Origin of the sequence: Ruthenibacterium sp. (genome assembly GCF_017421385.1) — a bacterium.
GTDB classification, from domain to species: Bacteria; Bacillota; Clostridia; order Oscillospirales; family Ruminococcaceae; genus Ruthenibacterium; species Ruthenibacterium lactatiformans.
On the sequence record NZ_JAFOIN010000117.1, the window covers coordinates 57,672 to 150,957 of the forward strand.

At 59.0% G+C, this 93,286-nt stretch carries 83 protein-coding genes and 4 tRNA genes (1 of these 87 running past the window's edge); 50 read left to right on the forward strand and 37 right to left on the reverse strand.

The annotated features are described in order from the left end of the window. From IIY41_RS13515 to IIY41_RS13525, 3 genes are all read left to right on the forward strand, one after another. Positions 1-595 carry the 3' end of an extracellular solute-binding protein gene (locus IIY41_RS13515; protein ID WP_009326135.1) on the forward strand. The gene continues 779 nt to the left of window position 1, outside the view, so only the last 595 of its 1,374 coding nucleotides appear in the window; its start codon lies off the left edge, out of view; its stop codon occupies positions 593-595. Between the two features lie 142 nt (positions 596-737). Beyond that, positions 738-1,697, forward strand: a complete 960-nt coding sequence (locus IIY41_RS13520; RefSeq protein ID WP_287401182.1) for a carbohydrate ABC transporter permease — start codon at positions 738-740, stop codon at positions 1,695-1,697. Positions 1,698-1,710: 13 nt separating this feature from the next. Then, positions 1,711-2,562, forward strand: coding sequence for a carbohydrate ABC transporter permease (locus IIY41_RS13525; protein WP_050005557.1), 852 nt, complete (start codon positions 1,711-1,713; stop codon positions 2,560-2,562). A gap of 267 nt (positions 2,563-2,829) precedes the next feature. Here IIY41_RS13525 and IIY41_RS13530 read toward each other — a convergent pair whose 3' ends face one another. Next, positions 2,830-3,246 (reverse strand): hypothetical protein, encoded by a 417-nt coding sequence (locus IIY41_RS13530; protein WP_287401184.1) that lies wholly within the window; start codon positions 3,244-3,246, stop codon positions 2,830-2,832. Between the two features lie 19 nt (positions 3,247-3,265). Between IIY41_RS13530 and IIY41_RS13535 the strand changes: the two genes are divergently transcribed. From IIY41_RS13535 to IIY41_RS13550, 4 genes are all read left to right on the forward strand, one after another. Next, a complete protein-coding gene (locus IIY41_RS13535) occupies positions 3,266-6,733 on the forward strand; it encodes a DUF4855 domain-containing protein (protein ID WP_287401186.1) in 3,468 nt (1,155 codons plus the stop codon). 235 nt (positions 6,734-6,968) lie between these two features. Then, positions 6,969-7,889, forward strand: a complete 921-nt coding sequence (locus IIY41_RS13540) for an AraC family transcriptional regulator (RefSeq protein WP_117472856.1) — start codon at positions 6,969-6,971, stop codon at positions 7,887-7,889. 73 nt (positions 7,890-7,962) lie between these two features. Continuing rightward, positions 7,963-9,384, forward strand: a complete 1,422-nt coding sequence (locus IIY41_RS13545) for a serine hydrolase domain-containing protein (protein WP_123157839.1) — start codon at positions 7,963-7,965, stop codon at positions 9,382-9,384. A 15-nt stretch (positions 9,385-9,399) separates the two neighbouring features. Continuing rightward, positions 9,400-9,870 (forward strand): low molecular weight protein-tyrosine-phosphatase, encoded by a 471-nt coding sequence (locus tag IIY41_RS13550; RefSeq protein WP_287401189.1) that lies wholly within the window; start codon positions 9,400-9,402, stop codon positions 9,868-9,870. A gap of 91 nt (positions 9,871-9,961) precedes the next feature. Here IIY41_RS13550 and IIY41_RS13555 read toward each other — a convergent pair whose 3' ends face one another. The 7 genes from IIY41_RS13555 to IIY41_RS13585 form a co-directional block, all read right to left on the reverse strand. Beyond that, positions 9,962-10,717 (reverse strand): tyrosine-protein phosphatase, encoded by a 756-nt coding sequence (locus tag IIY41_RS13555; protein ID WP_009326122.1) that lies wholly within the window; start codon positions 10,715-10,717, stop codon positions 9,962-9,964. A gap of 87 nt (positions 10,718-10,804) precedes the next feature. Continuing rightward, on the reverse strand, positions 10,805-11,653 hold the full coding sequence (locus IIY41_RS13560; protein WP_009326121.1) for an ABC transporter permease: 849 nt from the start codon (positions 11,651-11,653) through the stop codon (positions 10,805-10,807). Positions 11,654-11,663: 10 nt separating this feature from the next. After that, positions 11,664-12,854 carry an extracellular solute-binding protein gene (locus tag IIY41_RS13565; RefSeq protein ID WP_055081555.1) on the reverse strand — a complete coding sequence of 397 codons (1,191 nt, stop codon included), beginning with the start codon at positions 12,852-12,854 and terminating at the stop codon, positions 11,664-11,666. Positions 12,855-12,968: 114 nt separating this feature from the next. Continuing rightward, positions 12,969-13,961 carry an ABC transporter ATP-binding protein gene (locus tag IIY41_RS13570; RefSeq protein WP_009326119.1) on the reverse strand — a complete coding sequence of 331 codons (993 nt, stop codon included), beginning with the start codon at positions 13,959-13,961 and terminating at the stop codon, positions 12,969-12,971. Between the two features lie 24 nt (positions 13,962-13,985). Continuing rightward, positions 13,986-14,807 carry an ABC transporter permease gene (locus IIY41_RS13575; RefSeq protein WP_009326118.1) on the reverse strand — a complete coding sequence of 274 codons (822 nt, stop codon included), beginning with the start codon at positions 14,805-14,807 and terminating at the stop codon, positions 13,986-13,988. After that, entirely contained in the window at positions 14,804-15,787 is a 984-nt protein-coding gene (locus IIY41_RS13580; RefSeq protein ID WP_119980837.1) for a CehA/McbA family metallohydrolase, read from the reverse strand. The genes IIY41_RS13575 and IIY41_RS13580 overlap by 4 nt, the downstream gene beginning before the upstream one ends. Then, positions 15,784-16,257, reverse strand: coding sequence for a DUF6669 family protein (locus tag IIY41_RS13585; RefSeq protein ID WP_009326116.1), 474 nt, complete (start codon positions 16,255-16,257; stop codon positions 15,784-15,786). Before IIY41_RS13585 ends, IIY41_RS13580 begins: the two co-directional genes overlap by 4 nt. A gap of 299 nt (positions 16,258-16,556) precedes the next feature. On the opposite strand from IIY41_RS13585, the gene IIY41_RS13590 reads away from it, so the two are divergent. Continuing rightward, a complete protein-coding gene (locus IIY41_RS13590) occupies positions 16,557-17,207 on the forward strand; it encodes a TetR/AcrR family transcriptional regulator (RefSeq protein ID WP_050005547.1) in 651 nt (216 codons plus the stop codon). A gap of 192 nt (positions 17,208-17,399) precedes the next feature. Then, positions 17,400-17,909 carry a ferritin gene (locus IIY41_RS13595; RefSeq protein ID WP_009326114.1) on the forward strand — a complete coding sequence of 170 codons (510 nt, stop codon included), beginning with the start codon at positions 17,400-17,402 and terminating at the stop codon, positions 17,907-17,909. 676 nt (positions 17,910-18,585) lie between these two features. Here IIY41_RS13595 and IIY41_RS13600 read toward each other — a convergent pair. After that, a complete protein-coding gene (locus tag IIY41_RS13600; RefSeq protein WP_050005603.1) occupies positions 18,586-19,008 on the reverse strand; it encodes a MerR family transcriptional regulator in 423 nt (140 codons plus the stop codon). Between the two features lie 174 nt (positions 19,009-19,182). On the opposite strand from IIY41_RS13600, the gene IIY41_RS13605 reads away from it, so the two are divergent. The 4 genes from IIY41_RS13605 (at position 19,183) to IIY41_RS13620 (ending at position 22,613) form a co-directional block, all read left to right on the forward strand. Then, positions 19,183-19,800 carry a flavodoxin family protein gene (locus tag IIY41_RS13605; RefSeq protein WP_009326112.1) on the forward strand — a complete coding sequence of 206 codons (618 nt, stop codon included), beginning with the start codon at positions 19,183-19,185 and terminating at the stop codon, positions 19,798-19,800. A 73-nt stretch (positions 19,801-19,873) separates the two neighbouring features. Further along, positions 19,874-20,524 (forward strand): carboxymuconolactone decarboxylase family protein, encoded by a 651-nt coding sequence (locus tag IIY41_RS13610; RefSeq protein ID WP_318251949.1) that lies wholly within the window; start codon positions 19,874-19,876, stop codon positions 20,522-20,524. 59 nt (positions 20,525-20,583) lie between these two features. Next, positions 20,584-21,453: an aldo/keto reductase gene (locus tag IIY41_RS13615; protein ID WP_009326110.1), complete on the forward strand. Its 870-nt coding sequence runs from the start codon at positions 20,584-20,586 to the stop codon at positions 21,451-21,453. A 14-nt stretch (positions 21,454-21,467) separates the two neighbouring features. Next, on the forward strand, positions 21,468-22,613 hold the full coding sequence (locus IIY41_RS13620; RefSeq protein WP_287401194.1) for an iron-containing alcohol dehydrogenase: 1,146 nt from the start codon (positions 21,468-21,470) through the stop codon (positions 22,611-22,613). Positions 22,614-23,669: 1,056 nt separating this feature from the next. On the opposite strand, the gene IIY41_RS13625 is transcribed toward IIY41_RS13620, so the two are convergent. Further along, positions 23,670-23,746, reverse strand: a tRNA-Val gene (locus tag IIY41_RS13625). A 134-nt stretch (positions 23,747-23,880) separates the two neighbouring features. Between IIY41_RS13625 and IIY41_RS13630 the strand changes: the two genes are divergently transcribed. The 4 genes from IIY41_RS13630 to IIY41_RS13645 are packed head-to-tail and all read left to right on the forward strand — an operon-like array spanning position 23,881 to position 26,029. Beyond that, positions 23,881-24,246, forward strand: a complete 366-nt coding sequence (locus IIY41_RS13630; RefSeq protein WP_009325350.1) for a GntR family transcriptional regulator — start codon at positions 23,881-23,883, stop codon at positions 24,244-24,246. 2 nt (positions 24,247-24,248) lie between these two features. Continuing rightward, positions 24,249-24,947 (forward strand): ABC transporter ATP-binding protein, encoded by a 699-nt coding sequence (locus IIY41_RS13635; protein ID WP_154522668.1) that lies wholly within the window; start codon positions 24,249-24,251, stop codon positions 24,945-24,947. Next, complete coding sequence (locus IIY41_RS13640; RefSeq protein WP_287401197.1) at positions 24,941-25,789, forward strand: hypothetical protein; 849 nt, start codon at positions 24,941-24,943, stop codon at positions 25,787-25,789. The genes IIY41_RS13635 and IIY41_RS13640 overlap by 7 nt, the downstream gene beginning before the upstream one ends. 27 nt (positions 25,790-25,816) lie before the next feature. Beyond that, on the forward strand, positions 25,817-26,029 hold the full coding sequence (locus tag IIY41_RS13645) for a zinc ribbon domain-containing protein (protein WP_009325347.1): 213 nt from the start codon (positions 25,817-25,819) through the stop codon (positions 26,027-26,029). 83 nt (positions 26,030-26,112) lie between these two features. Here IIY41_RS13645 and IIY41_RS13650 read toward each other — a convergent pair whose 3' ends face one another. From IIY41_RS13650 to IIY41_RS13685, 8 genes are all read right to left on the reverse strand, one after another. Then, positions 26,113-27,213, reverse strand: coding sequence for a hypothetical protein (locus IIY41_RS13650; protein ID WP_287401199.1), 1,101 nt, complete (start codon positions 27,211-27,213; stop codon positions 26,113-26,115). 48 nt (positions 27,214-27,261) lie between these two features. Next, positions 27,262-28,692 carry an MBOAT family O-acyltransferase gene (locus IIY41_RS13655; RefSeq protein ID WP_287401201.1) on the reverse strand — a complete coding sequence of 477 codons (1,431 nt, stop codon included), beginning with the start codon at positions 28,690-28,692 and terminating at the stop codon, positions 27,262-27,264. Between the two features lie 124 nt (positions 28,693-28,816). Further along, positions 28,817-29,530 (reverse strand): class I SAM-dependent methyltransferase, encoded by a 714-nt coding sequence (locus IIY41_RS13660; protein ID WP_055081519.1) that lies wholly within the window; start codon positions 29,528-29,530, stop codon positions 28,817-28,819. Between the two features lie 34 nt (positions 29,531-29,564). Continuing rightward, positions 29,565-31,043, reverse strand: a complete 1,479-nt coding sequence (abc-f, locus tag IIY41_RS13665) for a ribosomal protection-like ABC-F family protein (RefSeq protein ID WP_009325342.1) — start codon at positions 31,041-31,043, stop codon at positions 29,565-29,567. Positions 31,044-31,575: 532 nt separating this feature from the next. Continuing rightward, entirely contained in the window at positions 31,576-31,878 is a 303-nt protein-coding gene (locus IIY41_RS13670) for a DUF3781 domain-containing protein (protein ID WP_082670684.1), read from the reverse strand. 5 nt (positions 31,879-31,883) lie between these two features. Further along, complete coding sequence (locus tag IIY41_RS13675) at positions 31,884-32,165, reverse strand: zinc ribbon domain-containing protein (RefSeq protein WP_009325341.1); 282 nt, start codon at positions 32,163-32,165, stop codon at positions 31,884-31,886. Positions 32,166-32,277: 112 nt separating this feature from the next. Then, positions 32,278-33,186 (reverse strand): helix-turn-helix transcriptional regulator, encoded by a 909-nt coding sequence (locus IIY41_RS13680; protein WP_009325340.1) that lies wholly within the window; start codon positions 33,184-33,186, stop codon positions 32,278-32,280. 2 nt (positions 33,187-33,188) lie between these two features. Then, positions 33,189-33,671 (reverse strand): CYTH domain-containing protein, encoded by a 483-nt coding sequence (locus IIY41_RS13685; protein ID WP_009325339.1) that lies wholly within the window; start codon positions 33,669-33,671, stop codon positions 33,189-33,191. Positions 33,672-33,806: 135 nt separating this feature from the next. Here IIY41_RS13685 and IIY41_RS13690 point away from each other — a divergent pair, with 135 nt between their 5' ends. Genes IIY41_RS13690 through IIY41_RS13700 form a run of 3 tightly spaced genes read left to right on the forward strand, consistent with a single transcriptional unit; the run spans position 33,807 to position 36,076 of the window. Next, positions 33,807-35,039 carry a class I SAM-dependent rRNA methyltransferase gene (locus IIY41_RS13690; RefSeq protein ID WP_009325338.1) on the forward strand — a complete coding sequence of 411 codons (1,233 nt, stop codon included), beginning with the start codon at positions 33,807-33,809 and terminating at the stop codon, positions 35,037-35,039. A gap of 35 nt (positions 35,040-35,074) precedes the next feature. After that, positions 35,075-35,602, forward strand: a complete 528-nt coding sequence (locus IIY41_RS13695; protein ID WP_009325337.1) for a GNAT family N-acetyltransferase — start codon at positions 35,075-35,077, stop codon at positions 35,600-35,602. Between the two features lie 24 nt (positions 35,603-35,626). Continuing rightward, on the forward strand, positions 35,627-36,076 hold the full coding sequence (locus IIY41_RS13700; protein WP_009325336.1) for a GNAT family N-acetyltransferase: 450 nt from the start codon (positions 35,627-35,629) through the stop codon (positions 36,074-36,076). Positions 36,077-36,152: 76 nt separating this feature from the next. Here IIY41_RS13700 and IIY41_RS13705 read toward each other — a convergent pair whose 3' ends face one another. After that, positions 36,153-36,341, reverse strand: coding sequence for a hypothetical protein (locus IIY41_RS13705; protein ID WP_009325335.1), 189 nt, complete (start codon positions 36,339-36,341; stop codon positions 36,153-36,155). 372 nt (positions 36,342-36,713) lie between these two features. On the opposite strand from IIY41_RS13705, the gene IIY41_RS13710 reads away from it, so the two are divergent. The 7 genes from IIY41_RS13710 to IIY41_RS13740 all read left to right on the forward strand — a co-directional run bounded on the left by IIY41_RS13710 (position 36,714) and on the right by IIY41_RS13740 (position 46,730). After that, positions 36,714-39,101 (forward strand): glycoside hydrolase family 94 protein, encoded by a 2,388-nt coding sequence (locus tag IIY41_RS13710; protein ID WP_009325334.1) that lies wholly within the window; start codon positions 36,714-36,716, stop codon positions 39,099-39,101. 50 nt (positions 39,102-39,151) lie between these two features. Continuing rightward, positions 39,152-40,564 carry a phosphoglucomutase/phosphomannomutase family protein gene (locus IIY41_RS13715; RefSeq protein WP_117472872.1) on the forward strand — a complete coding sequence of 471 codons (1,413 nt, stop codon included), beginning with the start codon at positions 39,152-39,154 and terminating at the stop codon, positions 40,562-40,564. Between the two features lie 110 nt (positions 40,565-40,674). Then, on the forward strand, positions 40,675-42,426 hold the full coding sequence (locus tag IIY41_RS13720) for a sensor histidine kinase (RefSeq protein ID WP_270848056.1): 1,752 nt from the start codon (positions 40,675-40,677) through the stop codon (positions 42,424-42,426). Between the two features lie 128 nt (positions 42,427-42,554). Beyond that, positions 42,555-43,640: an ABC transporter substrate-binding protein gene (locus tag IIY41_RS13725; RefSeq protein ID WP_287401209.1), complete on the forward strand. Its 1,086-nt coding sequence runs from the start codon at positions 42,555-42,557 to the stop codon at positions 43,638-43,640. Positions 43,641-43,854: 214 nt separating this feature from the next. Further along, positions 43,855-44,745 (forward strand): carbohydrate ABC transporter permease, encoded by an 891-nt coding sequence (locus tag IIY41_RS13730; RefSeq protein WP_155201148.1) that lies wholly within the window; start codon positions 43,855-43,857, stop codon positions 44,743-44,745. Between the two features lie 13 nt (positions 44,746-44,758). Further along, on the forward strand, positions 44,759-45,616 hold the full coding sequence (locus IIY41_RS13735; RefSeq protein ID WP_050005672.1) for a carbohydrate ABC transporter permease: 858 nt from the start codon (positions 44,759-44,761) through the stop codon (positions 45,614-45,616). A gap of 385 nt (positions 45,617-46,001) precedes the next feature. Continuing rightward, positions 46,002-46,730 (forward strand): response regulator transcription factor, encoded by a 729-nt coding sequence (locus tag IIY41_RS13740; RefSeq protein ID WP_082052235.1) that lies wholly within the window; start codon positions 46,002-46,004, stop codon positions 46,728-46,730. Positions 46,731-46,790: 60 nt separating this feature from the next. Here IIY41_RS13740 and IIY41_RS13745 read toward each other — a convergent pair whose 3' ends face one another. Further along, on the reverse strand, positions 46,791-47,183 hold the full coding sequence (locus tag IIY41_RS13745; RefSeq protein ID WP_009325327.1) for a putative ABC transporter permease: 393 nt from the start codon (positions 47,181-47,183) through the stop codon (positions 46,791-46,793). 129 nt (positions 47,184-47,312) lie between these two features. On the opposite strand from IIY41_RS13745, the gene IIY41_RS13750 reads away from it, so the two are divergent. The 4 genes from IIY41_RS13750 to rfbB all read left to right on the forward strand — a co-directional run bounded on the left by IIY41_RS13750 (position 47,313) and on the right by rfbB (position 51,085). After that, positions 47,313-48,089 carry a glycosyltransferase family 2 protein gene (locus IIY41_RS13750; RefSeq protein WP_055081508.1) on the forward strand — a complete coding sequence of 259 codons (777 nt, stop codon included), beginning with the start codon at positions 47,313-47,315 and terminating at the stop codon, positions 48,087-48,089. 98 nt (positions 48,090-48,187) lie between these two features. Continuing rightward, positions 48,188-49,072 carry a glucose-1-phosphate thymidylyltransferase RfbA gene (gene rfbA / locus IIY41_RS13755; protein WP_009325325.1) on the forward strand — a complete coding sequence of 295 codons (885 nt, stop codon included), beginning with the start codon at positions 48,188-48,190 and terminating at the stop codon, positions 49,070-49,072. 50 nt (positions 49,073-49,122) lie between these two features. Then, positions 49,123-50,025, forward strand: coding sequence for a dTDP-4-dehydrorhamnose reductase (gene rfbD, locus IIY41_RS13760; protein ID WP_009325324.1), 903 nt, complete (start codon positions 49,123-49,125; stop codon positions 50,023-50,025). Positions 50,026-50,029: 4 nt separating this feature from the next. Then, positions 50,030-51,085, forward strand: coding sequence for a dTDP-glucose 4,6-dehydratase (gene rfbB, locus IIY41_RS13765; RefSeq protein ID WP_050005675.1), 1,056 nt, complete (start codon positions 50,030-50,032; stop codon positions 51,083-51,085). A 74-nt stretch (positions 51,086-51,159) separates the two neighbouring features. Here the strand turns inward: rfbB and proS are convergent, their stop codons facing one another. From proS to IIY41_RS13795, 6 genes are all read right to left on the reverse strand, one after another. Continuing rightward, on the reverse strand, positions 51,160-52,596 hold the full coding sequence (proS, locus tag IIY41_RS13770) for a proline--tRNA ligase (RefSeq protein ID WP_009325322.1): 1,437 nt from the start codon (positions 52,594-52,596) through the stop codon (positions 51,160-51,162). Between the two features lie 90 nt (positions 52,597-52,686). Further along, positions 52,687-52,914, reverse strand: coding sequence for an acyl carrier protein (gene acpP, locus IIY41_RS13775; protein WP_009325321.1), 228 nt, complete (start codon positions 52,912-52,914; stop codon positions 52,687-52,689). A 215-nt stretch (positions 52,915-53,129) separates the two neighbouring features. Beyond that, positions 53,130-53,855, reverse strand: coding sequence for a DUF554 domain-containing protein (locus tag IIY41_RS13780; RefSeq protein ID WP_050005677.1), 726 nt, complete (start codon positions 53,853-53,855; stop codon positions 53,130-53,132). 129 nt (positions 53,856-53,984) lie between these two features. After that, positions 53,985-56,036, reverse strand: a complete 2,052-nt coding sequence (gene recG, locus IIY41_RS13785; RefSeq protein WP_058722903.1) for an ATP-dependent DNA helicase RecG — start codon at positions 56,034-56,036, stop codon at positions 53,985-53,987. Between the two features lie 202 nt (positions 56,037-56,238). Continuing rightward, complete coding sequence (locus tag IIY41_RS13790) at positions 56,239-57,930, reverse strand: DAK2 domain-containing protein (RefSeq protein ID WP_055081505.1); 1,692 nt, start codon at positions 57,928-57,930, stop codon at positions 56,239-56,241. Positions 57,931-57,990: 60 nt separating this feature from the next. Next, on the reverse strand, positions 57,991-58,338 hold the full coding sequence (locus IIY41_RS13795; protein WP_287401215.1) for an Asp23/Gls24 family envelope stress response protein: 348 nt from the start codon (positions 58,336-58,338) through the stop codon (positions 57,991-57,993). A 248-nt stretch (positions 58,339-58,586) separates the two neighbouring features. On the opposite strand from IIY41_RS13795, the gene IIY41_RS13800 reads away from it, so the two are divergent. Together IIY41_RS13800 and IIY41_RS13805 are read left to right on the forward strand one after the other, a co-directional pair. Then, a complete protein-coding gene (locus IIY41_RS13800) occupies positions 58,587-60,041 on the forward strand; it encodes an extracellular solute-binding protein (RefSeq protein ID WP_117460663.1) in 1,455 nt (484 codons plus the stop codon). A 34-nt stretch (positions 60,042-60,075) separates the two neighbouring features. Then, positions 60,076-63,093 carry an EAL domain-containing protein gene (locus IIY41_RS13805; protein WP_287401217.1) on the forward strand — a complete coding sequence of 1,006 codons (3,018 nt, stop codon included), beginning with the start codon at positions 60,076-60,078 and terminating at the stop codon, positions 63,091-63,093. Between the two features lie 96 nt (positions 63,094-63,189). Here IIY41_RS13805 and IIY41_RS13810 read toward each other — a convergent pair whose 3' ends face one another. Next, on the reverse strand, positions 63,190-63,444 hold the full coding sequence (locus IIY41_RS13810) for an HPr family phosphocarrier protein (protein ID WP_242853488.1): 255 nt from the start codon (positions 63,442-63,444) through the stop codon (positions 63,190-63,192). A gap of 137 nt (positions 63,445-63,581) precedes the next feature. After that, positions 63,582-64,865: a cation:proton antiporter gene (locus IIY41_RS13815; RefSeq protein ID WP_205456889.1), complete on the reverse strand. Its 1,284-nt coding sequence runs from the start codon at positions 64,863-64,865 to the stop codon at positions 63,582-63,584. A gap of 109 nt (positions 64,866-64,974) precedes the next feature. Between IIY41_RS13815 and IIY41_RS13820 the strand changes: the two genes are divergently transcribed. After that, positions 64,975-65,862 carry a LysR substrate-binding domain-containing protein gene (locus tag IIY41_RS13820; protein ID WP_009325312.1) on the forward strand — a complete coding sequence of 296 codons (888 nt, stop codon included), beginning with the start codon at positions 64,975-64,977 and terminating at the stop codon, positions 65,860-65,862. Positions 65,863-66,079: 217 nt separating this feature from the next. On the opposite strand, the gene IIY41_RS13825 is transcribed toward IIY41_RS13820, so the two are convergent. From IIY41_RS13825 to IIY41_RS13855, 7 genes are all read right to left on the reverse strand, one after another. Continuing rightward, entirely contained in the window at positions 66,080-66,724 is a 645-nt protein-coding gene (locus tag IIY41_RS13825; protein ID WP_050005683.1) for an ABC-2 transporter permease, read from the reverse strand. Continuing rightward, positions 66,721-67,572, reverse strand: coding sequence for an ABC transporter ATP-binding protein (locus IIY41_RS13830; protein WP_009325310.1), 852 nt, complete (start codon positions 67,570-67,572; stop codon positions 66,721-66,723). The genes IIY41_RS13825 and IIY41_RS13830 overlap by 4 nt, the downstream gene beginning before the upstream one ends. Continuing rightward, on the reverse strand, positions 67,569-67,823 hold the full coding sequence (locus IIY41_RS13835) for an AbrB/MazE/SpoVT family DNA-binding domain-containing protein (RefSeq protein ID WP_009325309.1): 255 nt from the start codon (positions 67,821-67,823) through the stop codon (positions 67,569-67,571). Before IIY41_RS13835 ends, IIY41_RS13830 begins: the two co-directional genes overlap by 4 nt. A gap of 189 nt (positions 67,824-68,012) precedes the next feature. After that, positions 68,013-68,399, reverse strand: a complete 387-nt coding sequence (locus IIY41_RS13840) for a PH domain-containing protein (protein ID WP_009325308.1) — start codon at positions 68,397-68,399, stop codon at positions 68,013-68,015. 306 nt (positions 68,400-68,705) lie between these two features. Then, positions 68,706-69,170 (reverse strand): HD domain-containing protein, encoded by a 465-nt coding sequence (locus IIY41_RS13845; protein ID WP_287401220.1) that lies wholly within the window; start codon positions 69,168-69,170, stop codon positions 68,706-68,708. A 76-nt stretch (positions 69,171-69,246) separates the two neighbouring features. Then, positions 69,247-69,332, reverse strand: a tRNA-Tyr gene (locus tag IIY41_RS13850). A 12-nt stretch (positions 69,333-69,344) separates the two neighbouring features. Further along, a tRNA-Thr gene (locus IIY41_RS13855) sits at positions 69,345-69,420 on the reverse strand. Between the two features lie 254 nt (positions 69,421-69,674). Here IIY41_RS13855 and IIY41_RS13860 point away from each other — a divergent pair. The 6 genes from IIY41_RS13860 to IIY41_RS13885 all read left to right on the forward strand — a co-directional run bounded on the left by IIY41_RS13860 (position 69,675) and on the right by IIY41_RS13885 (position 76,483). Beyond that, the gene (locus tag IIY41_RS13860; RefSeq protein WP_009325306.1) at positions 69,675-70,802 is read left to right on the forward strand and encodes a DUF362 domain-containing protein; all 1,128 of its coding nucleotides are present in this window, start codon (positions 69,675-69,677) and stop codon (positions 70,800-70,802) included. Positions 70,803-71,290: 488 nt separating this feature from the next. Then, complete coding sequence (locus tag IIY41_RS13865) at positions 71,291-72,415, forward strand: galactose ABC transporter substrate-binding protein (protein WP_009325305.1); 1,125 nt, start codon at positions 71,291-71,293, stop codon at positions 72,413-72,415. Between the two features lie 94 nt (positions 72,416-72,509). After that, on the forward strand, positions 72,510-74,012 hold the full coding sequence (locus IIY41_RS13870; protein ID WP_009325304.1) for a sugar ABC transporter ATP-binding protein: 1,503 nt from the start codon (positions 72,510-72,512) through the stop codon (positions 74,010-74,012). 12 nt (positions 74,013-74,024) lie between these two features. Then, a complete protein-coding gene (locus IIY41_RS13875; protein ID WP_287401224.1) occupies positions 74,025-75,116 on the forward strand; it encodes a galactose/methyl galactoside ABC transporter permease MglC in 1,092 nt (363 codons plus the stop codon). A 12-nt stretch (positions 75,117-75,128) separates the two neighbouring features. Continuing rightward, positions 75,129-75,527 (forward strand): InlB B-repeat-containing protein, encoded by a 399-nt coding sequence (locus IIY41_RS13880; protein ID WP_287401226.1) that lies wholly within the window; start codon positions 75,129-75,131, stop codon positions 75,525-75,527. Positions 75,528-75,667: 140 nt separating this feature from the next. Beyond that, positions 75,668-76,483 (forward strand): NisI/SpaI family lantibiotic immunity lipoprotein, encoded by an 816-nt coding sequence (locus IIY41_RS13885; protein ID WP_134107348.1) that lies wholly within the window; start codon positions 75,668-75,670, stop codon positions 76,481-76,483. A gap of 113 nt (positions 76,484-76,596) precedes the next feature. On the opposite strand, the gene IIY41_RS13890 is transcribed toward IIY41_RS13885, so the two are convergent. After that, positions 76,597-77,592, reverse strand: a complete 996-nt coding sequence (locus IIY41_RS13890; RefSeq protein ID WP_256291105.1) for a LacI family DNA-binding transcriptional regulator — start codon at positions 77,590-77,592, stop codon at positions 76,597-76,599. A gap of 215 nt (positions 77,593-77,807) precedes the next feature. On the opposite strand from IIY41_RS13890, the gene IIY41_RS13895 reads away from it, so the two are divergent. Then, on the forward strand, positions 77,808-80,150 hold the full coding sequence (locus IIY41_RS13895; RefSeq protein ID WP_205485575.1) for a glycogen/starch/alpha-glucan phosphorylase: 2,343 nt from the start codon (positions 77,808-77,810) through the stop codon (positions 80,148-80,150). Between the two features lie 51 nt (positions 80,151-80,201). On the opposite strand, the gene IIY41_RS13900 is transcribed toward IIY41_RS13895, so the two are convergent. Next, the gene (locus tag IIY41_RS13900; RefSeq protein ID WP_009325298.1) at positions 80,202-81,986 is read right to left on the reverse strand and encodes a sigma-54-dependent transcriptional regulator; all 1,785 of its coding nucleotides are present in this window, start codon (positions 81,984-81,986) and stop codon (positions 80,202-80,204) included. 200 nt (positions 81,987-82,186) lie between these two features. On the opposite strand from IIY41_RS13900, the gene IIY41_RS13905 reads away from it, so the two are divergent. From IIY41_RS13905 to IIY41_RS13945, 9 genes are all read left to right on the forward strand, one after another. Further along, positions 82,187-83,428 carry a four-carbon acid sugar kinase family protein gene (locus IIY41_RS13905; RefSeq protein ID WP_009325297.1) on the forward strand — a complete coding sequence of 414 codons (1,242 nt, stop codon included), beginning with the start codon at positions 82,187-82,189 and terminating at the stop codon, positions 83,426-83,428. Between the two features lie 43 nt (positions 83,429-83,471). Beyond that, entirely contained in the window at positions 83,472-85,157 is a 1,686-nt protein-coding gene (locus tag IIY41_RS13910) for a CE1 family esterase (protein WP_287401230.1), read from the forward strand. Further along, complete coding sequence (locus tag IIY41_RS13915; RefSeq protein ID WP_287401232.1) at positions 85,154-86,923, forward strand: PHB depolymerase family esterase; 1,770 nt, start codon at positions 85,154-85,156, stop codon at positions 86,921-86,923. Before IIY41_RS13910 ends, IIY41_RS13915 begins: the two co-directional genes overlap by 4 nt. 139 nt (positions 86,924-87,062) lie before the next feature. Continuing rightward, entirely contained in the window at positions 87,063-88,337 is a 1,275-nt protein-coding gene (locus IIY41_RS13920; RefSeq protein ID WP_009325294.1) for an SLC13 family permease, read from the forward strand. A gap of 59 nt (positions 88,338-88,396) precedes the next feature. Next, positions 88,397-89,557, forward strand: coding sequence for an iron-containing alcohol dehydrogenase (locus tag IIY41_RS13925; protein ID WP_287401234.1), 1,161 nt, complete (start codon positions 88,397-88,399; stop codon positions 89,555-89,557). A 21-nt stretch (positions 89,558-89,578) separates the two neighbouring features. Beyond that, complete coding sequence (gene dapA, locus IIY41_RS13930; RefSeq protein ID WP_009325292.1) at positions 89,579-90,478, forward strand: 4-hydroxy-tetrahydrodipicolinate synthase; 900 nt, start codon at positions 89,579-89,581, stop codon at positions 90,476-90,478. A 3-nt stretch (positions 90,479-90,481) separates the two neighbouring features. Further along, on the forward strand, positions 90,482-91,549 hold the full coding sequence (pdxA, locus tag IIY41_RS13935) for a 4-hydroxythreonine-4-phosphate dehydrogenase PdxA (RefSeq protein ID WP_058722894.1): 1,068 nt from the start codon (positions 90,482-90,484) through the stop codon (positions 91,547-91,549). Positions 91,550-91,562: 13 nt separating this feature from the next. Further along, positions 91,563-92,720, forward strand: a complete 1,158-nt coding sequence (locus tag IIY41_RS13940) for a sialidase family protein (RefSeq protein ID WP_055081433.1) — start codon at positions 91,563-91,565, stop codon at positions 92,718-92,720. A gap of 388 nt (positions 92,721-93,108) precedes the next feature. Continuing rightward, positions 93,109-93,195 (forward strand) — tRNA-Leu (locus tag IIY41_RS13945). The last annotated feature ends 91 nt before the right edge of the window (positions 93,196-93,286 follow it).

Below are 93,286 nucleotides of genomic sequence, written 5' to 3' on the forward strand. Positions count from 1 at the left end.
CAGCAAGTACGGCTATGACAACGTGAAGCGCTTCATCGATTCTCTGGGCGCCCGCGCCACAACCGAGGACCCGCTGTTCACTGGAAAGCTGGCCATCCGCTGGCAGGCGGACTCCGCGCTGGCTTCCATGGTGGATGCTGCGAAGGAGACCGGCACCAACATGGGCATCGCCCCGATGCCGGCTCCCGCCGAGGGCGGCGAAGGCCAGGGCATGCTGAGCTGCGGCGTGTGGGAAGTGAACGCCAAAACGGCGAACGCCGAAGCCACGCTGAAGGTGCTCAAGAGCCTGACCAGCGCCGAGAACATGGCCTTCATGGCTGAGGGCGACTATGGCAACGGCGCGTTCATGCCGCGCAAGAGCGCTCTGGACGCGGTCATCGCGATGGACGGCGTTTCCGAAGAGGCCAAACAGGTGGCGGAGATGCTGCGCGACGGCGAGTTCCGTGCGTTCCCCATGAGCTCCTATGTCAACGAGTATCTGACTGAGATCAGCACTTACATGACCGAGGCGCTCGCCGGCAATATGACCGTAGAAGACGCGGCCAAGGCCGTTGTGGAAGCGGTGCAGCCCATGGCGGACGAGGCCGCCGGCTGAACAGACAAAAGAAACAGTAAAGAATAGAGGAAAGCGCCGGCTGTGCGGTTACCCGGCCCGGTCGACGCTTTCCTTTTTTGTATCGCGCCTGTATTCCCAAAGCCCGTGCCGCGGGCCATCTCTACGAAAGCGAGGTTTTGGCATGAGAAATGCATCGGCCGCCAAAAAGGAAGCAAACGGGATCAAAAAACGAAAATCGAAACAAGAGCGGAGGTTCTTCCTCCTTGGCCTGCTGTTTGTCTCGCCGTGGCTCATCGGGTTTTTGTGCTTCCAGCTTTATCCGATCCTCTCCGCGCTGTATTATAGTTTTACGGATTTTAACATCTTCCAGCCGGCAGAGTTCACAGGGCTGGACAACTATGTCACGCTGTTCAACGACAAATATTTTCCGGTGTCGATCAAGAACACCGCCGTCATGTCCTTCATCGGCATGCCCATCGGCCTTGTGGTCGCTCTGGCGCTGGCCGTGCTGCTGTCGAAGGAGGTCAAGGGCATGCCCGCGTTCCGCACCATCTATTATTTGCCCACAGTGGTGCCCATTGTGGCCAGCGCCATGCTGTTTTTGTGGGTGCTCAACCCGGAATACGGCCTGCTGAACAACTTTTTGTCCTGGTTCGGCATCCGAGGCCCAAGCTGGCTGAGCGACCCGAAGTTCACCAAGATCTCGCTGATGATTATGGACGTGTGGCGCTGCGGGCAGAACACCGTCATTTTCCTTTCGGCGCTGAAGGCGGTGCCAAAGTCCTTCTACGAGGCGGCAGAGCTGGACGGCGCGGGCCCTGTCAAGCGTTTCTTTAAGATCACTCTGCCGTACATTTCGCCCACCATCCAGTTCCTGGTGGTGATGGGGCTTATTTCGTCGTTCCAGTATTTCACGCAGGCGTATGTGTTTGCCAGTGTTTCCCAGGTGGGGCAGAGCATCACCGGCGGGCCGCAGAACTCGCTTTTGTTCTATTCGATGTATCTGTATATGAACGGCTTCAGCTACATGAAGATGGGCTACGCCTCGGCTATGGCCATCGTGCTGTTCCTGATTGTGCTGGTGGTTTCGTTCGTGGCCATGTACCTGATGGAAAAACGCGTCACCTACGACGTAGAGTAAGGGGGGAACAGCTGTGAAAAAATGGATCATCTCTGCAAAAACCTCGCGCACCGTGGGCAAGGTCTGCTCTTATATTCTGCTGATCTTTTTTGCCTGCATCTTTTTCATGCCGTTCCTGTGGATGCTTTCCACCGCGGTAAAGCCTACGAACCAGATATTTCTGAATCCGCCCAAGTGGATTCCGGACCCCATTAAGTGGGAAAATTTTGCGACAATCTTTAAGCGTATGCCGCTGTTCGCTTATACGAAGAACACGCTGGTGGTCGCGATTCTGCCGGTCCTCGGCCAAATCTTCGCCGCGCCGATGATCGCCTATTCCCTGACGAAGATCCCCTGGAAGGGTGCGAAATATATTTTCCCGCTCATTCTCGCCACAATGATGATTCCCTGGCAGGTCACGCAGATCCCGCTGTTCATCACATGGTCGAAGCTAGGGCTGGTGAATACCTTCGTACCCCTGGTGCTGCCCGCATTTTTCGGTACGCCGTATTACATCTATCTTATGCGGCAGTTCGTAAAGGGCCTGCCCGACAGCGTCATTGAGGCCGCGCGCATCGACGGTGCGAACGAGTTCGTCATTCTGTACCGTGTGGTCTACCCGATGTGCAAGCCCGTGCTGACGACGATCATGGTGCTTGTATTCATCGGCGGCTGGAACGATTTGAACGGCCCGCTGCTTTATTTGCAGGACAGCGCAAAGTATACGCTGTCCATCGGCCTGCAGATGTTCCTGACCACTGCGCGTCAGGAATGGGACCTGCTGATGGCCGCAGGCGTGATGTTCACCCTGCCGCTCATCATCATCTTCTTCCTTGCACAAAAACAGTTTATAAGCGGCATTTCCACGACTTCCGGCTTAAAATAAAAGCCGGGGAGCTGAAATCCTGCGCCCGTGCGTTTTGGCGCATGGGCGTTTTTTGTGAAACAGAACAGACAGAGCACAGAGTACCCATTTTGCGGCACCCTTGTTTTGGTGCGCTCAAAAACAAACAGAAAACAAGAAAGAAGACTCAGAACAAGCCCATTGGTATCATTGAGAAGGAGTTATCCGAATGCGTAAAGAAAAAATCATGCGTTTTTTCCTGGCGGCGGTCCTTGCAATATCCATGCTGGCGATGCCGCTCACAACCGCCTATGCGGAAAGCGTGTCGTCTTCCTCTGACGCGGCGCCGTCTTCCGCTGTTTCATCCTCCACCGGGACAGAGTCCTTCCCGGATGCTTCGTCCTCCTCCGGGGCGGCGTCCTCTCCGGACGTTTCGTCCTCCTCCGAGGCGGCGTCCTCCCCAGACGTTTCGTCCTCCTCCGGGGCGGCGTCCTCCCCAGACGTTTCGTCCTCCTCCGGGACAGAGTCCTCTCCGGACGTTTCGTCCTCCTCCGGGGCGGCGTCCTCTCCGGACGTTTCGTCCTCCTCTGGGGCGGCGTCCTCTTCCGGCGCTTCGTCTTCCTCCGAGACGGTGTCTTCGGATGTCTCATCTTCTTCCGGTTCTGCGGATACAGCCAGCGCCGCAACGGCGGCAGATACTGTAAACCTGGCGCAGGGAAAGGGCAATGATGCCTTCACACTGGAAATGGAAGGCGCCGGTACGGACCTTGACCCTGCCACCAAGGATACAACGATCCGCGAAAAAGAGGAGAGCATCCTCAACCGCCTGACAGACGGCTATTACGGCAGCGGCGAGATATTGGACGGCAATTGGAATGGCAGCGGCATGCGCTCTCATTATTATGAGGCATACCGGCAGATCGACCGCGCCATCACGCTGGATCTGGGGCAGCTGAGCCATATTGAATCGCTTTCCTTCCACATGCAGGAGGGCCTGGGATGGGGGATTTCTGCGCCGTCGATGGTCACCTACTTCCTGTCGGAGGACGGCGTAACGTTCCACCGCGTGGGCCGTGTTTCCCGCTTCGACGCCGTGAAGGACGAGGACCCGGACCATTATTATTCCGTGGTGGAAAACGGCAAAGAGGTGAATTGCCAGAGCTACTATTTTACGCTGGGCGGCCTGAACTACAATGCGCGTTATGTAAAGGTCGCGTTTGAGCTGACAGGCACCTGGGCCTTTGCCGACGAGCTGGAGGTACGGGGCACAGCGGCGCCTTCGGATACCGCCGAAACGCTGCCGGATACTCCGGGCACGGATTATGAAGTTGTGAACAAATATGCCTGGACAGACCAGGCACGCGGCATCCAGCACGAGGCGCTGGCCTATGCCGGACACTGGTTCTCTTCCGCGGGCGGTGCGCTGCAGACCAGCCAGAAAACCGTGGAGGAGCTTCTTCCCATGGTGGGCTATGTGGACGAGGAGGGCAATATTACGGATAAGTTTTTTGAATCCGTTACCTTCCTGTCCCACGGCTATACACCAAATCTGGATACGCCGGATGACGATACGGATTACCATAACCTCATCTATGTGAGCAGTACGATGACCTCCAACCCCGATGCGGCACAGATGTGTGCCACCGCGGAGGACTGGCAGACCTATCTTGATTTTCTGTTCCACTACGGCGAGGGTACAGGCACGGCTTATAACCTGGACGCGCTGAACGAGGCTGTGGCCCTGGTGAAAGAGGCCACAGGCGACGCGGATTACAAAGTGGGCGTGAAGATTGCGTTTTATCCGCCCATTCTGTGCCAGGATGCCTTCGGCACGCTGCCCGGCGGCACCCATTCGCTGAATTTCGCGGTTTCGGATACCAATCCGGCGCAGCAGGCTCTGGCGGACCGCATGGAGGCCTCCAGGTGGTATCTGGACACCGTGATTCGGGAATTCAAGGCCAAGGGTTACGAGAACCTGCGTCTGGACGGCTTCTATTGGTACGATGAAGTGATGCACTACGACGTGGACCCGTTGGTTCTGGAAACGGTGCAGGGTGTAACAGATTACGTCCACAGCCTGGAGAACGGCGCGTATCAAATTTACTGGATCCCCTTCTACCAGTCCTCCGGGTTCCGCGCCTGGAAGACCTTCGGCTTTGACTACGCCATCATGCAGCCCAACTATGCGTTCGACGCCAATGCCTCCGAACAGCGCATTGCGGATACCGCTGCGCTGTGCAAAAAGTACGGCCTGGGCATCGAGATGGAATTCGGCGGCATCAACGACAAATACATCAGCCAGTTCCGCTCTTACCTCACGCAAGGGGCGGACGACAAGCTTGCCTATCAGAACAACAGCCTGATTGCCTGGTACACGGGCACATGGGGCATTGCAGAGACGAGCCAGAACGTCTCGGGCACGCGGTATATCTACGACGCGATGCATGATTTCTTCAGCGGCATCCCCACGGAGATGGAGAAGCCTGTCAAGAATCTTGCGGCGGCGGGCACGCTTACACTGGAAGCGGACAATGTAAAAAATACCGAAGAATTCAACAAGCTGCTGCAGGCGCTTCCGAAACTGGTGGACGGCAATGAAAAGGCCGGCGCCTGGAACGACAGCTATGTGAAGATCAATGCCAATCACGCGCAGGGGCCGTTTACGCTGACAGCGGATCTGGGCGGTATCGGGCAGGTGGAGCGTGTGGCGCTGGGCTCCGTTTCCAATCCGGGATGGGGCATCGGCGCGCCGGACAGTGTTTCATACAGTGTTTCACAGGACGGCCAGACATGGAAAGAGCTGGGTACTGTAACCTATGCGCAGGCGGAGATAAGCCCGGGAGCGGCCAACGGCTTCGAGACGGTCGAGTATGTGCTCAAGCTGGATGCCGCCGAAAAGGCCCGTTATATCCGCGCGGAGTTCGGCCACGGCCTGGACGCCTCCAAAGACCCGGCTGCGCCCTATACATGGCTGGGCGTGGACGAATTCACGGTAAACGGTACGGCGCCGCTGGCTTCGGGCGAGGGCATCGCATCTATGGGTACCATAACGTTGGAAAGCGGAAATGTCCTGAACAGTGAAAGCTTTGCAAACCTTCAGAACGTGGCTTCTGTGCTGCTGAACAACGGCGTCCTTCAAACAGGAAGCTGGGCGAACCAGAATACGCTGAACGGTGATTATATCGGCGTCCTGCAGACCGTGGCTACGGAGCCTTTTACGCTGCAGATCTCCTTTGACACTGTCGCTGAGGTGCAGGCTTTGGGGGTAGACTATCTTGCCTGGGTATCCGCGGGCATCGGCGCGCCGGATAAGGTGACGTATTCCGCGTCGCTGGACGGCAAGAGCTGGACGGAGCTCGGCACCGTGGCGCAGGCGGACGCTCGCCGCTATGAAGCCATCGCCACGGGTATGGACGCCTACCACTTTGTACTGGAGACTGGTGCTCCGGTGCGTGTGAAATACCTGAAGGCCGAGTTTGAGCGCGGCTTCAACACGGACAAAAATACCAAATTCGGCTGGGTGGCTTTTGATGAATTCACCGTGGAGGGCGCGCTCACTTCGGAACAGCCCGCTCCCGTGTTCAACGAGGTGGACAGTGCAACAGGGATCCGTGTTGCGGCAGGGCTGGACACAGTGCCGGCCGGCGCGCATCTCAAGGTGGAGCCGGTGGATGCGGGCGACGCGGCATATGCTTCTGTGGCGCGCGCTTTCCGCAATGAAAATGTTGACCTTGCGGCATTTGATATTTCTTTGCTGCTGGATGGCGGCACGGTGCAGCCGCGCGGCGTGCTGAATGTGGCGTTCCCGCTTCCCCAGGGCTTTGACGCAGCCAAAACGCAGCTGTATCACGTAAGCCCTGAGGGCGAAAAAGAACTGCTGACGGCAAAAACAGCAGACGGCCTGCTGAATGCGGAGCTGACACATCTGAGCCTGTATGTATTGGCACAGCCGAAGGCGGGCGCCGAAAGCGGCGGCTCCTCTTCTTCCGCTCCTTCGGGCGGGACGAGCAGTTCTTCTGCAGACACATCTTCCTCTTCCGGCACGCCTTCCGGCGGCGCGGGGGGCGCGTCTTCCGGTACGGCCGCACCTGCGCCGGGAATTCCCCAGACAGGGGATGCGTTCCCGCTGGTCTGGGTCACCGTAGCCGCAGCAGCTTGTGTGGTCCTGCTGGCTGTGCTGGCTTGGAAAAAGCACCGGGAGACACGCGCATAAAAAATGTGACATTTTGGTAAAAGCCGGATGCATTCCAGCGGCGGTGTGCTATAATGGTTTCAAGCCAGCAGCTTGTGCGGCTGTGTGCCGGGCATAAACCGATGCGCATGCGCGCAGCTTTGGAAACATTGAACCACGCAGAACGGCAACGGGGCCGCGCGTCCGCACATGGCGGGCGCGCGGCCGTTTTTCAGCAGCACGGCTGCGCCGGTATATCAGAAGGAGGGACAAAGCGATGGAAGTATGGAATGAGCCGGCCGTTTTATTTGAAAAGAGCACGATGTTCACCAAGAGCAGATTCTGTAAGATCTATAAGGTCACATCGGAGAATCCCTCCGGCTATCTGCCCCATTCCCACGATTATATGCAGATTTGGTATATCACCCGAGGCTGCTGTGAGCATTGGGTGGAGGGGCAAAAGCATCTGATGGCCCGCGGCGATATCTTCATCGTTCCTCCGAAGGTCGAGCATCAGGTGGTGCGGCTGGAAGATGCCGAGATCATCAGCTGCGAATTTTCTTTCGACCATTTTTTTCCGCCGAAGGAGAACAGCGCCTATCAGCAGGTGCATGAAGCGGCGCTGAATCTTTCTTTTGCCTGGCTGTTCCTCAAGGATGCCGATGACATCCATTCCCAGTTTTCGCTTCGGCCTGAAACGGGAGAGCGCGTGAACACGCTGATGAACGCGATGCTGGTGGAATACGAAAACGGAGATATCTATTATGAGGAATTCCTGCGCGTGCAGATCATGGAGCTGCTGCTTGTACTGGCACGGGAATATTCTCAGTCGCCCCAAAGCCATACCGCAGCGGCCGTTTACGACAAATACAAGCCTATGGTGGAAGATGCCATCCGGTATGTGGAAGCGCATTACAACGAGCCGCTCAAGCTGGAGGATGTGTGCCGTATCTCCATGGTGTCCAAAACATATTTCTGCTATCTGTTCAAGCTGCTCACCCAGCAGACCTTGGTGGAGTATATTATGAACCTGCGCATCCAAAAGGCCATTGAGCTTTTGAAGGACCCGGCCAATTCCATTACCTGGGTGGGATACGAGGTGGGCTTCAACGATTCGACGCACTTTTCGCGCACGTTCAAAAAGGTCGTAGGTATTTCGCCGCGCACCTATCGGGCAATCAAGAACTCTGAAAGCTGAACCGCGCCCGGACGGGCGCGGCGGCTTTGCAAAAAAACAGACCGCGCGGCGCGCGGCCGGGGAGAGATGGGATATGGAAAATTTTGTGCATGCGTCTGTTTCGCATGCGGCCCTTGCGGAGTTTGGGCGGAACGCCCGCGCCGTTGGAGTGCAGCTGCACGCGCTGGAGATTTTTGAAAAAAATGAGTGCATGGTCCGCTGGGCCGTCGCGCCTTACAGCTGCGGCGATAAACGGGAAATGTACTCGCTGAGCAAAAGCTTTACTTCCACGGCTGCAGGAGTTGCGTTTGGAATGGGAAAGCTGCATCCGGACGACCGGGTGCTGGACTGGTTCCCCGAATATGCATCCCTGTGTTCGGGCGATGCGCGTTGGAGCCGCCTGCGCGTGGGGCATGTACTCTCCATGAATACAGGGCATGCGGCCTGTGTGATGCCGCAGGCGGCATTTTCGCAGGATGGCGTGCGCGCTTTTTTTGAAGCGCCGCTGTCCCATGAGCCGGGGACGTTTTTCGCCTATAATACCGCCGCCTCCTATCTCGCGGCAGAGCTGGTGCGCCGTGCCGCGGGCCGCACGGTTCCCGAGCTTCTGGCACGCACGGTGTTCCCCGCGCTGGGTGTGGAGGAGTTTTCGTGGCTGACCTGTGCAGACGGACGGTGCCAGGGCGGCACCGGGCTGCAGGCATCCTGCGATGACGTCGCGAAGCTGGCCCTTCTGTATCTGAACGAGGGCGAGTGGGCGGGACGCCGGGTGCTGCCGCGGGACTGGGTACATATGGCTGCGCAGCCGCACTCCGTAAATGCGGGAAACGGCACGCCGGACTGGTGTGCGGGCTACGGCTATCAGTTCTGGATGAACCGGCGTGGAGGCTTCCGCGGCGACGGCGCCTTTGGGCAGTTGTGTGTGGTTCTGCCTGAAAACGGAATTGCGGCCGCCGTTACGGCCGAGTGCACAAATATGAGTGCCGAGCTGGACGCGCTGTGGCTCCTGCTGGAAAATCTGCATAAGCAGGACGGCGCGTGCGCAGACGGAGGGCTGCCGGAGGCGTACATACCCCAAGGCAGGCTGGACGGCAGAGAATGGGATACGGGCTGGCTGGATTTCCGGCCAAACCCGGCGGGTTTCACAGGCCTGCGTGTGCGCGTGGACGGGGAAGCCGCCTGTGTATGGCTGTGCGACGGCAGCAGTGTGCAGAAGGTGTGCGCGCCGTCCGGTACGTGGCGGGAGAATACGCTCTGGGCGAAAAATTTCCGTCCCGCCATCTTCCGCCAGATGCCGAGGGCGGAACGCGCGCCGCTGCGTTTCGCCGCGGCGGCGCATATGCGCGGGGATCTGCTGGTGCTGGAGTGCCGCAGCCTGAATACGCCCCATGCCTTTGAAATGCGTTTTGCCTCCAGCGGGGACGGCATGCGCATGGAGCTTTTCTCCCCGCTGGATGTCTTTGGGGAAGAAAAGCTGCTGGAAGCGGGCCGCCCGCAGCGCAAAGTAGAGCGGTAAAGGAATGTGGAGGCAATGACCAGAATACTGTTTGTCTGCCACGGCAACATCTGCCGTTCGCCCATGGCGGAATTTGTGTTTCGGGAGATGGCTGAAAAACGTGGCATGGGGGCTCTGTTCCACGCGGCTTCCGCCGCTACCAGTGGTGAAGAGCTGGGCAACCCTGTGCACCAGGGCACACGGGAAAAGCTGCGGGCTGTGGGCATTTCCTGCGCGGATAAGCGCGCGGTACGCCTGCGCCCGGCCGATTACAGGGCCTGGGATCTGCTGCTGGGCATGGATTCGTACAATTTGTCCAACATGCGGCGCATTTTTGGCGGCGACCCGGAACGAAGAATGTTTCGTCTGCTGGATTACTCCGCTCACCCCCGTGATATTGCCGACCCCTGGTATACCGGAGATTTTGACGCAACATACGCCGATGTGTGCGAGGGATGCGGGGCGCTGCTGGAGCATCTGCTGCGCGGCGGGCTGCGGCCGGAATAGCCCTGCGCGGAAAAACAGAAAACAAAAGGCCGGGCACTGCCCGAACGGAGTTCCGTTCAGGCGGCACCCGGCCTTTCGTGTATTTCGTGCGTCAGGCACAGGCTTCGCCCAGCAGCATGCCGCGCACAGCAGCAATATCCTGCGCCGCGGCGCCGGCCTGCAGCAGATACGATTCCGCGGTACCGTAGTGCTCCGCGAGATAGGCCAGCGCCGTTTCAAGCTCCTCCGGCGCAGAGGAGAATACCGCATCCGGCGGGATGATACCAAAGGTCTTTTTCAGCCAGGCCTTCTGCCGCTTGAAAATGTCCCGCATGTTGGCTTCACTTACGCTGTAATCGGCAACGACAATCTCGCAGGGCACGCCCGCAAGCAGCAAAAGAAGCATGGCCGTCACGCCCGTGCGGTCTTTTCCAGCGGTACAGTTGAACAGCACCGTCCCGTCACTGTGTTGTGCAAAAATGCGGATCATCCGTGCAAACGCGTCGCCGCGGCCGGACAGCAGCTTCACGTATACATCGCCCATGCGCTCAGGCATTCCGCCCGTAAAGCCCTGGCTCGCCGCCTCGTCCAGCATGGGGATGGAATAATAATCCACGCCGGGCACGTCTGCAAGACGGGAGGGAGCGGCGGCCGTCTCGCTTTCGCTGCGCAGGTCCACCACACAGCATACGCCGTAATCCAGCAGCATCTGCACGTCTTTGTCCGTCAGTCCGGAAAGCCCGTCGGAACGCAGGAAGGCGTGCCTGCGCGTCTTCCTGCCGCAGGCGGCGGGGTAGCCGCCCAATTCGCGGGTGTTGCGCGTACCGGCCAGTGCCAGAGGGGCGTTGACACAAATCGTCTGCTCCATGATCGAAAACTCCTTTTTGTTGATGAGGAACGGCAAGGGCGGTCCGGCGGTATGCCGGGCCGCCCTTTGCATGTTCCGTGGGGCAAATTATTTGCCTGTTTCCCACACTTCCTCTTTCATGTTCGAACGGATGTATACAATGGCTCCGCCCAGGCAGATGAGGAACATCAGCACCGAAAGTGCGGCCGCACGTTCATAATTCATGTAGGTGCCCGTTTGTTGGTACAGCAGGATGCCCAGCATTTTTGGATTGTTGGGGCCTGTCAGGTAGGGAATCGTGAACGCGCCCACCTGGCCCATAAGGATAAAGGTGGCGCTGACGATGACGTCCTTGTATGTCAGCGGAAGAATGATGCGGCACAGAACATCCCGCCAGGAGCATCCGGCGTCGCGCGCGCTTTCCACATAGGAATCGTTGACGCTGGACAGCGCGGCGCTCATCATCATGGCTGCAAAGGGAATGCAGAACCACAGGTTTGAAAGAATGATGCCTTTCAGGTCATACAGCAGGCCGGGCTTGTAATCGACGCCGAAGGCTGCGGCGATGCGGTTGATGCTGCCGGAGTCCTTGATGACATTCATCACCGCGTACACTGCGGCGATGCCCGGGATGAAGCGGGGCAGCAGATACAGCTTGCCCAGCGCGCGGCTGACGGGGCTTTTGGAAAAGCGGAGGTACAGTGCCAGCAGAAAGCTGAGCACTACGCTCAGTGCCATGACGGTGAGAGCCTCGGCGAGGGTGAACAGCAGGCTTTGCAGCGCCTCGGCGCTGGTAAAGAAATAGGCATAGTTGTCCAGCGTGAACTGCCCGTCCGCTGTTCGGAAGGAACGGGCCACTGTGTTTACGATGGGAAAGACTACCACCAGAACCATAATGGAAAACGCGGGCAGAACCATCAGGTACGGCAGCCATCTGTGTTTTTTCTGGTTTGCCATATGCGCGGCCTCACTGTGCCAGCGGCGCGATCTCTTCCGTCCAGCGTACCACGATATCTTTCTGTATCATGCCGATGGAAAAATAGCGCAGCTCGTCCATATTGGTCTCCTCCAGCCAGTCGGCGTGGTCCAGATTTTCCAATTTGGCAGTGTCCACGACAGGAGAGGCATACATGGTGTTCCAGCCGATGGCCTGGGCCTCATAGCTCAGGTAGTAGTCGATGACGGAGAGCGCGGCCTCCTGATCCTTGGCGATTTTCGGGATGCAGAAGCCGGCCAGCGCACCGGAAAAGGCGGGCTCGATGGGCTGAAGCTTGATGGACTCGGGCATCGTACCCATATTCTTCTGGCTGAGCACCATGTTCACGAACGCGGGCGTCATGTCGATCTGCTTTGTGGCCAGCAGGTCCAGCGAACCGGCATTCTTCATCGGGTACTGTACCTTGCCCGCCGTCTGGTACAGATAAGGGTGCAGCTCGGCCATCAGGGCGAAGGCGTTGTCCCACTCGGCGGTGTGTTCGGTCTCCCATTTGGTGTCCGGGGACATGCGTGCTTCGTCGGGCAGCTGGTTGTAGATGGCGGTCGTTACAAAGGTATAGCCGGAGCCGCCGGTGGACGGGTCGCAGTAGGCGAAACGGCCGGGATTGTCCTTGATCCATTGATACAGCTCGTCCGCCGTTGCAGGCGGATTTTCCACGGTTTCGGAATTGTAGGCCAGCATCACGGCTGTGCCGCGGTAGGGGATGAAGGTATCGCCTACGATATTGTCCTTGAATACGACATTTTCATAGTTGGGGATCTTCGAGGTGTCGATGGGGATGAAAAAATCTTCGCTCGTCTGGGCCAGAATGGCGGAGATCCCGCTGTCGTCTAGGGCAATGATGTCAAAATCGGTGTCGGTCTCGCCTGCCTGATAGGCAGCGGCAAGGCGGTCGGGCAGGCTCTGCTCGCTGGTGCCGGAGACGACGAACTGGATCTCCACCCGGGCCTTGGTATTATAGGCGGGGTCTGCGTTGTGTGCGTCGGCAACGGCCTGCAGCGCTTCGCGCACCTCCTGGCCGCCATAACCCCAGATGGTGACGGTGGGAACGTCCGCGCTTGCGGCGCCCGTGGCCGGGGAAGTGCTGCCGCAGGCGGAAAGGCTCAGCGCAAGAGCGCAGGCGGCGACGGCGCACAGCGCCTTCTGGATGAATCGATTCATGAATGTTTCTCCCTTCCATATCTCCTATGAGCTTACGATAAAATCCTTATTTATTGCCGGGGCGGCTTTCCGCTCCGGCGGAAAACAGCCGAAGCTGTTTTGCCCGGAAGTACTTCAGGCGCTGGCCTGTGCCGCGCCGAACTGCTTGAAGCGCGTGAAGGAATAGTCCGCTGTCTGGCCGGGTATATATCCCAGTGCCTGTTCCTTGGGAATGAAAACCTTCAGCCGTGCGCCGTCTGCGCGAACAAGGATGATCTGTGTGTAATGGCCCAGCGGCATCACGCTTTCAATACGCGCCATGCCCGCGCCGGAGGCCGAACGCAGAGCAATATCCTCCGGGCGCACGGCGAGCACCGCGCCGCCTTCGTCCAAAAAGTTCATCTCGCCGATGAACCCCGCCACAAAACGGCTGTGCGGGTTGTCGTAAATTTCGGTAGGGCTGTCCAGCTGTTCAATGGCACCCTGGTTCATGACGGCAATGCGGTCGGAGATGGCCATGGCCTCCTCTTGGTCGTGCGTGACGAAGATGACAGTCAGCCCGGCCTCGCGCTGGATGCGCTTGAGCTCCTCGCGCATCTGGCCGCGGATCTTGGCGTCCAGTGCCGAAAACGGCTCGTCCAGCAGAAGTACGGCGGGCCTGAGCACCAGTGCGCGTGCAATGGCCACACGCTGCTGCTGGCCGCCGGAAAGCTGAGTGGGGTATTTCTTTTCGCTGCCGCTCATTTTTACAAGTGCCAGCATCTCCGCGATCTGCGCGTCCATCTCCTTTTTGGGCGTTTTGCGAAGCTTCAGGCCGAATGCCATATTCTCGTAGATGGTCATATGCGGCCACAGGTTGTAGCTCTGGAATACCATACCGGTGGGACGCTTTTCGGGCGGCAGGCCCTGTACTTCGGCGCCGTCCAGCAAAATCTTGCCGGAATCGATCTTGTTAAAGCCGCCGATGGCGCGCAGGATGGTGGTTTTGCCGCAGCCGGATGGTCCGAGCAGCGTTAACAGCTCGTGTTCATACACCTGGAGGCTGATGTCGGCTACACCCTCGGTAGCGCTGAACTTTTTGGTGAGATTGCGGGTCTCCAGCTTGATAACGGGAAGGTTCATTTCCATATTTTCTCCTTTGCGAAGGGCGCGTCACATTTTCAGCCCGTTGGACAGGGCGTCGGCGCTCAGATATTTGCGGAAGACGACGAGCAGCAGGATGGACGGCACCAGCAGGATCATCGCGAATACCGCGCCCGCGGTATCCGGGAAGGACATAATGATGCCATACAGCTCACTGGGCATGGTGTGCACGTTGGGCAGGCCAATGAGCAGCGAACCCTGCGCCTCTTCCATGGAACCGAGGAACGTATACAGTGAAGCCACGATGATGCCGGGCTTGGCCATGGGCAGCGTAACCATAAGGAACGTGCGCAGCGGCGAAGCGCCCACGTCACGGGCGCTTTCCTCCTGCTGGATATGTACGGTGCGGAACGCGCCGGAAGGAATCCACACCATGAACATCATCGTGTTTACGATGTGCACCAGCACCACTCCTGCAAATGTGCCGATAAGGTTCAGCTTATAAAAGATGACGGCCATGGCTGTGTAGATGCCCATTTTGGGGAATGCGTTGGTAAGAAGAAAGCTCAGGCGCACGGCGCTGCGGCCCCTGAACGGGTAGCGTGCCAGCGCGTAGGCGGCGGGCAGGCATACGGCCAGCGAGAGCAGCGTTACAACAACAGCCAGCACCAGCGATGTGCCGATGGATTGTACAAGCTGTGCCTTGGAGAGCACATAATCCCACCATTTGAATCCGTAGCTCCGGGGGATGACATCGGGATACTCGTAATCTCCGGCGAACGAAAGCAGCAGCATATTCATCAGCGGTCCGTAAAAAAACAGCAGAAACAGCGCAAGCAGGACATATTCCCAGAATTTGTTTTTGCCCAGCGAAAAATAAAGGCGTCTCATCCGTTTCCCTCCTTGTCAAGATAAAGCGGCGCCCCCACGGCCAACAGGTGTACCGGCGCGCAGGCGCCGGCATACAGCTTCAGCACGGCGCTGCGCGCGCCCGGAGCCAGGGACAGAGAGAGCGGCGTGCGCAGGTCTGTTTCGGCACGCTGTACCGCTCCGGTGCTGTCCCTCAGCTCCAGCACCGGGGCAGCGGCCTGCGCCGGTGCCCAGTCCAGATAGCCGGAGGTGTTGTCGAATATTACTGTTACGCGTCCCTTTTCGCTGTGTGCTGTGAACAGAGGACCTTTTGTGACGATGGTCTGCCGGCGCAGCACCGCGCCCAGTACCGCATCCGCCGCGTTCAGCGTGCAGGCCTTGTCCACGATGGCGTAGGTGGTGAATACCTCCGCGTCCCGGGGCATGCTGTGAAGATCTTTTCCGGTGACGGCCGCGATGCGCTGTCCATCCAGCACCAGCCGTTCCCACAGCGCCAGCGCCCGGCTGTTGCCGATGAACGCCTCTGCCATGGGGTGCGCACCCATGTCGGATTCCGAAACAGAGGTGTTAAAGACCTCGATATAGTCCACTGCGTTCCAGTCGTGCATTTCCATGTCAAAACGGCAGCCGATGAACAGCGGGCTGCCGACGGAAAACGGGTGTGCGATGCCCACGGCACGCGCGCCCGCAGTGCGCAGCATTGCAAAAAAAGGCTCCGGCGCACGGGGGTCCAGTGTGGTGATGTCCGGCATCTGTACAAGTCCAAGCGCCAGAATGTGGCCGAAAAATGTGGTTATCTCCACGCCCGGCAAAAGTGCAAGCGCGTATCCCGCCCGCCGGATGGCGTCATAGGCCTTCGCATGGCCGGAAGTGGTGTTATGGTCTGTCAGGGCCAGCACGCCGAAGTTTTTTTCCGCGGCGTATGCAGCCAGTGATTCCACAGAAAGCGCACCGTCCGATTCTGTGGAATGGTTGTGCAGTTCTGCTCTTATGAATTTCATCCGGCCACCTCCTCCAGGCGCAGCGTGTAGTTTGTCTCGTCGTTGAGAACGTTGAGCACGTGCAGCACCACCCGCAGTACGCCTGTGGGACGACAGTTTACAAAGCCCTCGGATGAGCCCTGCGGTGCGAGCAGCATTTCCTTTGTCAATTGGTTGCGGTGAGCGCTGCCCACACACGCACCGTTCAAAAACAGCGAGACGTTGATTTCGCCCTTGGGCATCGTGCAAAGATGTTCCGCCAACGCCTCCGGCACGGGCGTACCTTCGGGCAGGTTCTGTGCGGCAGCGGCCATACAGCCCGCGCGCAGCGTGTCCGGTTCCTGCTGCGGTTCGCGCTTGTCAAAGGTGAACACCACGCGCAGGGCGCGCAGCTCCCCCGGCAGAAGCGTTGTGTAAGAGATGTGCCCCTGAAAGCCCCGTGGCAGTTGTCCGGACACCCGGTACAAAAGCCGTTCATTCGTTTGCGGCACTTATTTCCATCCTTTCCTTTTAGACGGGTTGTTCCGTCATTTTGTTGAATCTTGTTTCTTTTCACTGTGCATATTCTACAAGATAGACCCCGATGCTTTCTCCGCAGAACATGTAAGAGCCATGTAAAAAGAACGCAATTCCGTGGGAAAACCGGTCAAAAATGGACAGTTTTCAGAGGCTTTATCGGAACTTTACAAAGAACGGGCGTGTGGTTTACATACATGATTTTTCTGCCCGGGGTGTCTGCGGTATACTGGGAGAAGAACGGAAGAGAGGGAGGCGGCACACCGTGCCACAGATGAAATATGAAAAGCACAATGCGCGGCAGTATGAGCAGATATTGCGTGCGGCGCGGCAGTTGTTTGTGGAAAAAGGGATCGAGCGCGTAAGCTTCAGCGCAGTGGCGGACAGCTGCGGTATCGCGCGCGCGACGCTTTACAAATATTTCCCCGATAAGGAATCTTTGCTGTGGGCCATCCACCGCCAAGCGCTGCGTACATTTGGAAACGCACTGCTGGCGCGGGCGGAGGCGCGTCCGCTCACGGCCCTGGAACGCTTTTCCGTGTATTTTGAGGAGCTTGCCCGCCGGTTTGAACTGGACCCGGATTTCCTTTTATTTTTCGACCTGTTTGAAAAAACCTATCAGGCGGAAACGGCGCGGCGTGGCAGCGCTGTTTACGAGCGGATGTTCCGACCGGGAGATTTCGGCTCCGGCGACACTGCACGATTTTTATGCGAGAATTTTAACGATGGCTCCCTGCGGGCCGGGTTGGACGCGCAACTCACCGCCGTCAGCGCCACGTATACAGCGGTGTATGTACTCATCGGCTTGGGAAAAGACCGCGCGCCTCTGTCGCTGAAATACGGTATGGAGGCCCCGGCCATGGCGCGGTTTTTATTTGATGCATTTCTGCGGGGCATCAGCGCAGACGGAGCCCCGCCTCGCTGAAAGGCCTGAAACGGAAAAAGCGTGCCGCATCCGGTTTGGGATGCGGCACGCTTTCTGTGCTTTCAAAAGAATGGGAGCAAGGCTGGACGAAAAGGCGAAAAGAGATTGACACCGTCCGCTGCCGTGCTATACTGTGGTTAGCGAAAACTAATTATGGAGCGGCGGAGCCGCCGCTGAACGGAGGGTATTGTCATGGAAGCAACTGTTTCTGCACTGCTCAACCAGCAGATCAACAAGGAGTTTTATTCGGCCTATCTTTATCTGGACATCGCCAATTTTTATGCGTCTAAGGGTCTGGACGGCTTTGCAAACTGGTATCAGGTTCAGGCAAAGGAGGAGCAGGACCATGCGATGCTGTTTTACCAGTATCTGCACAACAACGGCCAGCCGGTGATACTGGAGGCCGTCGGCAAGCCGGACGGGGCATTTGCTTCGCTGGAGGCCCCTTTGGCCGCAGCGCTGGAGCATGAACGGTATGTTACCGCACTCATCAACGCCATTTACACAGCGGCACAAGCGGCGCAGGATTACCGCACCGTACAGTTTCTGGACTGGTTTGTAAAGGAGCAGGGCGAGGAAGAGAAAAACGCCGCTGACCTGATCACCAAGATGGAGCTGTTTGGGAGCGACGCGAAGGGGCTGTACATGCTCAACAGCGAGTTGGCCGCCCGCGTCTATACCGCACCGTCCCTTGTGCTGTAATACGACAGGGACAAAATGGCGGCCTGCGCCAGACGCAGGGGAAAAGCGGCGCCTCCGGACACAGGGTGTTCGGGAAAGACTGCGATTTGTTTTTCAAAAACCGGAAATACGCCGTTTCTCTTGCTGCTTCGGACGCCGAGGAACGGCTGAAGTTTATTGAGTTTATATAAGGCTTCACACAAATGAGGTGCAGACAGCCGACAGCTTGGTCCGCTTGACGGCAGCCGTTACGGCCTGTGCGGACAGTACGATAATTTTTTACAGTGCAACGGGCGGACAAAAATAAAATAACGCGCCGATCTATTTCGGCGCTTCGGTCTTTCGAAAAAAGCCGCTTTTCGACGCCCTTTTCGCTAAGTTGCCTACGAACAGGGCCTTTGGCCCCGTTCGCCCCGAACGACGGCTTTCGGCGGTCGCTTCGCTTTGCTCGCCTCGGTACTCGTCTTGCGGGGCGTCGCGGGGTTATTTTAAATGAAAAAGGGGCGTCTGCGCGCTTATCCGCAAGGGAGGCGTCGCACCGCTCCGACACGCACCTGCGGGTGCAGTCGCCACTCCTTTTTCAAGCTTTTCCCCGGACGTTTCTTTTGCTTCTTTGCCTTTTTCGACAGTCTGAAGCGTGCAATCCTTTTAACAAGGATTGCACGCTGTTTTTGTAGCCCACGGCTGTAACTGTCCTCTAATCCCGAAACAGTTCATTCGCCAAGGGCTTTTTTTCTGCTGTCCGGATGAGGTTGCTCACATATGGACGTTTGCCGGAAAGGACCTCGTCATAAAAATTCTGCTTCCAGCCGATATAGGAAATGCTGTCCTCCAATTCCTTAATAGAAGCCCGCAGCTCCTCCTGCTTTCTCGCAAGCATTTTTTTTCGGGAAACAATGGTAGCTTCCCCTTGCAGGCACAGTTCCAGATATTTTTTCATCTCCTGAATGCTCATCCCGCATTTTTTCAGGCAAGTAAGATCTTTGATCCATTTTACATCTTTCTCATCGAAAACCCGGCGGTTGTTGTGGTCGCGCTTGACGTTTGGGACCAACCCCTCGTTGCAGTAGAATTTCAAAGTCTGGTAGGTCATATCCAGTTCCCGGCAGACCTGCATCATTGTATACACAGACTTACACCTCCGGTTGTGTCTACAAAAAGTCATTAAAAATTTTAAAAGGCTATTGACCGATAGTAACTACCGTATAATATAATCGATCTTAACAAGCGGTTAAAACAAACGCATTGTAGCATTGAAATAACAAAATTGCAAGAGAAAAAGAGGGATATTCAAATGAAAGTGTTGCTTGTAAACGGCAGCTCCCGTAAGAAGGGATGTACCAATGCCGCGTTGTGTGAAGTGGAACGTGCCTTGCAGGAAGCGGGAATCGGAACCGAGCAGTTCTTTATCGGAAATGAAGCTCTGCCGGATTGCGTTGCCTGCCGCAAGTGCCGGGAAACCGGGCGTTGTGTGTTCCATGATAGTGTGAATGAGTTTGTAGAAAAGGCAAAATCAGCAGATGGTTTTGTATTTGGTTCTCCGGTTTATTTCGCCCATCCCAGCGGCAGGCTGTTGGCTTTTATGGACAGGGCTTTTTATTCCGGCGGAGCGGCATTTCAGTTTAAACCCGCGGCGGCAGTACTTTCTGCCCGGCGGGCGGGAACCACAGCTTCTTTCGACGTTATCAATAAGTATTTTACCATCTGCTCTATGCCGGTAGTTTCCGCCACCTATTGGAACCACGTATACGGCGCACAGCCGGAGGAGGTCGCAAAGGATAAGGAAGGGCTGATGACCATGTATAATATCGGGAAGAACATGGCGTGGCTGTTAAAGTGCATCGCCCTGGGAAGAGAGAATGGACTTCCGCACCCGGACAACGAAAAGGTTTTGACGAACTTTATAAGATAAGAAAAGGATGGCTTTTATGAACAAAAACGCGGAGAGCAGAGCGCGAAGATTATTTGCAGGGGTAAATTCTTCTTTGAGCCGGACCGATCCTGAGTTTGTGGAAATCATCTCAAATTTTTCTCAGGACGAAACCGCGAATGCAAATATCCTCACGGAAAAGGAACGGATGCTTTGTATCCTGGCCGCCCTGCTTGGCTGCCAGGGCATGGGCGAATTTCAGAACATGCTCCACGCAGCACTGAATATAGGGGTTGACCCCGTTGCGATCAAGGAGACCATCTATCAGGCAACGGCCTATCTTGGGATCGGCCGCACCTGTGATTTTCTCATTGCTGCGAACGGGATTATGGAGCAGCATGGCGTCAGGCTGCCACTTGCGCCGCAAGCATCCACAAATGAGGAAACCCGGTTTGAGCGAGGGCTTGCCAAACAGGTGGAGCTGTTTGGCCCCGATATGGCGAAGCGCCAAACGGATGGCCCGGCGCTTCGCAGAAACATTAACCGCTGGCTGGCGGACAACTGCTTTGGAGACTATTATACCCGCAACGGCCTGAACGGCCAGGAACGCGAGATGATCACTTTTTGTTTCCTTCTTGCACAGGGAGGCTGTGAAAACCAGCTTCGCGGGCATACGGCAGGAAATTTCGGCGTGGGCAACGGAAAAGAAAACTTTACAGTGTCGTGGAGCAGTGCATGCCATATATCGGGTATCCCCGCAGCCTGAATGCTATGAGCATCATTGACGAAATCGCCGCAAAAGAAAAATAAGGAGGAGCTGCTATTATGGAATATGCAACACTGCAAAACGGATTGAAAATGCCTATGGAGGGCTTTGGGGTTTTTCAAGTTCGTGATAAAGAGGAATGTAAGCGTTCTGTGCTGGATGCGATTCGGACAGGATACCGCCTGATTGACACTGCCGCTTCATACACCAACGAGGACGCCGTGGGAGAAGCTGTGCGGGAAGCCATTGCTGAAGGCATCTGTACCAGAGAGGAGCTGTTTATCACCTCTAAAATGTGGGTGCAGGATATGCAGAATTACGAAATGGCAAAAGCCGCCATTGACGCCTCTCTGGAAAAAACAGGGCTGGAATATCTGGATTTATACTTGCTGCATCAGGCGATGAAGGATTACTTCAGCGCATGGCGGGCTATGGAGGACGCGTACAGGGATGGAAAGCTGAAAGCTATCGGCGTGTCCAACTTCTATCCTCACGTCCTTACGAATTTCTGCGAAACTGTCGAGATCCAGCCCATGGTGAATCAAGTGGAGCTTCACCCTTATTTCACGCAAGAGAACGCATTGGCTACTATGAAAAAGTACAATATCGTTCCGGAAGCATGGGCGCCTCTTGGCGGCGGCCGATATGGCGCGTTCCATGAGGGGCTCCTTCTGGAGATTGCTTCGGCACACGGAAAGACAGTGGGGCAAGTGATGCTTCGATGGAACATCCAGCGCGGAGTAGTGGTGATCCCCAAATCCACCCATCCGGAACGAATCGAGGAGAATTTCAATATCTGGGATTTTACCCTCACCGATGATGAAATGCAGAGGATCAGTTCTTTGGATCAAGGTTATACAGGTACTGCCGTGAAACACTTTGACCCGGAATTCGTTCGTATGTGTACAAACAGAAAGATTCACGATTGAAGGAAGAGTATAGCATGAACAGTTTCACTTTTTCTTATCCGACGAAGGTGTATTTTGGTGAGGGGAGCGCGGCGCAGGCTTTCCGCACAGAGCTTCGAAAGAAAGGCAAGACAGTGCTGCTTGCCTACGGCGGCGGCTCCGTCAAAAAGAATGGCGTCTATGATGAAGTAAAAGCGCTGCTTAAGCAAGCAGATAAAACGATTATTGATTTTTCCGGTATCATGCCGAACCCCACCTATGCAAAGGTGCAGGAAGGTGCGGCCATTGCCCGTGAGCAGCATGTAGACTTCATTCTGGCTGTGGGCGGCGGCAGCGTGATCGACTGCTGCAAGGTGATTTCCGCACAAGCTCTGCTGGACGAAGACATCTGGGAGATGGAGTACGGCAAGGGACAGTTCCCTAACGCAGGAATCCCGGTAGGTGCGGTTGTCACCGCATCCGGCACAGGGGCAGAAATGAACGCGGGCGGCGTCATCACCCATGAAGAAAAGAAGTGGAAGGGCGGCATTTTCGGCATCGCTCCCGTATTCGCCGTCCTGGACCCGGCGTATACCATGTCCGTGCCGCCCATGCAGGTCCTCTCCGGTGCGTTTGACACTTTAAGCCATGCCATGGAAACATATTTCGGTAATTCCGACCAGGATAATGTTTCCGATGATGTGGCGCTGGCGGTCATGCGCAATACCGTTGTCAATATGCGCCGCTTGCTGAAAAACATCAACGACAGGCAGGTTCGGAGCAACTTGATGTGGGATTCTGCAATGGCGGAGAATGGAATTTTGAAATGCGGCCGCCTGACAGATTCCCAGACACACCAGATCGAACACCAGCTTGGCGCTTATACCGACTGCGACCACGGCCAGGGACTGGCAGTGATTCATCCCGTTTATTACCGCCATATCGTAAAGGATGCGCCGGAGAAATTTGCCAGACTTGCAAAGGACGTATTTGGCCAGGATACCGCAGAAGCCGGTGTGGCGGCACTGGAGAGCTTCATCAAAGAGTGCGGGCTGCCCACAAAACTGAGCCGGCTTAAATCCACGGTGGAGATCACCCCGGAGGTACTGCGGCAGGTGGCCGATACCTGCAACATTATCAAGGCTGGCCCCCGTGAACTCAGCAGGGACGAAATCTACGAGATTTTGATGGAGTGTCTATAAGGAGGCCGCATGGACCGGCCGTATATAATTTGTTGCATTTTGAGCGCGCTGGATGGAAAACCACCGGTGCATTTATGAGAACAGAGGCTGCCGGAAAGGCAGGCGAAGAATATGCCCGTATCCGTACAGAATATCGGGCCGACGCATGGCTTTACAGAACGGTGACCACAAAAGAGCTTACAGGAGAGCCAAAACCGGAGATTGGTCCGGCGTCAGAGATATCTCCCGGTGATTCTGTGGCGGAGGCGCAGGCGGCGCTCTACTATGTTTCTGTGGATACGAAGGGAGAAATCGGCTGGGCATCAGGCACATTCCGTAAGGCCGGATGCCCATGCAATTGAAGTTCTGACAGAGCAGCCCCGGCGCGCCGGCGATTTTCCGGCGCAAGAAGATAGAATGCTTGGATGGCGATGGAATTTGGCTGGTATGTTCGGTAAAAGACAAACAGCAAGGAGAAAGAAAAGAGGAAGAATATCCGTGCGCGGATGTTTTTGACATTGCTATTAAGCGGTTGTGCTGAGAAAAACAATAGCTTTGTATCATCGGGAATGCAGCCGGTTCCTTCTATGGCCGCGAACGAATGCGGAAGCCTGCCTGCTGCGGAAAGCGCGCGTTCGGGAGGACGAGGCTGCTGCCCATTCTTAATGAATCGCGGGAGACAGGGTGAAACTCAAATTTGCAGCGCAATTTATGTACCCCAGGAGACCGGAGAACAAATGTCGGCAGTATTTTCCGCTCATGGCTTTAAGACAATCATCAGACTGGAGCATAATATACCGAAGCGCTGGCTGCAAAGGGATATGTAATATAGGATAAAGTCCAACTCCTGGCACTTCCCAAAATCCCATAAAAAGGCAAAGTCTGTCGGCGTTGATATCTGTTGATAAAACAGAACTCCCCCGGTAACAACTACCGAGGGAGTTTTAATTTATGTTTGGCTTGCATTTTGATTTGCATATTTTGTAAATAACACCGTAAGGATATTGGCGCGCATAAACAAGGTAAAAAGAAAACCGCAAACACCGAACAAATGACAGTGTAATGCGGCTTTTTATATGGTGGAGACGGAGGGGCTCGAACCCGCGACCTCTCGGATGTGAACCGAACGCTCTAACCAGCTGAGCTACGCCTCCACAACGAAAATTATTATAGCATACCTTCTTTGAAAAGTCCAGCCCCAATTTTATATTTTCCTCTATTGACTTTTGAAAAATATATTGTATTATTGTATTAAGCGGTTAATACAGTGACACAAGGAGACGAGCGCATGAAGTGGAACATTACAGCCGACCGGCCCGTTTACCTGCAGCTCATCGAACAGCTGGAGCTTGCCATCGTGGCCGGTGAATACCGGGCGGGCGCACGGCTGCCCGGCGTGCGGGAGATGGCTGCCGGAGCGGCGGTAAACCCAAACACCATGCAGCGTGCGCTGCAGGAACTGGAAGCACGCGGCCTTTTGAATACACAGCGCACGGCAGGCCGCACCGTAACGGAGGATAAAACAATGATCGCACAATTGCGCGAACAACTGGCTGCCGAGCAGATCGGCGCATTTTTGCAGATGATGGAAAAGCTGGGATACACCCGGGCGCAGACGCTGGCACTTTTGCAGCAAAAGGCACAGGAGGAATAATGATGGAAGCGGTATTGACATGCAGCGCATTGACAAAGGCCTATGGCCCGAACAAAGCGCTGGACAATTTTACGGCGGTTTTTTCCGGCGGGCGCATCACGGGCCTGCTGGGGCCGAACGGCAGCGGCAAGACGACGCTGATGAAGCTGGCGGCGGGGCTGCTGGTGCCCACGGGCGGAAGCCTTCGCGTATGCGGACAGGCGCCGGGGCCGCAGACGAAAGCGCGCGTGGCGTATCTGCCGGAACGCACGTATCTGCCCGCCGGTTTGCGCGTGCGCGAGGCGCTGGAGCTGTTCTGCGATTTTTACGCTGATTTCAGCCGGGAAAAGGCGGTCTCGATGCTGGCGGATCTGAAGATCCAGCCGGGGGACAAGATCAGCGCCATGAGCAAGGGCACGCGGGAGAAGGTGCAGCTTGTGCTGGTGATGAGCCGCGCCGCCGGGTTGTATCTGCTGGATGAGCCCATCGGCGGCGTGGACCCCGCGGCCAGGGATTACATTCTGGATACGATCATCCGTAATTATAGCGAGGACGCGGCGCTGGTGCTTTCCACACATCTTATCGGCGACATTGAAAAGGTGCTGGACGACGTCGTGATGATCGACGGCGGAAGGCTTGTGGCGTCCGGCAGTGTGGATGAGCTCCGTGCGGCGCAGGGCAAAAGCGTCGACGCGTTTTTCAGGGAGGTATTCAAATGTTAGCGAAACTCATCAAACATGAATTCAAGGCGACGGCGTGTATTTTTCTGCCCATACTGGGCACGGTTCTGGTGCTGACGGGCGCGGCGGCGCTGACCGTAAAGCTGGGCGGCATACTGGTGCTGCCCGGCGGAACGGGCTGGGGAGGGCCGGTGCTCGGCCTCGCTTCCGGGCTGCTGTGCCTGCTCACCTTTATTGCAATGATGGCCATGATGACGGCCGCGGTGGTCGTCACCATCCAGCGGTTCTACAAAAACCTGCTGGGGGACGAGGGATATCTGATGTTCACGCTGCCTGTCACACCCGCGCAGCACATCACGGCCAAGCTGGCCGTGGGCACAGTGTGGACGCTCCTTTCACTGGCGCTGGCGGTGCTGGCTGCCGCTGCATTGATCTTCTCTATTCCCGGCGCGGCGGAAAACGGTATGACGCTTGCACGCTTCAGCGCGGCGTTCCGCGCGGAGATGGGGACGGGCCTATGGATGCCCGCCGCCGTGATGCTGGTGCTTTTTATTATCGGTACAGTGAACACATATTTACAGCTTTACATGTGCATGGCCATCGGCGGGCAGTGGCCCACCAGCCGCCTGGGGGCCAGCATCGCGGCGTATTTTATACTCAATTTCGGGCTGCAGATGCTGACGGTGGCCGGTATGCTCGTCAGCGGCGTGGTGCTTGCGGCGACCGGGGCCATGGATGCGCTGGTCCCTGTGGTAGAGCACGCCGCACCCGCCGCCGTGATGTGCGCCGTAATGGGGGCCGTGGGCGCAGTGCTGCTGGTCGGCTGTGTGATTTATTTCTGCATAACGCGCTGGTTGTTGACAAAGCGGCTCAATCTCGCGTAAACTGGTACCAAAAGGAGGGGATGCACCATGGAACGGCAGCAGTATGTATGCCCGAAGTGCGGAAATATGGAGTATGAGGCCGACCAGTTCCAGGCGACCGGCGGCAATTTTGCCAAGCTGTTCGACGTACAGAACAAGCGCTTCACCACCATCACCTGCACCCGGTGCGGCTATACCGAGCTGTACAAGGAAATGAGCGACGGAGCGATGGATGTTTTGGACTTCCTGATCGGCGGCTGAAAAAACGGGATCAAATACCAAAAACAGCGGAGGGCGCGCCCGGTGTGGGCGGCCCGCCGCTGTTTCTGCTTTTTAAGGCGGGTCTATGGCAGGGAAACCGTCAGAGGGTTTCCCTGCGCCGTAAACAGCGCCGTCAGCGCGGCGCTGTCGAACTGTGCGCCCAGCAGAAGCGAATCCTCCGCCAGCCGCGCGCACAGCGCCGCATATACACGGTCGGAGCCGTGGAAGCCGTCCACATACTGGCTGTCATTCGTCTCCGGCAGATAGGAGTAATCGAACACCTCAAAGCCGTGCCGGGCAAACATCGGCTCCAGCGACGCAAAGGCGGCGGAAATATAGCCGTACTGCCCGGTCTCCTGCATGCGCTGCCACACAGAGGGGGCGTAGGGGGGCAGGAACGCCGTTACCTCGATGCCGGCCCGGGCGCAGAAAGCGAGCAGAGCTTCCGTCTGTGCAAGGCTTTCTGCGTCCGGCGTTTCGCCGTACTCAAAGCGGTTCGTGTTTTTTGCGATGCGCTGGAACGTATCCTTAAACTCTGCGTCCGCGCTTTTTTCCGGGTGCAGCACGGCGGTGCCGTAGGTGTATGAGCCGTCTGCGTAAAAGCCCGCGCCGCGCCCCGCGGCCGACATGCCGTACACGCCGTCCTGCGTGCCCAGCACATGCAGCAGGGAATATTTTCCGTCCAGATAATCCGCCAGTGCCCGGCGCAGAGCGTAAAAAGCGTCCGGCTGCGTGTAGGGCCGCAGGGCCGCGCTGTCCTCCGGTTCGATGGAGGTCCAGGTCTCATTGTAGAAATACTGGTCCAGCACCAGAAGCAGATGCTTCGGCCGTGCGTCCGGCGGCATGTTTTCCAAAAACACCTGGGCCTGTGAAATATAGGCGATGCCGCCGCCTGCGTTGTAAAAGCTGTCTGAGGCGAAGAAAGCGCCGCGCAGCTGCATGGAGCGCGAGGTGCCCAGCACCAGCACGTCCGCGCCGCGGGCGTTGGCCACGGCCTGCTTCAAGGCGCGGGTATCATCCCGGTAGGCAAGGCCGAACAGCTCCAGCCCGCCGTTCAGCGCAGCGGCTTCAATGTCCGCCGTGGGCGTCAGTTCGCCCGAGCGCACAAGGGCAAGGGAAAACACGCCCAGCAGCAGGAGGACGGGCGCGAGAAACAGCGCGAGGATCTTTAAAAAGCGTTTCAATGGAAGCCTCCCGGATATTCGGGCCGCGTCCGTTCGGGGGCGCGGCACTTAAAACTGGAAGTAGATGGGCGTGGGGGATGCGCCGATGGGCGCAAGAAACAGGATGGCCAGAACCAGCACATAGCACAGCGCGGCCTGGAACCATTTTCTGCGCCCCGCAAGCCAGACGGAAAAGCCCGTGCGCCGCGCGGCGAAGTCCACCGCGCACAGCAGAGCGCAGGCAAAGCCGACGCGCACCAGCATACCGCTGTTAAACCCCAGCATGGCGAGAGCGTTTTTCAGCGCCGGGGGCGCAAGAGAAAAGCTGTCCGGCATGCGGGCGAACAGATGCAGCGCACCGGACAGGGTGGGCGCGCGGAAAAACACCCACCCGAACCACACCAGCACGAAAGTGACAAGCATTTTCAGGCCGCGGGCCGGGGCGCTCTGCTCTGGAATGTGCGAGGCGCGCCACAGCCGCGCGCGGGCGGGCGCGGTGAGCCGCCCCACCGCAAGGTATGCCCCGTGCAGCAGCCCCCATACGGCGAATTGAAGCCCGGTGCCGTGCCACAGGCCGCTGACGAGGAAGGTTATCAGCAAATTGACGCAGCAGCGCGCTGTGGAGCAGCGGCTGCCGCCCAGCGGGATGTAGACGTAGTCCCGCAGCCAGGAGGAGAGCGAAATATGCCAGCGGTTCCAGAACTCCTTCACGGACGTGGAAAAATAGGGCGCGCGGAAATTTTCCGGTACGTCAAAGCCCAAAAGCTGCATACAGCCGATGGCGATGTGGGAATACCCGGCGAAATCCGCATAGAGCTGCACCGCGTACAGTACGCTGGCCAGGAACACCGAAAGGCCCATCACAAGGTCGGGGGCGTCCAGCCCGGCGGAAACATAAGGCGCCAGGTTGTCGGCCACCACCAGCTTTTCAAAATACCCCCACAGCATGAGCTGCGCGCCGCGTACCGCGCGCCCGGCGTCAAATGCGCGGGGCGTGCCGATCTGGGCCATCAGGTCGCCCGGGCGCTGGATAGGTCCCATACTCACTTCGGGAAAGAATGAAACATACAGCGCGTACCGTCCGAAATGGCGGCAGGGAGGCAGAGCGCCCTTGTACACCTCGGCCAGATACGCCACAGCTTTGAACGTGAAAAAACTGATGCCGACGGGCGTGAGCAGGCTGAACGCGCGCACGCTTTCGGGTACATACGCGCCCAGCAGCGTATTGAAATATTTGAAGAACAGCAGCGGCGCCAGCGCCGCCGCCGCGGCCAGCGCCAGCGCGGGCCTGCGGCCCCGCCGCCGCTGCAGCCACAGGCCGCCCAGATAAGAGACGGCGATGCACAGCGCCAGCACGGCAAGCATGGGCGCGCCCAGCAACGCGTAAAAACCGGCCGACGCGGCCAGGCAAACGGCCCAGCGCGCTTTCTGCGGCACGGCCCAGTGTACGGCGAACACGGCGGCGAAAAAGCCGAGATAGGCAAGGGATGTGAACTGCACCGGGCGCGGCCTCCTTTGCAGCAAAAATAAGGATATATTATTGTATCATGGCTGTGCGCCGCGCGCAACCGGAACAGGGCTTACAGCTTTCTTACTCTTTTGTAAGGCTTTTCTGTTACCAGTCTTATTTGCGGCCGCGCAGGAACGTGGCTCCCGCGATGCTGTCCACGGCCTCGCAGCACGAAAAGCCCGCGGCCCGCAGCAGGGCAAGCTCGTGCTCCAGCGTCAGCGGCGTGTCGAAGTGGATGAACACATCCGCCGGGATGTTCGCGCGAGCCCGGCGGCGCGCGCTTTCCGCCCGCAGCAGAGTCTCCTCTTCCTCGCAGCAGGCGATGTAGTCCGCCTCCAGAAAAAAGCCGCCGGGCCGCAGGGCGGCATGAATTTTTTTGTACAGCTCCAGCTTTTGCTCCGGGGTAAAATGGTGCAGGCTCTCTACGGAAACGACCGCGCCGTATTGCTCCGCGCCCAGGTCCATCGCCAGATAATCCGCGCACCGCAGCTCAAGCCGCCGCCCGGCATGCTTCGCACGCAGCTTTTCCAGCATGGCCGCGCACAGGTCCACTCCCGTGACGGCAAGCTCCGGCCAGCGGGCAAAGATGCGGTCCAGCTCCAGCCCGGTGCCGCAGCCGAGGTCCAGCAGGGGGCCGCAGTCTCCGGGCGTCAGCTCGGCCACACGGCCATATGCTTTGTCCCACACGGACATGTGCGCTTCATAGGTGTCCACGCGGGCGGCGAAAAAGCCGTTCATATCCTCGGCGGGCTCATCCCGCGTCTGTGCAAGCCATTGCTTCAATTCCCGCATATGGGCGGAAACGTCCGCCCGGATGGTAAGCTCCATAAAAATTCCTTCTTTCCTGTGATGGGGCACCTGCTTACAGCGCCAGCGTCCCGGTGGCGGCCCGGCGCACAAAGGCCGCGTCATGCTCCACAAACAGCATTGTGGGCCGGTAGTCCAGTAAAAGCTGCTCGATCTGCATGCGGGACAGTACGTCGATATAATTCAGGGGTTCGTCCCACAGGTAAAGATGAGCGCTTTCGCAAAGGCTGCGGGCCAGCAGCACTTTCTTTTTCTGTCCGGCGCTGTAATCCGTCATATCCTTTTCAAACTGCACCCGTTCAAAGCCAAGCTTGCGCAGCAGCGTCAGGAACATCGTCTCGTCCACGCCCGCGTTCCGGGCGTAGTCTCGTGCGCCGCCGTGCAGAAATGATGCGTCCTGGGGCACATAAGACACAATAAGCCCCGCGCCGAGCGCCAGCGTACCGCAGGCGGCGACGTCCTGACCGCACAGCTTTTTCAGCAGCGTGCTTTTACCGCAGCCGTTGGGGCCGGTGACAGCCATACGCTCGCCGGGGCGAAGCGTGAACGTCAGGCCTGCGCACACCGTGCGCCCGCCGTAGGAAAGGCTCAGGCCTTCGGCGCGCACCAGCGGTCCGCTTTTGCCCCAGGCCAGCGGGTGCAGCTTCAGGCCGTCGGCCTCGTCCACATTGCGCAGCAGTGTTTTTTTCTCTGCGATGGCCGCCTGTTGGCGCGCTTCGGTGACTTTGGCCCGCTTCATCAGTTTGGCCGCCTTGTGGCCCAGAAAGCCCCGGTCCGGCCGCAGGCCGCTGTTGCGGGCGTGCTTTTCCTGCTCGGCCCTGCCGCTCCAGCGCTCGGTGCGGCGCGCGGCCTCACCCAGCCGGGCGATGTCCTTTTCCAGCCGTTCGTTTTCCGCGCGTTCGCGGTCGTCCTGCACGCGTTTGTTTTCCTCCCAGACGGTGAAATTTCCCTGCATCACGGTGATGTCACGGCGGTTCAGTACCAGCATATGGTCGGCGCAGCGGTCCAGCAGGTCTCTGTCGTGGGAAACCAGGATATATCCCCTTTTCTGCGCCAGATATTCACCCAGAAGGCGGCGTCCTCCGGCATCCAGATGGTTTGTCGGCTCGTCGATGAGCAGGAATGCGCCATCGTGCAAAAACAGGCTGGCCAGCAGGATCTTGGTTTGCTCTCCATTACTCATTGTATAAAATGGGCGATATAATACGTCTTGCTCCACACCCAGCAGTTTCAGTTCCCGCAAGATGCGCCAGGCCGGGCAATCCGGGAGCAGCCGTTCCAGCACGGCTTGCGTATCGTCCTCCGGATATTCCACAGGGAATGGGAAATACAGCACGGGTACGCCGGCACGCACGGCGCCGCGGGAATCCAGCGTGCCGTCCAGCAGCTTCAGAAATGTGGTTTTGCCGCGCCCGTTGCGGCCGGTAAAGCCGAGCCGCCAGTCGGTGTCCAGCACGAAAGAGACGTCCTCGAACACGTTGTCGCAGGCGCCGTCATAGGCGAAGGTAAGATGGGAAACGGTGATTTGGGACATATACTTCAACTCCAATCGAAAAAGGCCGCGGGAACGCGCCCGCGGCTTTTTCCACCATGTGTCCAGAATCGGGCCGAAGCGCCGGAAACCCTGAAAAAGGCAGGCACCGCACAAAGGCGGCCCTGCCCTTCCTTACACACGGAAGGAGCCGGAACGAAACGCATTTTCCCGCTTTGTGGAAGGCGCACCAAACCACAGCAGCGCGCGAAAACGCGGCGCCGCAGGTTTGTGCACGTACAAAAAGCAGGTCAAATGCGCATCCTTCCATCTCCCGTCTGTTCGATTTTTTTTATTGCTCCCAATAAAAAACGATCTTGATGGCCGCGCCCGGGGACGGGCCGCACAGCCGAAAAAATAGCCCGCAGCTATTTTTTTTATAGCTTTGCCGTGCAAAGCTATAAAAAGCAGCCATGTGGGCCGTCCCGGCCCATGGTCTTAAGATCTCAAGCGCCCGGGCACAAAGTGCCTGGATGCGCGTAAAAAACAGCAGCGTAGCTGCTGTTTTTTAAGATAGCAAAGCGGAAACGGTTTGTCAAGAGCCGTTTTGCGGCGGCGGGCGGCGGTGTGCGGTAATGACCGTCCCGCTGCCCGCGTTGACCACAAATTCGCAGTCCGCAGATGTGATATACCAGTTTTTGCCCCTGCGCTGATAAACCGCGCCTGGCTGTGCGATGCACCGTATGCACTGCCGCATGACGTCCTGGGGTGCAAACCCGAGATTTTTGCACAGACGCGCGGCGCCAAGAGGCGTCGTGTGGAGTTCGTGCGGCCTTGGCGGCGCGGTGTTTTCCCGTACAGTGCCCTCCCCCGCGCGGGCCGGAGCGACGCGCCGCATACGCGTCAGCCCTGCGCCTGCTTCCAGCGCTTGAGCGTGGGGTACCACGCGCGCATGGCGCGGCGGGCGTCCTCGGCGTCCAGCCCCGGATTCTGCTGCTGTTCGAAGCGGATGCAGAAATCGATCATCTCGTCCATCGTGCAGTCCGCCGTGAAACCGCCGTTCTGATAACAGTAGGTGCAGTATTCCTCCGACCTGGCGCCTCCGGCTTCGGTGCCATAGTCGGCCTCGTTTTGCAGCGGCATGCCGCAGCTCTGGCAAAAGCGCTTGACGTTCTGGTTTTCCATGTTGCATTCCCCTTTCGGTTGTTGTACGTTCAGTATAAACCGGGGAAGATGACATCCTGCGTCATATTCAAAAGAAAAATAAATTTTCCGCAGCCGGCCGCGCGCCAAAGGGTCACTCCGGCGCGCCGTACAGCGCCGCCACTTTCTGCCCGGCCTCGCGCAGGGCCTGCTGCACCTGCGGCGGGGACAGCACAGCCACATCGGCTCCGAAGCTCAGCAAAAAACCGTATATCCACGGGCTTTCGGGGTAAAAGGCGGACACGAAGAAGCGTCCGTCCGGCAGCTGTGTCACCCACTCCGGCGGAAACATATCGTAAACGCGGTACGCGGCGGCGGGCGTGAACATCAGCTCCAGATGCAAAAGCGGACCGGGGGCCTCCGCCGGGTCCATCGGCTGGGGCGTGTGCTGCGGGCCGGGCGTGAAAACGGCGTCCAGCAGCGTCACGTCCAGCATGCGGCACAGTTTGAACACACGCAGCGCCTGTCGTGCCAGGCAGTACGCCTGCAGGTACCAGGCGGCATCTTTATAAACCAGCTTCACGGGCTGGGCCGTGCGGCGGCTTTTTTCGCCGCGCGCGCTGTAATAATCGAAGGCGATCTCACGGCGCGAAAGGATGGCTGTTTTCAGTGTGGCGAACACGCGTTTTTCCGCCGGGCCGGAGCCCCAGGGAGAAAAATCCACCTCCAGCCAGCCGTCGCCGCTTTTCTGGAACAGCCCGGCCAGCTTTTCCAGCGCCGCGCCTCCCATACCTGCGGCAGCCATGGCCCGCAGGGCATATAGGATCTCGTCCTGCTCGCCGTCCGTCAGCAGCGAGCGGTCCAGTACATAGCCGGGCAGCAGCCCCACGCCTCCGCCTCCGCCCCGCGCCGCGTACACAGGGACGCCCGCGGCCGAAAGCGCGTCGATGTCCCGGTAAATCGTGCGCACGCTCACTTCAAAGCGTTCGGCCAACTCCCGCGCCGTCATGCGGGGACGGCTTTGCAGCAGATATACGATCTCGAACAGGCGGCCCGTGTGCATGGCTATCCCTCCCGGCCGGAGCCGCGGGTAGCGTGCCAGTAGGCGCTCATGGAAAAATCGCCGCTCTCGGTCTTTTCTTCGCCCAGGAAGGGCGGCGGAACAAAGGCGCGGGCGGCCTCCACGGTGGGGAACTCCACCTCCGCGTAGAAAAACGCCGTGGGCCGGCCCGCGTCCACCAGGCTCACCTCCAGCCGCTCGCCCCCGGGCAGCGCATACACCCTGTAATCCTTGGTCACAAGGTCCTGCCCGGTGAAGGCTGTGAGCCGCCGGAACAATTCCGCAGAAATATCCGTTTCAACCTCCTCCCGCGCCAGCGTGCCTTCGCCCTTGAAGCACAGCACACAGCGGCAGCCGTCGGCGTTCACGCTCTCCCGGATGCGCACCACGGGGGCTGTCGAGATATATCCTTGGCGCACCCGGGCCTCTTTCAGCAGCGGGAGACCGGCGGGGAACCCGTCGATGAGCCACTTGCGTTCGATCTCCATTTTAACACCCCACTATCTTTTTTTTCGTAAGACCATTATAATAGTGTGTATCCGACAAGTCAAAAATGCCGGGCGCTTTGTAAAAAGCCCGGCCGGGCGCAAACGTGCGCACCCAAAAGAAAAGGCGGAAAGACCATGAAGCAGCAAAGAGGATATCCCCGGGTGACCGTTACCCCCAAGGCCGAACGCGGGCTGGCGGGCGGACATCCGTGGGTGTACGATACGGAAGTGGCGGACGCGCAGCCCGCGGAAAACGGCGCGCTGGTGGACGTGATCAGCGCAAAGGGACGGTATCTGGGCACGGGCTTCATCAGCCTGCACAGCAAGATCCGTGTGCGCATCCTTTCACGCAATGCCAATGACGTCTTCGACGAGGCGTTTTACCTGCGCCGATTGTCCCACGCGTGGGAGTACCGCAAAACAGTGCTGAGCGGGGAGGTTTCGAGCTGCCGTGTCATCTTCGGCGAGGCCGACCTGTTCCCCGGCCTGACGGTGGACCGTTTTGGCCGGTATCTGGTGGCACAGACGCTCTCTGTGGGCATCGAGCGCATCAAGCCTGTGCTCTTTCCGCTGCTGGTAAAGCTGCTGCGGGACGACGGCCAGCAGATCGACGGCCTGTACGAGCGCAACGACGTTGCCATCCGCGCCCGGGAGGGGCTGGAGGAAAACAAGGGCTGGTTTGACCTTTCGGCGCTGGGCCTGCCCCGGCCGGACACCTGTCTGACGGAAATTGTGGAAAACGGAGTCCGCTATACTGTGGACGTGGAAAATGGCCAGAAAACGGGTTTTTTTCTGGACCAGAGGTTCAACCGGCAGGCTGTGGCGCGGCTTGCGCAGGGCAGGACGGTGCTGGACTGCTTCACGCACACCGGCTCCTTTGCACTGAACGCAGCCAAGGGCGGCGCGGCCCATGTGACGGCGGTGGACGTCTCCGAGGCCGCCGTGGAGATGGCGCGCCGCAATGCGGATATCAACGGAGTGTCGGACAGAATGGACTGCGTGGCGGCCAATGTGTTCGACCTGCTGCCCCGTCTGGCGGAGGAGGGCGGCAAAAAGTATGATTTCATCATTCTGGATCCGCCCGCGTTTACGAAATCCCGCAAGACAGTGCCGGGCGCACTGCGGGGATATAAGGAGATCAATTACCGCGCCATGAAGCTGCTGCCCCGGGGCGGGTATCTTGCCACCTGCAGCTGCAGCCATTTTGCCACGGACGGGATGTTCCGCGCCATGCTGGCAGACGCGGCCCGTGACGCGGGCGTGCAGCTGCGCCAGATCGAGGCGCGCCAGCAATCGCCGGACCATCCCATCCTGTGGGGTGTGGACGAGACGAATTATCTGAAGTTTTACCTGTTCCAGGTGTTTTGAGCGGCGCGCGGCGGCCGCATAGAAGGAGAATGGATATGGAATACCGCGAGATCGCACCCGGCGAGCTGGACCGGGCGCTGTTCCGGCATTTTGAACGGCGCCAGGAAGTGACGAAGTGCCGCCGCAGGGAAAACGGCGTATGGGTCGTGCGGGACGCGCCGTTCATCGACGACTGGAGCGAAGCGGATTATGCGTTTCTTGTGCAATGCCTGCAAAATACGCTGGCCACGGGCGGCGTTGTGCTGGGGGCCTTTGCGGACGGCGCGCTCAAGGGCTTTGCCTCGGTGGAAAGCGCCCCGCTGGGCAAAGCGGGGGATTACCGGGACCTGACGTGCCTGCACGTTTCGGCTGAGCTGCGGGGCAGAGGCATCGGGCGGGAGCTTTTTACCCGGGCGGCGCAGTGGGCCCGTGCGCACGGCGGAAAAAAGCTGTATCTGTCGGCCCATTCGGCGGTGGAGACACAGGCGTTTTACGCGGCGATGGGCTGCGTGGAGGCCCGGGAGTACAATGAGGCCCATGTGGCGTCGGAGCCGTTTGACTGCCAGATGGAGTACGCGCTGTGAGGCGCCGTGATGCGGAGGATAAGCATGCAGATCAGAAAATACAGGCCGTCGGATTGCCGGGAATTGGCGGAGCTGTTCTACGACACGGTCCATACGGTCAATGCCGGGGATTATACAAAGGAGCAGCTGGACGCGTGGACGACGGGCCATGTGGATCTGGAGGCCTGGGACCGCTCGTTCCGGGAACACCATACCCTTGTCGCTTTGGAGGACGGTGCGGTCATCGGGTTTGGGGATATCGACGGCTCGGGATATCTGGACCGTTTGTACGTCCACCGGCGCCATCAGGGCAAGGGCGTGGCAACCGCCCTTTGCGACAGGCTGGAGCAGGTGTGCGCGGGCGTTATCAGCACCCACGCATCGATTACGGCGAAGCCTTTTTTTGAAAAAAGAGGGTATCGGGTCATCCGGGAGCAGCAGGTGGAACGGCAGGGCGTGGCGCTCACCAACTTCGTGATGGAAAAACGGCGGTGAGCCAGGGCGAAAAAGGGAAAAGAATCAAAAATGCCGGCAGCGGAAATTTCCGCCGCCGGCATTTCTGTGTAAAAGGCTATTGCTCCGCCTGCACCGCCATCACCTGCGCGGCGGGCCGCCCGTTTACGGAGGCCAATGGAGCGCCGCACAGCACGGCTGTCAGCGAGCCGCCCCTGGGCCAGAACAGCGAGAGACAAAGCAGCGCGGCCAGCACAACTGCCGCAAGCCGCCTGGCGGCGGGAGACATCATCCGGTTCGTTTCCATCGTATTCCTCCTGAGTGTATCGAATTTCGGGCTTTCTGTGACTGATTTATACTCAGTATACCACCGCCTGGTCACAACATGGTCACAAATTGAAAAAATCTGCACGCATTTGACAGACTTTTTGCGAGGCGAAGTCAATATAAAAATGATGATAAAAATCAAATGACTTTTTGGGTGCGTAAAACCGATGACCGGTGCGGCCCGCATGGAGCAGAGACACCGCCGCCCGGAGAAAGGGATGGCCGGCGCCACGTGGCAAGAAACGCAAATATATGCCAAGCCCCGCCCTGTTCACCGCGCGCCGCGCGCCGTACAATAAAAGCAACGACACCGGGCGCGCCCTCCGCGCGGCCCGTACAGGGAGGATGCAGTATGCAGTACGGCCACTTCGACAACGACCGCCGGGAATATGTCATCGACAGGGTGGACCTGCCCGCGAGCTGGACCAATTATCTTGGCACGGAGGAGATGTGTGCCGTGGTGAACCACACGGCGGGCGGATACCTGTTCCATAAAAGCGCCGAATATCACCGCATCACGCGTTTTCGCGCCAACGCCGTGCCCATGGACCGGCCCGGCCATTACATTTATCTTCGGGACGACGACACCGGGGAGTACTGGTCTGTTTCGTGGCAGCCCGTGGGCAAGCCGCTGGACTGGGCGAAATATACCTGCCGCCACGGCTTGTCCTACACAAAATACGAATGTGAGTACGGCGGCATCCGCGCCGTGCAGACGCTGTTCATTCCCCGGGGCGAGGCTGTGGAGATCTGGGACCTTTCGTTGGAGAATATCTCCGGCCGGGCGCGGAGCATCAGCGTGTTCAGCTACGCCGAGCTGTCGTTCCACCATATCGATATGGACAACCGCAACTTTCAGATGAGCCTGTATGCCGCGGGCGGCAGCTATGCGGACGGCATCATCGAACAGGACCTTTTCTATGAGGAGAACGGCTTCCAGTATTTTGCGGCCACTTTCCCGCCGGACAGCTACGATACGGTGCGGGAGGCGTTCATCGGCCCGTACCGCACCGAGACAGACCCCATCGGCGTGGAGCGGGGCACGCTTTCCGGCAGCACGGAGCTGGGCGGCAACCAGTGCGCGTCGCTGCACAGGCGTTTTATCCTCGCGCCCGGCGAGGTCCTGCGCGAAGCGTTTTTCCTGGGGGAGGGGCCGCGGGCCGAAGGCGTGCGCATCCGCAAAAAATATGCGCCGCCCACCGCCCGGGACGCGGCACTGGCGGCCCTGCGCGACTACTGGGACGAAAAATGTGCGGCGCTGCAAATCGACACGCCCAATGAGGGCATGAACACGCTCATCAATATCTGGACGCTGTATCAGAGCGAGATAAACGTGCAGTTTTCCCGCTTTGCCAGCTTCATCGAGGTGGGCGGCCGCACCGGGCTGGGCTACCGCGACACCGCCCAGGACGCGATGACCGTGCTGCACTCGAACCCCGCCCGCTGCAAAGAGCGCATCGTGCAGCTTTTAAAAGGGCTTGTCAGCGAGGGATACGGCCTGCATCTGTTCGAGCCGGAATGGTTCGAGGAGACGCCCCGGCAGAGTTTCAAGAGCCCGACCGTTGTGCCCACGCCGGATAAAAGCAGTATGATCCACGGCCTGGCGGACGCATGCAGCGACGATGCGCTGTGGCTTGTTTCCACCGTGGCGGACTATGTGCGGGAGACTGGGGACGCCGCGTTCCTCGACATGCCGGTGCCCTATGCGGATAAAGGGACGGACACGGTTTACGGCCACCTGAAGACGATCCTGGATTTTTCCCAGCGCATGGTGGGTGCGCATGGGATCTGCCAGGGCCTGCGGGCGGACTGGAACGATTGCCTGAACCTGGGCGGGGGCGAAAGCGCGATGGTGAGCTTTCTGCACGTTTGGGCACTGGGAAACTTTGCCGCACTGGCCCGCTGGTTGGGCCGAAAGGCAGACGCGGAGCATTACGAGGCCGTGCGGCGCAGCGTGGCGGACGTGTGTGAAAAAGAGCTGTGGGACGGCAGATGGTATCTGCGCGGCTTCACAAAAAACGGCCGCCCCATCGGAACGGACGCGGATACGGAGGGCAAGGTGCATCTGGAGAGCAACACCTGGGCCGTTCTCTCCGGCGCGGCAGGGCCGGAGCGGGGCGCGCGGGCCATGGACAGCGTGGAGGAATACCTCTACACGCCCTGGGGCCTGATGCTCAACGCGCCGGCTTACTCGAAGCCCGACGACGACATTGGTTTTGTCACCCGGGTGTATAAGGGCCTGAAAGAAAACGGATCCATTTTCAGCCATCCCAACCCATGGGCGTGGGCGGCGGAATGCGTGCTGGGACGGGGCGACAGGGCCATGCAGTTTTACGACGCGCTGTGTCCCTATTGGCAGAACGACAAAATAGAGACGCGCAAAGCGGAGCCTTATTCCTACTGTCAGTTCATCACCGGGCGCGACCACAAGAAATTCGGCGAGGCGCACCATCCGTTCATGACAGGCTCCGGCGGGTGGAGCTATGTGGCCGCGACGCGCTATATGCTGGGCATCCGGCCGGAGTTCGACGGCCTTGTCATCGACCCGTGCATCCCCGGCGGTTGGGACGGCTTTACGGCCGTGCGGCGGTTCCGGGGCGCGGTGTATGAGATCGAGGTGCGGAACCCCGCCCATGTGTGCAAGGGCGTAAAGGCGCTGTACCTGGACGGTGTGCGTGTGGAACGGCTGCCGCTGCTGGCGCCCGGCACGACGGGCCGCGTGACAGCGGTGCTGGGCTGACGCGCGCCGCAGGTTCCCCGGCGGGGATATGCAGGAAGGAGAGCGAAACGATGATCCATTTTGGAACGGGCGGCTGGCGCGCCGTCATCGGCGACGGCTTCACGAAAGCCAACGTCCAGCTGCTGACGCTGGCGCTGGCGCGTAAAATGCTGGATGAGGGCAGGGCCGACAAGGGCTTCGTCATCGGCTATGACAGGCGCTTTTTGAGCGAGGAGGCCGCCGGATGGGCCGCTGAGGTGATGGCGGGACAGGGCATCCTGTGCCGCATCATCCACCGGGAAAGCCCCACGCCTCTTATTATGTATACGGTGGCTGCCTATGGCCTGCCCTACGGCATGGCCATCACGGCCAGCCACAACCCGGCCGTCTACAACGGCATCAAGGTGTTTATGGAGGGCGGGCGCGACGCGGACGAAACGCTTACCGCCGCCTTTGAGGGCTATATCCGCGAGCTGGAAGGCGAGCCTGTGGAGACGGTGCCCTACGAAGAAGGGCTTGCTGCGGGCAGTATCCAGCTCATCGACCCGATGAACGACTACATCGACAGCATCCTCAAAATGGTGGATGCAGAGGCCATCCGGTCCCGCGGCCTGCACGTGGTGCTGGACCCCATGTACGGCGTGTCCAAGACGGCGCTGCAGACCATCTTGCTCACCACCCGGTGCGACGTAGAGGTCATCCATGAGCGGAGGGACACGCTGTTCGGCGGCCGGCTGCCCGCGCCCAACCTCAAGACGCTGGCGGGCCTGACGAACTATGTGGAAGAACACGGCTGCGACATCGGCATCGCCACCGACGGCGACGCGGACCGCCTGGGTGTCATTGACGATAAGGCGGAGTTCCTGCATCCCAATAAGATTCTGGTGCTGCTGTATTACTATCTGATGCGGTACCGCGGCTGGCGCGGCGCAGCGGTGCGGAACCTGGCCACCACCCATCTGCTGGACCGCATTGCCGAGGACTTCGGCGAGACCTGCTACGAGGTGCCCGTGGGCTTTAAATATGTGTCTGCCAAGATGGTGGAGACCGGCGCCATCATCGGCGGCGAAAGCTCCGGCGGGCTGACGGTGCGCGGGCACATCCAGGGCAAGGACGGCATTTATGCCGCCGCGCTGCTGGTTGAGGCCATTGCCAAAACAGGCCGCAGGCTCAGCGCGCTGTGGGACGAAATTACGCAGAAATACGGTGCCGCCGAGATGGCGGAACACGATTTTCATTTCAGCAGCGCCGAAAGGACGCGCATCTTCAAGCTGCTGATGGAGGACAAACAGCTGCCGGAATTCCCTTGCGAGATCGCCAAGGTCAGCTACATGGACGGCTGCAAGGTGTACTTCAAAAACGGCGGCTGGGTCATCGCGCGCTTTTCCGGCACCGAGCCGCTGCTGCGCGTGTTCTGTGAGATGGATACCATGGAAAATGCGGAAAAAATTGCCAAAATTTTGACGGAGTTTTTGTCGCTGTAACGAAAAGCGGCCGAAAAGCGGGGAAAGGGGGACATTGTCCCCCTTTTTTGCTATAATAGCGGGCAGGACGCGCGGATGTTTGCAAAGCGCGCCGGGAAAGAGGCGGAGGCATGGAACGGCAGAAAATGAAACACAGGCGGCAGCTCGGCCTGCGGCAGGGGATGCTGGGCATTATCCTGCTGTGCTGGGTGCTGCCCGTTGTGCTCATCGTCACGCTGGGCGGTGTATATATTCTGGACAGCATGACGCGGCAGTACCGCAGCGATATGATGCGCAGCGCACAAAGCGCCGCGGCCATCACCGGGCGCAACCTGGATTCCATGATCGCCGCCAGCCGTAAGGCCAGTTATATCGCCACCATGGGCAATGCCTGGGCATCCTACACGAAAACGGGCGATTACGTCACGTTTTACAACGAGATGCAGACCTTTCTCACCCAGCAGTACCGCTACGACGACAAATTCCGCAATACCATCGTCACGCTGGTGGACGATCCAGCAGCGCCCATCTATACCTCCAACACCTCGTATACCTCCATACGCAAATATCAGCAGCATGTGCGGGACGAAGTACTGGTCCGCAGCGAAGCGCTGGGCACCGGCATCGGTTTCTTTGCGGCGGACGGCAGCCTGTATATGATGCGCAACCTGCTGGACGCCAACTACCGCACCTACGGCGTGCTGGTGATGGAGCTGAACACCGACACGCTGTTCGACAGTATGCGCAGTGTCATCTGGATGACGGACGCTACGGTCTGGCTGGGCGACGCGGAGTATACCGTTGCGGGCAGCGTGCGGGATGCGGGAGAGCTGCGCGGGAACATCCGTGCGGGTGGCCAGGGCGGCGCGCCCGCGCAGGGCAGCTACGCCGTCTGGGGCAGTGAAAGCGTAGTGCCCGGCTGTGCGCTGGAATACATCGTCTACTCCGACACCGCGGCCATGCGCGCCCAGCTGCGCAGCACGGCTTTGCTGCTGGCCGCGCTGCTGGCCGCGCTGCTGCCGCTGATGGGAGCGGTCATCGCGTTTCTGTACCGCAAGGTAAACCGGCCCATCGTCACGCTGAGCGGGGCTTCGGCGCACATCGAGCAGGGTGAATTCGGCATTCAGGTGGACGCCGGGCGGCTGGGCAGCAAGGAGTTCGCCTATCTGGGCAACAGCTTCAACGCCATGAGCGACAAGCTGAAAAATCAGTTCGAGCGCATCTATAAGGAGGAGCTGGCCCTGCGGGACGCGAAGATCATGGCTCTGCAGAGCCAGATCAACCCCCATTTTCTGAATAACACGCTGGAGATCATCAACTGGGAAGCGCGCTTGGCCGACGACGTGAAGGTATGTCAGATGCTGGAGGCGCTGTCCACGATGCTGAACGCGGCCATGGACCGTAAGCACCGGCCGCTCATCCACCTCTCCGAGGAAATGATGTATGTGGACGCGTACCTGTTCATCATCCGGGAGCGGTTGGGCAAGCGGCTGACCGTGGAAAAGGAGATCTCCCCCGAAACGCTGGACTGCTATGTGCCGCGCCTGGTGCTGCAGCCTTTGCTGGAAAACGCCGTGGAACACGGCATCAATCCCGTGCAGAAAGGCACCATCATCATCCGCGCTTACCGCGAGCAGGACAGGCTGCTGCTGGAGATCGAGAACGACGGCGTAACCACCTACGACGACCTGATGAAGATCCAGACGCTTCTCTCGGACGAGCCGCTGCCGGAGGGAACGGGCAGCGCTTCGCTGGGCATCCGCAACGTACACGAGCGGGTAAAGATCATCTACGGGCAGGAGAGCGGCCTTTCCGTCACAATCACTGAAAAAGGGAATACGCTGTCGAGAATGAATATCAAATTTGAACAAGACGGGCAATAATATGCAATAAAAAACAAGTTCGTTCATTCAGTTTTTGTGCAAACTGGTATAACATTATAGGCACAGGGAGGCATTCGGACGGTGCTGTGAACGCCGCGCATGCCCCCAGAAAATGGGAGGTTTGAAACATGAAGTGGAAGGCCCAGGTCAAAGCCGACTTCCAGACCGGAAGCGAACCGGACGTGCTCTTCTTCTTCACGGGTACTGACGCCAGCGAGTTTATCAAGAACGGCAAGGTCGTGTCCATCGAGGAGATCCGCAAGGAATACCCGGACTATGCATCCAACATGCTGGATGCGGCCATGCCCCTTTCCTTTGTGGACGCCAAGGCCTACGCCGTTCCGTCCAGCGGATATTGGGAAGGCATGTTCGTGAACAAAACCGTTCTGGCCGACTGCGGCCTGGAGGTCCCCGGCCCCGATACGACCTGGGACGAGTTCATGGAGATGTGTGAGACCATTAAAAGCAAGGGCTATACGCCCATCGCCTGCTCCCTGCAGGAGGTGCCGCACTACTGGTTCGAGTTCTGCATCCTGAACCAGGGCGACGTGGCCAAGCACGCCGAGGTCCCTGCTTCCGGCGCCGACGAAGCGGGCCAGCGCTGGGTCGCGGGCCTGAACACCCTCAAAGAGATGTACGAAAAGGGCTATTTCCCCGCAAATACCCTGACGGCGGGCGACGCCGACACATTCCAGATGATGGCCGACAACAAAGCCGCGTTCGCCATTGACGGCTCGTGGAAGGTGGGCTGGTTCACCGGCAGCGAGGACGCCGCAGGCAACGTGGAGAACATCGACGATTACACCGTTACTTATGTGCCGGGCAGCGGCAGCCGCAAGGCCACGGACATCGTGGGCGGCATTTCCATGGGCTACTACATCACCGAGAAAGCCTGGAGCGACCCCGAAAAGCGCGATGCGGCCGTCCAGTTCGTGGAATACATGACCACCGACGATATGGTCAACAAGTTCGCGGGCGGCGCCCCTACGGCGCTGAAATCCGGCCTGCCCGAAGCGGCGGATACCGACAGCCTGCACGCGGCGGCCGTCACCATGTTCAACGGCAAGACAGGCATGGCCAGCGCCGTGCAGGATGCGCTGAACCAGACTGCCCGCGGCGTTCTGTTCGCCTCTGTCAAGGATGTTGTGACAGGCACCCTGGCGCCGGAGGAGGCCATTGAGACGGCCCTCGCCACCCCGCTGGCAGATTCCTGACGCAAGCGATATAAGCAGCCAATACGGCCGGAGAGCTTGGAAACGGCTCTCCGGCCTTTTTTGAAAAAACGGGCCTTCGGCCGCGGCGCATGCCGTGCCGCACGCCCCCGGGGCCGTCCGCCGCACCGAACGGCGGCGCGTCCGTCCGAAAAACGACGGCGCTTCGCGCGCCCGCATCCCGCAGACAAACGCAGAAAAGAAGGGGAGCCTTGCCATGAATGCGATGATCTACAAAAAGAAAGGCCCGCTCGTGCTGTTCCTCGTGCCGACCTTCCTCTTTTTGACCATGTACTTATACTATCCGTTTTTGATGAATATCTACAACAGCCTCAACAAGATCGGCGGCCTGGGCGAGAGCAGCCGCGGCCTGAACGAGCCGGTATGGGAGAACTACGTCAAGATGTTCACAGACCCGCTCATGCGCACCGCGCTGAAGAACACCATGATTCTGATGATTCTGACCGTGGTGTTTCAGGTGGGCATCGCGCTGGTGCTGGCGCTGATGGTGGACAACATCAAGGTGGGGGCGAAATTCTTCCGCACCGTGTATTTTTTTTCCATCGTCATCAGCGCCACAGCGCTGGGCCTTCTGTTCAACCTGATCTTTCTGTACGACGGCGGCATGCTCAACCAGCTTCTGCAGAACCTGGGCCTCGCCGCGGAGAATATCGACTGGAAGGACCCCGCCCACTTTTTCGTCACGATGATGGTACCTGTTATCTGGCAGTATGTGGGGTTTTATTTTGTTATTCTCGTCACAGGGCTGAACAATATCTCTACCGATATTTATGAGGCGGCCGAGATTGACGGGGCCAGCGGCCTGGGGCGCATCCGGTATATCACCCTGCCGCTGCTGCACAACACGCTGTGTACCTGCCTGGTGCTGGCCATTACCGGCTCGCTGAAGGTGTTCGACCTGCCGTGGACCATGTTTGTAGGCGGCCTGCCGCTGGACAAATCCTGGCTGACCGGCACATATATGTACTACCAGACTATGGTGCTGCAGGACGTGGACTACGGCTCGGCCATCGCCATTCTCATCGTGGTGCTGGGTGTTGTGATCAGCCAGATCGCGAACCGCATCTTCAAAGAAAAAGATTATTAAGGGGGGCTTTTTTATGACACGCAGACGCTTTCCCGTGGGAAAAACGCTCCTCTATGGGTTTATGTCCCTGTGGGCGCTCACGACGATCTATCCTTTTATCTGGGTCATCCTCAATTCCTTCAAGCCGCGCGGGCTGATCCGCAGCGATACATTCTCGCTGCCCATCGGCGACAAATTCACACTGGAGAACTACGTCACCGCCTTCAAGCGCGTTGACATCGGCACGGCCTATGTCAACAGCATTGTCATCAGCGGCGCCGTCACTGTGGTGGTGATGGTGCTGGCTGGGCTTGCCGCCTACGCTATGGTGCGGTACAGCTTCCGGCTGCGGGGCTTTCTGCATTCCATGATCATCGCCAGCATGATGTTCCCGGTGTTCTCCACGATCATCCCGGTGTTCCGCATGGAGTCGTCCTGGGGCATCGTGAATACAGGCAGCATTTGGCTGACGCGGCTCTCGGTCGTCCTGCCGCAGATTGCGGGCAACCTGTCGTTTGCCATCATTGTGCTGATGGGCTTCATCCGCAGCCTCCCGGTGGATCTGGAGGAAGCCGCTTATCTGGAAGGCTACAACGTCTACCAGATATTCTTCCGAATCATCATGCCGCTGGCCAAGCCCAGCTTTGCCACGGTGGGCATCTTCACGTTTCTGTGGAGCTACAACGACCTTTTTTTACAGATGTTTTTCCTGCGCAGCAAAAAATTCTTCACCATCACGCGCCTGCTGAACGAGATATCCAGCCAGGCGGGCACGAACTACGGCCTGATGGTGGCCGCGGTGGTGATGGTCGTGATTCCGGTGCTGGTGGTCTATATCTTCCTGCAGAACTATATCATTAAGGGGATGACTGCCGGCGCGGTGAAGGGCTGACAGCTTTTGCGGCGCATTTTACAGGTGCTCCCCTTTTTCGCGCGGCGGGCGGGCGTGTCCTGTGTTCGGTGCATGGAGCGCGCCCGGTGCCGCGCTTTTCCACCGTTGGGCGGGGGAATGGAAATATGGTATAATATGTCCGGTTGGTGAACACGAGCGGTACGCGAAGTGTGAGCTTAAAAATATGGTATAATAACCTCAAAGCCGCCGCTTGCGCGGCTGCGCGTGTGCATTGCACACGCCCCTGTGCTGACGCACAGGGCTTTGAGAACATTGGACCATGCAAAACCGCAATAGATGCGGTTTTATTGAGGCCGCTTCGCGGTGTTATGGTATACTATGACCATAGGCAAAAACAGTGTGGTGATATAGGATGTATAAGGTGATGATCGTGGACGACGAGGATATCATCGTCAGCGGCCTGGTAAAGGTGATGCCCTGGGCGAAGTATGGCTGCGAAGTGGCGGCTACCGCGTCCGACGGGCTTGCGGCGCAGGCCGTGCTGCGGGAAAAGCGGCCGGATATCCTGTTCACGGATATCTGCATGCCGGGCGCGGACGGGCTTGCGCTGCTGGCGGCTGTACGCAGCGAGTTCCCGGACATGCAGGTGACGATCCTAAGCGGGTTCCCGGATTTTGAATACGCCCAGCGGGCCATCGGCCTGGGTGTGGTGCGGTATGTACTTAAGCCCAGCAAGATGCATGAGCTGGAAGAGGCACTGGCCGTCATGGTGGAAAACCTGGGCGGCGCGCCCGCGTCCGGCGCGGTGCAGTCTGCGGAAAATGCGCAGAATTTCATCATAAAGAAAGCGGTACAGTACATTGAGCAGCATTATGCGGAAAAACTGACGCTGCCCGACGTGGCGGACAAGGTCTACGTCAGCCAGTGGCACCTCTCCAAGCTCATTGCCAAGAACACGGGCCAGAGTTTTTCCGACCTGCTCAACGGCGTTCGCATCGCCAAAGCAAAGGAGCTGCTGGCCGACCCAGCCCTCAAGGTCTGGGAAGTGAGCGACGCGGTGGGCTTTGCGGATGTGACGCATTTTTCCCGCATTTTCAAAAAAATGGAGAATATGAGCGCCAACGAATACCGCAATAAGCAGATCGCAAGATGACCCTGCGTTAAAACAAAACCGCGCCCCGTATGCTGCACACGGGGCGCGGTTTTGCGCGCCTTACACCTCAGACGCGCGCTTGGCTTTCCAGCGTGCGGCCAGACGCAGCAGGCCGAACACGGGCAGGCACAGCAGAAACCAGTAAAAGCTGAACAGGGGGCATATCTGTCCCAGCACATTGCCGAATTCCCGGCTGTAATCCCATACCTGCCAGCCCAGCGCCCGGTTCACCACCAGCCCTACGGCTAATTCCGCCGCTGTGATGAACGCCGTGCCCAGCGCGGCCTGCACGGCGATGTTCATGCCGGGGTACCGCCGCGCGATCCACACCAGAGCCAGCACGCATATGCCGCCCAGCAGGGCCATGCTCCAGTGCGTGTGTCCCCGCGCCAGGATCTCGATACAGGGATATCCGGTGGCACCCACCGCGAAAGCCGTTGCCTTTTCCTTCATTTACACATCACCCGGGTATAGGATGCGCCGTTTTTGCACGGAATATCACAAACAATTGCGCCGCCCATTGCTATTTGTGGGGGAAAGATGGTAAAATATATAAGACCATAAACTGAGAATGGAGTAGTTATGCAAAAGACAAAGGTCAGCGCGTGCATCGTTGTGTACGGCGGTGGGGAAGAAGCGGCACAGGCCGCGCGCTCTCTGGTGGAGCACACACGGGACGCGGCGCTTTCGCTCACACTGGTGGACAACGCCTCGCCGGACGGCGCGGGCGAATGGCTTGCGGCGCAGCAGCTTGGCCCCGGAGTGAAGGTGGTGCGCCTGCCCGAGAACGTGGGCTTCGGCAGCGGGCATAACACCGTGCTGCCACAGCTGGACAGCGTTTACCATTTTGTGGTGAACCCGGATATCACGTTGGACGACGACGCCGTTTCAAAGCTGTGCGCGTGGATGGACGCTCACCCGGATGTGGTGATGGCGACGCCGCGCCTGCTGTTCCCGAACGGGGCCGAGCAGTATACGGCAAAGCGGAGGCCCAGCTTTCTGGCGCTGCTGGCCCGGCAGGTTCCGCTGCCGTTTTTGAAGGGCGTGGAACGGCATTATCTGATGCAGGACGAGGATCTGTCCTGCCCGCAGGAGATCGAGTTCTGCACGGGCTGTTTTTTTGTGATGCGCACCGAGGCGTTCCGCCGCATGGGCGGCTTCGACGAGGGTTATTTTATGTATGTGGAGGACGCGGATATCACCCGCAAGGCGCAGGAATACGGCAAGGTGATGTACGTGCCCGAGGCGCATGTCTATCATGCCTGGCACCGGGACACAAAGAAAAAGTGGAAGAATTTCTGGATGCAGATCCGCTCGATGCTCCGTTACTGGCGCAAATGGGGTTTCCGAATGGTTTGAGGGGCGGGTGTTTTCCCGGGAAAACACGGGGAAGCCTGCATTGCTTTACGCATGCAGGTGTACAGCAGAGAAAAAAGAAAAGCAAAGGAGCAGGAACAATGAAGGGAATCATACTGGCCGGGGGCGCCGGCACGCGGTTGTATCCGCTGACGATGGTCACCTCGAAGCAGCTTTTGCCGGTGTACGACAAGCCGATGATCTATTATCCGCTGTCCACGCTGATGCTGGCGGGCATTCAGGATATCCTGATCATCTCAACACCGGAGGACACGCCCCGTTTTGAATCGCTTCTGGGCGACGGAAGCCAGTTCGGCGTGAAGCTGTCGTACAAGGTGCAGCCTTCGCCGGACGGCCTGGCGCAGGCGTTCATTCTGGGGGATGCATTCATCGGGGACGAGCCATGCGCCATGGTGCTGGGCGACAACATTTTTTACGGCAACGGCTTTTCCAGGCTGCTGCGCGCGGCGGTGGAAAACGCCGAAAACGGACGCGCTACGGTGTTCGGCTATTATGTGAACGATCCCGAGCGCTTCGGCATCGTGGAATTTGACGAAAACGGCAAGGTCGTTTCCGTGGAGGAAAAGCCCGCGCAGCCAAAATCCAATTACGCGATCACGGGCCTGTATTTCTACGACAAACGCGTGGTTCAGATGGCGAAAGAGGTAAGGCCCTCGGCCCGCGGCGAGCTGGAGATCACGACGCTCAACGAGATGTACCTGAAAAAGGGTGATCTGGACGTGCAGCTTCTGGGCCGCGGCTTTGCCTGGCTGGACACCGGCACGATGGACAGCCTTGTGGACGCGGCGGATTTTGTGCGCATGGTGGAGAAGCGCCAGGGCATCAAGATCTCTGCGCCCGAGGAGATCGCCTACAAAAACGGCTGGATCACAAAGGATAAGCTGATGGAAAGCGCCCGGCGCTACGGCAAAAGCCCCTACGGCGAGCACCTGAAGCGAGTGGCTGAGGGGCGGCTGCAGTATTGAGGCACCCTTCGGGCCGAATGAAGTGCAAAACAGAAAAAGAGGAAAATATTATGAAAATACTCATCACAGGTGCGAACGGGCAGCTTGGGACAGAGCTGCGCCGGTGCATTGCCGCGGGAAAAACGGAGCTGGGGCCCCTGCCCGCAAAGCTGCAGCGCGCCACCGTGCTTGCCACGGACGTGGACACGCTGGACATCACAAACCGCCACGAGGTGGCTGCCTATGTGCGCCATCACGCGCCGGACGCCATCATTTCCTGCGCGGCGTTCACCAATGTGGACGGCTGCGAAACAAACCGGGAGGCGGCCTTTGCGGTGAATGCCTTGGGTGCGCGCAACCTGGCCATGGCCGCGGAGGAGATCGGCGCAAAGCTGGTGCATGTCTCCACGGACTATGTGTTCAGCGGCGACGCGGCGCAGCCCGTCTGGGAATACGACCTGCCCGCGCCGCGCTCGGTCTACGGCAAAACAAAGCTGCTGGGCGAGCAGTATGTACAGCAGTTCTGCACGCACTATTTCATTGTGCGTACGGCGTGGCTGTACGGCTACGCGGGCAACAACTTTGTCAAGACGATGCTTCGTCTGGCCAGGCAGAACGGCGGCGTGACGGTGGTGGACGACCAGCTGGGCAACCCCACCAATGCGGCGGATCTGGCCCACGAGATATTGAATCTGCTGGTGACCAAGGAATACGGCGTGTACCACTGCACGGGCGAGGGCGTGTGCTCCTGGTGCGAGTTCGCAGCCGAGATCATCCGCCTTTCCGGCATCCCCGCCACGGTGACGCCCTGCACGACGGAGCAGTTCATCGCCGGAGCGAAAAAGCAGATCGCGCCGCGCCCGGCGTATTCGGCGCTGGAAAACGCCATGCTGAAAGCGACTATCGGAAATGAAATGCGCGATTGGAAAACCGCGCTGGCCTGTTTTTTTGAAAACTACAAACCGGAGGAGTAAACACATGAAAACCTATCTCGTCACCGGCGGCGCCGGGTTCATCGGCTCCAACTTCGTGCTGTATATGCTGGAGAAGTACAAGGATATCACCATTGTCAACGTGGACAAGCTGACCTATGCGGGCAATCTGGAGAACCTCAAGAGCATCGAGGGCGACAAACGCCATGTATTCGTGCAGGCCGATATCTGCGACCGGGAGGCCATCACGGCGCTGTTCGGACAGTATGATTTTGATTTTGTCATCAACTTTGCGGCTGAGAGCCATGTGGACCGCAGCATCACGAACCCCGAGATCTTCGTCAAGACGAACGTGGAGGGCACAGTGAATATGCTGCAGTGCGCCAAGAACGCCTGGTATAGGGACGGCAAGTGGGCCGAGGGCAAAAAGTATCTGCAGGTCTCCACGGACGAGGTGTACGGCAGCCTGGGCGAGACAGGCTATTTCATGGAGACCACTCCGCTGGACCCCCACAGCCCCTACTCCGCCAGCAAGACGAGCGCGGACCTGTTCGTGAAGGCCTTCGGCGATACCTACGGCATGCCTGTGAACATTACCCGCTGCTCCAACAACTATGGTCCGTACCAGTTCCCGGAAAAGCTTATCCCGCTGATGATCAACAACGCCAAAACAAAAAAAGGCCTGCCCGTGTACGGCGACGGCATGAACGTGCGCGATTGGCTGTATGTGGAGGACCACTGCAAGGCCATCGACATGGTGGCCAGCGGCGGGCGCGTGGGCGAGGTGTACAATGTGGGCGGCCATAACGAGCGTCCGAACATCTTTATCGTGAAGAAGATCATTGAGATCCTGCACGATAAAGTAGACCCGTCCATCGACGAATCGCTCATCAAATATGTGGAGGACCGCATGGGCCACGACCGCCGCTACGGCATCGACCCGGAAAAGATCAAGAACGAGCTGGGCTGGTACCCCGAGACGACGTTCGAGGTGGGAATCGAAAAGACCATCAACTGGTATCTGGAGCACGAGGACTGGATGAAAAACGTGACCAGCGGCGATTACCAGAAATATTATGCCGAGATGTACAAAAACAAATAGAACGGAATGCAAAAGCGCCGCCCCCGGGGGCGGCGCTTGTTTTTTGCTGTTTGTCCGGTGGCTGGGCGGCGTTCTCAATACGCCTTGCCCCACACCACCATGGCCTTCGCGGGCTTGCCGCAGCAGGGGCATACGTCGGAAAGATGCTCCTGCGCGAAAGGCATGCACCGGCTGGAAAGCCCCGCCTTTTCCTTCATCATTTCCTCGCAGGCCAGATCGCCGCACCACATGGTCTTGATGTAGCCGTTCTCGCCTCCGGCGCGCTCCAGCACCTCGTCCATGGTCGTGGCCGTCCAGGTGCGCCCGGCGCGGTTTGCCTCGGCGCGGGCGTACAGGCTTTTGCCCAGCGCGTCCAGCAGAGCGGGGATGGCGGCCTCCAGGTCTTCCAGCTTTGTGAAGGCCTTTTCCCGGTTGTCACGGCGCACCAGCACGCATTGGCCGTTCTCGATGTCCTTGGGCCCGATCTCCAGGCGCAGAGGCACGCCTTTCATCTCCCACTGGGCAAATTTCCAGCCTGGGCTGTTTTCGCTGTCGTCCAGCTTCACACGCACGAATTTAGAGAGCCGCGCGCGCAGCTCCTCGGCCTTTTCCAGCACGCCGGGCTTGTGGGCGGCCACCGGTACGATGACCACCTGGTACGGCGCAATGGCCGGAGGCAGGATGAGCCCCTCGTCGTCGCCATGAGTCATGATGATGGCGCCGATGAGGCGCGTGCTCATACCCCAGCTTGTCTGGAAGGGATACTGCAGCGTATTGTCGCGTCCCGTAAACTGCACGCCGAACGCGCGGGAGAACCCGTCGCCAAAGTAATGGCTGGTGCCGCTCTGCAGCGCCTTGCCGTCGTGCATCATGGCCTCGATGGTATAGGTGGCTTCCGCGCCCGCAAATTTTTCCTTGTCCGTCTTTTTACCCTTGAGCACGGGAATGTTCAGCTCGTTTTCACAAAAATCAGCGTAGGTCTCCAGCTGCTGCTCGGTCTCCTCGATGGCCTCCTGCGCGGTTTCGTGGATGGTATGGCCCTCCTGCCACCAGAATTCCCGCGTGCGCAGGAAGGGGCGCGTGGTTTTTTCCCAGCGCACCACGCTGCACCACTGGTTGTATTTCATGGGCAGGTCCCGATAGGAGTGCAGCACGTGGGCGAAATGGTCGCAGAACAGCGTCTCGCTGGTGGGGCGCACGCAGAGGCGGTCCTCCAGCGGCTCGGAGCCGCCCATCGTCACCCAGGCCACCTCGGGGGCAAAGCCCTCCACATGGTCTTTTTCCTTTTGCAGCAGGCTTTCGGGGATGAACAGCGGCATGGCTACGTTCTCGTGCCCTGTGGCCTTAAAGCGCGCGTCCAGCAGATGCATGATGTTTTCCCAGATGGCATAGCCGTAAGGCCGCAGAATGACGCAGCCCTTGACGGTGGAATAATCCACCAGCTCTGCTTTCAGGCAGATGTCGGTATACCATTGGGTGAAATCTTCGTTGATGGGGGTGATGGCCTCCACCATTTTTTTGTTCTGGCTCATTGTTTTGACTCCTCTTCTTTTCCGTTCGCGCCACAGGCACACAAAAAATCCCCCTGCTGTGCGCATGGGGGATCGTCGTCAGGCAGATGCTCAGGAATTTTCTTCGATATAGCGGACAACGTCACCGACCGTGCGGAAGTTCTCGATCTGGTCGTCCGGCACTTCCAGGCCGAATTCGTCCTCAATGGACATCACGAGATCGACAACGTCCAGGCTGTCCGCCTCGAAATCTTCCATGATATCGGAGTCCATGGTGACTTTGTCTTCCTCCAAATCAAGCTGGTCGCAGATGATCTCGCGGATGCGCTCAAAAACCATAACTAAATTCCCTCCAAAATATCTCTGCGCGCGGCGCGCAAGAGGCCGCGCAAAGGTCTTATAAACTTTATATCGTGTTTTACAGAGGATGTCAAGCGTATTCGCAAAATATTTTTGCGCGGCATTTCATATGCGCGAAAACAGCAAAAACCGCCGCCCGAAACAGTGCTTTTGTTTTGTTGAACATCTGCAAAAAGGACGGAACATGCCGCGCTTTATGCCGCCCCGCTGAACAGCGGCTGCAGAAAACTCCACAGCACAGGTACCAGCAGCGCCGGCAGCATATTGGCGGTCTTGATCTTCGTCATGCCGAGAAAGTTGATGCCGATGCACAGCACCAGGCAGTAGCCCACGCCGCAGATCTGCCCCAGCAATTCACCCGCGAGGAACGGTTCCAGCGCACCCGCCAGAAGGGAAATGGCTCCCTGGTATACCAGAACAGGCAACGCGGCAAAGATGACGCCCGGGCCCAGCGTTGCGCCCAGCACCACAGAGGAGATGCCGTCCAGCAGGCTTTTGATGTACAGCACCGAGGCATCGCCCCGCAGCCCGTCGTTCAGCGCGCCGATGATGGCCATCGCGCCCACGCAGTAGATGAGGGCGCCGTTCACAAAGCTTTGGGCAAAGCCCGAAAGGTGCAGCCTGCGCTCCACAAGGCCGGACAAGCCGTTCAGCCTGTCGTCGATGCGCAGCGCCTCGCCCGCCAGCGTGCCCAGCACCAGGCTGATGATGAGCAGCAGCTCGCCCGAGGAGGCCAGCGTACCGTCCGCGTTCACCGTGAACATGGAGGAGATTACGCCGTTGAGCCCCAGCACCAGCACCGCAACGCCAAGCGCCTTGTTGATGGAGTCCTGATGGCTGCCCTTTACCCCTTTTTTCAGCAGCAGCCCAACGCAGCCTCCCGCCGCGATGGCCGCGGCGTTTACCAGCGTGCCTGTCATTTTTTCCGTCCCCCCGCATTTCTTTTATCCGGACGGCACTGTGCCCGCTTACAGCGAATGCATGCGCGCCGCCACCGGAATGCCTTCGGATGGTTCCGCGTTTGCCCCATACAGTGCCGCTTTTCCGTTTCAGTTCAGTGCCGTGTCGCCGGAGAACAGCTCCTCGGCCAGACGTCGCAGCCCCGCGTTTCCGGGGCTGCGCAGCGCCGGGTCCGCTCCGACGAGCGCCAGAGCCTCCTTCTGGGCCGCATACAATGCACGGCTGTCGGCCATCAGGTCCGCGATGCGCAGCGTGGGCAGGCCGTGCTGCCGGCTGCCGAAAAAGTCGCCCGGCCCGCGTGTTTCCAGATCGAATTTTGCGATTTCGAAGCCATCGTTCGTATGGCATAAAAACGAGAGCCGCTTTTTTACCGCATCGGTCGCATGGTCGCTGATGAGCACACAGTACGCTTCGCCTTTGCCGCGTCCCACGCGCCCGCGCAGCTGGTGCAGTGCCGAAAGGCCGTACCGCTCGGCGTTTTCGATCACGATGATATTGGCGTTGGGCACGTCCACGCCCACCTCGATGACCGTGGTGGACACCAGCACGTCCAGCGCACCGGCCTTAAAGGCGTCCATCACGGCGGCCTTTTCCGCGGCCTTCAGCCGCCCATGCATCAGTCCCACGCGGTAATGCTCCAAAAGGGGCTGGGCTACGTCCGTGTAATAGGTGGTGACGGCCTGCATGTCGTTTTCTCCCTCGTCGATGACGGGGCATACGATGTATGCCTGCCGCCCGGCGGCCAGCTGCCTGCGCACAAAGCCGTACATGTCCGCGCGCTTTTTGCCCGTGATGGCATAGGTCTTGACGGGTGTGCGCCCGGGCGGCAGTTCATCCAGCACCGAGATGTCCAGGTCTCCGAACATCAGAAGCCCCAGCGTGCGGGGAATGGGCGTGGCGCTCATCACCAGCAGGTGGGGATGGTCGGCCTTGGCGGCCAGCAGGCTGCGCTGCCGCACGCCGAAGCGGTGCTGCTCGTCCGTCACCGCAAAGCCCAGCCGCGCGAATTCCACGCCCGCGCTCAGCACAGCGTGAGTACCTACCACCAGTTCCACTTCACCCGCGGCAATGGCCCGCAGCGCGGCCTTTTTCGCCGCGCCCTTCACGCTGCCCGTCAGCAGCGCCACACGGATGCCCAGCGGCGCCAGCAGGCGGTCCAGCGTGTCCGCGTGCTGTGCCGCTAAAATCTCGGTGGGGGCCATGAGCACGCTCTGGTAGCCGCTCTGCGCGGCCGCGTAAACGCCCGCCGCCGCCACCAGCGTTTTTCCGCTGCCCACGTCGCCCTGTAAAAGCCGGTTCATGGGCGTCTTTTTCCCCAAATCGGCTAAAATCTCCTGTGCTGCGCGCCGCTGTGCGCCGGTGGGCGCGAAGGGCAGTGCGTTCCAAAAAGGGGACAGGTCCGCCGGGCGCATGGGCGCGCCCGTGTGTGCGGCCTCCCGTCCGCGCAGCAGCAGCAGGCCCAGCTGCAGCGCCAGAAGCTCCTCGAAGATCAGCCGCCGCCGCGCAGCCTGCACGTCCTGCCGGCTCTGGGGGAAGTGAATCTTCTGCAAGGCCTCGGCCTTGCCGCACAGGCGGTATTTTTCGATCAGCGCGGCGGGCAGCGGTTCTTCGATATCCGGTGCGGCGGCAAATGCAGCACGCACACACTTGGCCAGGTACGCGCTGCTCACGCCCTCTGTCTGCGGATACACAGGCACCAGTGGCGAGGCCGCGGCGCTCTCTACCGTCAGCATTACGGGATTCACCATCTCCCGTGCCGTGAATGTGCCGCCCACTTTGCCGAAGAACAGATATTCGCGCCCGACTTCCAGCTTTTGAAGCGCATACGGATTGTTGAAATAGGTCAAAATTAAACCGGCTGTATCATCTCCGGCCGTTGCCTTTGCCATCTGGCGGCCGCCGCGGATGCGCGCGCCGCCGTTTTTGCCGTATACGGTGGCGCGCACCACACACTTCACGTCATAGGGGGCGCCGGCAACAGGGTAGGGGTGGGAGTAGTCCACATAATCCCGGGGGTAAAGGCCCAGAAGGTCGTCCACAGTGCGGATGCCCAGCCTGGTGAGCTGAGCGGCACGTTTTTCCCCAACGCCTTTTAAATAGCGGATATCCAAGCCTGCGCCCTCCTTTTCTGCGGTATGCACGTGGATACCGGGTACGCGGCATTCACGGCAGTGAGCAGTGAATAAAAAAAGCGCCGCCGATTCCGGCGGCGCTTATATTTCTGGTCATATCCTGTTGCTAAGCGCACAGTCCCACGTACTGTCCCGCAACCATTCGGCGGGCACAGCAATCCCATGTACGCGGATGCATCAGCGCGCGGCCGCGCCGGCGGCCGGAAGGTTATTATTCCACGCTTATGATATAGTAATACACCGGCTGGCCGCCGTTCAGGTGTGTGACTTCGATGCCTGCCGGGCATTTCGCCTGTACCAGCTCAGTGGTGCGGGCGGCGTCCTCCTCGCTGACATCGCAGCCGGAGATGACGGTGATGAAATTCGTATCTTTTTTGCACATGCTGCGCGCCAGGCGGTACGTCACCTTGGTGACGTCGGTGCCCGTGGCCACCAGCTTGCCGTTCTCCAGCGCCAGGATCTCGCCTTTTTTGATCTTGCGGCCGTCGAAATCGCTGTCGCGGGCAGCAAAGGTGACAAGGCCTGTTGCAACTTTGTCCGCCGCCTGCATCATGTTGGTGGCGTTTTCGTACTCGGAGGCGTCCGGGTCAAAGTTGAGCATAGCTGTGATGCCCTGGGGAATGGTGCGGGTGGAAAGCACGACGATAGTGCGGTCCGCAATGCCCTGGGCCTGCTCGGCGGCCATAATGATGTTTTTGTTGTTGGGCAGCACAAACACCGTCTTGGCGGGCACGCTCTGCACAGCGGCCACGATATCGGCCGTGGAGGGATTCATCGTTTGCCCGCCGGACACCACGGCGTCAGCGCCAAGGTCGGTGAAGATGGCCTTGAGGCCCTCGCCTGCGGCGACGGCCACGAAGCCAAACGCCCGGTCGTTGTCCACAGCGGCGTAGGTGAACTCGTTGCCCGTATCCGCGGCCTCGGCGGCGGCCTGCTTTTTCAGCCCCTCGCCCTGCGCCTGGCGGGACAGAAACTGCTCGTGCATGTTTTCAATTTTGAAATTCGTCAGGTAGCCGTACTGCAGCGCATGGCTGACGATCTTGCCCGGGTCCGCAGTGTGGACGTGGCAGTTGATGACCTCATCGTCCTCGATGACCACGACGCTGTCGCCGTTGCTCTCCAGGAAGGCGCGCAGCTTATTGCTGCTGGCACCGTCGTTTTTGTTCACCAGAAACTGGGTGCAGTAACCGTTTTTGATGTCTTCGACCTTCATCAGGTCGTCGGTGTAAACGCCCTTGCCTGCGCCGCTGGTGGAGAGCTTGGCGCTCTTCTCCGGCGCTTCGTCAGCGGCGATGATATGGTTGTCTTTAAAAACGGAGAGCATGCCCTCGAAGATATACACAAGGCCCTGGCCGCCCGCGTCCACAACGCCGGCCTTTTTCAGCACCGGCAGCTGCTCGGGCGTGTTGTCCAGCGCGCGCTGGGCGGCGGTGCACACCAGCTGCCACAGCTCCACCGCGTCCGCGATGCCGCTGGCCGCGGCTTCCTCGCTGGCCACACGGGCCACCGTCAGCATCGTGCCCTCGGTGGGTTTCATCACGGCCTTGTATGCACCCTCAACGCCTTTTTCCAGCGCCTGCACAAGGTCCTCTGCATCGGCTGTTTTTTTGCCCTGCAGCGCCTTGGAAAAGCCGCGGAACAGCAGGCTGGAAATAACGCCGGAGTTGCCGCGCGCGCCGCGCAGCATGGCGCTGGCCGTTACCTGCGCGGCCTTTTCCACGGTGCAGTCGTCGGGCAGGTTCAGAAGCTCTGCCCGCGCGGCGCCGATGGTCATGCCCATGTTGGTGCCGGTATCGCCGTCCGGCACGGGGAAAACGTTCAGCTCGTCGACCTTGGCGCGGCGGTTGGAAAGGTTGTTCGCGCCGGAGATGATGCTGTTTTTCAAAGTCAAACCAGTAATCATTTCGTTTCTTCACCTCAAACAATGTTTCGGCCGGCGGCCGGGTGCCCGGACGGGCACGCTTCAGACGATGTCGTCCACGTAAACGTCGATGCGCTCCACCTTCAAAGTAGTGGCGTCCTCCACGGCGTACTTCACTTTATGAGTGATGCTGCGCACGATGGCCGCAATGTTCAGCCCGTAGGTCACCTTGATATGCAGCTCGATCACCAGCTTGCCGTCCTCTTCCGTGACGCGTACACCCTTGTCGGGATAATTGGTGCCGAGCACGATGGTTTTGAGACTGTCGGACGTGCCGCCCGTGGCCATGTCGCACACACCGTAGCAGCTCTGGGCGGCGGCGCCCACCAGGCCCGCGAAATAGTCGCTGGTCATGCAGACCTTGCCAAGGGGGTTGTAGAACTTGATCAAAACCGATCACTCCTTTACTGCACGCGCGGGGCCTCCGCGCGATGGAATCCACTATATTATACACCGCAAAGGCCCGATTGTACAGGTTTTGCACGGGTTTATTTCTTTTTCGCATGCACGTACGGAAATAGATGTAGTTTATTTGTGTCGCATATGGTAGAATAATTGAACATACGAAAGCAGCGGCGGGCCGGGCCCGTGCTGCGCGCAGCCGGCGGCGGACGCGGCGTGCGGGAAAGGAAGTTTTTATGAAGCATGCAAAACGCATCGCGGCGCTGTGCCTTGCGGCGGCGCTGTTTTTAACAGGGTGTGCCTCCGGTGCGTCCGGCTCCGCTGCGTTCAGCCCGGAAAACCCCGTCACCGTGACAGTCTGGCACTATTACAACGGCCCGCAGCAGCAGGCGTTTGCGGATCTTGTCAATGAATTCAACGAGACTGTGGGCCGGGAAAAGGGCATCGCGGTACAGCAGTCCAGCCAGGCCACCGTAACGGATCTGGAGACCAGCGTGCTGGCTGCGGCCAACCGGGAGGTGGGCGCGCCGGAGGTGCCCAATATTTTTGCCGCCTACGCCGACACTGCCTATGCGGTGGACCGGCTTGGCCTTGTGGCGGACCTGCGTCCCTACCTGACGGACGAGGAGCTGGCTGAATATGTGCCGGGCTATCTGGAGGAAGGCGCGTTTTCGGGCGAGGGAACGCTGAAGATATTCCCCATCGCAAAATCCGTGGAGCTGCTGATGCTGAATGCGACGGATTGGGAAAAATTCGCCGCTGCCACGGGCGCGGATGACAGCGCCTTTGCCACTGTGGAGGGCATTACCGAGACGGCGCGCCAATATTATGAGTGGACGGACGCTCAAACGCCGGATATTTCGGACGACGGAAAGGCGTTTTTTGGCCGCGACGCGTTTGCCAATTACATGATCATCGGTGCGCGCCAGCTGGGCGTGGAGCTTCTGCGTGTGGAGGACGGCGCACCGGTGCTGGATTTCGATAAAGATGTGGTCCGCCGCCTGTGGGACAATTACTATGTGCCGTTCATCAACGGCTGGTTCGGCGCGTCCGGGCGCTTTCGCAGCGACGACATCAAAATGGGCAATATCATCGCCTGCGTCGGATCCTCCTCGGGCGCTGCCTATTTCCCGGATGAATGCATCCTCAGCGATACCGAGAGTTATCCCATCGAGATGCGCGCCTACCCATGCCCTAAATTCGAGGGCGGGGAAGATTTTGCCGTGCAACAGGGCGCGGGCCTTGTTGTGACGAATGCCGCTCCGCAGGAAGTTGAGGCTTCGGTGGAATTTCTCAAGTGGTTCACAGAAGCCGGGCGAAATCTGGAATTTTCGCTGGGTTCCGGCTATGTGCCGGTGAAAAAAGAAGCCAATGAAATGACGTTTGTGGAACAGGCGATGGACGCGGCAGGCGCCAGTTCCAAAATGCGCGCCATCATCACGAACGCTATCGGCATGACGGGCGAGAACCAGATGTACACTACAAAAGCATTCAGGAACGGCACTGCGGCACGTGCCATCCTCAACGATTCCATGGTGGAAAAGGCACGGGCGGACCGCGAGGCGTTCCTTGCGCTGACGGCGGAGGGCATGCCGCACGAAGAGGCGGCCGCGCAGTTTGTAACGGATGAAAATTTCGAGGCGTGGTATGAGGAGACGCGCACGGCGCTGGAGATGTGCATCGCGGGCTGACAGACAGATAATGGCTGGAAAGGCGGGACAGCGGATGAATGGGGAAAAAAGGCGCAGGCATGGGCGGTCGATCCGCCGCCGCCTGCTCGTGCCCATATGCTTGCTGCTGACGGTCCAGGTGGCCGTGCTCATCGGTGGAGTTTATTTTTCAGGCCTGCTGGAACGCATGGACGAAAATGCATACGCGGTGCTGGACCAGCGCGTACAGAGCCGGGCGGGCTATTTGGAAGACGATATGGTGCGCCGCTGGTCCAACCTCAGCCTGACGCAGGAGGTATTGGGCGAGCTGTACGAGGGCCTTGTGCAGGACGGCTCCGTCACGCCTGGAGAGCTGGCGTCGGACCCCGCCCAGTACAACGCGTTTCTGGAACAGGCAGCGCCGGAACTCGTCTCTCTGATGCGTACAAACAGCGTGACGGGGGCTTTTGTCGTACTGAACACGCAGACGTTCCCGCAGGAACTGAGCGAGAGCCTGCAATTGCCCGGGCTTTACCTGCGCGACAGAGACCCCTCCGCCCACACCAGCGCCGGCAACGGCGATCTGCTGCTGGAGCGCGCGCCGCTGGAACTGGTGCGCGGCCTCGGCATCGCCATGGACAGCAACTGGAAGCCGATGTTCGTGCTGGAGGGGGACACCGCGCGGGCCAATGCCTGCCTGATAAGACCCTACAACGCGGCGGTGGAGGACCCGTCCCTTGGCTGGGAAAATGCGGGCTATTGGGCTGCGCCGCACACGCTGAGCGGCGATAACATCCGTCTGATCTCTTATTCGGTTCCGCTCATCGCGCCCGACGGAACGGTGTACGGTGTTTTGGGTGTGGATATCCTCGAGGACTACCTGCTGCGGTTGCTGCCTTACGACGAGCTTTCAGAGGATCACGGCAGCGCTTACATCTTGGGCGTGCGCGGCGCGGCCGACCCGGAAGCATCCGTCCGGCCGCAGGTGGTGAGCGGTCCTGTCTATCTGGCGGCTTCCGGGTTCAGCACCGTATATCTGGAAAAGGAGAGCGCAGGCCTTTACACGCTGGAGCGGGGCGGCGGCGAGGAGATGTACGTCTGCTCCGCCGTGCTGAACCTGTACAATACGAACACGCCTTTTGCAGATGATCAGTGGGTTCTGCTGGGGGCGGTGCCGGGCCGCACGCTGTTCGCGCTCAAGCACGATACGCTGCTGATTATGCTGGCGCTGCTGGCATCCATCGTTCTCACCAGTCTGGTGACGATCCTGATCACCGTACGTTCGGTTTCGCAGCCCATCGTCAAGCTGGCGGCCGAAGTGCGCGCGACGGACCCGGCGGCTCCCGCCCGCCTGCAAAAAACGGATATCACAGAGCTGGACGCACTGGCCGGCTCCATCGAGACGCTCAGCGACGAAGTGCTGCGCGCGGGCGGCAAGTTCACCCAGATCCTGGAGATGGCCAGCGTGCGCATGGGCGGTTTTGAGGTGGACGGCCGGGACGGCACGCTGTTCCTCACCGACCAGTTTTTCGACGTATTCGGCCGTCCGGAGCTGGCGAGCACCGTGCGCGGCCCACAGTCCTTCGAGAGAGCGATGGATGCCCTGCACGTCTATGTGACGGAACGGGAAAAAACCGACGACGAGCATACGGAATACATTTTCCGCATGCCGGAGCCGGACGGCGTGCGCTGGGTGCGTATGCGCCTGCTGCGCAGCAGTTCCCGCTGGACGGGCCTGGCCGAGGACATCACCAGTGACAGGATGTCGTTGGAACGCATGGAATACGAGCGTGACCACGACGTGCTCACCGAGCTTTATAACCGCCGCGCATTCAAACGTATGGCGCTGGCGTTGCTGGCCCGAGGGCCGCAGGCGGCGTGTGTGGGTGCGCTGGTGATGCTGGATCTGGACAACCTGAAGTATATCAACGATACCTACGGCCACGATATGGGCGACGCCTATATCCGCTGTATGGCCGCGAGCCTTCCCAGCCCCGACGGGGAACGCTGCCTTGTGGCACGCATGTCCGGCGATGAGTTCTTCGTGCTGTTCCACGGTTATGACACACAGGAAGAAGTGCGCGGGCAGATCGCCCTGCTGTGCCAGCGTATGACGCGGGCTTCGCTTACGCTGCCCGACGGCGTGCGCCAGCCGGTGCGGGCTTCCGGCGGCGTGGCTTGGTATCCGGCGGACAGCGACCGGTTCGACGAGCTGGTGCGCTATGCGGATTTCGCCATGTACCAGGTGAAGAACAGCGGCAAGGGCGAATTTGCGGAATTCGACGGCGAGGCATACCGGCGTGACACCTATCTGGTGCAGAGCCGCGGCGTGCTGCACCGTTTGCTGGAGCAGCGGCTGGTGGATTACCACTTCCAGCCCATCGTAGAGGTGAGCACGGGCCGCATTTTTGCTTACGAAGCGCTGATGCGCCCCCGCACGCCGGAGCTGTCCTCGCCGCTGGCCGTGCTGGAACTGGCGCGGCAGGAGGGCAAGCTGCGCGCGGTGGAGACTCTTACCTGGCATACGGCCATGGGCGCATTCGCGGCGCACTGCCGTGCAGGGCACGTCCCGGAGGGCTGCCGCGTATTCATCAACTCCCTTTCCAACCAGGCCATGCTGCCCGAGGATACGGCGCGGTTTCATCGCGAATACCGGGACTACCTGTCCCGCGTCGTGCTGGAACTGACGGAGGTCACGCGCATAGACGCCGATCTTCAGGCGGTAAAAATGCAGGCATTGATGCGCAGCGGCGGAAAGCTGGCGCTGGACGATTACGGCAGCGGCTATAACGGCGAGGCCATGCTGCTGGCTGTGCAGCCGGATTATGTGAAAATCGATGTTGCCATCGTGCGCGGCGTGGACCAGGACGACGACAAGCGCCAGCTGGTAGAAAATCTGGTGTCCTACGCCCATGTGCGAGGCATAGCGCTGGTAGGAGAGGGTGTGGAAACGCGTGCCGAGCTGGAGGCTCTGGCTGCGTTGGGCGTGGATTATGTGCAGGGCTATTTTCTGGCCCGCCCGGCTCTGCTGCCGCCTCCCGTCACGCCGGAGGGGGCTGAATGTCTGCGTGCGCTGCGCGGGGAAATGGATTGACCGCCGCCGGGCAGAAAAGCGGAAAACAGAACAGAACGCCCCGGCGCGGCCTGAAAAGGCCGCCGGGGCGCTCTGCTTTCGTTCGGGTCGCGCCGCTCAGAAGTTGGCAGTGAAAAATTCCCTCAGCTCCTGCAGGGTGGCTTCTTCGTCTTCACCGCTTACTTCTATGGTCACAGTCTCGCCGCATTTGGCCGCCAGAGCCATCACGTTCAGGATGCTCTTCGCGTCCGCACTGCGTGTGCCGCATCGGATGACGACGGAACAGGGCGTTTCGGCCAGCCGCTTTGCCATCATACCGGCGGGACGCATGTGCAGGCCCATCGGGTCGGTCAGGGTATATGCAAAACTCACCAATGCAAACCGCTCCTTTCCAGCCGCGCAGAACTGCGCGGAGCCCAGGCAAACGTCTTGATTACTCTTCTACTATACAATAAAAGGAAGCGTATGACAAAGGGGTTTTTGTGTTTTTTTGCGGTGGCGCGGCGTTTTTATCCCGCCGCGCGAGGCGGTTCCTGCGTGTCGCCCGTATCCGGCATGCTCGGCATCCGCCCATGCCCGCGGGTGGGCTGCCGGGTTGCAGGGCGGGGGATGGCGCCGCTGCGCAGCAGCGCAAGCTTTGCGCAGGCCGGGCCGGTCAGCTCATACAGTACAGCGGAGGAAAGGATGATGGTGGCCAGCATCGTGCCTTCGGCCGCAGGCAGCATGCGTTGGCCCAGCACGGCAAGACCGATGGAAACGCCGGCCTGAGGCGTGAGAGCGAGGCCCAGATATTTGATGATGGACGGGTCGGCGCGGCACAGCGCCGCACCGCTGCTGGCCCCCGCGTATTTGCCTGCGATGCGTACGAAGAAATAGGCCACGCCGATAACGCCCGCCGTTGCGAGGGACGGGATGTTGAGACGCAGGCCGGAAAGCGCGAAGAACAGCAGCAGGAACGGCGGAGAGAATTTGTCCATCCGCTTGAACAGACGCTTTTCGCCGCCCAGGTTCACATAACCCGCGCCCAGTGCCATACAGGCCAGCAACGGTGAAATGCCCAGTGTCGAGCACAGCCCGCTCAAAAACAAAAGCACCGCGTTGACGAGTACCAGTGTGTGTGCCTGGGAATGCCCCTGCCCGGCAAGCCAACGCAGCAGCACGGCCAGCGCCAGCCCCAGCGCCACCGCCCCCAGATTCCACAGCAGGGGCAGCGCCACGTCTGCAAACTGTATATGGCCTGTCTGCAGCGCGTTCACCACGGCGGTACAAACGCTGAAGGCGGTCAGGGCCACCGCGTCGTCCAAAGCGGTCACCTGCAAAAGCAGGTTGACGAAAGGTCCTTTGGCGCGGTACTGCCGGATCGTCATGATGGTGGAGGCAGGGGCCGTGGCGCAGCCGATGGCGCCCAGCAGCAGTGCAAACGGCACGGACAGGCGGAATACGAAGATCATCGTCAGCGTGACGGCCACGGCGGCACACAGCGCCTCGGCCAGTGTGACAGCCAGCACCTTTCCGCCGGAACGCTTCAGATCCGCGATACGGAAATACCGTCCGGCGGAAAACGCGATATAGGAGAGCGCGAGATCGGTGACGAATTCCATGCCGCCGGACAGCCATGCGGGGATCAGGTTCAGTGCATACGGTCCCACCAGGATACCTGCCAGAATATAGCCCGTCACGTTGGGTAAATGCAGGCGCCGCGTCAGGCGCGTCATCAAAAAACCGGCTGTCAGCAGAATGGCGACGCCCAGTAATACGCCGCCCGCGCTTTGCGGCAAGGTAAAAATGTTCATCAAGCACACCTCTTTCTGTTGTGTGCTTGATTATATGCGCACACTATGATAAAATCAAATTATGACTTTTCATATGTGTATAAATTTTTTTAATGAATTGGGGAGCAAAATGTTTGATGCGAAGATAGAGACCCTCCTAGAGGTCATCAGTGCGGGCAGTTACACACGGGCGGCACAGCGGCTTTCGCTCACACAGCCCGCTGTCAGCCATCATATGCGCCAGCTGGAGCAGGAGTTCGGCATTCATATATTTTATAAGGATAAAAAAGAGCTGCGCCTGACGCCGGAAGGCGAGATTCTGGTAAAATACGCCCGCCGGGCGCTGGCTGTATACCGCAACGCCCGCCAGGCCATCGAGGACAGCCGCATCTGCATGTCGCACATCGGGGTGGGCATCACCCACACCGTGGGCGAAAGCTGTGTGCCGCAGGTGCTGGCCGAATACTGCAACCAGACGCCCGGCGTACACATCAATATCGTTACGGACACCATAAAAAATCTTTATGATATGATGCGCTCCTACGAGCTGGATGTAGCCATCGTGGACGGGCAGTTCCCGGCATCCGGCTACACCGAAGTGCTGCTGGATACCGATTACCTGTGTCTTGTGGTGTCGCCCATCCACCCGCTGGCACGGCGTGCCAGCGTCGCCATCGGCGCACTGCAGGGCGAGCGGTTCATCATGCGTCCCAAGGGAGCGGGCACGCGCTCGATGTTTGAGAGTTATCTGTCCGAATGCGGGGCGGATATCCGGGACTTCAATATCATCATCGAGATGGACAGTGTCGCCACCATCAAGGAGCTTGTCGCGCAGGATCTGGGCATTTCCGTCATCGCCCACAGCGCCTGCCGCGAGGACGAGCAGGCGGGCCGCCTGGCAGTCGTCCCGCTGGAGAAGCCGGGCATGGTGCGGCGCATCAATATGGTGCATCATCAGGATTTTTCCCATCCGGAGATCCTGGAGGAGCTGCGCCGTCTATATATCGGCCGGCGCTGAGCCGGGGGAGGCACGGAAAAAGGCAAAGAAATAAAAGAAGCGTCCGGGGAAAAAGCTTGAAAAAGGGGTGGAGAATCCCTTTTTCATTTAAAATAACCCCGCGACGCCCCGCAGGGCCAGTGCCGAGGCGCGTAAAAGCGAAGCTTTTTCGACAAGCTGAGGCAGGGCTTTACGACCCTGCCTTTTGATGTTTTACACTGCAAAACGCGAGGGTGGCTCACAGGTCCAGCGCGGCAAAGCTGTGCATGGCGCGCCGCAATGCCAGCGCCGACAGCAGCACGTACAGTGCGGCGCCAGCGGCCAATAAGGTGAGCTTTTCGCCCAGGAACGCCGGGTCCGGCGTGTCCAGGCGGTCCCGCACAAAGGGGACGGTGTGGGCGCAGGCCTCGAATACCACCATGCAAAGAGTAAGGGCGCCGCAGCCCCAACCGAAGGCCTTGCCGACCTTGCCCGGCGCGCGGTAGTAGTTTCGGAAAAAGACAAGATTGAACACGCCGTACAGCACCAGCGCGAATCCGAAAAACGCGGTGTTCGCGTCCATGCCCACAAGGTTTTCCGCGGAGACACGGCTGCTGAACACGGCGAAGGGAACGGCGATCACGAGCTGTGCCAGCTGCATCAGCATCACCGTAAAAACGCGCGCCCGCACAAGATCGGTCTTGCGCACGGGCAGCAGCGCCGTGAACTCGATGTCCCGGTTCTCCCGCCCCGTCAGGCAGATGAAAAAGGTGCCCAGGCAGGTGTAAAAGCAAATGACATAATAAGGATAGTTGGGGATGAGCAGCATTGCGGAAAGCAGCAGGAACAGCACCGAAGCCGGATGCATGGCCAGCACAAGCTCCTTGCGCATCAGGTTTTTCATAGGCCGCCGTCCTCCTTTTCCAGATGTACCATAATATCCTCCAGCGATGCGGGCGCGGTATCGGCGCCAAGGCGGGGCGCATCCTCGGCCCGCAGCAGAGCGCTGAAGCCTTCCCGCTCCCGTTTGCATCCCAGCAGCAGGCCCTCGGGCGCAGCGTCCCGCTGCGCGGCTGTCAGTGCGGCTGTGCGGTACCGGGCGCGCAGTGCGTCCGCGTCTGCGTCTGCCGCCACCTCGCCCTGCCGCAGGTATACGATGTGGTCGGCGCATTTTTCCAGGTCGGAGGTGATATGCGTGGAAAACAGGATGCTGATGCCTTCGTCCTGGGCAAGCTGGAGAAAGATCTCCAACAGTTCGTCCCGGGAAACGGGATCCAGCCCGCTGGTGGGTTCGTCCAGCACCAAAAGCCGCGCCCGGTGAGAGAGTGCCAGAGCCAGGGCGTACTTTACCTTCATGCCCTCGGAAAGCTCTTTCACTCGTTTGTTTTCATCCAGCGCGAACAGCGCGAGATACCGGCGGTAAGCCGTCTCGTCCCAGCTCGGATAAAAGCGGCGCGTTACATCCGTTACAGTGCGCAGGCGCTTAAGGGGATAAAACCCGAAGCCTCCGGACGCAAACCCCACCGCCTGCTTGACGCCGAATTCATCCGCGGACAGCGGCCTGCCGAAAAACAGCGCCTCGCCGGCGTCGGGGTGTACAAAATCCAACAGCGATTTCAGCGTTGTTGTTTTTCCGGCGCCGTTGCGGCCGATGAAGCCCGTGATGGAACCGGGCGCAACGTCAAAGGAAACGTCCCGCAGTGCAAAAGAGCCGTACCGCTTGCATAATCCGCGAACAGAAAGCACGTTCATTTTTCTGCCTCCAATTCGCCGTCCGGTGCCACAGGAGGCTCCTGCTGCACGCTGAACACGGCGTCCACGAATTTCATATATGCGTCATTCTGCACGATGGCGATGCCCTGTTTCACGTCCGCCATAAGCAGAAGCGTGTCTCCTGGCTCAATGCCGAACAGCTCCCGCGCTCCCTTCGGGATGACGATCTGCCCTTTTTCGCCTACCTTGACAGTAGCCATGTATTTCCCTTTTGGCATTTTCATGCTCATAAACAGCCCTCTCTTTTTTAATAAAATTCTTAAAAATATAACTTGTATAACTTATTATACTTTTATGAAACAAAAAGTCAACAATACCTTTTCCGGAAAAACAGAAATATTTGTTCTAAAAAACAAAAGCGCCGCCGGACGGTCTTCCCGTCCGGCGGCGCCGGAATGATATTTTTGCGGGACGGCGCGTTACAGCATTTCACCGTCCTCGTCGTCCGTCATAAATTCGCGGCTGCTCACGCGTTTTGCCATGCGCTCAGCCTCCACCATGTCGGAGAGCGTTTCCTTTACCTGTGCCGCGTCCTTCACCCAGGCGATATCGAACTCCGGCGTGGACTTATCCGCCGAGCAACAATGGATGGTGCCAAGGCCGAACATACGCTCCCACAGCGAGCGGCGCAGCGTCACGTCCATAATGCGGTACAGGCGCACCTCATCCTCCTGCGTGTTCAGCATGCCGGTGTGGATGAGCAGCTTTTCTTTTGTCAGCGTATATTTCGTAAAAGTCCATGGCAGGCCGAATGCGATGCGTTTTCGGTCGCTCCAAACGATGCCGCCGTTGTCTGCGTTTTCCATAGCCAAAGCCCCCTTTTGGTGTTATTGTACCAAGCCGGTGCGGCAAAATCAACCAAAGCAGAAAATTTGTGTCGGACATTTTGTCTGCCGCCCAAGGAAACAGCGCGTTTCAATTGGTGTTTTCCGGAACCAGCTTCCCAAAGAGACTGGCGGACAGCCCGCTCTTTGGTTTTTATGAGAGCTTCAGGGACAGCGAATAATTGCAGGGGATCATTCTTTAAAGGTTTTTTCTACCAGCCCGGCGTATTCTGCGTAAGCACAATGATTCTTCAGTTCTGTGAGGCATTCGGCAATGCGTTTGTAATATCAGTAGTGTTCCTGTTTATCTTTTTGGTTGAATCTTTGCCATAACCGCTCTCCGTAAACAAGCTGATCCCGGTAAAGGGAACGGATATTGGAAAGCTTATCGCCGAGCGTTAACATTTTTACTTCTATGGAAGCGTCCCTCAAGTGATCTATTGTTTCCTGCTTACGGATTTTCCAGGTCGATCCGGCAGGCAGATCTTCTCGTTTGTTTTCGCTTTCTGCAGCGACCAAAGCGGCGATCCTTTCCCCAAAGGCTTCTTGAATGCATTCTGTTGTGGCGGCGGTATCCTCCACGACGTCGTGCAGAACAGCGGTTGCTATGACTTCTTCATCCGTTGTCAGAGTGCCTACAATAGACGCAGCCTCCAAGGGATGAAGAATGTAGGGGACCTGCGTACCCTTTCTCACCTGGCCGTTATGAGCCTTTACTGCGTACACGATTGCTTTGTTTAATATTTCTCCCATGTTTATACCGCCTTTTTCCGGTGAGATGACAGCAAAAATAAAAAAGTTGCATTCCAAAAATGAAATGCAACTTTTTTGGTGGGAGAGGATGGATTCGAACCATCGAAGCGAAGACGCAACAGATTTACAGTCTGCCCCCATTGGCCACTCGGGAACTCTCCCATATTCAATAAATGGAGCTGGTGGACGGATTCGAACCCCCGACCTGCTGATTACAAATCAGCTGCTCTACCAGCTGAGCTACACCAGCGTGGAAATCGGCTTGCCAGCTTCATATCCTTTATATGCGCCCAAAAGAAGAATCATGGCGCTTAAATATAATATCAATTCCTCCGGCCTTTGTCAAGCCCCTTTTTTACCGGACGGAGAAAACTTTTACGGGAGCGCGGTACGCGCCTTTCCTCTTGCTTTTTTTGCCGCGCGGCTCTAAGATAAAAGAGGAAGAAAAGCGCCGCGCAGATGCGGCACGGCACACAACTGAACAGAGAAAGTGAGAGAACAGGAATGGGACCCTCTAAAGTATATTTTACAGACATGCGTGCGCTGCCGGGCACGAACCTGCAGCAGAAACTCAAGCGGCTGATCCTCAAAGCGGGCATCGGACAGATCGATTTTCAGGATAAATATGCCGCTATCAAAATCCATTTCGGCGAACCGGGCAACCTTTCTTACCTGCGGCCCAATTTTGCAAAGACCGTTGCGGACGCCGTGAAAGAGCTGGGCGGCCGCCCGTTTCTGACAGACTGCAACACGCTGTATGTGGGGCGCCGCAAAAATGCGCTGGACCATATCGAAGCGGCTTATGAAAACGGGTTTTCGCCATTTTCCACCGGCTGCCAGATCATTATTGCAGACGGCCTGAAGGGGACGGATGAGGTGGACGTGCCCGTGCGCGGCGGCGAATACATCCGGGAGGCCCATATCGGCCGCGCCGTGATGGATGCGGATATATTCATTTCGCTGTCCCACTTCAAAGGGCACGAGAGCACGGGCTTCGGCGGCGCCATCAAGAATATCGGCATGGGCTGCGGTTCGCGCGCAGGAAAGATGGACATGCATTGCGCGGGTAAGCCGGACGTGGACAAAAGCGTTTGCCGGGGCTGCGGCGTGTGCATGAAAAACTGCGCGCACGGAGCCATTGCTTTTGATGAAAACCGCAAAGCGGGCATCGACCACGGCAAATGTGTGGGCTGCGGCCGCTGCATCGGTGCATGCAATTTTGACGCCGTATACAACGGCAACGATTCCGCCAACGACGAGCTGAACTGCAAGATGGCCGAGTACGCCAAGGCTGTGGTGGACGGCCGCCCGGCTTTCCATATCAATATCGTCAACCAGGTTTCGCCTTACTGCGACTGCCACGGTGAGAATGACACGGCTATCATTCCGGACGTGGGGATGTTCGCCAGCTTTGACCCTGTGGCGCTGGACGTAGCGTGCGCGGACGCGTGCAACCGCATGCCCGTGATGCCCGGAAGCCTGCTGGACGAAAACCTGCGCGCCTGCGGCGCCCGTGACCATCACGACCATTTTACGAATGTTTCTCCCAATACAGATTGGCGCTCGTGTATGGAGCATGGGGAAAAAATCGGTTTGGGCACACGCAGCTATGAACTGATTACAGTCAAATGAAGAAGCTTTTGAGCGGCGGGGATACCCGCCGCTTTTTTATGCAGAGCTTCTTTCTGCACTTTGTACAGAAAACAGTTTGAATTAGCATGAAAATGTCAGTTTTTATTTAAAATATACAACAAATATCCATTTTTAAGGATAAAAATATATTTTTCATTTTTTGAGTTTATAATCTAATAATGAAAATTTTTACCTTATTATAGAAAAATATGGAAATTTATTTGTTTTATAATTATGAAAAAAAGATATCAAAACAAATGATTTTGTTGACTTTTTACAATTACGATGATAATATCAAACCGTTGCAGGAAGCAGCATAGCTTCCGCTTCTTCACATTTTGCTGCATGGATAATCCATGCGGAGCGGCCTTGCGCAGATGCGCGGGCCCTGCTGCCTGCGGCGGCGGGAGGCCCGGCGGCGCACATGCCGCATTGCAGGAGGCTCCGGCGGCGTGTGGGGAAAATGCAAATGAAAAGGAGAGAAACGTATGAAAAAAGTACTAGCGATCCTTCTGGCGGCGTGCCTGGCACTTTCTCTGGCGGCATGCGGCGGCAGCGGTTCTTCCGCGCCTGTTTCCACAGCGCCGGATACCTCTGGCTCCGCGCCGGCTTCCGCGCCTGCGGCGGCCGACGGCTCCATCGCCGTTTTCTATTACACGTACAGCGACACATATATTTCCACGGTCCGCACCGCGTTGGACGCGGAGTTGGATAAGCTGGGCGTTGAGTACCAGGACTATGATTCCAACTCTCAGCAGAATACCCAGACCGAGCAGGTTGATACTGCCATCACGAAAGGCGCTACCTGCCTGATTGTGAACATCGTCGAGACAGGCTCCGACGACGCGGCGCAGGGTATCGTGGACAAGGCGAAGGCAGCGGACATCCCCGTGATCTTCTTCAACCGCGAAGTGTCCGACGCCGTGGTGAACAGCTATGAAAAATGTGCGTTCATCGGCACTGACGCGGCCGAGGCCGGCCACATGCAGGGCCAGATGATCGCTGATTATCTGCTGGCGAATTATGACGACGTGGACCTGAACGGTGACGGCACCATCTCCTATGTCATGTTTAAGGGCCAGAACGCCAACCCCGAGGCCGAATACCGCACCCAGTATGCCGTCGAGGACTGCGACGCTGCGCTGGAGGCCGCCGGCAAGCCGGCGCTGACGTTCTATGACGCCAACAACGCCGACAAGTTCCTGGTGGACCGTAACGGCACATGGTCCGCGCAGGCTTCCAACGAGTATATGACGACGATTCTGTCCGAGTACACCGAGGCCAATAACAACATGGTCGAGCTGGTCATCTGCAACAACGACGGCATGGCCGAGGGCGCTATCACAGCGCTCAAGACCGCCGGCTACAACGCCAGCGCGGACAAGGCCATCCCTGTGTTCGGCGTTGACGCCACCGATGCAGCCAAAGAGCTGATCGCCGCCGGCAGCATGGTCGGCAGCATCAAGCAGGACGCCGAAGGCATGGCGGCGGCCATTGCGCTGCTTGCCAAGAACGCCACCAGCGGCGCGGCCCTGATGGACGGCACCGACAGCTACAATGTGGATGATGCCAGTGCCAAGATCCGCATCCCGTACGCCGTTTACACCGGCTGATAGACCCGATCAAGCAAACAGCAGGAAGATAGCTGCCTCTACGGGCGGCTATCTTCCTGCTTGAATCTGAGATTTTACGCGGAGGAGAGGCCGAATGGAGAACAACAACAGCGTTCTGCTCGAAATGAAAAATATCTGCAAGTCCTTCCCCGGCGTCAAGGCGCTCGACAATGTTTCGCTGACGGTAAAGCGCGGCACGGTGCATGCACTGATGGGGGAAAACGGGGCGGGCAAGTCCACCCTGATGAAGTGCCTGTTCGGCATTTACAGCAAGGACAGCGGGCAGATCCTGCTGAATGGGAAGGAAGTCAGCTTCAAAACCTCGAAAGAGGCGCTGGAACACGGCGTCGCCATGGTGCATCAGGAGTTGAACCAGGCACTCAAGCGCAATGTTATGGACAATATCTGGCTCGGCCGCTATCCCACGGTGGGGCCCTTCACGTCCGAAAAAAAGATGCTCGCTGATACGGCGGCGATTTTTGATGATTTGGGCATCCATGTGGACCCGCGCACCATTATGAGCACGATGCCCGTGGCCCAGCGCCAGATGGTGGAGATTGCCAAAGCTGTCTCGTACCATTCCGACGTCATCGTGTTCGACGAGCCCACCTCCTCGCTTACTGAGGAGGAAGTGGAGCACCTGTTCCGCATCATCAATATGCTGCGGGACCGCGGCTGCGGCATCATTTATATTTCCCACAAGATGGAGGAGATCCTGCGTATCTCCGACGAAGTGACCGTCATGCGCGATGGCGCGTGGGTCGCCACAGAGCCGGCGGCGGAAATGACGATGGAGCGCATCATCAAGCTGATGGTGGGCCGTGAGCTGACAAACCGCTTCCCGCCCAAGGACAACGAGATCGGCGGCGTGCTGCTGGAGGTGGAGGGCCTGACGGCCATGTATTCCAAGCTGCGCGATGTTTCCTTCAATGTACATAAGGGCGAGATCGTCGGCCTCGCCGGCCTGGACGGCTCCGGCCGCACCGAGGTGCTGGAAAATATTTTCGGCGTGGCTACCCGCAAAAGCGGAGTCATCCGCCTGCACGGCAAAGAGGTGAAGAACCGCCGTGCCCGCGACGCGATCAAAAACAAGTTCGCGCTGCTCACCGAGGAGCGGCGCGCCACGGGCATCTTTGGCATTTTGGACATTCAGGAGAATACCACCATCTCCAGCTTGAAGAAATATAAGGTAAAGGGCCTGTACCTCAGCAGAAAGAAGATGGAGGAGAGTACGGAGTGGTCCATTCGGGCCATGCGCATCAAAACGCCGTCTCAGGATACGAAGATCCGTTCGCTTTCGGGCGGCAACCAGCAGAAAGTCATCCTGGGCCGGTGGCTTCTGACAGACCCCGAGGTGCTGCTGCTGGACGAGCCCACCCGGGGCATTGACGTAGGTGCAAAGTACGAGATCTATCAGCTCATCATCAACCTCGCCAAAGAGGGCAAGGCCGTTATCATGGTGTCCTCGGAAATGCCGGAGCTTCTGGGCGTGTGCGACCGCATCCTTGTAATGTCCGGCGGGCGGCTCGCCGGAGAAGTGGATGCAAAGGCCACGACGCAGGAAGAGATCATGACGCTTGCCGCCAAATACGCATAAGGAGGAATCACTGTGGGAACGAATGCCAAACTGACCATCAAGCAGCGCTTGGAAAACTTCAAAGCCATGGAAAAGGAGGATAAGCGGCGCTGGTGGGGCGAGTTTTTCATTGATAATTCGCTCTATATCTTCCTTATTGCGGCCATCATCGGCATTGCCGTCTATAACCCGAACTTCGTGTCGATGAAATCCATCATCAACATCGTTTCGCTCTCGGCCGCGAATCTGCCCATTGCGCTGGGCATCGCGGGCGCGATCATTCTGACAGGCACCGACCTTTCGGCCGGGCGCGTTGTGGGCCTGACGGCTTGCGTGGCGGCTTCGCTGCTGCAGATGGCGGAGTACCCCAATAAGATGTTCCCGGGCATCGGCACTGTCCCCGTGCCCATCGTCATCTTGGCAGTCATTGCCATCGGCACGCTGGTGGGCGCTGTCAACGGCTTTTGTACGGCCAAGTTCAATCTGCACCCGTTCATTGTCACGCTGGCCACCCAGCTCATCGTGTACGGCACGCTGCTCATTTACCTGATGCAGGGCAACAACAATGGGCAGTCTATCTCCGGCTTGGATAAAAGTTATACCAATCTCATCACCGGGAGCATCCTTTCGGTGCCGGACGGCAAGGGCAATATGGTCCCCATCCCCAACTTTGTGTGGTATGCCATCGTGATCACCGTCGTGATGTGGTTCGTCTGGAACAAGACGACTTTCGGCAAGAACATGTTCGCCGTAGGCTCCAATCCCGAGGCTGCGAACGTCTCCGGCGTGAACGTCGCCGCCACCACCATTCTGGTTTTCACGCTGGCGGGCGTGATGTACGGCTTCACCGGCTTCATCGAGGGCGCGCGCATCGGCGCGAATACGGCAAACACCGGCTTGAACTATGAGCTGGACGCCATCGCGGCCTGCGTCATCGGCGGCGTCTCGTTCGTCGGCGGCATCGGCAAGATCCGCGGCGTCATCATCGGCGTGGTGCTGCTGCGCATTATCTTCGTGGGCCTCACGTTTATGAGTGTCTCGTCCAATCTGCAGTACATCATCAAGGGCCTGATCATCCTTGTGGCCTGCGCCATCGATATGCGCAAGTATCTGGTACGCAAGTGACCGGAGGGCGCCATGGAAGAAGAACACCGCTCGGAAGGCGCGCTCCGGGACACTGCGCCCGAGCCGCGGTACCGCGGCTCGAACAATATGTACCGCGGCGTGACGATATCCGTGAAGGCGCTGACCGGGGCGATTTTGGCTGGTCTGGCCGCGCTTGCGCTCGCCATCGTGTTTCTTGCGGGCAGCGGCGGATTCACCGTTACGTTTGAAACCGACGGCGGTTCCCAGGTGCCCGCGCAGACCTGCCGCTACGGCGAGCTGGTCCGGCGTCCCGAGGACCCCGTGAAAGAGGGATATGTCTTTGGCGGCTGGTATTGGGATGTGGAACGTGAGCACAGACCCTGGGATTTTGCGCAGGATACGGTGGAGGACAGCATGTACCTCTACGCGCGCTGGCAGCCCGTGCCGTAAATGCGGCGCCGCGCCGAATCAAAGCTTAAAGGGCCCTGTACGGTTTTCCGTATAGGGCCGCCGTGTTTTTCCGCTCTTATGCTTTCCTTAGAATTGCGCGTTAGGATACAGCTGCGGAAGCAAAAAGGAGTGGAGAAAACATGAAAAAACAAAATGGAATACGCGCCGTCCTGTGGACGGTCCTCATGCTGGCGGCCGTTCTGACGGGCTGCTGTGCCGATGGAGAGGACGCCTGCACGCTGGACCCAGCGAACCCGGCACGCTTTACCTGCGGCGGGGTGGAATATATTACGCTGCGGGAGGCTGTACCGCGTGATGCAGTGGGGCGCAAGCTGGGCGATATCCAGACACTGGCGGCGGTGGACGGGGAAGGGCGCGTCGTGGATACCTGCGGTGTGACGCTTTCCTTCTCTGCTTTGGCCCGGCTGGAGGAAAGGCTGCCGGAGGGCGGGCGCACCGTGCAGGTGCTGAACGTATGGGCGCTGCCCGGCACGACGGACGGCGCTGTGGCCGTGATGGTGGACGGCACATTCCGCCGCGCGGTACCCGCGGATGTACTGCCGCCGGAAGCGGAGGTCCTCAGCTTTGCACGGCAGGCCGGGGGATACGGGGAGGCCTTTGCGGTGATGCCGGAGGACTGCCGCAGGCTCACTTGCGGAGAGACAGTCTACCTTGTCACAGATACACCCGTTGCGCCGGAGGCGCAGGGCGCATATCTGGGCGTGCTTGCCCGCTCCTGCGTGTTCGATGCGGATACCGGGCGGGAACTGACGCGCGCGGAGCTGGAGCATATCGAACCGGTGCCGGGGCCGCTTTCCGCCCAGCGGCGGGAGAGCCGCGTGTACGGCGCGGTGTACGCGCTGGAGGGAACGGACAGCGGATCGGCTGTGGCGGTAGAGGTGGACGGCGCATTGCTGCGGGCCGAAGCGGAGCGGCGCGCGCCGGGCGCGTCCTGACGCTGCCATCCGGGCGGCCCTTTGCCGCATCCCTGCCGGAGGGCTGGCGCAAAAAAAGGCGCTCTCAACAGCCGGAATGGCTGCGGAGCGCCTTTTTTTGTTTTTCCGCGGGCCTATTTCCGTACAGGCGCAGGCCCGGTGCTCTCCCGGACGATCAGCTGCGGACGCAGCAGCACCTTGCTTACGGCAACACCGTTCATCAGACTGTCCAGCAGGCTGAACGCACTTTTGCCCAGCGCCAGCCTGTCCTGCCGGATGGTGGTAAGGGGCGGTTCGCAGCCGGCGGCCAGCGGAAGGTCGTCGTAGCCCATCACGCTCACGTCCCCGGGCACGCGCAGGCCCAGACGCCGCAGCTCGGCCAGCACCCCTCGGGCGATGCCGTCGCTGGCGCACAGGATGGCTGTCGCGCCCTGCGCAAGAAAATGCGGCACGTATTCGCGCGCACAGTTTTGTTCATAATACCCATAGGCCATCATCCGTTCGTCGGCGGAAAGCCCGCACAGCCAGGTGGCGTGCAGGAAAGCCAGCCGCCTTTCCTCAGACACCATTGAATCCCGCGTGCCGTTCAAAAAGGCGATTTTCCGATGTCCCAATCCGGCCAGATGCCGCACGCCGAGCTCCACGCCCTCCCAACTGTCGGTGCCCACATATCCGACGCTGGCGTTGGGAACGCAGTTGTCCAGCAGCACTGTGGGCGTGCCAGTGCCGGCCAGCGCACGCATGTATGCATCCTGCGGCGTCAGGCCGAGAATGAAGGCGCCGCCGTATCCGCCCTCCAGCAGCAGGCTGCCGTATTTGGTGCGCGCCTGCGCCTCGGGCGTGGTGGGCAGCACATCCACGGCCCATCCCCGTGCCGCGGCCGCCAGCCGGAACCCGGCCACGATCTCGTACCCGAACTGGCCGATGTTGGCGTATTCCATATTTTCCACCAGCACACACACCTTGGGCTGTGCCTGCCTGCGGGTACGCTTGGCCGCATAGCCCATTTCCACCGCCGTGTCCAGCACAAGCTGGCGGGTCTCTGCGCTCACGTCCGGCGCGCCGTTCAATCCTTTTGAAACCGTGCTCACCGCGATTCCCAGCCGTTGGGCAATGTCCCGGATCGTCACCAAGCGCTGCGCCTCCCTTCGTTGTCCGATATCCTGTTTAGTATAACCCGCACCGCCGCTCTTTGCAATGGGAGAGAAAGAATATTTTATTGAAATATCACAAAATACGCCTTGACGAAATCCGTATCCAATGCTAACATGGTGGTGTTCTACGAAAATTTGCGAAAATAAATTGCTTTTATCCCGCGGCGGCGGTTCAGGAAAGGAGTTTTTCCATGAAAAGAGATATTCAGATACTGACGGGGCAGGTGCTTGCGGCCGACTGCCGGAAAACCATTGCCCAGGCTACGCCCCGTGAGCTGTACAACGCGGTGTCCAAAGCAGCGCTGGACCTCGCTGCGGACGCATGGAAGCGCGCGCCGGGCAAGCGCGTGGCGTACCTTTCGGCGGAGTTTCTTGTGGGACGCCTCGTTTACGCCAATCTGCTGAACATGGGCCGCCTGGGCGAGGTGCAGCAGATGCTGCTGGACGCGGGTGTGGATGCGAACGTGTTTGAAGAGATCGAGGACGCGGCGCTGGGCAACGGCGGCCTGGGCCGCCTGGCCGCGTGCTTTTTGGATTCCGCCGCCACGCAGGGCGTGCCGCTGGACGGCTACGGCATCCGGTACCAGTACGGCCTGTTCAGGCAGTATTTTGAGGATGGCTTCCAGAAAGAGACCGCCGATGACTGGCAGCGCTTTGGAGATCCATGGAGCGTTCGCCGGGAGGAGGATGCCGTCACTGTGCAGTTCGGCGGGCAGGCCGTGCGCGCCGTGCCTTACGACACGCCTGTCATCGGCTACGGAATGAAAACCGTCAATACACTGCGTCTGTGGCAGGCCGAGCCGTTCCAGGCATTCGATTTCAATTTGTTCAACGCCCAGAAATATGCCGCTGCCGTGCGCGAGCGGGACGCCGCCGAAGATATCAGCCGTGTGCTGTACCCCAACGACGACACCGACGCAGGCAAGCGCCTGCGCCTCAAGCAGCAGTATTTCTTCTCCAGCGCGTCGCTGCAGGACATGGTGCGTGCTTACCGCGCGGCCCATGGCGGGGATTTCACCCATTTTGCCGACGCATACGCGGTACAGCTCAACGATACCCACCCCACAGTGGCCATTCCCGAGCTGCTGCGCCTGTTGGTGGAAGAGGCGGGCATGCGTTTTGCCGACGCAGTACAGGTGGCCCACGATACCTTTGCCTACACCAACCACACCATTATGCCCGAGGCGCTGGAAAAATGGGATCAGAAGCTGTTCCGCGGCGTGCTGCCCCGGGTGTATCCGTATGTGAAAAAGCTGGACGCGCTGCTGCGCCGCACGCTGGAGCAGAGGGGCGTGCCCATGGGCGAGGTGTCCCGCTATGCCATCCTGGAGGACGGCATGGTGCATATGGCGCGTATGGCCATTTTTGCCACCCACTCCACCAACGGTGTGGCGCGCCTGCACACTGAGATATTGAAGGACACCGCTCTGCACGAATGGTACGAGCTGTATCCCGAGCGGTTCAACAACAAGACCAACGGCGTTACCCAACGGCGCTGGCTGGCGCTGGCAAACCCGGAACTGGCGGCGCTGCTGCACGACGCTGTTGGCGACGGCTGGCTGACAGACCTCTCCCAGCTCAAGCGGCTGGAGCCCTGCGCGGACGACCCTGCATTTCTGGCGCGTTTCATGGACGTCAAGCGGGAGAAAAAACGGCAGCTCGCGGCGTATGTGGAAAAGCACGAGGGCGTGCGGCTTCGCGCAGACTTCCTGCTGGATGTGCAGGTAAAGCGCCTGCATGAGTATAAGCGCCAGCTTCTGAACGCTTTTTCCATTCTGGACACATACTATGGCCTGAAGGAGGGGCGCATCTCCCGCGCGGATTTCGCGCCCACCGTCTACCTGTTCGGAGCAAAAGCCGCGCCGGGCTATGTGCGGGCCAAGGGCATCATCAAGTATATCAACGAGCTGGCGGAACTGGTGAACGGCGATGCGGACGTGAACGGCCTGATGCAGGTGGTGTTTGTCCAGAACTACAACGTCAGCTATGCGGAAAAGATTATCCCGGCGGCGGATGTGTCCGAACAGATCTCCACGGCCGGCACGGAGGCGTCCGGCACCAGCAACATGAAGTTCATGCTGAACGGCGCGGTGACGCTGGGCACACTGGACGGCGCAAACATCGAGATCGCAGAGCAGGCCGGCGCGGAGAACGAATATATCTTCGGCGCCCGCGCCGATGAGATCGCGCGTCTGCAGAAGGACGGCTACGACCCGAACGCCGTCCTCGCGGCGGAGCCGCGCGCAAAGCGCGTGGTGGAAAGCCTGGTGGACGGCACATTTTCCGACGGCGGCACAGGCATGTTCCGCGAACTGTATGCCTCCCTCACCGAAGGCGCAAGCTGGCACAAGCCCGACCACTACTTCCTGATGCGGGATTTTATCGAGTACTGCGACGCGCGCCTGGCTGTCAACCGGGACTATCGCGACGCGCGGGCTTTCGCGGCAAAGTGTGTGCGCAATGTGGCAAACGCGGGCGTGTTTTCGTCCGACCGTACGATTCTGGAATATGCGCGGGACATCTGGCACGTGTAAACGCATGGGATAAAGCAAAACGGCATGGAGCAAAAGTTCCATGCCGTTTTTTTATGCCTTCAGCATCCGCCAGAGTGTGGTGCGGCTGATGCCAAGGCTCTGCGCCGCACGGCTTTGGTTGTCACCGCTTTTTTCCAATACCATTCGGACGATCTCCCGCTCGATGAGGGCCAGCGGTTGGGAGAGGTCGAGAGAGGCGGCGGGAGAGGCCGCCGTATCCGCGTCGGCGGGCGCAAGGGAAAGCTCCGCCTGCAGGGCGGCCTGAACGTCCGACAGCCGGATTTGTGCATCCGTGCACAGTTCCGTCAGCCGTTCCATCACGCGGTGGAACTGCAGATAGTTCTGCGTCCACGGATACTGGCGCAGCAGCGTAAGCGCATCCGCGTCGATGCCGCGCCACTGCCTGCCGGTGTCTATCGTATGGCGGTCCAGATACAGGCTGAACGCGGTTTCCACCTGCGCGGGTTGGGCGTGCAGGGAGGAAAGGCAGAGGGGAAAGCAAGACAGGCGGTTGATGAATTCCATTGCCGCTCCGCTGATGCGCCCGTCACCGGCTTCCACACGCGAAAAAATCAGCTGGTTGTGCTTCGCGGTCTGTCCCTCCAGCAGAAAGGCCAGAAGCTGGCGCCACTGCGTATCGTCCAACGCGTTCAGGTTTTGGAAATACAGCGTGTTTTCCGTATCGCAAAGCGGAGAGCTGTGGTGTCCCAGCAGATAATTCCAGGTTTTACGGCTCAGCAGGTTACAGTCGATCTGAATAAAAGGGTGGCTGCGACGCGCGCTGCGCAGGTAGATTGTGCGCGCCAGATATTCCTTCCCTGTTCCGGCGGCGCCGAACAGAAACACCGGTGCGCGTCCTGCCGCCGCCTGCAGGATGCTTTGATGATATTGGGCGGTGAGGCCGGTGATGTTATAGATACCGGCGGAGCACGCCTCCTCCAATTGGCTGCAGTTATAGTAGCTGATGCCGTATTTGTCCCCGGCGACAGGGGGTGTGGAAGCGAGAAAATAAAAGGCGGTATAGGCCTCTCCGTCGGAGGGAAGCTGCATCGCTTCAATGTTGTACAGCAGCCCGCGGAACTGCTGCATGACCTTGATGCGTCCCGCGGCGGCCACGCTCTCGATTTTTTCGCGCAGCATGTCCAGCAGCTCTGCGGAGGCGTCCTCCAGCGTGGAAAAAACCAGCTTGCCCGCACGGGTGAATACTACGGTCTGGCTGGTGCGTTTGTGCAGGAGCTGGCGCAGGAACTGGTTTTCGCTGCGCAGCTGGCGGTTGGCGCTGCAGAAAAAAACAGCCTGGTCGAACGCGGCGCGGATGCTTTCGGCGCTGGAGGTGATAAGGAAAGCGTTGACGTCCATCTCCTTGGCGGCGGTGTAGGTGACCATATCGCACAGGACCGAGGCATATTCCTCCCGCCGCAGGTATTGCAGCGTGGTAACGGCCTGGCTGGAGGATTGTATGGTAAATACGTCCAACTGGTATGGCAGCAGCGTCCGCAGGATGCCCATATCCTGTGTGATGTTGGAATATCCCACAATGGCCACTCGCCCCTCGTGAATGTTGGCGCGCTGAAGCGTGCACAGGACATCGTACACGGTGGTGCCGATCTCGATGACCGGCAGCGAAACGGATTGTTTCAGCAGTCTGGCCGTGCCGCCCCGGGAGATGATCACATCAAAATTTGCGTGGAAGCCTTTCTGCGCGAGCTCCAGCCCTTTGGCCAGATCGCCCACGCTGATGGTCAGCTCCAGGCCGTCGTATTCTTTCGCGGTCTCTGTTAAAAGCGGCACCATCCCGGGATAGGGCGAGATCGCCAGTACTTTGATGGATGGCATTTTCTTTCATCTCTCTTTTGTTTAAAAATGAAACACATTTTTGCTTTATTATAGCGAATTCACAAAGAAAACACAACAAATTTTCTTAAGTGTTTCATAATAAAACGATTTGCGGAGGGATTCTGCATACCAGCATAAAAAATACGCCTGTATAATGAAAATGACGAAAGGTCCGCCGGACAGGGATAAGAGGAGAGCCTATGATACATTTATTTGTAATTGCGGATGATTTTACAGGCGCGCTGGATACAGGCGTACAGTTTGCCTCCTATGGAGCGGCCACGAAGGTCGTTGTGGGGACAGGCCTGCAGGCACTGGAGGCAGACGCGCAAACACAGGTGCTCGTGGTGGATGCCGAGACACGCCACCTTCCGGCGGCGCAGGCATATGATACGGTCTACCGCCTGGTGCGCTGGGCAAAGGAAAAAAAGATCGGATGCATCTATAAAAAGACAGATTCCGCGCTGCGCGGGAATATCGGGGCAGAGCTTTCCGCCGCGCTGGCAGCGGATGGAGGCGACAGGCTCCATTTCGTGCCCGCCTTCCCGAATCTGGACCGCGTCACCCGCGGCGGCGTACACTACATCGGCGGCGTGCCCGTTGCCCAAAGTGTGTTTGGAAAGGACCCCTTTGAGCCGGTGACGCATTCCCGTGTGGAGGATATTCTGCATGAACAGACGGATACACTGTGCGCCTATATCCCCGGCGGCGGTTCCGCAGAGGGCAAAGCAGGCGTGCTGGTCTATGAAGCTCAGACGAACCGGGATATGGCACAGATCGCCGACCGGCTGGCGGCCCGGAGCGAGACCGGACTGCTGGCCGGCTGCGCGGGCTTTGCATCCGTGCTGCCGCGGCTGTTGCAGCTGTCCTGCCGGGACACCGCGCCGCTGCCGCTCTGCGGCCGTCTGCTCGCGGTCTGCGGCAGCATCAACCCGGTCTCGCTGGAGCAGTGCGCGCAGGCCGAGGCGCAGGGAGCGCCCCGCTTCAGCCTCACGCCGGAGCAGAAGCTCTCGCGGGACTGGGCGGCCGGCGCACAGGCGGGCGAAATGCTGGGAGCTGTGTTACGGGCCTGTTCGCAGGAGCCGGTGGTGGTGCTGGACACAGGCGGCGCGGTGGAGAACGCGGGCGCGGACAAAACCGCAGACCGCATCCAGATCGCCAATACGCTGGGCGCGCTGCTCAAGCGTCTGCTGGACGACGGGCTGGAGAGCACGGTGCTGATCATGGGCGGTGATTGTCTTTTGGGCCTGATGCGCCAGCTGGATGTAACGGAGATCATGCCTCTGTGCGAAGTCGCGCCGGGCGTGGTGCTGTCGCAGTTCACCTATGGCGGACGGCAATGGAACCTTGTTTCCAAATCCGGTGGGTTTGGAGCAAAGACACTGTTTTATGACCTGCAAAACATTCTGGAACGATGGAAAAAGGAACTGCCCGCGGTGTGACGGGGCATGCAGCCTTTCGGACAGGAAAAAAGGAGAAGATAAAATGCGTATCGCCTGGGAAGGACGGGAGCTGTACTGCCATATCTCAACAAAAGCAGGCTTTGACCCGGTAAAAACACTTTATGTCTGCGCTCCGGGCGCGGATGCGGCAAGCTATGAAGCCGCCGCACGTTTTGCGCAGGCATCCGGCTGGCGGGAAATCGCAGAGCAGGACGGGGCGGTACTGGTGCTCCCCATCGTACCGCACGGCTGGCGGGCGGAGGACGCGGGGCTGCTGATGGAGATCTACCGCGGCACGCGCGGCAGCTTTCCGACCCAAAGCGGGAAAAGCCTGTATGGGCGCGGCGGCTATTTGTGGTGTTGGGAAACACTGATCTATGCGGTGGGATATGAGGACGGCGCCTCTTTCCTGGGCGATGCCTCGGCTGCCTGTCCAAGCTTTTTTGCTGCGGCGGCGCTCGTGGGCGGCGTGCCGCAGGATTATACGCCCGGGGAGCGTCCTTCCAGCCACTGGCTCGTGGAAAATGTGAGCGCGGATTATAAAACCCTGAACCGGGAGTTGCCCGTCTGCCTCTGGCTGATGGTGCGTGAACGGCAGGAGGCGGACGCGGCTGTCCGCTATTTCAACCGGAGCAACGGCGCGCAGGGGCCGGGCTGTGAAGAAATGTTTGATGATATTTCCGCGACGGTCTACCGGGCGCCGGATGGCGGAGCGGCGCAGGTACGGATTTCGACCGGAACCTTCGGCCCGGAGCCTGCGCTGGCGCGCACGGTTTTTTCACAGCTTTTTGAACGCGTCATCCGCTGGAAAAACGGCCCGGATGGAAAGCTGACGCCTTTCATGAGCCGTGCGGACTTTTATGCGTCCCCGCGCTTTGCGCTGGATTCTGTTGTGTACGGGGGCCGCAGCTACGGCTTTTTCGTTCATGTGCCGGAAGGGCTGACGGCGGAGCAGGCCAGGGGCCTGCCGCTGGTGTTCAGCGTACATGGCCGGGGCGAACCGGCCTGGATGTTCGCGGAGAAAAACGGCTGGGACAGGCTGGCGGACGAGACCGGCGCGTTTCTGCTGGCCGTGCCGGACTCTCCGGAAAACATCTGGTTTCTGGAACGCGACGGCGGTGTATTCGCCCGGATGATCGACAGGCTCCACAGCCGTTACGGCATCGACCGGGAGCGCGTTTATCTGACGGGCTTTTCCAACGGAGGCATGATGACACGGGAGGCGGGCACGCGGTATCCGCAGCTTTTCGCGGCTTTATCACCCTGGAATGCACCGCCTGCCGAGACCTGGCCCGGCTTTGCGGAAGGCGGGTGGCAGATGCCGTGCTTCATCTATCTGGGTGACAACGACCCCGTCGCGCGGGGCACGGAAGAACCGCTGCTGGAGCAGATGCTCCGGGCAAACTGTTGTGCGGCTGTGCGGACGGCCGGGGGCTTTGTGCCGGATGCGATATACAACGGCGAAAACCATTACACTGCCGCGCGTGGGTATACCGAGGGCGAACGCTTTGGCACAGCGGTCTACCGGGACACGCAGGGCGTACCGCGCGTATGTGTGACAGTGATGAAAAATATGCCCCACGGAGCGATCCACGATGAGAGCCGGGCGGCATGGGAATTTATGAGACGGTATCGGAGGCCGGGAAACGGAAAGGCTGTGGAAACGGTGCCGCATACAGAGAGCACAGAAACAGAATGCGCAAAACAAAAGGAGGAGCGACTGAAGTGAACGATACGATGAACGAGATCACAGCATTTTCTCCCTTCGGAGGACGTCTGGTGCTGGAGGAGGTCAAAGGTGCGCAGGAACGCGCGAATGTGCCGGAGAACAGCATCGAGACGAAGGCGGGCGATGACCGCAGCATGTACGTCTATGTGCCGGCTTCCGGCTGCCCGGACGCGAAACAGACGCAGGTCGTCATGTTTCTGCGGGATGGCGCGGACGAAGCCTCCGCCCAGGCGGCCATGAAGGAATATGGTTTGGACGCGCTGGCGGAAAAGGAGCATTTTGTGCTGGCCTTCCCCAATCCGCGGCAAAGCGGCTGGAGCGAAAGGGACGCGGAAGACATGGACTATCTCTCCCGCTGCTTTATGGCCCTGCCGCAGGGCAAGGGAAAGGTCGGCGGGTTCATCGGAATGATCTTCTATATCGGCGGTTCTCCGTCAGCCGGCGCACTGCTGCTTGCGATGAGCGCGCGAAGGCCCCTGAATGTGGCGGGCGTGCTGCTCTCGGAGCTCCCTGCGGATTACAGCATCCCGCAGGACGGCATGAACGCGCCGCAGGTGGCTTATCTCTGCGGCGGAGCCGCCCGCGCCGCAGATTATTTTGGAAAGGTGAACGGAGTGACGGGAGCGGACGCCCGGCCGCTGGAGCACGCGGTGCTTTACACCAGCCCCGTAAACCCAAATGTGCGGCACATCGTGTCCGAGTTGCCGTTCAGCGCGCAGGAAGCGGTCCGTGCATGGGACATGCTGTTCTGCAAAGCGAGGCGCTGGTCCAACGACACCTATGGGACATATCAAAAGCGCACGGATTTTACGGCCCGCGGCTTTGTGGCACACGTCAACGACCCGGGCCTCGGCGTGAACGAAGGCTTTGCCCATACCTGGTACGAATATGTACCGCCCCGTCTGCGCGGCAGCAAAGAAAAAGCGCCGCTGGTGTTTTATTTTCACGGCATCGGCTGCGTGCCGCTGTACGGCGCGGAGCAGAGCGGCTGGCACGATATCGCCGACAGGGAAAACTTTATCGTCGTATATCCCAAGCCCGCCCGCAACAAGGCGTGGAACATCTGGGATGAGCCGGGCATGCCCAGCGACCAGGCCTTTGTGCTGGCGTTGCTGGAGCATATGAAGCGGACCTATGCCATTGATGAAAGCCGCGTGTACATCTCCGGTTTTTCCATGGGCGGCATGATGACCAACGCTCTGGCATGTGCATATCCCGAGCTGTTTGCGGCGGCAGCCCCTTGCAACGGATTCAATTCCGGCTATCTGGTCCCGGCGTCGGAAATGTGGACGATGCTGCGGAAAATGCCCACCGGCCGCGGTTTGCCGGACGGCCCTTCCGAACCGGTCACCCGTACACGTGTACGGGCGGATGCGAAAAAGGCTGCCTTTGCCTACCGTATGCCCCTCATCCAGAGTTCGGGCCTGCTGGACGGCACATGGCCCGCCGCGCAGGACGATCCCTTCAAGCGGTTGGCTTCTTTTGATTACTGGAAAACGTACAACAATATTCCCCTCACGCCTTACGAGCCTGCCGCCGCGTGTGAATCCGGCCTGACGGCCGACGAGACGTTTTATGACTGTGCGGACGGGCGCTTCCTTCACCACCGTTGGTTCAGCCGCGATGAAGGAAAGCCCGCGCTGTTTGAAGTTGTGCTCGCAAAGCGTATGCCCCACGCGCTGGACCTGCGCCAGCTGGAGCTTGCCTGGCAGTTTATGAAAAGGTTCTCACGCGGGAAGGACGGTTCTCTGCACATCGACCCGTAACGCGCCCGCTGCGAAACGGCCGGACGCTTTGAGACCACAGCAGATGGGAGGAATGGAAAAGAAAAGACGGGAGTGGAAAATGGTATCTGCATATTGGAAAACACGGCAAAAGCGAATAGAATGAAGGAGTGAATCACAAATGACAATTCAAATGATCATTACATTGGCAATCGTGATCGGCATGATCGTCATGATCATGTCGGACAAATTTGCCTTCGGCGCACCGCCGCTGATCGCCTGCGTTCTTCTGGTACTGACGGGCTGCGCCACCATGTCCGAGGCCTTTGCGGGCTTTGTGGACAAAAATGTCATCATGATCGCCGGCTTTATGGTGGTCATGGCGGCGTTGGAAAAAACCAGCCTCATCGACAAGGTCAAGGCAACGATGTTCAATATGGCCAGCAAGGGCGGATATCGCAACTACATCCTGTTGCTGATCGTTGTCATGCTGGGGGCCAGCGTGATGAGCGGTACAGGCTATTATGTATTGGTGCTGAGCTTGGTATCCACTATCCCCTACAATAAAAATCTGCCTATTTCAAAAATCTTTATGCCCTTGGGCTATGCCACTTACAACCCCATCGTACCTGTGAATATGGCGTTTTACGTGGGCTTGGTGGCCTCTCTGCTGGAGAGTTCCGGCGTCACAGGCACCGCAGTGCCGCTGCTGGTATATTCCGGCATCAAGCTTGTCAGTTCTATCGCGTTTTTGGTGTGGGCGGTTATCGGTTACCGCTTCCTGCCGGACCACCCCATTGCCGAAGCGGGCGCGCAGGCTTCCGAACAAAAGTCAGAGGGCGAAAAGCTGTCCAGGTGGAAAGAAATCGTTGTGTATATTGCTTTCGTGGTCAACTTCGTAGCCATGATCTTCCTGGATAAGCTGGGGGAGCCGGGCTATGCCATCCCCGGCGTCATTGCCGCCGTACTGTTCGTTTTGGGCATCCTCAATTTCAAGGAAGTGCGCAACAATATTGCCTCTCCGCTGATTCTTATGATGGCCGGCGTCATCGGCGTGGCCGGCGCCCTGGCGAACTCCGGCTTCACCGCCATGGTGGGTGACGCGGTGGCCGGCGCTTTGGGTACCAGTGTCAGCCCATTTGTCATCGTATTGGTGTTCACACTGCTCACCAGCCTGAGCGCTACGTTCACGGGCGCCAGCTTCGGTTCCCTGTTCGTATTTGCGCCCATCGCCATCTCCGCTTGCGTCAGCATGGGGTTGGATCCTACGGCTGTGGCTGTGGCTTGTGTCACCGCCGCTTGGATCAACTGGATCATGCCCATCGACGGTATGCCTGCTATGATTCTTGGCATGGGCAAATACAAGCTGGTTGATTTCTGGAAGTTCACTCTGCCGTTGTACGTCATCCAGATTCTGGTGCTGTGCGGGGCCTGCGTGATTGTATTCCCCATGTAATAACCTGCGGTCGGCGGCGGAACATGCCGCCGGCCCTTTTCGGAGAGAGATGATACGCCATGAATACACTGAGTAATTTGAAGATGCCGCGCGCCGTCTGCTGCGGCGAGGGCGCGCTGAAAAAGATGCCGGAGATCCTTCAGGCGGCGTCTGTGAAAAAAGCGGCTGTCTTTACAGATAAGGGGATCCGCAGCGCCGGCCTGCTGGACCCCGTGCTGGAGCAGCTTCAAAAGGCACAGGCGGCATTCTGTGTGCTGGATGACCTGCCGCCGGAGCCGAGCTGCGGCCAGGTCCAGAAGCTGGTGGATGCCTGCCGGGCCGAGGGCGCGGATATGATTCTGGCCGTGGGCGGCGGCAGCGTGATGGATACCGCCAAGCTGTCCGGTGTGCTTTTGGACGGCAGCTCGACCGTGCACGACCTGCTGGAAGCGCCCGGCCGCGCAAAAAAATGCTGTCCCACGCTGATGATCCCCACAACGGCGGGCACGGGCAGCGAAGCCACGCCCAACGCCATCGTAGCCGTGCCGGAGCAGGAGCTGAAGGTGGGCATCGTCAGCGACGCGATGATCGCGGACAATGTTCTGCTGGACCCGCTGATGATCAAAAATCTGCCCCGGAAAATTGCGGCGGCCACAGGTGTGGACGCTTTGGCGCACGCCATCGAATGTTACACAAGCAATAAGGCGAATCCCATCAGCGATACTTTTGCGCTGGAAGCGCTGGATATGATTTTGAACAACATCCTGCCTGCGTGTGACAGTGCGGACGCGGTATCGCAAAAATCAGCCATGCAGCTCGCAAGCTTTTACGCGGGCGTGGCCATCACTGCCAGCGGCACAACGGCCGTCCATGCGCTCAGCTACCCTCTGGGCGGAAAATATCATATCGCCCACGGCGTATCCAACGCCATTCTGCTTGCGCCTGTGATGCGCTTCAACGCGCCTGCCTGCCCGGAACGCTTCGCCGCCGCGTATGACCGTTGCGTACATGGAGAAAAAACCTGCGTGACGCAGGAGGAAAAAACGGAGTTTATGCTGCGTTGGCTGGAGAAGATCGTCCGGCATCTGGAGATACCCACAAGCCTTTCGGCATTCGGTGTGCCTGCGTCGGATCTGGAGACGCTGGTGGCGGCCGGCATGCAGGTGACACGGCTTCTGAACAACAATCTGCGCCCGGTGACGGCGGACGACGCCCGCGCGCTGTACCGCCGGATCCTCTGACATCGGAAAGGACGGAAAAACATGAATAGAATCGAGATCAAGGGCATCATCCCGCCCATCATTACGCCGATGCACGCGGATGAAAGTATCAATACCGCCGAGCTGCGCCGCCAGGTGGACCGCCAGATCGAAAACGGCGTGCATGCGCTGTTCTGCTTTGGCACCAATGGCGAGGGATATATTCTGGACGGCAGGGAAAAACAGCTCGTGCTGGAGACGGTCATTGAGCAGGCGAACGGCCGCGTGCCGGTGTACGCGGGCACAGGCTGCGTTTCCACACGGGAGACCATTGCACAGTCCCGCATGGCCAGAGACGCGGGAGCGGATGTGCTGAGTATTATTACGCCCAGCTTTGCGGCGGCCAGCCAACAGGAGCTGTACGACCACTACCGTGCCGTGGCTGAAGCCGTGGATATTCCCATCGTGCTGTACAATATCCCGGCACGTACAGGAAATGCTCTTGCGCCCGAGACGGTAGCACGCCTTTCCCGGATCGAAAACATCGTCGGTGCAAAGGATTCCTCGGGAAACTGGGATAATATGAAAGCTTATCTGGATGGCACCCGGGGCAGCGGCTTTGCAGTGCTTTCCGGCAACGACGGCCTGATCCTGGACTGCCTGAAGAACGGTGGCCGGGGCGGCGTGGCGGGCTGTGCCAATGTTTACCCCCGCACCATGGCGTCTATTTATGATTGTTTTGCCGCGGGCGATTTGGAAAAAGCGCAGGAATATCAGGCGAGCATCGCGTCCTTCCGCGCATGCTTCAAATACGGCAACCCGAATACGGTCGTCAAAACAGCCGTGGCGCTGCTGGGCTACGACGTGGGAAAATGCCGCGCACCGTTCAACCAGCTCCCGGAAGAAGGCGTTGCCGCGCTGCGGCAGGTGCTTCGTGAGAATGCGGAAAAGGGGATGCACTGACCCATGAACAACACGGAAATAAGGCGGCCGGTCATCGGCATCACGATGGGCGACCCCGCGGGCAACGGGCCGGAGCTGTGTGTGCAGGCCCTGCTCCACAAAGCGATCTATGAGGAATGCCGGCCGCTTATCGTGGGGGATGCAAACGTTATCGAAAAAGCGGCTGTGCTGCTGGGCCATCCGGAGCTGACCGTGCACCGCGTGGACAGCGTGGAGCAGGCGGCTTTCACCTGGGGGATCATCGACGTTTACCATCTGGACCTTGTGGACCTGGCGCGGTTTGAATACGGAAAAGTGTCCGCGATGTGCGGGCGCGCGGCGTTTGAGTGCGTGCGGAAAGTCATTGAACTGGCACTGGACGACGAGGTGGATGCCACCTGCACCAACGCTCTGAACAAAGAGGCCATGAACTTGGCTCTCGCGCCCGAGGGCATGCACTTTGACGGCCATACGGAAATCTATGCCCACTATACTCACACCGAGAAATATACGATGCTGCTGGCGCACCACGATCTGCGTGTGGTACATGTTTCCACGCATTGCTCGCTGCGGGAAGCGTGCGACCGTGTGAAAAAGCAGCGTGTACTGGATGTCATTCATATCGCGGACAGCGCATGCAGAAGCTTCGGAATCCCACGCCCGCGAATCGCCGTGGCAGGGCTCAACCCTCATGCGGGAGAAAACGGCCTGTTCGGCAGGGAGGAGCTGGACGAGATTATCCCGGCGATCCGTGCCGCGCAGGACGAGGGACTGTGTGTGGACGGCCCTGTGCCGCCGGACAGTTTGTTCCCCAAGGCGCTGGGCGGCTGGTATGACATCGTTGTGGCCATGTACCACGACCAGGGGCACATTCCGCTCAAAACCGTCGGCTTTGTATATGACAGGGAAAAACAGGCGTGGAAGGCTGTCGAAGGAGTAAACATTACACTGGGGCTGCCCATCATACGTACCTCGGTGGACCACGGAACGGGTTTCGACCAGGCAGGCAAAGGCACTTCGAATGAATTGAGCCTGCTCAACGCCATTCAATATGCCGTCACGATGGCCCGCAACCGCAACATCAAAGAGTGAGGGGAAGAAAACCATGAAATATCCATGTTTGCCCGGCCTGACACCGGACGGCACCGTTTATCAGAATTCTGCAATGGGGACGGTGGAGGCCATGCTGCCCCCCGGGCCCTGGGCTACGGCGCATGCGCCCGCCTTGCTGGAAACTCCGGACGGCAGTTTGCTGTGCGCCTGGTTTGCCGGCAGCTTTGAAGGCAGCGGCGATGTGAGCATCGTTTGCGCCCGCCTGCCCAAAGGAGCCGCACGATGGGAAGCTCCAGTACAAGTGTCCCATGATGAAAAACGCAGTGAGCAGAATCCCTCGCTGTTTCTCGCGCCGGACGGCGCTGTATGGGCGGTTTATACCGCCCAGCTGGACCGTGTGCCCGGCAAGGATAATATGCAGTTCACGTCTGTCATCCGCCGGCAGAAAAGTACGGACGGCGGCCGTACCTGGGGCGAACCGGATGTGCTGTTTGCCCGGGAGGGAAGCTTCTGCCGCCAGCCCATCCAGGTGCTTGCAAGTGGGCGCTGGATATTCGCAAACTGGCTGTGCAGCGACAGCGCATCCGGTCTGGCCGGAGACCCGACGGCGTTTCAGATCTCCGACGATCAGGGCTGTACCTGGCGCACTGTAGAGATGCCGGGCAGCAACGGCCGTGTACATGCCAATGTGGTGGAGCTTGCGCCGGGACGCCTCGCGGCGTTCATGCGGAGCCGTGCGGCAGATTTCATTTATCGCAGTGAATCGCTGGACGACGGCAATACGTGGAGCGAACCGGTGCCCACGGTCCTGCCCAATAACAACTCCAGCATCAGCGCCGTCAAGCTGCAAAGTGGACGCATTGCCGTTGCCTATAACCCCACCCATACGCCTGCGCCGCAGCCAGGTGTGGCAGCCTGGCCCGGCCTTCGCTGCCCGGTTGCGGTGGCCCTCAGCGAGGACGGCGGCCTTACATGGCCGATGATTCGCCATATGGAGCTGGGAGAGGGTTTTGTAGGGTCAGAAAACAGTACCAACAACCGCCAGTATGAGTACCCGTATCTGATGCAGGCTTCGGACGGCAGGCTGCATCTGGCGTTCGCGTATCAGAATCGCCGCGGTGTAAAATGGATGACGTTTTCGGAGCAGGATGTTATGGGTGAAAAGCGTGAAACTGTAGGCGTGTACAACCCGACAGCCGCCAGGGTATAGTGCGTTTTACAGGCGGAAAGCCCGAAAGCGCGCTGCCGCGGAGCGAAGCGGTTTCACGGCAGTGCGTGCCATTTCAGCAACACGCAAAAATACGGTAAATTTTTTTCAAAAGCATGTTGACAAGAAGAATGTTTCATGATAAAATCTAACATGCTGATTCGGAAACGAACAGCAGAAAAAGCGTGATCATGGGGCGACTCATGTTCACATATATGCGGATGTGGCGGAACTGGCAGACGCGCTAGATTCAGGTAATGAAACCTCAGGGAACATTACAAGGAGATAGAAAAAAGCCCCGCTCTCGGAGTTACAGGTTTCCCCTTCGAGTAAAAAGGAAAAAAGGAAGCAGAAAAGGCGTGATCACGAGGTGACTCGTGTTCACATATATGCGGATGTGGCGGAACTGGCAGACGCGCTAGATTCAGGTTCTAGTGAAGGCAACTTCATGTGGGTTCAAGTCCCTTCATCCGCACCAAGTTCATGCGACAAAAAAGATATCAGTCGGTTTTGTCGCATAAAATCAAGGGAAAACGGGCTTTTTAGGAATAATTCCTAAAAGCCCGTTT

Excerpts from the sequence above, each read along its gene's own strand:
- IIY41_RS13520 (WP_287401182.1), top strand. The coding sequence starts at position 738 with ATGAGAAATGCATCGGCCGCCAAAAAGGAAGCAAACGGGATCAAAAAA.
- IIY41_RS13535 (WP_287401186.1), top strand. The coding sequence starts at position 3,266 with ATGGAAGGCGCCGGTACGGACCTTGACCCTGCCACCAAGGATACAACG.
- IIY41_RS13540 (WP_117472856.1), top strand. The coding sequence starts at position 6,969 with ATGGAAGTATGGAATGAGCCGGCCGTTTTATTTGAAAAGAGCACGATG.
- IIY41_RS13545 (WP_123157839.1), top strand. The coding sequence starts at position 7,963 with ATGGAAAATTTTGTGCATGCGTCTGTTTCGCATGCGGCCCTTGCGGAG.
- IIY41_RS13550 (WP_287401189.1), top strand. The coding sequence starts at position 9,400 with ATGACCAGAATACTGTTTGTCTGCCACGGCAACATCTGCCGTTCGCCC.
- IIY41_RS13555 (WP_009326122.1), bottom strand. The coding sequence starts at position 10,717 with ATGGAGCAGACGATTTGTGTCAACGCCCCTCTGGCACTGGCCGGTACG.
- IIY41_RS13560 (WP_009326121.1), bottom strand. The coding sequence starts at position 11,653 with ATGGCAAACCAGAAAAAACACAGATGGCTGCCGTACCTGATGGTTCTG.
- IIY41_RS13565 (WP_055081555.1), bottom strand. The coding sequence starts at position 12,854 with ATGAATCGATTCATCCAGAAGGCGCTGTGCGCCGTCGCCGCCTGCGCT.
- IIY41_RS13570 (WP_009326119.1), bottom strand. The coding sequence starts at position 13,961 with ATGGAAATGAACCTTCCCGTTATCAAGCTGGAGACCCGCAATCTCACC.
- IIY41_RS13575 (WP_009326118.1), bottom strand. The coding sequence starts at position 14,807 with ATGAGACGCCTTTATTTTTCGCTGGGCAAAAACAAATTCTGGGAATAT.
- IIY41_RS13580 (WP_119980837.1), bottom strand. The coding sequence starts at position 15,787 with ATGAAATTCATAAGAGCAGAACTGCACAACCATTCCACAGAATCGGAC.
- IIY41_RS13590 (WP_050005547.1), top strand. The coding sequence starts at position 16,557 with ATGAAATATGAAAAGCACAATGCGCGGCAGTATGAGCAGATATTGCGT.
- IIY41_RS13595 (WP_009326114.1), top strand. The coding sequence starts at position 17,400 with ATGGAAGCAACTGTTTCTGCACTGCTCAACCAGCAGATCAACAAGGAG.
- IIY41_RS13600 (WP_050005603.1), bottom strand. The coding sequence starts at position 19,008 with ATGATGCAGGTCTGCCGGGAACTGGATATGACCTACCAGACTTTGAAA.
- IIY41_RS13605 (WP_009326112.1), top strand. The coding sequence starts at position 19,183 with ATGAAAGTGTTGCTTGTAAACGGCAGCTCCCGTAAGAAGGGATGTACC.
- IIY41_RS13615 (WP_009326110.1), top strand. The coding sequence starts at position 20,584 with ATGGAATATGCAACACTGCAAAACGGATTGAAAATGCCTATGGAGGGC.
- IIY41_RS13620 (WP_287401194.1), top strand. The coding sequence starts at position 21,468 with ATGAACAGTTTCACTTTTTCTTATCCGACGAAGGTGTATTTTGGTGAG.
- IIY41_RS13630 (WP_009325350.1), top strand. The coding sequence starts at position 23,881 with ATGAAGTGGAACATTACAGCCGACCGGCCCGTTTACCTGCAGCTCATC.
- IIY41_RS13635 (WP_154522668.1), top strand. The coding sequence starts at position 24,249 with ATGGAAGCGGTATTGACATGCAGCGCATTGACAAAGGCCTATGGCCCG.
- IIY41_RS13640 (WP_287401197.1), top strand. The coding sequence starts at position 24,941 with ATGTTAGCGAAACTCATCAAACATGAATTCAAGGCGACGGCGTGTATT.
- IIY41_RS13645 (WP_009325347.1), top strand. The coding sequence starts at position 25,817 with ATGGAACGGCAGCAGTATGTATGCCCGAAGTGCGGAAATATGGAGTAT.
- IIY41_RS13660 (WP_055081519.1), bottom strand. The coding sequence starts at position 29,530 with ATGGAGCTTACCATCCGGGCGGACGTTTCCGCCCATATGCGGGAATTG.
- abc-f (WP_009325342.1), bottom strand. The coding sequence starts at position 31,043 with ATGTCCCAAATCACCGTTTCCCATCTTACCTTCGCCTATGACGGCGCC.
- IIY41_RS13670 (WP_082670684.1), bottom strand. The coding sequence starts at position 31,878 with ATGCGGCGCGTCGCTCCGGCCCGCGCGGGGGAGGGCACTGTACGGGAA.
- IIY41_RS13675 (WP_009325341.1), bottom strand. The coding sequence starts at position 32,165 with ATGGAAAACCAGAACGTCAAGCGCTTTTGCCAGAGCTGCGGCATGCCG.
- IIY41_RS13680 (WP_009325340.1), bottom strand. The coding sequence starts at position 33,186 with ATGCACACGGGCCGCCTGTTCGAGATCGTATATCTGCTGCAAAGCCGT.
- IIY41_RS13685 (WP_009325339.1), bottom strand. The coding sequence starts at position 33,671 with ATGGAGATCGAACGCAAGTGGCTCATCGACGGGTTCCCCGCCGGTCTC.
- IIY41_RS13690 (WP_009325338.1), top strand. The coding sequence starts at position 33,807 with ATGAAGCAGCAAAGAGGATATCCCCGGGTGACCGTTACCCCCAAGGCC.
- IIY41_RS13695 (WP_009325337.1), top strand. The coding sequence starts at position 35,075 with ATGGAATACCGCGAGATCGCACCCGGCGAGCTGGACCGGGCGCTGTTC.
- IIY41_RS13700 (WP_009325336.1), top strand. The coding sequence starts at position 35,627 with ATGCAGATCAGAAAATACAGGCCGTCGGATTGCCGGGAATTGGCGGAG.
- IIY41_RS13705 (WP_009325335.1), bottom strand. The coding sequence starts at position 36,341 with ATGGAAACGAACCGGATGATGTCTCCCGCCGCCAGGCGGCTTGCGGCA.
- IIY41_RS13710 (WP_009325334.1), top strand. The coding sequence starts at position 36,714 with ATGCAGTACGGCCACTTCGACAACGACCGCCGGGAATATGTCATCGAC.
- IIY41_RS13715 (WP_117472872.1), top strand. The coding sequence starts at position 39,152 with ATGATCCATTTTGGAACGGGCGGCTGGCGCGCCGTCATCGGCGACGGC.
- IIY41_RS13720 (WP_270848056.1), top strand. The coding sequence starts at position 40,675 with ATGGAACGGCAGAAAATGAAACACAGGCGGCAGCTCGGCCTGCGGCAG.
- IIY41_RS13725 (WP_287401209.1), top strand. The coding sequence starts at position 42,555 with ATGAAGTGGAAGGCCCAGGTCAAAGCCGACTTCCAGACCGGAAGCGAA.
- IIY41_RS13730 (WP_155201148.1), top strand. The coding sequence starts at position 43,855 with ATGAATGCGATGATCTACAAAAAGAAAGGCCCGCTCGTGCTGTTCCTC.
- IIY41_RS13735 (WP_050005672.1), top strand. The coding sequence starts at position 44,759 with ATGACACGCAGACGCTTTCCCGTGGGAAAAACGCTCCTCTATGGGTTT.
- IIY41_RS13740 (WP_082052235.1), top strand. The coding sequence starts at position 46,002 with ATGATCGTGGACGACGAGGATATCATCGTCAGCGGCCTGGTAAAGGTG.
- IIY41_RS13745 (WP_009325327.1), bottom strand. The coding sequence starts at position 47,183 with ATGAAGGAAAAGGCAACGGCTTTCGCGGTGGGTGCCACCGGATATCCC.
- IIY41_RS13750 (WP_055081508.1), top strand. The coding sequence starts at position 47,313 with ATGCAAAAGACAAAGGTCAGCGCGTGCATCGTTGTGTACGGCGGTGGG.
- rfbA (WP_009325325.1), top strand. The coding sequence starts at position 48,188 with ATGAAGGGAATCATACTGGCCGGGGGCGCCGGCACGCGGTTGTATCCG.
- rfbD (WP_009325324.1), top strand. The coding sequence starts at position 49,123 with ATGAAAATACTCATCACAGGTGCGAACGGGCAGCTTGGGACAGAGCTG.
- rfbB (WP_050005675.1), top strand. The coding sequence starts at position 50,030 with ATGAAAACCTATCTCGTCACCGGCGGCGCCGGGTTCATCGGCTCCAAC.
- proS (WP_009325322.1), bottom strand. The coding sequence starts at position 52,596 with ATGAGCCAGAACAAAAAAATGGTGGAGGCCATCACCCCCATCAACGAA.
- acpP (WP_009325321.1), bottom strand. The coding sequence starts at position 52,914 with ATGGTTTTTGAGCGCATCCGCGAGATCATCTGCGACCAGCTTGATTTG.
- IIY41_RS13780 (WP_050005677.1), bottom strand. The coding sequence starts at position 53,855 with ATGACAGGCACGCTGGTAAACGCCGCGGCCATCGCGGCGGGAGGCTGC.
- IIY41_RS13790 (WP_055081505.1), bottom strand. The coding sequence starts at position 57,930 with ATGATTACTGGTTTGACTTTGAAAAACAGCATCATCTCCGGCGCGAAC.
- IIY41_RS13800 (WP_117460663.1), top strand. The coding sequence starts at position 58,587 with ATGAAGCATGCAAAACGCATCGCGGCGCTGTGCCTTGCGGCGGCGCTG.
- IIY41_RS13805 (WP_287401217.1), top strand. The coding sequence starts at position 60,076 with ATGAATGGGGAAAAAAGGCGCAGGCATGGGCGGTCGATCCGCCGCCGC.
- IIY41_RS13815 (WP_205456889.1), bottom strand. The coding sequence starts at position 64,865 with ATGAACATTTTTACCTTGCCGCAAAGCGCGGGCGGCGTATTACTGGGC.
- IIY41_RS13820 (WP_009325312.1), top strand. The coding sequence starts at position 64,975 with ATGTTTGATGCGAAGATAGAGACCCTCCTAGAGGTCATCAGTGCGGGC.
- IIY41_RS13825 (WP_050005683.1), bottom strand. The coding sequence starts at position 66,724 with ATGAAAAACCTGATGCGCAAGGAGCTTGTGCTGGCCATGCATCCGGCT.
- IIY41_RS13830 (WP_009325310.1), bottom strand. The coding sequence starts at position 67,572 with ATGAACGTGCTTTCTGTTCGCGGATTATGCAAGCGGTACGGCTCTTTT.
- IIY41_RS13835 (WP_009325309.1), bottom strand. The coding sequence starts at position 67,823 with ATGAGCATGAAAATGCCAAAAGGGAAATACATGGCTACTGTCAAGGTA.
- IIY41_RS13840 (WP_009325308.1), bottom strand. The coding sequence starts at position 68,399 with ATGGAAAACGCAGACAACGGCGGCATCGTTTGGAGCGACCGAAAACGC.
- IIY41_RS13845 (WP_287401220.1), bottom strand. The coding sequence starts at position 69,170 with ATGGGAGAAATATTAAACAAAGCAATCGTGTACGCAGTAAAGGCTCAT.
- IIY41_RS13860 (WP_009325306.1), top strand. The coding sequence starts at position 69,675 with ATGGGACCCTCTAAAGTATATTTTACAGACATGCGTGCGCTGCCGGGC.
- IIY41_RS13865 (WP_009325305.1), top strand. The coding sequence starts at position 71,291 with ATGAAAAAAGTACTAGCGATCCTTCTGGCGGCGTGCCTGGCACTTTCT.
- IIY41_RS13870 (WP_009325304.1), top strand. The coding sequence starts at position 72,510 with ATGGAGAACAACAACAGCGTTCTGCTCGAAATGAAAAATATCTGCAAG.
- IIY41_RS13880 (WP_287401226.1), top strand. The coding sequence starts at position 75,129 with ATGGAAGAAGAACACCGCTCGGAAGGCGCGCTCCGGGACACTGCGCCC.
- IIY41_RS13885 (WP_134107348.1), top strand. The coding sequence starts at position 75,668 with ATGAAAAAACAAAATGGAATACGCGCCGTCCTGTGGACGGTCCTCATG.
- IIY41_RS13895 (WP_205485575.1), top strand. The coding sequence starts at position 77,808 with ATGAAAAGAGATATTCAGATACTGACGGGGCAGGTGCTTGCGGCCGAC.
- IIY41_RS13900 (WP_009325298.1), bottom strand. The coding sequence starts at position 81,986 with ATGCCATCCATCAAAGTACTGGCGATCTCGCCCTATCCCGGGATGGTG.
- IIY41_RS13905 (WP_009325297.1), top strand. The coding sequence starts at position 82,187 with ATGATACATTTATTTGTAATTGCGGATGATTTTACAGGCGCGCTGGAT.
- IIY41_RS13910 (WP_287401230.1), top strand. The coding sequence starts at position 83,472 with ATGCGTATCGCCTGGGAAGGACGGGAGCTGTACTGCCATATCTCAACA.
- IIY41_RS13920 (WP_009325294.1), top strand. The coding sequence starts at position 87,063 with ATGACAATTCAAATGATCATTACATTGGCAATCGTGATCGGCATGATC.
- IIY41_RS13925 (WP_287401234.1), top strand. The coding sequence starts at position 88,397 with ATGAATACACTGAGTAATTTGAAGATGCCGCGCGCCGTCTGCTGCGGC.
- dapA (WP_009325292.1), top strand. The coding sequence starts at position 89,579 with ATGAATAGAATCGAGATCAAGGGCATCATCCCGCCCATCATTACGCCG.
- pdxA (WP_058722894.1), top strand. The coding sequence starts at position 90,482 with ATGAACAACACGGAAATAAGGCGGCCGGTCATCGGCATCACGATGGGC.
- IIY41_RS13940 (WP_055081433.1), top strand. The coding sequence starts at position 91,563 with ATGAAATATCCATGTTTGCCCGGCCTGACACCGGACGGCACCGTTTAT.